This is a genomic window from Rhodococcus sp. 114MFTsu3.1 (genome assembly GCF_000383555.1).
Taxonomy (GTDB): domain Bacteria; phylum Actinomycetota; class Actinomycetes; order Mycobacteriales; family Mycobacteriaceae; genus Rhodococcoides; species Rhodococcoides fascians_E.
Genome location: NZ_KB911545.1, coordinates 207,388 through 320,705 on the forward strand (window position 1 = coordinate 207,388; position 113,318 = coordinate 320,705).

At 65.1% G+C, this 113,318-nt stretch carries 110 protein-coding genes and 1 tRNA gene (2 of these 111 only partly in view); 51 read left to right on the plus strand and 60 right to left on the minus strand.

Annotated features, from left to right (window positions below; all coding sequences use genetic code 11):
• Window positions 1-491 carry the 3' portion of a hypothetical protein gene (locus H292_RS0103955; protein WP_020110503.1) on the plus strand. 880 nt of this gene lie to the left of the window's left edge, so only the last 491 of its 1,371 coding nucleotides appear in the window; its start codon lies beyond the left edge, outside the window; the stop codon is at window positions 489-491.
• Here H292_RS0103955 and H292_RS0103960 read toward each other — a convergent pair.
• From H292_RS0103960 to H292_RS0103980, 5 genes are all read right to left on the minus strand, one after another.
• Window positions 467-1,141 (minus strand): methyltransferase domain-containing protein, encoded by a 675-nt coding sequence (locus tag H292_RS0103960; protein ID WP_019665604.1) that lies wholly within the window; start codon window positions 1,139-1,141, stop codon window positions 467-469. The genes H292_RS0103955 and H292_RS0103960 overlap by 25 nt on opposite strands.
• A complete protein-coding gene (locus H292_RS0103965; protein WP_020110504.1) occupies window positions 1,138-1,617 on the minus strand; it encodes a hypothetical protein in 480 nt (159 codons plus the stop codon). The genes H292_RS0103960 and H292_RS0103965 overlap by 4 nt, the downstream gene beginning before the upstream one ends.
• The gene (locus H292_RS0103970) at window positions 1,614-2,909 is read right to left on the minus strand and encodes a molybdopterin-dependent oxidoreductase (protein WP_020110505.1); all 1,296 of its coding nucleotides are present in this window, start codon (window positions 2,907-2,909) and stop codon (window positions 1,614-1,616) included. The genes H292_RS0103965 and H292_RS0103970 overlap by 4 nt, the downstream gene beginning before the upstream one ends.
• Entirely contained in the window at window positions 2,909-3,595 is a 687-nt protein-coding gene (locus H292_RS0103975; protein ID WP_020110506.1) for a hypothetical protein, read from the minus strand. Before H292_RS0103975 ends, H292_RS0103970 begins: the two co-directional genes overlap by 1 nt.
• Window positions 3,596-3,951: 356 nt before the next feature.
• Entirely contained in the window at window positions 3,952-5,517 is a 1,566-nt protein-coding gene (locus tag H292_RS0103980) for a GMC family oxidoreductase (RefSeq protein ID WP_020110507.1), read from the minus strand.
• A 132-nt stretch (window positions 5,518-5,649) separates the two neighbouring features.
• Between H292_RS0103980 and H292_RS0103985 the strand changes: the two genes are divergently transcribed.
• Window positions 5,650-5,862: a DUF2945 domain-containing protein gene (locus tag H292_RS0103985; protein WP_019665609.1), complete on the plus strand. Its 213-nt coding sequence runs from the start codon at window positions 5,650-5,652 to the stop codon at window positions 5,860-5,862.
• An 11-nt stretch (window positions 5,863-5,873) separates the two neighbouring features.
• Window positions 5,874-6,671 (plus strand): aminoglycoside 3-N-acetyltransferase, encoded by a 798-nt coding sequence (aac(3), locus tag H292_RS0103990; RefSeq protein WP_020110508.1) that lies wholly within the window; start codon window positions 5,874-5,876, stop codon window positions 6,669-6,671.
• 24 nt (window positions 6,672-6,695) lie between these two features.
• On the opposite strand, the gene H292_RS0103995 is transcribed toward aac(3), so the two are convergent.
• The 3 genes from H292_RS0103995 to H292_RS0104005 all read right to left on the minus strand — a co-directional run bounded on the left by H292_RS0103995 (window position 6,696) and on the right by H292_RS0104005 (window position 8,967).
• Entirely contained in the window at window positions 6,696-7,673 is a 978-nt protein-coding gene (locus H292_RS0103995) for an esterase/lipase family protein (protein WP_020110509.1), read from the minus strand.
• Between the two features lie 98 nt (window positions 7,674-7,771).
• Window positions 7,772-8,671 (minus strand): glycoside hydrolase family 16 protein, encoded by a 900-nt coding sequence (locus H292_RS0104000; RefSeq protein ID WP_080738117.1) that lies wholly within the window; start codon window positions 8,669-8,671, stop codon window positions 7,772-7,774.
• 225 nt (window positions 8,672-8,896) lie between these two features.
• Window positions 8,897-8,967, minus strand: a tRNA-Gly gene (locus tag H292_RS0104005).
• Window positions 8,968-9,069: 102 nt separating this feature from the next.
• Between H292_RS0104005 and dcd the strand changes: the two genes are divergently transcribed.
• The 10 genes from dcd to H292_RS0104055 all read left to right on the plus strand — a co-directional run bounded on the left by dcd (window position 9,070) and on the right by H292_RS0104055 (window position 19,599).
• On the plus strand, window positions 9,070-9,648 hold the full coding sequence (gene dcd, locus H292_RS0104010; protein WP_019665613.1) for a dCTP deaminase: 579 nt from the start codon (window positions 9,070-9,072) through the stop codon (window positions 9,646-9,648).
• Window positions 9,649-9,752: 104 nt separating this feature from the next.
• Complete coding sequence (locus H292_RS28050) at window positions 9,753-11,231, plus strand: Hsp70 family protein (protein ID WP_020110511.1); 1,479 nt, start codon at window positions 9,753-9,755, stop codon at window positions 11,229-11,231.
• 73 nt (window positions 11,232-11,304) lie between these two features.
• Window positions 11,305-12,753 carry a CYTH and CHAD domain-containing protein gene (locus H292_RS0104020; protein ID WP_020110512.1) on the plus strand — a complete coding sequence of 483 codons (1,449 nt, stop codon included), beginning with the start codon at window positions 11,305-11,307 and terminating at the stop codon, window positions 12,751-12,753.
• 111 nt (window positions 12,754-12,864) lie between these two features.
• Window positions 12,865-13,815, plus strand: coding sequence for a hypothetical protein (locus tag H292_RS0104025; RefSeq protein WP_020110513.1), 951 nt, complete (start codon window positions 12,865-12,867; stop codon window positions 13,813-13,815).
• 307 nt (window positions 13,816-14,122) lie between these two features.
• A complete protein-coding gene (locus tag H292_RS0104030) occupies window positions 14,123-14,365 on the plus strand; it encodes an ANTAR domain-containing protein (protein WP_020110514.1) in 243 nt (80 codons plus the stop codon).
• 147 nt (window positions 14,366-14,512) lie between these two features.
• A complete protein-coding gene (locus tag H292_RS0104035) occupies window positions 14,513-15,565 on the plus strand; it encodes an Hsp70 family protein (RefSeq protein ID WP_020110515.1) in 1,053 nt (350 codons plus the stop codon).
• Between the two features lie 105 nt (window positions 15,566-15,670).
• Entirely contained in the window at window positions 15,671-16,747 is a 1,077-nt protein-coding gene (locus H292_RS0104040) for a fused (3R)-hydroxyacyl-ACP dehydratase subunits HadA/HadB (RefSeq protein WP_020110516.1), read from the plus strand.
• 104 nt (window positions 16,748-16,851) lie between these two features.
• Window positions 16,852-17,463 carry a TetR/AcrR family transcriptional regulator gene (locus H292_RS0104045; RefSeq protein WP_020110517.1) on the plus strand — a complete coding sequence of 204 codons (612 nt, stop codon included), beginning with the start codon at window positions 16,852-16,854 and terminating at the stop codon, window positions 17,461-17,463.
• Window positions 17,464-17,567: 104 nt separating this feature from the next.
• Window positions 17,568-18,773, plus strand: a complete 1,206-nt coding sequence (locus H292_RS0104050) for an MFS transporter (protein ID WP_020110518.1) — start codon at window positions 17,568-17,570, stop codon at window positions 18,771-18,773.
• A gap of 73 nt (window positions 18,774-18,846) precedes the next feature.
• Window positions 18,847-19,599: a tryptophan-rich sensory protein gene (locus tag H292_RS0104055; protein ID WP_020110519.1), complete on the plus strand. Its 753-nt coding sequence runs from the start codon at window positions 18,847-18,849 to the stop codon at window positions 19,597-19,599.
• Here H292_RS0104055 and H292_RS0104060 read toward each other — a convergent pair.
• From H292_RS0104060 to H292_RS0104105, 10 genes are all read right to left on the minus strand, one after another.
• Window positions 19,559-20,587, minus strand: coding sequence for a beta-galactosidase (locus H292_RS0104060; protein ID WP_020110520.1), 1,029 nt, complete (start codon window positions 20,585-20,587; stop codon window positions 19,559-19,561). The genes H292_RS0104055 and H292_RS0104060 overlap by 41 nt on opposite strands.
• Window positions 20,584-21,714: a glycosyltransferase gene (locus H292_RS0104065; protein ID WP_020110521.1), complete on the minus strand. Its 1,131-nt coding sequence runs from the start codon at window positions 21,712-21,714 to the stop codon at window positions 20,584-20,586. Before H292_RS0104065 ends, H292_RS0104060 begins: the two co-directional genes overlap by 4 nt.
• Entirely contained in the window at window positions 21,711-22,856 is a 1,146-nt protein-coding gene (locus H292_RS0104070; RefSeq protein ID WP_020110522.1) for a hypothetical protein, read from the minus strand. Before H292_RS0104070 ends, H292_RS0104065 begins: the two co-directional genes overlap by 4 nt.
• Window positions 22,853-23,950: a glycosyltransferase gene (locus H292_RS0104075; RefSeq protein ID WP_020110523.1), complete on the minus strand. Its 1,098-nt coding sequence runs from the start codon at window positions 23,948-23,950 to the stop codon at window positions 22,853-22,855. The genes H292_RS0104070 and H292_RS0104075 overlap by 4 nt, the downstream gene beginning before the upstream one ends.
• Before the next feature lie 77 nt (window positions 23,951-24,027).
• Window positions 24,028-24,651, minus strand: a complete 624-nt coding sequence (locus H292_RS0104080; protein ID WP_020110524.1) for an acyltransferase — start codon at window positions 24,649-24,651, stop codon at window positions 24,028-24,030.
• Window positions 24,648-25,649, minus strand: coding sequence for a GDP-mannose 4,6-dehydratase (locus H292_RS0104085; RefSeq protein ID WP_020110525.1), 1,002 nt, complete (start codon window positions 25,647-25,649; stop codon window positions 24,648-24,650). Before H292_RS0104085 ends, H292_RS0104080 begins: the two co-directional genes overlap by 4 nt.
• Window positions 25,646-26,641 carry a GDP-mannose 4,6-dehydratase gene (locus H292_RS0104090; protein ID WP_019665629.1) on the minus strand — a complete coding sequence of 332 codons (996 nt, stop codon included), beginning with the start codon at window positions 26,639-26,641 and terminating at the stop codon, window positions 25,646-25,648. The genes H292_RS0104085 and H292_RS0104090 overlap by 4 nt, the downstream gene beginning before the upstream one ends.
• On the minus strand, window positions 26,638-27,780 hold the full coding sequence (locus H292_RS0104095) for a glycosyltransferase (protein WP_020110526.1): 1,143 nt from the start codon (window positions 27,778-27,780) through the stop codon (window positions 26,638-26,640). The genes H292_RS0104090 and H292_RS0104095 overlap by 4 nt, the downstream gene beginning before the upstream one ends.
• A 582-nt stretch (window positions 27,781-28,362) precedes the next feature.
• Window positions 28,363-29,880, minus strand: coding sequence for a cellulase family glycosylhydrolase (locus tag H292_RS0104100; RefSeq protein WP_020110527.1), 1,518 nt, complete (start codon window positions 29,878-29,880; stop codon window positions 28,363-28,365).
• 127 nt (window positions 29,881-30,007) lie between these two features.
• Window positions 30,008-31,411 carry an O-antigen ligase family protein gene (locus tag H292_RS0104105; protein WP_020110528.1) on the minus strand — a complete coding sequence of 468 codons (1,404 nt, stop codon included), beginning with the start codon at window positions 31,409-31,411 and terminating at the stop codon, window positions 30,008-30,010.
• A 110-nt stretch (window positions 31,412-31,521) separates the two neighbouring features.
• Here H292_RS0104105 and H292_RS0104110 point away from each other — a divergent pair, with 110 nt between their 5' ends.
• The 8 genes from H292_RS0104110 to H292_RS0104145 are packed head-to-tail and all read left to right on the plus strand — an operon-like array spanning window position 31,522 to window position 41,053.
• Window positions 31,522-32,916: a polysaccharide biosynthesis tyrosine autokinase gene (locus H292_RS0104110; protein ID WP_020110529.1), complete on the plus strand. Its 1,395-nt coding sequence runs from the start codon at window positions 31,522-31,524 to the stop codon at window positions 32,914-32,916.
• Window positions 32,917-32,918: 2 nt separating this feature from the next.
• Complete coding sequence (locus tag H292_RS0104115; protein WP_231383745.1) at window positions 32,919-34,262, plus strand: lipase family protein; 1,344 nt, start codon at window positions 32,919-32,921, stop codon at window positions 34,260-34,262.
• Window positions 34,259-34,957: a YveK family protein gene (locus tag H292_RS0104120; RefSeq protein WP_020110531.1), complete on the plus strand. Its 699-nt coding sequence runs from the start codon at window positions 34,259-34,261 to the stop codon at window positions 34,955-34,957. Before H292_RS0104115 ends, H292_RS0104120 begins: the two co-directional genes overlap by 4 nt.
• The gene (locus H292_RS0104125; protein WP_231383746.1) at window positions 34,954-36,165 is read left to right on the plus strand and encodes a lipase family protein; all 1,212 of its coding nucleotides are present in this window, start codon (window positions 34,954-34,956) and stop codon (window positions 36,163-36,165) included. Before H292_RS0104120 ends, H292_RS0104125 begins: the two co-directional genes overlap by 4 nt.
• Window positions 36,166-36,179: 14 nt before the next feature.
• A complete protein-coding gene (locus H292_RS0104130; RefSeq protein WP_020110533.1) occupies window positions 36,180-37,445 on the plus strand; it encodes an acyltransferase family protein in 1,266 nt (421 codons plus the stop codon).
• Window positions 37,445-39,004 carry a cellulase family glycosylhydrolase gene (locus tag H292_RS0104135; RefSeq protein WP_020110534.1) on the plus strand — a complete coding sequence of 520 codons (1,560 nt, stop codon included), beginning with the start codon at window positions 37,445-37,447 and terminating at the stop codon, window positions 39,002-39,004. Before H292_RS0104130 ends, H292_RS0104135 begins: the two co-directional genes overlap by 1 nt.
• Window positions 39,001-40,224, plus strand: coding sequence for a lipase family protein (locus H292_RS0104140; protein WP_231383747.1), 1,224 nt, complete (start codon window positions 39,001-39,003; stop codon window positions 40,222-40,224). The genes H292_RS0104135 and H292_RS0104140 overlap by 4 nt, the downstream gene beginning before the upstream one ends.
• A gap of 10 nt (window positions 40,225-40,234) precedes the next feature.
• Window positions 40,235-41,053 (plus strand): sialate O-acetylesterase, encoded by an 819-nt coding sequence (locus H292_RS0104145; RefSeq protein WP_020110536.1) that lies wholly within the window; start codon window positions 40,235-40,237, stop codon window positions 41,051-41,053.
• A 150-nt stretch (window positions 41,054-41,203) separates the two neighbouring features.
• Here H292_RS0104145 and H292_RS0104150 read toward each other — a convergent pair whose 3' ends face one another.
• Genes H292_RS0104150 through H292_RS0104160 form a run of 3 tightly spaced genes read right to left on the minus strand, consistent with a single transcriptional unit; the run spans window position 41,204 to window position 45,988 of the window.
• Window positions 41,204-42,742, minus strand: coding sequence for an ABC transporter substrate-binding protein (locus tag H292_RS0104150; RefSeq protein WP_020110537.1), 1,539 nt, complete (start codon window positions 42,740-42,742; stop codon window positions 41,204-41,206).
• A 31-nt stretch (window positions 42,743-42,773) separates the two neighbouring features.
• A complete protein-coding gene (locus H292_RS0104155) occupies window positions 42,774-45,053 on the minus strand; it encodes an arylsulfatase (protein WP_020110538.1) in 2,280 nt (759 codons plus the stop codon).
• A complete protein-coding gene (locus tag H292_RS0104160; protein ID WP_027498595.1) occupies window positions 45,053-45,988 on the minus strand; it encodes a TauD/TfdA dioxygenase family protein in 936 nt (311 codons plus the stop codon). The genes H292_RS0104155 and H292_RS0104160 overlap by 1 nt, the downstream gene beginning before the upstream one ends.
• Window positions 45,989-46,198: 210 nt before the next feature.
• Between H292_RS0104160 and H292_RS0104165 the strand changes: the two genes are divergently transcribed.
• Genes H292_RS0104165 through H292_RS0104180 form a run of 4 tightly spaced genes read left to right on the plus strand, consistent with a single transcriptional unit; the run spans window position 46,199 to window position 51,139 of the window.
• Complete coding sequence (locus H292_RS0104165; protein WP_019665653.1) at window positions 46,199-47,764, plus strand: ABC transporter substrate-binding protein; 1,566 nt, start codon at window positions 46,199-46,201, stop codon at window positions 47,762-47,764.
• Window positions 47,761-48,720, plus strand: a complete 960-nt coding sequence (locus tag H292_RS0104170) for an ABC transporter permease (RefSeq protein WP_020110539.1) — start codon at window positions 47,761-47,763, stop codon at window positions 48,718-48,720. Before H292_RS0104165 ends, H292_RS0104170 begins: the two co-directional genes overlap by 4 nt.
• Window positions 48,717-49,556 carry an ABC transporter permease gene (locus H292_RS0104175; protein WP_027498596.1) on the plus strand — a complete coding sequence of 280 codons (840 nt, stop codon included), beginning with the start codon at window positions 48,717-48,719 and terminating at the stop codon, window positions 49,554-49,556. Before H292_RS0104170 ends, H292_RS0104175 begins: the two co-directional genes overlap by 4 nt.
• Window positions 49,553-51,139 carry a dipeptide ABC transporter ATP-binding protein gene (locus tag H292_RS0104180; protein ID WP_020110541.1) on the plus strand — a complete coding sequence of 529 codons (1,587 nt, stop codon included), beginning with the start codon at window positions 49,553-49,555 and terminating at the stop codon, window positions 51,137-51,139. The genes H292_RS0104175 and H292_RS0104180 overlap by 4 nt, the downstream gene beginning before the upstream one ends.
• Window positions 51,140-51,169: 30 nt before the next feature.
• Here H292_RS0104180 and H292_RS0104185 read toward each other — a convergent pair whose 3' ends face one another.
• Entirely contained in the window at window positions 51,170-52,225 is a 1,056-nt protein-coding gene (locus H292_RS0104185; protein WP_020110542.1) for an ABC transporter substrate-binding protein, read from the minus strand.
• Window positions 52,226-52,436: 211 nt separating this feature from the next.
• Between H292_RS0104185 and H292_RS0104190 the strand changes: the two genes are divergently transcribed.
• The gene (locus H292_RS0104190) at window positions 52,437-52,625 is read left to right on the plus strand and encodes a three-helix bundle dimerization domain-containing protein (RefSeq protein ID WP_033188998.1); all 189 of its coding nucleotides are present in this window, start codon (window positions 52,437-52,439) and stop codon (window positions 52,623-52,625) included.
• A 4-nt stretch (window positions 52,626-52,629) separates the two neighbouring features.
• Here H292_RS0104190 and H292_RS0104195 read toward each other — a convergent pair whose 3' ends face one another.
• Together H292_RS0104195 and H292_RS0104200 are read right to left on the minus strand one after the other, a co-directional pair.
• On the minus strand, window positions 52,630-53,433 hold the full coding sequence (locus H292_RS0104195; protein WP_020110544.1) for a DNA-formamidopyrimidine glycosylase family protein: 804 nt from the start codon (window positions 53,431-53,433) through the stop codon (window positions 52,630-52,632).
• Window positions 53,434-53,442: 9 nt separating this feature from the next.
• Window positions 53,443-55,635 carry a putative bifunctional diguanylate cyclase/phosphodiesterase gene (locus H292_RS0104200; protein ID WP_020110545.1) on the minus strand — a complete coding sequence of 731 codons (2,193 nt, stop codon included), beginning with the start codon at window positions 55,633-55,635 and terminating at the stop codon, window positions 53,443-53,445.
• 173 nt (window positions 55,636-55,808) lie between these two features.
• Between H292_RS0104200 and H292_RS28705 the strand changes: the two genes are divergently transcribed.
• The 7 genes from H292_RS28705 (at window position 55,809) to H292_RS0104235 (ending at window position 63,781) form a co-directional block, all read left to right on the plus strand.
• The gene (locus H292_RS28705) at window positions 55,809-55,931 is read left to right on the plus strand and encodes a hypothetical protein (RefSeq protein ID WP_019665661.1); all 123 of its coding nucleotides are present in this window, start codon (window positions 55,809-55,811) and stop codon (window positions 55,929-55,931) included.
• Between the two features lie 159 nt (window positions 55,932-56,090).
• The gene (locus tag H292_RS0104210) at window positions 56,091-56,798 is read left to right on the plus strand and encodes a GAF and ANTAR domain-containing protein (protein ID WP_019665662.1); all 708 of its coding nucleotides are present in this window, start codon (window positions 56,091-56,093) and stop codon (window positions 56,796-56,798) included.
• Between the two features lie 36 nt (window positions 56,799-56,834).
• The gene (locus tag H292_RS0104215) at window positions 56,835-58,352 is read left to right on the plus strand and encodes a protein adenylyltransferase SelO (protein ID WP_020110546.1); all 1,518 of its coding nucleotides are present in this window, start codon (window positions 56,835-56,837) and stop codon (window positions 58,350-58,352) included.
• An 84-nt stretch (window positions 58,353-58,436) separates the two neighbouring features.
• The gene (locus tag H292_RS0104220) at window positions 58,437-59,723 is read left to right on the plus strand and encodes a lipase family protein (RefSeq protein ID WP_020110547.1); all 1,287 of its coding nucleotides are present in this window, start codon (window positions 58,437-58,439) and stop codon (window positions 59,721-59,723) included.
• Window positions 59,724-59,912: 189 nt separating this feature from the next.
• The gene (locus H292_RS0104225) at window positions 59,913-60,338 is read left to right on the plus strand and encodes a Fur family transcriptional regulator (RefSeq protein WP_026347871.1); all 426 of its coding nucleotides are present in this window, start codon (window positions 59,913-59,915) and stop codon (window positions 60,336-60,338) included.
• 57 nt (window positions 60,339-60,395) lie between these two features.
• A complete protein-coding gene (gene katG / locus H292_RS0104230) occupies window positions 60,396-62,615 on the plus strand; it encodes a catalase/peroxidase HPI (protein WP_019665666.1) in 2,220 nt (739 codons plus the stop codon).
• 104 nt (window positions 62,616-62,719) lie between these two features.
• Window positions 62,720-63,781 (plus strand): NAD-dependent epimerase/dehydratase family protein, encoded by a 1,062-nt coding sequence (locus H292_RS0104235; protein WP_020110548.1) that lies wholly within the window; start codon window positions 62,720-62,722, stop codon window positions 63,779-63,781.
• Window positions 63,782-63,790: 9 nt separating this feature from the next.
• Here H292_RS0104235 and H292_RS0104240 read toward each other — a convergent pair whose 3' ends face one another.
• Both H292_RS0104240 and H292_RS0104245 read right to left on the minus strand, forming a co-directional pair.
• The gene (locus H292_RS0104240; protein ID WP_019665668.1) at window positions 63,791-64,225 is read right to left on the minus strand and encodes an SRPBCC family protein; all 435 of its coding nucleotides are present in this window, start codon (window positions 64,223-64,225) and stop codon (window positions 63,791-63,793) included.
• A gap of 54 nt (window positions 64,226-64,279) precedes the next feature.
• A complete protein-coding gene (locus H292_RS0104245; protein WP_019665669.1) occupies window positions 64,280-64,510 on the minus strand; it encodes a hypothetical protein in 231 nt (76 codons plus the stop codon).
• A 196-nt stretch (window positions 64,511-64,706) separates the two neighbouring features.
• Here H292_RS0104245 and H292_RS0104250 point away from each other — a divergent pair, with 196 nt between their 5' ends.
• Complete coding sequence (locus H292_RS0104250; protein WP_020110549.1) at window positions 64,707-65,081, plus strand: histone-like nucleoid-structuring protein Lsr2; 375 nt, start codon at window positions 64,707-64,709, stop codon at window positions 65,079-65,081.
• A 50-nt stretch (window positions 65,082-65,131) separates the two neighbouring features.
• Here H292_RS0104250 and H292_RS28355 read toward each other — a convergent pair whose 3' ends face one another.
• The 5 genes from H292_RS28355 to H292_RS0104275 form a co-directional block, all read right to left on the minus strand.
• On the minus strand, window positions 65,132-65,299 hold the full coding sequence (locus tag H292_RS28355) for a hypothetical protein (RefSeq protein WP_019665671.1): 168 nt from the start codon (window positions 65,297-65,299) through the stop codon (window positions 65,132-65,134).
• 73 nt (window positions 65,300-65,372) lie between these two features.
• The gene (locus H292_RS0104260) at window positions 65,373-65,987 is read right to left on the minus strand and encodes a LysE family translocator (protein ID WP_020110550.1); all 615 of its coding nucleotides are present in this window, start codon (window positions 65,985-65,987) and stop codon (window positions 65,373-65,375) included.
• Window positions 65,984-66,553, minus strand: a complete 570-nt coding sequence (locus H292_RS0104265; RefSeq protein WP_020110551.1) for a class I SAM-dependent methyltransferase — start codon at window positions 66,551-66,553, stop codon at window positions 65,984-65,986. Before H292_RS0104265 ends, H292_RS0104260 begins: the two co-directional genes overlap by 4 nt.
• Before the next feature lie 76 nt (window positions 66,554-66,629).
• Window positions 66,630-67,496 carry an AraC family transcriptional regulator gene (locus H292_RS0104270; RefSeq protein WP_020110552.1) on the minus strand — a complete coding sequence of 289 codons (867 nt, stop codon included), beginning with the start codon at window positions 67,494-67,496 and terminating at the stop codon, window positions 66,630-66,632.
• A 91-nt stretch (window positions 67,497-67,587) separates the two neighbouring features.
• On the minus strand, window positions 67,588-68,037 hold the full coding sequence (locus tag H292_RS0104275) for a MarR family winged helix-turn-helix transcriptional regulator (RefSeq protein ID WP_019665675.1): 450 nt from the start codon (window positions 68,035-68,037) through the stop codon (window positions 67,588-67,590).
• A 66-nt stretch (window positions 68,038-68,103) separates the two neighbouring features.
• On the opposite strand from H292_RS0104275, the gene H292_RS0104280 reads away from it, so the two are divergent.
• The gene (locus tag H292_RS0104280) at window positions 68,104-68,691 is read left to right on the plus strand and encodes a hypothetical protein (protein ID WP_020110553.1); all 588 of its coding nucleotides are present in this window, start codon (window positions 68,104-68,106) and stop codon (window positions 68,689-68,691) included.
• A gap of 40 nt (window positions 68,692-68,731) precedes the next feature.
• Here H292_RS0104280 and H292_RS0104285 read toward each other — a convergent pair whose 3' ends face one another.
• Window positions 68,732-70,225, minus strand: a complete 1,494-nt coding sequence (locus H292_RS0104285; protein WP_020110554.1) for an alpha/beta hydrolase — start codon at window positions 70,223-70,225, stop codon at window positions 68,732-68,734.
• A gap of 16 nt (window positions 70,226-70,241) precedes the next feature.
• The gene (locus H292_RS0104290) at window positions 70,242-70,880 is read right to left on the minus strand and encodes a hypothetical protein (RefSeq protein WP_027498598.1); all 639 of its coding nucleotides are present in this window, start codon (window positions 70,878-70,880) and stop codon (window positions 70,242-70,244) included.
• A gap of 112 nt (window positions 70,881-70,992) precedes the next feature.
• Here H292_RS0104290 and H292_RS0104295 point away from each other — a divergent pair, with 112 nt between their 5' ends.
• The gene (locus H292_RS0104295; RefSeq protein WP_020110556.1) at window positions 70,993-71,595 is read left to right on the plus strand and encodes a TetR/AcrR family transcriptional regulator; all 603 of its coding nucleotides are present in this window, start codon (window positions 70,993-70,995) and stop codon (window positions 71,593-71,595) included.
• A gap of 1 nt (window position 71,596) precedes the next feature.
• Here H292_RS0104295 and H292_RS0104300 read toward each other — a convergent pair whose 3' ends face one another.
• From H292_RS0104300 to H292_RS0104320, 5 genes are all read right to left on the minus strand, one after another.
• Entirely contained in the window at window positions 71,597-73,024 is a 1,428-nt protein-coding gene (locus tag H292_RS0104300; RefSeq protein WP_020110557.1) for an FAD-dependent monooxygenase, read from the minus strand.
• On the minus strand, window positions 73,017-73,988 hold the full coding sequence (locus tag H292_RS0104305; RefSeq protein ID WP_020110558.1) for an arsenic resistance protein: 972 nt from the start codon (window positions 73,986-73,988) through the stop codon (window positions 73,017-73,019). Before H292_RS0104305 ends, H292_RS0104300 begins: the two co-directional genes overlap by 8 nt.
• Window positions 73,989-74,038: 50 nt before the next feature.
• On the minus strand, window positions 74,039-74,803 hold the full coding sequence (locus H292_RS0104310) for an ABC transporter ATP-binding protein (protein ID WP_020110559.1): 765 nt from the start codon (window positions 74,801-74,803) through the stop codon (window positions 74,039-74,041).
• Window positions 74,800-75,765: a FecCD family ABC transporter permease gene (locus H292_RS0104315; protein ID WP_020110560.1), complete on the minus strand. Its 966-nt coding sequence runs from the start codon at window positions 75,763-75,765 to the stop codon at window positions 74,800-74,802. Before H292_RS0104315 ends, H292_RS0104310 begins: the two co-directional genes overlap by 4 nt.
• Window positions 75,766-75,851: 86 nt before the next feature.
• Complete coding sequence (locus H292_RS0104320) at window positions 75,852-76,913, minus strand: ABC transporter substrate-binding protein (protein ID WP_020110561.1); 1,062 nt, start codon at window positions 76,911-76,913, stop codon at window positions 75,852-75,854.
• A 138-nt stretch (window positions 76,914-77,051) separates the two neighbouring features.
• On the opposite strand from H292_RS0104320, the gene H292_RS0104325 reads away from it, so the two are divergent.
• Window positions 77,052-78,317, plus strand: coding sequence for an MDR family MFS transporter (locus H292_RS0104325; protein WP_231383748.1), 1,266 nt, complete (start codon window positions 77,052-77,054; stop codon window positions 78,315-78,317).
• 79 nt (window positions 78,318-78,396) lie between these two features.
• On the opposite strand, the gene H292_RS0104330 is transcribed toward H292_RS0104325, so the two are convergent.
• A complete protein-coding gene (locus H292_RS0104330) occupies window positions 78,397-78,702 on the minus strand; it encodes a hypothetical protein (protein WP_027498600.1) in 306 nt (101 codons plus the stop codon).
• A gap of 20 nt (window positions 78,703-78,722) precedes the next feature.
• Between H292_RS0104330 and H292_RS0104335 the strand changes: the two genes are divergently transcribed.
• Window positions 78,723-79,211 carry a DUF6226 family protein gene (locus H292_RS0104335; protein WP_020110564.1) on the plus strand — a complete coding sequence of 163 codons (489 nt, stop codon included), beginning with the start codon at window positions 78,723-78,725 and terminating at the stop codon, window positions 79,209-79,211.
• A 4-nt stretch (window positions 79,212-79,215) separates the two neighbouring features.
• On the opposite strand, the gene H292_RS0104340 is transcribed toward H292_RS0104335, so the two are convergent.
• The 3 genes from H292_RS0104340 to H292_RS0104350 all read right to left on the minus strand — a co-directional run bounded on the left by H292_RS0104340 (window position 79,216) and on the right by H292_RS0104350 (window position 81,704).
• Window positions 79,216-79,767 (minus strand): hypothetical protein, encoded by a 552-nt coding sequence (locus tag H292_RS0104340; RefSeq protein ID WP_020110565.1) that lies wholly within the window; start codon window positions 79,765-79,767, stop codon window positions 79,216-79,218.
• 140 nt (window positions 79,768-79,907) lie between these two features.
• Window positions 79,908-80,681 carry a hypothetical protein gene (locus H292_RS0104345; protein ID WP_020110566.1) on the minus strand — a complete coding sequence of 258 codons (774 nt, stop codon included), beginning with the start codon at window positions 80,679-80,681 and terminating at the stop codon, window positions 79,908-79,910.
• A 39-nt stretch (window positions 80,682-80,720) separates the two neighbouring features.
• Window positions 80,721-81,704: an ABC transporter substrate-binding protein gene (locus H292_RS0104350; RefSeq protein WP_020110567.1), complete on the minus strand. Its 984-nt coding sequence runs from the start codon at window positions 81,702-81,704 to the stop codon at window positions 80,721-80,723.
• Between the two features lie 106 nt (window positions 81,705-81,810).
• Here H292_RS0104350 and H292_RS0104355 point away from each other — a divergent pair, with 106 nt between their 5' ends.
• A complete protein-coding gene (locus tag H292_RS0104355; RefSeq protein WP_231383749.1) occupies window positions 81,811-82,479 on the plus strand; it encodes a glycoside hydrolase family 25 protein in 669 nt (222 codons plus the stop codon).
• Here H292_RS0104355 and H292_RS0104360 read toward each other — a convergent pair.
• The 3 genes from H292_RS0104360 to H292_RS0104370 form a co-directional block, all read right to left on the minus strand.
• On the minus strand, window positions 82,463-83,047 hold the full coding sequence (locus H292_RS0104360) for a hypothetical protein (RefSeq protein ID WP_231383750.1): 585 nt from the start codon (window positions 83,045-83,047) through the stop codon (window positions 82,463-82,465). The genes H292_RS0104355 and H292_RS0104360 overlap by 17 nt on opposite strands.
• A gap of 30 nt (window positions 83,048-83,077) precedes the next feature.
• A complete protein-coding gene (locus H292_RS0104365) occupies window positions 83,078-84,340 on the minus strand; it encodes a hypothetical protein (RefSeq protein WP_231383751.1) in 1,263 nt (420 codons plus the stop codon).
• Window positions 84,341-84,427: 87 nt separating this feature from the next.
• Window positions 84,428-85,447 (minus strand): ABC transporter substrate-binding protein, encoded by a 1,020-nt coding sequence (locus tag H292_RS0104370; RefSeq protein ID WP_020110571.1) that lies wholly within the window; start codon window positions 85,445-85,447, stop codon window positions 84,428-84,430.
• Between the two features lie 112 nt (window positions 85,448-85,559).
• On the opposite strand from H292_RS0104370, the gene H292_RS0104375 reads away from it, so the two are divergent.
• A complete protein-coding gene (locus tag H292_RS0104375; protein WP_020110572.1) occupies window positions 85,560-86,024 on the plus strand; it encodes an SRPBCC domain-containing protein in 465 nt (154 codons plus the stop codon).
• Window positions 86,025-86,114: 90 nt separating this feature from the next.
• Here H292_RS0104375 and H292_RS0104380 read toward each other — a convergent pair whose 3' ends face one another.
• Window positions 86,115-86,747, minus strand: coding sequence for a hypothetical protein (locus tag H292_RS0104380; RefSeq protein ID WP_019665697.1), 633 nt, complete (start codon window positions 86,745-86,747; stop codon window positions 86,115-86,117).
• Window positions 86,748-86,925: 178 nt separating this feature from the next.
• Between H292_RS0104380 and H292_RS0104390 the strand changes: the two genes are divergently transcribed.
• From H292_RS0104390 to H292_RS0104400, 3 genes are all read left to right on the plus strand, one after another.
• Window positions 86,926-89,613, plus strand: coding sequence for an ATP-binding protein (locus H292_RS0104390; RefSeq protein WP_020110573.1), 2,688 nt, complete (start codon window positions 86,926-86,928; stop codon window positions 89,611-89,613).
• Between the two features lie 92 nt (window positions 89,614-89,705).
• Entirely contained in the window at window positions 89,706-91,112 is a 1,407-nt protein-coding gene (locus H292_RS0104395) for a carotenoid oxygenase family protein (protein ID WP_020110574.1), read from the plus strand.
• Between the two features lie 37 nt (window positions 91,113-91,149).
• On the plus strand, window positions 91,150-91,572 hold the full coding sequence (locus H292_RS0104400; protein WP_020110575.1) for a hypothetical protein: 423 nt from the start codon (window positions 91,150-91,152) through the stop codon (window positions 91,570-91,572).
• Between the two features lie 13 nt (window positions 91,573-91,585).
• Here H292_RS0104400 and H292_RS28360 read toward each other — a convergent pair whose 3' ends face one another.
• Together H292_RS28360 and H292_RS0104410 are read right to left on the minus strand one after the other, a co-directional pair.
• Window positions 91,586-91,741 carry a hypothetical protein gene (locus H292_RS28360; RefSeq protein WP_020110576.1) on the minus strand — a complete coding sequence of 52 codons (156 nt, stop codon included), beginning with the start codon at window positions 91,739-91,741 and terminating at the stop codon, window positions 91,586-91,588.
• Window positions 91,742-91,821: 80 nt separating this feature from the next.
• Entirely contained in the window at window positions 91,822-93,027 is a 1,206-nt protein-coding gene (locus tag H292_RS0104410; protein WP_231383752.1) for a citrate synthase, read from the minus strand.
• A 102-nt stretch (window positions 93,028-93,129) separates the two neighbouring features.
• On the opposite strand from H292_RS0104410, the gene H292_RS0104415 reads away from it, so the two are divergent.
• From H292_RS0104415 to H292_RS0104435, 5 genes are all read left to right on the plus strand, one after another.
• The gene (locus H292_RS0104415; RefSeq protein WP_020110578.1) at window positions 93,130-94,260 is read left to right on the plus strand and encodes a citrate/2-methylcitrate synthase; all 1,131 of its coding nucleotides are present in this window, start codon (window positions 93,130-93,132) and stop codon (window positions 94,258-94,260) included.
• A 54-nt stretch (window positions 94,261-94,314) separates the two neighbouring features.
• Entirely contained in the window at window positions 94,315-94,974 is a 660-nt protein-coding gene (locus tag H292_RS0104420) for a response regulator transcription factor (RefSeq protein ID WP_019665705.1), read from the plus strand.
• A 13-nt stretch (window positions 94,975-94,987) separates the two neighbouring features.
• The gene (locus H292_RS0104425) at window positions 94,988-96,370 is read left to right on the plus strand and encodes a sensor histidine kinase (RefSeq protein ID WP_020110579.1); all 1,383 of its coding nucleotides are present in this window, start codon (window positions 94,988-94,990) and stop codon (window positions 96,368-96,370) included.
• Between the two features lie 121 nt (window positions 96,371-96,491).
• A complete protein-coding gene (locus H292_RS0104430) occupies window positions 96,492-97,853 on the plus strand; it encodes an MFS transporter (protein WP_020110580.1) in 1,362 nt (453 codons plus the stop codon).
• Window positions 97,854-97,878: 25 nt separating this feature from the next.
• A complete protein-coding gene (locus tag H292_RS0104435; protein ID WP_020110581.1) occupies window positions 97,879-98,820 on the plus strand; it encodes a TAXI family TRAP transporter solute-binding subunit in 942 nt (313 codons plus the stop codon).
• Window positions 98,821-98,923: 103 nt separating this feature from the next.
• On the opposite strand, the gene H292_RS0104440 is transcribed toward H292_RS0104435, so the two are convergent.
• From H292_RS0104440 to H292_RS0104450, 3 genes are all read right to left on the minus strand, one after another.
• Window positions 98,924-99,127 (minus strand): zinc-ribbon domain-containing protein, encoded by a 204-nt coding sequence (locus H292_RS0104440; RefSeq protein WP_020110582.1) that lies wholly within the window; start codon window positions 99,125-99,127, stop codon window positions 98,924-98,926.
• A gap of 114 nt (window positions 99,128-99,241) precedes the next feature.
• On the minus strand, window positions 99,242-100,690 hold the full coding sequence (locus tag H292_RS0104445) for an HNH endonuclease signature motif containing protein (protein ID WP_020110583.1): 1,449 nt from the start codon (window positions 100,688-100,690) through the stop codon (window positions 99,242-99,244).
• 46 nt (window positions 100,691-100,736) lie between these two features.
• Complete coding sequence (locus H292_RS0104450) at window positions 100,737-102,677, minus strand: heavy metal translocating P-type ATPase (protein ID WP_231383753.1); 1,941 nt, start codon at window positions 102,675-102,677, stop codon at window positions 100,737-100,739.
• A gap of 61 nt (window positions 102,678-102,738) precedes the next feature.
• Here H292_RS0104450 and H292_RS0104460 point away from each other — a divergent pair, with 61 nt between their 5' ends.
• Window positions 102,739-103,116: an ArsR/SmtB family transcription factor gene (locus tag H292_RS0104460; protein WP_019665712.1), complete on the plus strand. Its 378-nt coding sequence runs from the start codon at window positions 102,739-102,741 to the stop codon at window positions 103,114-103,116.
• Here the strand turns inward: H292_RS0104460 and H292_RS0104465 are convergent.
• The 8 genes from H292_RS0104465 to H292_RS0104500 form a co-directional block, all read right to left on the minus strand.
• Window positions 103,099-104,436 carry an FAD-dependent oxidoreductase gene (locus H292_RS0104465; protein ID WP_020110585.1) on the minus strand — a complete coding sequence of 446 codons (1,338 nt, stop codon included), beginning with the start codon at window positions 104,434-104,436 and terminating at the stop codon, window positions 103,099-103,101. The two genes, H292_RS0104460 and H292_RS0104465, sit on opposite strands and share 18 nt — an antisense overlap.
• Before the next feature lie 25 nt (window positions 104,437-104,461).
• Window positions 104,462-104,863, minus strand: a complete 402-nt coding sequence (locus H292_RS0104470) for an arsenate-mycothiol transferase ArsC (protein WP_019665714.1) — start codon at window positions 104,861-104,863, stop codon at window positions 104,462-104,464.
• A complete protein-coding gene (gene arsB, locus H292_RS0104475; RefSeq protein WP_020110586.1) occupies window positions 104,860-105,921 on the minus strand; it encodes an ACR3 family arsenite efflux transporter in 1,062 nt (353 codons plus the stop codon). The genes H292_RS0104470 and arsB overlap by 4 nt, the downstream gene beginning before the upstream one ends.
• Window positions 105,918-106,286 carry an ArsR/SmtB family transcription factor gene (locus tag H292_RS0104480; RefSeq protein ID WP_020110587.1) on the minus strand — a complete coding sequence of 123 codons (369 nt, stop codon included), beginning with the start codon at window positions 106,284-106,286 and terminating at the stop codon, window positions 105,918-105,920. The genes arsB and H292_RS0104480 overlap by 4 nt, the downstream gene beginning before the upstream one ends.
• Before the next feature lie 48 nt (window positions 106,287-106,334).
• Entirely contained in the window at window positions 106,335-106,604 is a 270-nt protein-coding gene (locus H292_RS0104485; protein WP_019665717.1) for a metal-sensitive transcriptional regulator, read from the minus strand.
• Between the two features lie 43 nt (window positions 106,605-106,647).
• On the minus strand, window positions 106,648-107,061 hold the full coding sequence (locus H292_RS0104490) for a DUF302 domain-containing protein (protein WP_020110588.1): 414 nt from the start codon (window positions 107,059-107,061) through the stop codon (window positions 106,648-106,650).
• A gap of 26 nt (window positions 107,062-107,087) precedes the next feature.
• Entirely contained in the window at window positions 107,088-109,244 is a 2,157-nt protein-coding gene (locus tag H292_RS0104495; protein WP_020110589.1) for an MMPL family transporter, read from the minus strand.
• 189 nt (window positions 109,245-109,433) lie between these two features.
• Window positions 109,434-110,795, minus strand: a complete 1,362-nt coding sequence (locus H292_RS0104500) for a serine/threonine-protein kinase (protein WP_020110590.1) — start codon at window positions 110,793-110,795, stop codon at window positions 109,434-109,436.
• Between the two features lie 76 nt (window positions 110,796-110,871).
• Here H292_RS0104500 and H292_RS0104505 point away from each other — a divergent pair, with 76 nt between their 5' ends.
• Complete coding sequence (locus H292_RS0104505; RefSeq protein WP_020110591.1) at window positions 110,872-112,206, plus strand: EAL domain-containing protein; 1,335 nt, start codon at window positions 110,872-110,874, stop codon at window positions 112,204-112,206.
• A gap of 19 nt (window positions 112,207-112,225) precedes the next feature.
• On the opposite strand, the gene H292_RS0104510 is transcribed toward H292_RS0104505, so the two are convergent.
• Window positions 112,226-112,693 carry an NUDIX domain-containing protein gene (locus H292_RS0104510; RefSeq protein WP_020110592.1) on the minus strand — a complete coding sequence of 156 codons (468 nt, stop codon included), beginning with the start codon at window positions 112,691-112,693 and terminating at the stop codon, window positions 112,226-112,228.
• A 94-nt stretch (window positions 112,694-112,787) separates the two neighbouring features.
• Here H292_RS0104510 and H292_RS0104515 point away from each other — a divergent pair, with 94 nt between their 5' ends.
• Window positions 112,788-113,318, plus strand: the 5' portion of a protein-coding gene (locus H292_RS0104515; protein WP_019665723.1) for a helix-turn-helix transcriptional regulator. Its footprint extends 309 nt past the window's final position; only the first 531 of its 840 coding nucleotides appear in the window; the start codon lies at window positions 112,788-112,790; its stop codon lies beyond the right edge, outside the window.

The window sequence follows — 113,318 nt, forward strand, 5'->3', positions numbered from 1 at the left end:
TGATGGGCTTGCCCGCGGTGGCTGTTCTGATCGCGGCGCGCACGGCGTGGCCGCTCGTCGGAGCTGTGGCGGGTGCGCTCGTCGTCACGGCGGTGTTCACGGCCTACGGATTCTGGTGGTTCGACGGTTACGAGTTGGTCCAGGAGCGTTACTACCAGGGCATCGCGACGGATCGTCCGTTCGCGTACTGGGGTTGGGCGAACTTCGCTGCGTTGTTCTGTGCACTGGGCCTGGCTGTTCCGGCTGCGCTGCCCAGGATCTTCACGCGGCTGCAGCCGATCAATCTGCTGGTCCTCGCCGGCCTCGCGGCGGTGGTGATGGCTGACCTGAGTCAGCTGAGCAAGGCCGAGACCGAACGTATCTGGCTTCCGTTCGCGATGTGGATGTTGCTTGCTCCTGCTGTTCTGCCGCAGCGTTCGCACAAGTTCTGGTTGGCACTGCAGGTGGTCGCCGCACTCGCGATCAATCATCTGCTGTTCACGAATTGGTGATCCGCCAGGCTCATGCGCGCGAAGTACCGGCCGTGAACGGGTGCGACGTCGACGACGGTGAGGCCCGCGGCGTGTGCGAGGTCGGCCGTCGCGTCGACGCTGACTCGGGCCCATGCGAACCACTCGCCGAATGTCGTGTCGGTTTCCCATCGAACGGATTGCTCGATCACGTGATTCGATCCGGGCGCGTCGACCTCGGCGATGACCGTGCCGTCGGGTCGGATCAGTTCGGCGGCGCGGCGCAGCAGGCGCACCGGGTCTCCGCCGATGCCGATGTTTCCGTCGGCGAGGAGTACGGACGCCCATCGGCCCGCGTCGGGGAGTGCATCGAACAGGTCACGTAGAACGGCGCGCCCACCACGTCCCACGGTGAGGTCGACGGCTTTCCGTGATGTGTCGACCCCGAGGGACGAGACGCCGCGACGTACGAGGCTTTCGGTGAGGCGGCCTGGGCCGCAGCCGAGATCGAGCGTCGGTCCGACGCAGTGCCGCAGCATCTCGTGATCGGCGGCGAGGTCTTCCTGGCTCGCCGCGGCGCCGCCCATCCATCGTGCGGTCGGCAGCGCCGCACGTGAACCGTCGGAGTACCCCATCCAACAGGGAAGACCCGATGCGGCGCGGCCGAACATCTCGTCCGCGGTGAGTGTCATGATTCTCTCCTGTTTCGTGCACGATGCGATGTTGCGATTCGAACGGTGTAGAGGACCGCGCTGGCGCCGAACAGGGCGGCGGTCAGCAACAACCAACGGACGAGGTACGGCTCCTGGGTGAGGCCCGTCGCGGTTCGGTAGGTGTCGGAGCCTTGCTCGATGATTCCGGGGAAGAACAGCGCGAAGGTGAGGGCTGCGCCGAGCGCGGGTATCCGGATGTGGTTCAGCACAGGGACACTCGGGCGTAGTAGACGCGAAGAAGCGCGCAGTGCCCGGTCGACGATCGAGTACAGGGGCACCAGCACGAAGTCGTGGAGCACGACGGCGCCCGCGAACCACACCGCGATGGATTGCCACCACACATCGCGGTTCCAGAAGGTTGCGATGCCGGCCACGTGGACGACATAACCGATGAGGGCGAACACGAAACCCATGAGCAGCAGGTGCAGCGGACCCGCGCCGTAGAGACGTCTCATGATGCGGACCTGAATTCGATGCTCGCCACCCATTTGGTGTTGTGCACGCCCGGCATGGCGGGGACGATGATGCGTGCCGGATAACCGTGATCCAGGGAGAGGTCGGCACCGTTCACCTTCAGCGCCAGGAGCGAGTCGGGGTGAAGCGACTGGTTGGATTGCAAGGTGGCCTGACGGAACGGCCCGTTGGTCTCGACCGAGGTGACCAGAGTCGAGGCGATGTTCTCCGCGCCCGCAGCGGCGGCGAGGTCGCGGAGGCGGACCCCGGTCCAGGTCTGCACTGTCGACCACCCTTCCACGCAGGCGATCGGTAGTTCGGCGGTGTGTTGCTCCATGTTCAGGAGTTGCTCTCGGCTCAACGTCAGCGGCGTGCTGCCGCCGGAGATGGCGAGGCGCCAGTCGGAGCCGGTGTTCTCGGCGCCGATTCCTGCAGCGGCGGCCGTGCGATTGATCTGGAAGTCGTTCGGTCCATCACCGTAGGATCGGCCGCGCGGTAGGAGAATTGCGGCAGTGCGGAGGACGCCGCCGGTGGTTTGACCTACCGTGAGCACGGCGATGAACAGTGCGCCTCCGCCGACGAGTGCAAGTGCCCCGCGGCGGCTGATCGTCGGTTCGTCGGGGTCCTCGGCGATCAGTTCGGACTCGCCGGTCTCCTGTTGTGTCTGTTTGTCTTGGAGCACCTGCATCAGGGATCGGGAGCGCAGCGCCGTCACCATCGTCGGGATCTTGATGACGGCGTGGCTGACGAATCCGGCGATGAACACCCATGCGCCCCAGTAATGCGCAGTGTAGAAGCTGAAGCCGAAGATGTAGTCGTACTGGATGTTGAGGACGCCCGTGGCCGTCTCGAAGATGATGCCGCCGACGAGTGCGATCAGCGAAAGTCGTTCCAAGGCAGAGGCTACCGAGCGAACCGGAGGTACGGTGAACAGTTTCGGGATGACAGACCACAGTTTGGCGAGGACGACGGGTACGAGCACCAACCCGAGGCCGACGTGCAGTCCCTGCGTGAGTCGGTAGAGCCAGGACGGGTCGGTAGGCCAGTCGAACTGGGGGAGACGAAGAAAGCCGACGTCGGCGGGGATCGCCTGACCGAACTGCGGGCCGTAGGCCATGTAGGACAGCAGTCCTGTGACTATGACGATGGGCAGGCCGAGCAGCAGTACTGCGCCGAAGACGGACGTCAGCCACGGCCCCCGCAGTGGGCTACGGAACGTCGGAGGGGTGGGGCGACGACGCCGAACGCGCGAGGCCACCTGGAGCGGTGATCTCGCGCGTTCGGGTTCGGTCATTACGCAGTGGCGATGGTGATGGTGGCAACGCCCACGAGCAGGCCGGGGGTGACAGCATCGGTCTGGAAGGTGTCGTTGAGCAGGCCGGCAGCCGTCTCCGAGATCTTGACCTGCGTGCCCTGCAGGATCGCGGTGTTGTCGGGACCGGTTGCCAACGGGTTCAGCGTGCGGCCGTCGAGGTCGAAGATGACTGCATCTTCTGCAGCGACCTCACCATTGACGGACACGTTGCCGGTGAGCAGCGAGGTGCCTGGGTCGATGTCGAAGTCGGTCAGTTCGACGACGGTGTCGCCTGCGGTGAGCGACAGGCCGCTTCCGTCGTGCATGATTTCACCCTGAACGTAGGGGTCGACCGTGCCGGGCTCCCAGTACTTCACGTCTCCGCCGGTGATCGGGAAGCTGATGGAACCGTCTGCGAGAGTAGCGGTTCCGATGACACCGGGGGTGAGGCCGAGGGTGGTGAGGGCGCCGGTGAAGCCTGGGTCCAGGAGGACTGCGGTGCTGACGCCGTTCGAGAGGTCGTCGACCTCTGCCACAGGCTCTGGTGTCGACTCGGTGGTCTCGGCGGCGGCCGACGACGTGGTTTCCGCGGTGGACGAGGAATCGTCGGACGAGCATGCGGCGAGAGGTACGAGAGTGAGTGCGCCAATTGCAGTGGCGGCCATGACTTTACGGATGGAGGTCATTGTATGTCTACCTTTCGTGCTCATGTCTTGAGCGTTGTCTGTAATTCGCCACCGGGTCGGTACCGGATGGGTGAGGTCTTCGACCATTTGTGAAACAGAGGCGATTTGGGCGCAAAAAATCGACCGAACCCACACGCTTTTGCTCTGTCCGCCGCTGCCGAACCGTTCATATGGCTTTGGTACACAAAGACTCTCACGTCCGAGACGTCTCGTGTGCCCAGAATGTCCGATTCGACCACTCGTAGTGGTGCCGTGTCCTGTTCGACACCGTGGCGTTACCGATCCGTTATGCAGGGCCTCCGAAATGGGCCCTATCCAACGGTCCGGTTTCTTTACGGCACGCTCGAGCGAGCAGGTCAGCCCCGCAGGATCATGTCCGACGCTTTTTCGCCGATCACGACGCTGGGTGCGTGTGTGTGGCCACGGATGATGGTCGGCATGATCGACGCGTCCGCCACCCGGAGGTTGGCGACGCCGCGCACTCTGAGGTCGGGCGTGACGACGCTGGAGGTGTCGTTGCCCATCCGGCAGGTGCTGGTGGGGTGGTAGAGGGTGTGCGCATTCTGCTCGAGCGCCTCGGACAGAAGATCGCCGGCGTCGCGAGGGCGGACTATGTCGCCGAGCAGACCTGTCAGCGCAGGCTGGGACGCGATCTCGTTGCACACGCGCAGTCCCTCCAGCATGGCTGCGCGGTCGGCGCCGTCACCGTCGCTGAGGTATCGCGGATCGATGATCGGCTTCGCTAACGGATCGGCAGTGCGCAGCGTGATCTCCCCACGGCTGCGCGGCCGGAGCAGGACGGAGCCGATGACGGCGGCGTGGGCGTCGGGTGCGATCAGCCCCTCGTCGAAGAACGGGGCGGGGGCATAGATCAGTTCGACGTCGGGCAGAGCGAGGTCGTCTCTGCTCTTGATGAAACCGTAGGCCTCGGCGACGTTCGACGTCAGCATTCCGCGCCTGCGAATCAGGTAGTTCAGAAGTTCGGGGACCTTCTCGGCGAAGAACAAGGAATCGCTGTCGACGCTCCAGCCGATGAGCGCTGCGAGGTGGTCGGTGAGGTTACGGCCCACCTCGGGCGCGTGATGCTGGACGGTGATGCCGAGGTTCTGCAGAACCGTACGGTCGCCGATTCCGGAGAGCATCAGCAGGTGCGGGCTGTTGATCGCGCCACCGGCGAGCACCACCTCGCGGGCCGCTCGCACCGTCTGGGTGTGGCCACCGGACACGTACTCGACGCCGACCGCGGCCGAACCGTCGAACACGATCCTGGTGGCCTGCGCCTCGGTCAGGACGGTCAGATTCTTCCGTTTGCGAATGGGCGCCAGGTAGGCGTCCGCTGTGCTCCAGCGGGCTCCGCGCTTCTGGTTGACCATGGTCTGCGAGAAACCCTTGGGCTCGGGCAGGTTCGGCGGTTCCACCGGATAACCTGCCTGTTCGACGGCCTCGAGGAACTTGGCGGTGAGTGCGCGCGGGCTTCGCTGGTGCGAGACGATCAACGGCCCGGTCGTGCCGGCGTCGAGTGCCGTCGTTCCTTCGATGGACTCGATCTTGCGGAAGTACGGGACGATTTTCTCGAAGGACCACGACGAGTCCGACAGCGATGCCCACTCGTCGTAGTCGGCCGCGAAACCGCGAACCCACATCATGGCGTTCATCGACGAGGATCCACCGAGCATCTTGCCTCGTGGCCAGAAGATACTGCGGCCCTTGAGCTCCGGTTGCGGTTCGGAGTCGTAGTCCCAATCGACCTCGCTGCGGAACAGCTTGGAGAAGGCTGCGGGGATGTGCGCGAACTTGTTCTTGTCCTCCGGCCCTGCTTCGAGCAGGACGACAGTGTTCCGCGGGTCTGCGCTGAGCCGGTTCGCGAGCACCGCGCCCGAGGAACCTGCGCCGACCACGACGTAATCTGCAACCAGTGACATTCGTTTCCCCTCTTCGCAGCGCTCGAGGGAAAGGTAGCAGTCGTGACGCCCGCTGCGACCGTTTTTCGGTCGGGTAGAGGGCGGCCGGGTGGGTGATGCATCGAATTCCCCCGGATGGGGTAGTCCGGCGGCATGACGCACCGAAAAGGCACGACCGTGCAGTGGAACTGGGGACAGGGCACTGCCGAGGGCAAGATCGTCGAGGTCCACACCGACAAGGTGACCAGAAAGATCTCGGGTAGCGAGATCACCAGGAACGGGACCGAGAAGACGCCCGCCTACCTGATCGAACAGTCCGACGGGCAGCGGGTGCTCAAGCTCGACAGTGAGGTCGACACACCCTAGGGTCGTCGTCCATGATCGCTACGCGAGCGAGCCTCGGCGCGGACGTCCGCGCCCTGGGTATTCGAGGCGGCGACGCCGTGATGGTGCATGCCGCGTGCGGAAGCGTCGGGACGATCCTCGGTGGCCCCGACGCACTGGTCGATGCGATTCTGGACGTCGTCGGGCCGTCGGGAACCGTTCTCTCGTATCAGGACTGGGAGTTGGGCCTCGACATCTGGGGTCCCGACGGCACCGTTGCGGCCGACATTCGGCCCCATGTTCCGCCGTTCGATCCTTCGACCGCGCGGGCGGCGCGAGACCACGGGATACTCGCGTCGACGATCGGTACCAGGCCGGGAGTCCTCCGGAGCGCAAACCCGGGCGCCTCGGTCGCTGCGCTGGGTGCGAGGGCCGACGAGTTCACGCGTGATCACCCGTTGGACGACGGTTACGGCCCGGATTCGCCGTTCGCCCGTCTGGTCCGGGCCGGCGGCAGAGTGTTGATGGTCGGTGCGCCGCTGGACACGATGACGTTGCTGCATCACGCGGAGGCGTTGGCAGATGTTCCGGCCAAGCGCCGGGTGAGGCGTGAGTACCCGTTTCGAGGTCCGGACGGCGAGACCGTCTGGCGTTGGTCCGAGGAGTTCGACACGTCCGATCCCGTGGTGGCCGGCCTGGACGACGATTACTTCGCGACGGTGGTCCGGGAGTTTCTCGCGACCGGAGCCGGAGCTCGTGGGCTGGTGGGGCTCGCGGAGAGCGTGGTCGTCGACGCCGGACCCATCACGGCGTTCGGGATCGACTGGTTGGAACGTCACGCGGCGCGGTGAGTGCGCGATCTGCGTCGCCGCCGATCATCCGGCGGGCGGCGGCGCGTTGCTGGCGATCACCACGTCCAGAACGCCGGCACCGATCGGAACCGGTGTGCACGGTGGGACGATTCCAGCGCCGGGGTCGAGGGCGCCGAGAACGAGAGCGATGGTCGTCGGGTCGTAGGTGAACGTGAAGTGCGCGACGTTGTTCTGAGGGCACACGTCCTGCACCACGATGTTGCGGGCGTCCGGATCACGAAGCAGCGCATTGGTGTACGGCTGGATGACCTCGTCGACGTCGGTGGCGATACTGGTGTATTCGACGCCGGGGACGGTGTCACCGCCTGCGTTGAGGTCCTGGAGGAATGTCGAGCCCTCGATCAGTTGGACCAGGGCGGGGCCGAACTCGCTGGACACCAGTCGCGTGGCGCTCGGCACGGCCTGGATAGCCGGTGACACTCCGTAGGCGGTTCCACCGTAGGCGGGGGACGCGATGCCGATCCACTTGTCGACGACGTCCGCTCCGCCGAGGCGGTTGGTGAAGTATCGGGTGACGGCCGCGCCCTGCGAGTATCCGACCAGATCGACCTGCTCGGCGCCGGTTGCGGACAGAACACCGTCGGCGAAGTCCTTCAGCTGCGCGGCACTACCGCGAATGTCGGTGTAGCCGAAGCTGGTTCCGTCCGGCGAGGCGCCGTAGTTCAGTCCGTAGACGCAGTAGCCGGCCGATGCCAGCGCGGGCGACAGTGCGGCCCAGTCCGCGTAGACCGACGCGTCGGTGCCGTGGACCAGGATGACCGGATTCGGATGCTCTGCCGACGGGACGCAGTCCGTCGGGTTCATGCCGGGAGGCACCGAATCGGGGTGGTTCGCCGCGTACGCGATCGCATCGGCATGAGTGCTCTGGGCGGGCCCCGGTACGTCCGGAGCGTTCGGCGGCGCAGCATGAGCGATGCCGCCGAACGCGGCGAACAGGAGCAGAACGGTGGCGGTCGACGTCGTCGAGAATCGGTAGCTCACACAGCACCTCGATTTGTGGGTTCCTCTCGACCCTATGCCGATGCGCTGTGTGATGTACCAATGAAACGAGTTTGTTTTACTGACGTATCACAGTCGAATCAATTGATACGACTTGCCTTGACCCAGTCGATGCTCATGGTTTGCGGAAACGGAGTCGATGCAGGGGCTTTGCCGACCCAGTCGTTGCCGACTGCCACGTTGAACAGGACGTAGTGAGGCCATGCGCCGGAGAACGGCTTCCAGTTGCCCCCTTTGGCTTCGTAGTCGCTCTTCGTCACGGTGAACTTCTGGACACCGTCCACGAACCAGGTGATTCGGTCAGGGAACCAGTCGACCCGATAGGTGTGAAAGCCGTCGGAAATCGGGCTCATTCCGCTGCCGGTCTTGACGTCGGTGCTGGAGTTGTTACGCGCCGGACCGTGCAGATTGAAAGAGGGACCATTTGTGCCAGGAATTTCCACGACGTCGATTTCACCCTGACGCGGCCAATTGTATTCATTGCCCGGTTCGAGGCCGAGTAACCAGAAAGCGGGTAGCAATCCGGCCGCACGAGGCATCTTTATGGATGCTTCCAGTCGCACTGGCGGGGTTACGGATTGTTTTCCGAAGCTCACGACACGAGCGCTGGTGAAGTTGTTCGGCGCGGGCTTGCGGTCCGGAGTCGTTTCCCTCCTGGCCGTGATGTTCAGCGAGCCACCCGCGACCGACGCGTTGTTGGTCGAGTTGGTGTAGTACTGCTGCTCCCCCGAAGTTGCGCCCCACCTGCCGGTTTGGAAACCCCACTTTCCAGGATCGACGGCGCCCGACCCGTTGAACTGGTCCTCCCAGAGCACGGTCGTCTGCCCGCCGCTCGGCGGTGGAGTGGCCGTGGTGACGGGAGGAGGGGCTGTCGTCGTGGGCGGTGGCGCCGTGGTGGTCGGAGGTTTGGGAAACACCGTCGGTCGCGGGTAGGTGGGAAACGGATATGTATAAGGCGCCGCAATCAGGATCGGGGCCATTACGAGAGCGAACCACTTCATTTCGGGTCCTTCGTATCAATTGTCGAGGGGTAACAAAAGCACGAGGGATGTCTAACACAATGCAGCCTGCTTACTGCACTGGAAAGCGAAATGTGAATATTTGTTCTCGATGCGAGGGTCGATTCCGCCGAATTAACGGTCGAGTTCTCGAATTCGACACTCGAGGACCGTGTTTTGGTTTGTTACCGCCGAAAGGAGAAAGAGAGCCGGTGACGGGAATCGAACCCGCCTCTCAACCTTGGGAAGGTCGCGTTCTACCAATGAACTACACCGGCGCGGCGGACGGTCGAGGCTGTCCGCGCCGAGCAACTCTAGCAGTCGGGTGTCGTGTGGGTGGTCAGCGGGAACGGTGTGCTGCCGGAGCGATAGCCTGCACTGTGCTGCTTTCCGATCGCGACATCCGCGCTGAAGTGTCCACCGGCAACCTCGGTATCGAGCCTTTCGATTCTGCGATGGTGCAGCCGTCGAGCGTCGACGTTCGGTTGGACAAGCTGTTTCGGGTGTTCAACAACACTCGCTACACGCACATCGATCCGTCGAAGCAGCAGGACGAGTTGACGACGCTCGTCGAGCCTGCGGACGGCGAGCCGTTCGTACTGCATCCAGGCGAGTTCGTCCTCGGGTCGACGCTCGAACTGACGACGCTGCCGGATTACCTGGCGGGTCGGCTCGAGGGAAAGAGCTCGCTGGGCAGGTTGGGTTTGCTGACGCATTCGACCGCGGGGTTCATCGATCCCGGGTTCAGCGGGCACATCACGTTGGAACTCTCCAACGTGGCGAATCTCCCGATCACGTTGTGGCCGGGGATGAAGATCGGGCAACTGTGCCTGTTCCGGTTGTCGAGCCCGTCGGAGAATCCGTACGGTAGCGCGGCGGTCGGATCGAAGTATCAGGGTCAACGGGGCCCGACACCGTCGAAAGCGTACCTGAACTTCGTTCAATCGCCGGTCGACTGAACTTCAGGTCTGTTTACAGCGTATTTTCAATACGAACATACGGTTTTTCCGGTAGTCTCGACCCTTGCCGAAGTGGGTTGGGGCTTACCGGAGCGAGGTTTTCGATGACAGCCGTACTCGGCGCATCGCTCGGTGTGAGCGGAATACGCGCAGCATGCAGCGACGTGCGCGCAGATCCCCAGCTCAGCACCGAGACCATCATTGCCGTACCCGAGGGTTCGCAGGATCCGTGGGGCTCGGTGACCTGGGCCGTCCACAAGTTTGCGCGCGAGAACGGCGCCACGGGCACGGTCCCCGTCCTGGCTCTTCGTGACAAGAACCCCAGCGAGGTCTACGGGGTGGAGCATGCCGACGGCCTTGCGCTCGTATCGGACATCGGTGCGCAGATCGGCGCGCTGCAGGAGTCCGGGGATCTCACGGCAGATCAGACTGTCGCGTTGTTCGACGTCGGTGCGGGCGGGGTCACCGTGTCGATCGTGGAATGCGACTCCGGCCGCGTCCTCGGTTCACGGCGCAGCACCGTGTTGTCCGGAGACGGGTGCGACGCCAGGTTGTCCCAGCATCTTCTCGGGTTGCAGGTCCTGGACCCGGAATCTCGCGACGTGTTCGTCGAGACCGTGTGCGAGGCCAAGGAGAGACTGTCGTCCGTCACGGCCGTGGAGGTGATGAGCCCGGCCGGCGTCGCCACCCTTCATCGATCCGTCATGGAGGATCTGGTTCGGGACAGCGTGTACGACGCGGTCGCTCTGGCGTCGTCGATGATCACCGATGCGCCCCATGTCGACGCCCTGTTCGCGGTCGGCGGAGGCGCGAACATGCAGATAGTGCGACAGAGCTTGATCGACGGTTTGTCGGTGCCCGTCTTCGTCCCGCGCGAGCCGGAAGCTCTGGCTGCGCGAGGTGCGATGGGGATGGCTCGGCGACTCGTCGTCGCCCAGCATGCGACCGACGACGCCGGGGGGACCGCGGGAGGGGACGGCCCCGCGTCCGTCGTCACCGGGAGTAGGGCACGTCCCCGTCACAGCGACACGTCGTCGCGGCGTCTGACGCGCCTACGCGCTTCGCGGTACCTGGGAGGCGGAGCCGTTGCGTTGATCGCAGGCGGTGTGGTCGTGTCGATTGCGGCGGCGGCGTCGAGCGATCGCGGAGTCGAGCCCCCGGCCCTGGACTACACGCCGGTGATCACGTCCTCTTCCTCCGTTGCCACCACCGTGGCTCCCAGCCTGCCGCCTGGCCCACCGGATGCGTCCGTGGTTCCGGACACGACCTCCGCGGCCGTGACCACCACCCCGGAGGCGTCTACCGGTGACGCGGACACGACCGACGAAGTGGAGTCGACCGACGAAGTGGAGTCGACCGACGAAGTGGAGTCGACCGACGACGAGAAGGTCACCACGACTCGACGCCGGGAGACCACCACTAGCAGCGCACCCACCCCGACCCCCACGGCGACGACTCGGCAGCGGGACGACCAACCGCGGAACGACCCACCGCAGACCACTCGTCCGACCGCGACGACGCGGCCACCGACCCAATCGCCCGTGCGGTCGTCGGCTCCTCCACGAACGTCATCGCGCCGGTAGAACTCCGCCGGTAGAGACCCTGCCCGGCGATGTTTGCCTCCGTTTGTTCACCTGTGTACGGCAGACTCGTTCCATGGCTTCGATACACACCGAACGTGAGGACAAGTTCGACGTCGACCCGGACTTCGTCCTTCCCGATGCGGACAAGCTGATTCCTGCGGGCGGTTCCGCGACGGAGTCGGAGGTCTCGCTCGTCAGCACGTACTTCGACACCGCGGATCTCGACCTGCTGCAGCGCGGAATCACGGTGCGTCGCCGGCGCGGTGACGCCGACACCGGATGGCACGCAAAGGTTCCGGCCGACAAGGCGCGGACCGAGATCAGGTTGCCGCTCGGTAGCGGTGAGGACGCGACAGTCCCGGGTGAACTCGCGGAGCTTCTGATCGGTGCCACGCTCGGCAAGCCGTTGTCCCCTGTGGCTACGTTGACGTCGCTGCGCAGGCTTCACGTTCTGTCCGATCGGAAAGGTCGCGTGGTTGCCGAACTCGCCGACGACACCGTCACGGTCGATCTGTCCGGCGCCGACGGGCACGGTTGGCGGGAGGTGGAGGTCGAGCTCGGTCCCGAGGGGGCGGAGTCGGATCTGAAGCAGGTGGGCAAGAAGCTGAAGGCGGCAGGGGCACGCGTCGGCGCGCATCCGTCGAAATTCCATCGTGCGGTTCGCTCGTCGGCCGAGCCGGTCCACACGGGAACCGTCGGCGTCGTCGCGGACTACCTGAATCAGCAGGCCCAGGCGATCTTCGCGGGCGACGTGTACCTGCGTCGCGGTATGGATCCGATTCATTCGACAAGAGTCGCGATTCGCCGTTACCGCAGCACGCTTCGCGTGTTCGCCGAACTGTTCGACGACGACAGGGCACTGTTCCTGGAAACGGAATTATCCTGGTATGCCGGACTTCTCGGTGAGGTTCGCGACCGTCAGGTGCAGCGTGCTCGCTTCGCAGAATCCCTGGGCGAGCTACCGGATCACCTGGTGCTCGGTCCCGTCGCCGCGCGAATCGAGAACGATCTGCTCGCCGAGCAGCTTCGTTTCCGTGCCGTGGTGACCGCCGAACTGGACGGCGAGCGGTATCTCGCCCTACTGACCGAACTGGCGCAGTGGACACGCGGCTTACCGCTGGCGAAAAGCGCGCACAAGCTCGACGACGACGATCTCGACGTTCTCGCACGCAAGGCAGGCAAGAAAGCATCCAAGCGGGTGGCGGCGGCGACAGTCGCCGGCGACGACGAGGCACTGCACCGAGCCCGGAAGGCAGGCAAACGGGCACGCTACGCCGCAGAGTTGGTCGAGCCGATCGTCGGGAAGAAGGAGTCGAAAGCCAGGATCGCCCGGTACAAGAACGTCCAGGAGATCCTCGGAGAGCACCAGGATGCCGTCGTGGCCGCGGCGACCCTGCTCGAGTTGGGCCGCAAAGCGGGTGTCACGCCAGGAGAGAACGGGTTCACGTTCGGGTTGCTGTACGCGCAGGAACTCGCCGCCGCTGCCGCGTCCCGAGCGGAGATAACCGAGTCCGGAATCTGAATGCGACGATTGTCCGGTACCCGGGTAGTCTGATTGCCGATCAAACCAACCGATCGCCCGGATTGGCGTCGGGTACTCGGTTCACGGCACTACACGGGGGGTACGAGCGGCATGCACATCGCGCTTGGCGTGCACGTCAGCACGTACGAGGTCACGGCGTCGCTGGTGGACACCACCCTCCCGGAGCTCGGCCCTGTCGCGACCCGCACGGTCACCGTCGCCGCAACTCCCGGCGGAATAGGCGGAGCCGTGTCGACCGCGCTCGGCTTCATGCGCGTCCAGGCCATGCAACACGACCTGAACGTCGCTGGTGCAGCGGTGGTGTGCGAGAACGCTCTTCAACGGGAAATCGTCGCCGACGCCCTGGCTGCCACCGAATCCGAGCCGACTCCCGTCGTCGACATCTTCGACGATCGCCTGTCCGACGCCTACACCCCGGACATCGCTGCCGCCCTTCTCGTGGGCTCGCTCGCGCCGGCAATCGCAGCACCCAGTTCAGCGCGAGAGCCGCACCGCGGGGTCTGGCCGATTGCCGCCGTCGGCGCCTGCGTTCTCGCCGCCCTGGGCGGCGTCACAGCATGGGCGATGACGGCAGATCCGTCGCAGGCCGGCGGTTCGGTCCCGTCGGAGATGGTCTATCCGTCGGATGTCCCGGCCTCGGATGCGTCGCCGACGCGCCCTGCATCCATCCCGGTCGGTGCGTCGACGACCGCTGCTCCGGAGCCGCCGATCGACGGCGTGCCAGGCGCCGACGCGCTTCCGGTCGATCCCGGCGCTGTCGTCGTCGTGCCCCTCGCACCCGTCGGAGAAGCTGCGCCGCAGCCGGAAGCCGGGCAACCCGAGTCCGCCGACCCGGGCGCAGCAGCACCGCCGGTCCGTCCGGTCCCGACCGAACCAGGCCCGACGCGGCCGGGTTCGACCAAACCGAGCAACGGTGGGGTGACGACGACCTCGACAATCCCCGAGACACCCGTTACGACGCCGACTACAACTGAGACCACGTCTTCGCCGTCAATCAGCAGCACTACCGACGCGCCGATCATGGAGAACGACGTCCCCTAGATCCGGCATGCCTGCGTTCGGTACTGCTCCCGAAGCCTCATGAGTACATGACGATTCGGTCGTGTGAACCGCGTGTGAATTATCCGCGGAGTAGTGAATTGTCATCGAACATCGGTGGCAGTCGGCGGGAATTCCGGGCTACCATCGGTCCATGATTTCCAGCGGCCGTTCGCTTCGGCTACAAGCCGGCTCGCGGCCGCGTGTGTGTTGTATGCGCTGTCCGTAACTCGTGCATCGTTGTCTGGCGCATTCTCGAAGTTGTTGTTACCGACGCATATTCACATCTCACGGATTGTAGGTTGGCTCGATGGACGATTCTCGGACCAGTATCGATTGGGCTGTCGGAGTTCTCATTGCCTTGCGGGGATATTCCCCGGAACAGGCATTCGAAGAATTGGTGACGCACAGTTTCACGTTCGATGTCAGCTTGTTGCAATCCGCTCGTTCGCTCGTTGCGGCTGCGCGTGAGACAGCTACGGACGCAGCGCCTGTCGGTGCCGCCACGCAGGAGTGGGGCGATCTGCTGGCGCAGCGTCGACGGGTCGCGTGAGCCCCTGTGGCACTGTGTGCGGTCACTACATCACAGTGAAAACAAACTGAAAGATTGAAAAAGGCTCCCTGGGCCTACCCAACGAAGGATTTCCTGGCTACCATCTGTGCAGGAGTCGGACGTGACGGGGCAGAAGTCGAGGGAACCATGAGAACGGTGCTCGGAGTGTCGGTGGGCTCTGCCACGGCTCGCGCGACGGCGCTGGACTCGGCCGACGACTCGGTGCGGTCTGCCAACGTCGTTCGGTCGTTCGAGGCGAAGGGCCACGTCGCCGCAGCGCTGGAGCTGCTCGAGTCCATGGCGACGGTGCAGCAGGTCGATCGCGAGGACGCCGTTCTCGCTGTTCCGGACGACCCGGCGTCGCGCACCCGCAATTCCGCGTACTCGGTGCACCGGTCGGACAGGTACAACATCGTGTCGGAACTCGGCGCGCAGCTGCGCTATCTTCGCGGCTCCGGTCAGCTGGACGGGCTGCGCACCGTCGCGGTGTGCGACGTCGGTGCATCCGGCACGACGGTGTCCGTCGTCGATCCGGCGAGTGGCCGCGTGTACTGCGCCGAGCGAACCAGTGCGTTCGGTGGAACCGTGTGCGACGAGGCCGTGCGGGATTACCTGCTCGCCACGTACGGTGCGGACGAACTGATCACCAGTTCCGGGATCGACAGTCTGATGGTGGCCATTGCGTACGCGCGTGAGCAGCTGTCCAGCCTCCGCGTGGCGGAGGTGCCAGGTCCGTTCGTCGCAGGCCCGATCCGGCTGTGGCGCAGCTCTTTCGACGAGATAGTCGAGCGGGCCGTGTATTCCATCGAGGACTGGACCGCCAGTGTGATCGTCGAGTCCCCGCGGGCGGTGAACGCACTCGTCATGGTCGGAGGGTGTGCGCACCTACCGTTGCTCCGTCGGGTCTTCAGACGGGATCTACGTCTACCGGTGTTCGTGCCGTCGGCGCCGGAATCGTTGACCGCTCACGGTGCCGCTCTTCTCGCTGCCGACGAGGTTCGGCAGCGCACCAGGCGTCCGCTGGCGGCGGTCACGACCATCAGGGCACAGGAGTTCACGACCATCAGGGCACAGGAGTTCACGACCATCACGGCACAGGAGTTCACGACCATCACGGCACAGGAGTTCACGACCATCACGGCACAGGAGGCATTCGGTTCCACGGCGTATCCGGTGATGCCGAGGCATCGGTCGGCGTGAGGATGTTCGTGTGGTGAACGGCGGTAGGTGCGATGGGCCTATGACGTGCCACAAGCTGCGCGCCGCGCGTGGTCTGGCGGCGCGGTTGCAGGTATGTTGCGTCGAATGAGTGAGAATGCGACAGTCGCCGAGACCTTCGACCCTGCCGAGACCTTCGACCCTGCCGAACATGTGCGAGCGATGGTAGGGCGGCATTACCGCACTGCCGACTACTACGACGTCGGACGCGAGAAGGTTCGCGAATACTCACGTGCAGTCCAGGACTTCAACCCGGTCCACTGGGAGGGTGACGCGGCCGAGGCTCTCGGTTATTCGAGTGTCGTCGCGCCGTTGACGTTCATGTCGCTGGTCGGCACGCTGGCCCAGAAGCGTCTGCTGCAGAAGATCGCCGTCGGGTTCGACTTGAGTCAGATGCTTCAGACCGATCAGGTCCTCCAGTTCCATCAGCCGATCGTTGCCGGCGATCACCTGTACTGCGACGTCTCGCTCGACTCCTACAAGGAGGTAATGGGCAAGGACATGATGGTCACCAAGAACATCGTCTCCAATCAGCGGGGTGAGCTGGTGCAGACCACGTACACGACGCTGCTCATCGGGCGCGACGGTGACGTGGACAAGGGGATCGTCGAGGCTGCGGAGAATCTCGTCATGCAGGGCGCGACGACTCTCGCGGCGCGCGCGGGTGCAGCTGATCACGACGAGGACGAGGATCAGGTGGAGCACCCGCCGCTGACCGTCGTCGACGTGCCGTCGTCGGCGTCGGTGAAGTTCGACGACGTCTCTGTCGGAGACGAGTTGCCCGGCAAGTCGTTTCGTCTCACTCGGGGCGATCTGGTCAACTATGCCGGAGTTGCGGGCGATGCCAACCCGATTCACTGGAGCGAGGGTTTCGCCAAGCTCATCGACCTCGAGAACGTGCTGGCCCACGGCATGCTCACCATGGGCCTCGGCGGTGGCTACCTCACCGAGTGGATCGGTGACCCGGGTGCGGTGAAGGACTACACCGTTCGTTTCACCGCGCCGATTCCCGTGGACAGTCACCGCGCCGCCGAGATTCAGTTCGGTGGAAAGATCAAGTCCCTCGACCCGGAGGCTCGTACCGCGGTCGTGGCACTCAACGCCACCTTCGAGGGCAAGCGAATCTTCGGCCACCGCGCTACGGCGACGGTCCGGCTCGCCTGACACGTGAGTGGAAATGTAGGCCCTGGAGCGACCCGATGGCCCTACATTTCCACTCACATAGGGGGAGTCGCTTTCTATGGACAGATCGATACACTATTGCTAGCGTGTCCGTCGTGGGTAGGAACGCCAAGTTCGACCGAGGTGCAGTCGTCGAGGCTGCGCTGGGTGAGTTCTGGACTCATGGGTACAACGGCACCAGTACGGAAACGCTGTGCCGTGCAACCGGCCTGGGCCGCAGCAGCTTGTATCACGCTTTCACCAGCAAGGTCGGTCTGTACGAGGAGTGCATGGCCTCGTATCTGAGCAAGGCGGACGAGTCCGTGGACGCCGTTCTTCATCGAGAGTCGTTGTCCGTTCTCGAGCGTGTGTCGATCTTGTTCGAGGATCTGATCGACGACGAGATCGCCCGACGTCGTCGCGGTGGTCCTTCTGGCTGTTTCTCCGTCAACACCGCGTTGGAAGCTGCGGACGATCCGGAACTCGCAGTGCCGCATCAGCAGATGTCGACCAACTTGCGTCGCCGCCTGTCCGTGATGAGTGACTACCTTCGCGCCGGCCAGGCCGTCGGCGACATCGCCTGTACCATGGCCCCGGCCGCCCAGGCAGAGGTGATCAACGGGGCCGTTGTTGGAATTCGTGTTGCCGCCCGAGTGGGATCGGGTCGAAAGTCCATGCGCGCCATTGCAGATGGCGCTCTGATGGTATTGACGCCGTAGAAATCTGACTTGCAGTCTACGTCGTCGCCGAACGGCCAAATTGTGAACTGATCTGTACAGAATCAGACCAGTCCGATGCCCGTCACGCGGAACGAAGGACATACGTGAGCTACGCCGAATCGATCGACGAGACCGAAGAATCCGGTCAGGTGACCAGTGTCCCTTTCCCGGTCTACGTTCTGGCGTTCACCATTCTCGCGTTCACGACGAGCGAATTCATGGTGTCCGGGTTGATGAACGATCTTGCTCGCGACCTTCCGGCGAGCATCCCGAGCGTCGGGTACCTCATTGCCATCTACGCGTTGTCGATGGTGATCGTTGCGCCGCCCGCATCGATTCTGCTGGCTCGGATCCCACCGAAGAAGGCGCTCGTCGCAATCTCGATCGCGTTCATCGTCGGCGAGTTGATCGCAGCTGCAGCACCGAATTACGCCGTCATCGTCGTCGGCCGAATCATCACCGGTGCGGCGGCGGGTACGGCCTACGGCGTCACATTGTCGATTGCCGCCCAGTCCGTTCCGGAGAAGATCCGTGGCCGTGCGATAGGCATCGTCATGGGCGGCAACACGATCGGAACCGTGTTCGGTCTTCCTCTCGCGAGTTTCCTCGGCAACGCCTTCGGGTGGCGGCTCGCGTTCGCCTTCGTGGCGGTGCTCGCCGGCGTTGCCCTCGTTGCGAGTGTGAAGTTCGTGCCTACCGTGGATGCGGGTGCGCCACCGAAGATCCGGGCGCAGTTGTCCGAGTTGAGGAACGGGGGATTGTGGCTGGCCTACGCGACCAGCGGGCTGCTCATCGGCGCGGTGTTCGCGATCTTCAGCTACTTCTCACCGATTCTGACCGACCGTGCGGGCTTCGATCAGAGCTTGGTGCCTGTCATTCTCGCTGCGTACGGTGTCGCCTGCGTCGTCGGAATCACCGTGGTGAGCCGGTTGTCCGACAATTTCCCACTGGTCGTCTCGATCGTCGGCGCAGTGATGATCTTCACGTCGGGACTGTTGTTTCTGCTGGCGGACAGCAACAAGATCGTGGTGTTGGTCGGCGTAGCCGCCCTGGGACTCGCCGGGGTGAGCCTCAACCCTGCCTTCGCAGTGCGGGTGATGCGCGTCGGCGGGATGTCGTTCGTGGTCAACACCGTGCATACATCGATCATCTGCTTCGGCATCTTTCTCGGCGCATCACTGGGTGGCGTGATCATCGATGCCTCCGGTTCGGTGCACTCCGTCTACTACCTGACGCTGGCCTTCGCCGCCGCAGGAGTCCTGGTGCTCCTGCCCATGACGCGGCGTGCGAGAAACGAGATTTCCGGGTGATTGCTCGTTCGAGGGTCGAGAGAACCACGACCCACCCGTTTGTCGACGTCCTGAACGGGGCATTCTCCGGCCCATGAAAGTCGGGATACTCGTCAGTGCGATCGTGGCCGTGGTGGGCTCGTTCATCGGTTCGGGGGCGTGGGTGGGCACGCCCATCGCGGAGGCTGCGGGCGGTGCGCTCAGTGCGACGTCGACGCTGGTGGCGCCGTCGGGACCAGCGTTTTCGATCTGGTCGGTCATTTATGTGGGGTTCGTGGCGTATGCGATCTGGCAATTCTTCGCGGGACCGAGGCAGGAGACCCTTCGCGGGCCGATCGCCCTGTCGATGATTCTGAACGCGGTGTGGATTCTGTCGATCCAGCTCGATCAGCTGTGGCTGAGTGTGCCGATCATCGTGCTACTGCTCGTGGTGCTCGTTCGTGTGTTCGTCTCGACGCAGGCGATCAGGCCGGAGAGCAGGCTCGACGCAGTCGTCACCGACGGCACGATGGGCTTGTATCTCGGGTGGGTGTGCGTCGCGACGATCGCGAATGTGACTGCTTTCCTCGTCGACTTCGGCATCGAGGGCTGGGCGACGGTGTGGGCCGTGGTCGTTCTCGTCGTTGCCGCCGTGGTGGGCGTCGGGCTGGCGACCTACTCCCGGGGCGCGATTGCCCCGGCGCTCGGCATCGCGTGGGGCCTGATGTGGATCGCGCAGGGCAGGCTGGCGGGCGACCTGGACAACGCGACGGTGGGGTGGACGGCTGTCGCCGCTGCGTTGGTGGTCGGGGTGTACACCGCGGTCGTCAGGACCCCTGCACGACGGCGAACGACGGTTTCCGGCTGAAGTCGGCTCGCAGCAGTCCGTAGTTCTGCTCGGAGTCGAAGGCGTCGGCTCCGGCGTCGCGCAACGCATGTACGAACACCGGTCCGACGTAGGGCAGCCGTGACGCCTGCGCCAGGCTGCTGCCGATGATCGCGGCTTGGGCTTCCTCGGTGACGGCCATCGGGCCGTTGCCGGTGGGGGCACCCAGTTCGGTGATCCAGATCTTCTTGCCACCGTCACCGTTGGCTGCCATCGTTCCGTACGCCTGATCGACCTGTGCCCACTGTCCGTTGGGGTCGTTCTCCACGGTGAAGGGGAACGTGTAGGGGTGCAGCGCAACGGCATCCATGAACCCGCCGGCTCCGGCAGCGTACATCTGCTGCAGGAATGTCACGGGCGCGACGGTCCACGTACCGGTGTCGATCGTCGTCGCGAGGCCCGCACTCAGCACCGTCGCGCCGGGGTCCGCGTTGTGAATGGCGGGGTAGGCGGCACGCAACAGCCCGACGTAGCGTGCCGCGTCGACGGGTGCGAAGAACGACGGGATGTTGGGTTCGTTCCAGACCTCGTAGGAGTCGACCCGGTTGCCCAGATGCGCCGCCGCAGCGCCCGCGAAGGCGCCGTAGGTGTTGGGGTCGACCGGAACTGCTCCGGGAAGCAGGCTGGGAATGGGTCCCTGTGCCCATGCGGGAGTTCCGGCCAGAACCGCGAGCACCGAGTAACCCTGCGCGCGTGCGGCATCGACGACACGATCGGTGTTGCCCCAGTCGAACACGCCTGGCGCCGTCTCGATCTGAGCCCAGTTGACCACGACGCGCACCCAGGATGCCCCGACTTCCCGTCCGGCCACGAGCTCGTTGCTCAGAGTCGCGTCGTCGAGGAGCAGGAACGGTGCACCGCTGGAGAAACCGAGTCCCGACGGCGGGGCGGCCTGCGCGGCCGGTGCCGTCACGCCCAGTGCGAGCGCCACGGCGGCGGCGACGGTGATCAGGCGGGTTCTGAGCGTCATGACGATGATCCTAAGGTGCCGGGGAGGGACGCGCCCACCAGTGATGCGACCGAGGTGTGCGGTGCGCGTTGTTCCCACCGTTCGGCGTTGAGGTCGTACAGTCGCTCTCCGGCTTTGACGGCCGTGTTGCGGTCCAGCAGGTACCGCCTGCATTCTGCGACGAACTGTTCCGGGTCGTCGAACGTGGGCAGTTCGAAGATCGAGCCGAGAGATCCGACGGCGGCCGATGTTCCGACGACGGGCAGTCCCTTGCTGGCGGCGTCGAGGATTTTCACGCGCACGCCACCGCCGGTGGCGACCGGCGCGATGAGTGCGCGGCAGGTGCCCAAAAATTCCTGGAGGTCGTCGACGAAGCCCAGATCGCGGACACCGTCGGGATAGTCAGGATCGGTGGCGCCGTCGGCTTTGGCGCCGATGATGCACAGTTCGGCGCCCTCGATACCGTCGGAGATCTGCGGCCAGTACTGCAGGGCGAGCTTGAAGGCCTCCTGGTTGGGCGGCCAGCCGCGGGTTCCCATGAACACCAGTCGCTTTGCGGTGTCGCTCAGATCGAGCCTCGGTGCGGGCTCGAGGGTCAGATCGATCCAGCGAGCGTCACCGACTCCGTTGGCGCGGTACATCTCGGCTTCCTCGGCGTCGTAGGTGCCGACGGCGTCGGCTTTCCTGGCCACCCTGATCTCGTCGCGCAGGATGCGTGGCGCTTCGATCCGTCCGGTGAGCCCGCGCGTCACCTTCCACACCTGCGACTCGGTGTTGACGGTGTTGATGACGAACGGCGATCCGAACTTCGCCGACCGAATGAACGGTTCGGCCATGTAACTGTGTTCTGCCACATAGACATCGGACTCGGACGCGTCGATGGCGTCGACGAATGCGTCGACGTCGTAGCGTCCGTGCACCACACTTCGATTGGGGCGCAGCGATTTCAGCAGAAGTCGCGCATCGACGGCCGGCTTGGCTACCCGCGTGACGTCGGGGTCCGGCGACGGTTCGGACTCCTGGGACAGGCACAGAGACCTGACCTCGAACGCTTCACGAGCGAGCTGCATCATCAAACGCGACAACGCGATGTCGCCACCGTGTTCGGTGACAGGGTCCTTGGACAGCAGGAATGTCGCTCGTCTCACGACAGCACCTCCTCTTCGACGGGTACGCGGTAGAGCGCTCGGGTGAACCACAGAAGCAGCACTGCGTCGGTGATCACCGACGCGACCGCCGCGCCGACGGCGCCGAGCGGGAACAGGCACAGGATCAGCACCATCTTCAACGGTGCCAGCGTGGCGGCGGCGAGGACGCGGGTCCGATCGCGGTGTTGCAGATAGAGCACCGTCGTGAACACGTAGTTCACGACGCGCATGACGACGAAGACGCTCATGACGGCCAGGGCGCCGGCGACTTCGGGCGGAGCGGGGGTGAAGAACAGCACGACACCTGCGACGAGGAGCAAGGAACCGGCCGCGGAGGCAAGCAGGACCGTATGCTTCAGCGCCGGTCCCGCGGAGACGAGTCCACCTGCTTCACGCAGTCTTTCGTGGAAGGTGTGGCCGAACGACTGGCCGACGAAGGCCACGGCCCACGCCGTCACCGACGCGACCGAGTAGTACCCGGCGATGGTGCTGTCGGTGAGGTACCCGAGCAGCAGGACATCGCCTTGGATGTAGACGGCGTTGGCCAGGTTCTCCGAGAACAGCAGCGACATCTCACGGCGCGACCCGGGAACTCGTGGCCGAGAGGTTCTGGACTGTGCGAGTGCAAGAACGGAGATGAGAAGGTACGGGCTGACGTAGAGCAGGCTGGCGACGAACAGGGTCGGCTCGGCGACGAGGAACAGGTACGCGGTCGCGAGTGCGATACTCGCAGCTTGACGCGCGGTGTCCATCCGCTGGGTGATGTTCGGATGCCCGTCCCGCAGCGCCCGGCTCTTGTACGCGTTGAACGTCATCTCGCCGCCGGCGACGACGAGCGCGAACCAGGCGATGTAGTCGACCTCGATCAGGCACAGACCGACAACGACGAGTCCGACGCCGATCAAGGAGCGAGTGGTGCGCTCACCCAGATAGTCGTCCTCGGCTACGCGGATGGAGCGGACACCGAACGGGTGATCGAGGGGTGCGGCGACGATCGCGGCGAGCGCGAAGGCCATTGCGTAGTGGCCGTAGTCCGCGATTCCGAGCTGGGCGATCAGCGCTACCGTCCACAACAGACCGATCCCACGCCCGCCGTACGTCCACAGTGCCGCGACGCCTGCTTTGACCAGATTGCTGTTCACTGCGCACCCGACCTGGTCGCGGCGGCGCCGACGGCCTTGTTCCACTCCGCCAGGAAGTCCTGGACGACGAACTCCGGTGTGTTGGCCCGGCGCAGTGCCTCGACTTCGCGTCGCAGTGCGGCGAGGGCCATCTCGTCGGCGACGAGTCGCGCGGCGGCGTCGGCGACGTCGGTGATGTCACCGTCGACGACCACTGCGCCGCCGTCGGATTCGGCCAGTGCTCCGTACTTCATGCACACGATCGGTGTCTGGTAGGCGATTGCCCTGGTCACGACGGACGAGGCGGGGAAGGCGTCGCCGTAGATGGTCCGTCGGCCGTACGGAACCACGAGCGCGCGGATGGAGGCGAAGAAGGCATCCTCGTCGGGGCCGTTCACCTCGCCGACGATCTCGACACCGTCGACGGGGGAAAGCTGCTCGGTGCCGCGACCGGCGACGCGGATGGCGATCTCGCGAGGAAGTCGATCGCGCAGCTGTTGGATCTGATCGAAGCCCTTGCCGCGGTAGACGAGACCGAACAATCCCACGGCGAGGGGACGCTCCTCGGCGGGGGTGAGGTCGGCGCGTTCGGGGACGAACAGCGTGCTCGCTGCGGCGGTGGCCCTGGGGTATTCGCGTGCCAGCGAGTCCGCGCCTGCCGCGGTGAGAGCGAAGAACGTGCGCTCGCCCGCCACCGCTGTCTCGAGCCTTCGCCACAACGCACGCAGCGGGTAGTGCAACCCGTGGTTGAGCACCTTCTGTCCGGCGAGGAACTTGGTGCGCGCAGGCCACCAGACCAAACCGGGAGGATCGTGCACCGTCGCCGTCGCGACCGGATCACCGTCGAGCTTCCACGTCGCCCAGAAGGGCACCACGGATCCCCCGCTCAGTTCGCAGTGCACGATGGTGCGTTCCGGGTCGTCGACGAGTTCGTCGATTGCTCTGCGGTGACGGAGGATGTCGCGTACCGAGTCGTGTCCTGGACCTTCGTGGCGATGCTCCACGACATCCCGGAAGTGAGGACGCACGGCGTCGACGAAGTCGTCGGCGTAGTCGCCCACACCGCCCACCCCGGACCGGGGGGCGACGTAGACGAGGCGGTAGTCGCTCAGCATCAACGGTGGGTGCTCCTTCGGAGCCTCGCGAGTGGAAATGTGGTTCCTGGCCTACATTTCCACTCACAAGGGAGGGGTCAGTAGAAGAGTGGACGATACTTCGGGCGGTACTGCAGAGCATCGGGATCGCGGGCGCCGCGGACCTGCGCGGGAACCCCAGCGACGACCTCGAGCTCCCCGACGTCCTTGCGTACCATCGAGCAGCCACCGACGACAGCGCCTCGGCCGATGGTCACACCGCTGAGCACCGTGCTGCGGCTGGCGATCCACACGTAATCGCCGATCACACACGGTTCGAGAATCGGCTTGAACGTGGGATCGTTGTGATCGTGGTAGCCGCCGATGATGTGGGTGTCGCTGGCGATGACGACGTTGTCGCCGATGGTGATTCCGCCGCGAGCGTCGAACATGCACCGGAAGCCGATGGAGCACGCCTCACCGATGACGAGGTTCTCGATGTCGAGGATGGTCGTTCCACGGAAGATCGAGGTGTCCTTGCCGATCGTCGCGCCGAAGGCCCGAAGGAAGTTCTGGCGAACGAAGTGCGACGGAATGTAGGTCACGATCATGTTGAAACCCAACGTGCCGATCCGATTTCGGATCTTGCGCGTCAGCGAGATGTCCTGCATCTTGTAGTCCGAGACATGGTGAACCTCACCCTGCACCTCACCGTGGACCTCGGGCTTCTCTACCGCTGTCATGCTGCCAACTCCTCGCTCATGTCGAATTGGACCATGGCTTCGACGATCTGCTCGAAGTTCATGGTCGGCCCCCACCCCAGAATCTCGCGCGCCTTGGACGCGTCGCCGACCATTCTCGCCGAATCGGCCGGTCTCAGCATGTCGGGATCTCCGCGTACGTAGCTCTGCCAGTCCGTGATTCCGACGGTCGACAGCGCGGCGGCGACGAAGTCCCCGACGGAGTGAGCTAGACCCGTCGCCACGACGAAGTCGTCGCCCTTGCCGTATTCCGCCATCTTGACCAGGGCTGCCACGTAATCCGGCGCCCAACCCCAGTCGCGCTGTGCGGACGTGCTGCCGAGTTCGATGACACTCTGCGTTCCTCGAGCGATCGCTGCGGCTGCTTTGGTGATCTTGCGGGTGACGAACGTTTCCGGCCGACGCGGCGACTCGTGGTTGTACAGAATTGCGTTGGTCGCTTCCAGCCCGCGCGCTCGATAGACCTGGACCATGTTGTGACTCAGAGCTTTCGATGCGCCGTACGGCGAGGTGGGAGCGATCGGTGTTTCCTCGTTCTGCATCGCGATACCCGAGCCCGCGAAGATCTCCGCGCTGGACGCGTTGATCACCATCACACGCTTGCCCGACGCCTCCTGATGCGAGAAGCAGGCATCCAGGAGCGACGCCGCCGAGACACCGTTGACCCGGGTGGTGAGCACAGGATCGTTCCACGACCTCCATACCGAGGAGATGCCCGCCAGGTGGAAGACGTAGTCCGGGTCCACCGCACGTACGAGCGTCGAGGCCGCTCCCGGCTCACCGAGGTCGGTCGCGTGCATCGTGACATCGTCGACGACCTCCGTCGACCCCGGCTTGGCCACACCGTGTACGGCCCAGCCCATCTCGACGAGAGCCTCCGACAGGTAACTGCCGTCCTGTCCCGCGACCCCAGTGACCAGAGCCGTCGGTGTCCCTGTCCGAGGTCGTTCCTGCAGGCTTCTCTCCTGCCCCTCGGTCACGCGATCTTGATGGCGTGAGGCGACTGCTCCGCCAGGTCGTTCTGCACCATCATCTTCACGAGCTCTTCGAACGTGACCTTGGGCTTCCAACCGAGCTGTGCGTGCGCCTTGGTGGAATCGCCGACGAGTAGGTCGACCTCGGCGGGGCGGAAGAACCGCGGGTCGATGCGGACGTACTGCGACCAGTCCTTGATGTCGACGGCCGCGAACGCGTGATCGAGCAGTTCGCGAATCGAGTGGGTTTCGCCGGTGGAGATGACGTAGTCGTCGGCTTCGTCCTGCTGGAGCATCGCGTACATCGCTTCGACGTAGTCACCGGCGAATCCCCAGTCTCGCTTGGCGTCGAGGTTGCCGAGTGCGATCTCGCTCTGCAAGCCCAGGGCGATCCTGGCGACGGACTGGGTGACCTTGCGGGTGACGAATTCGATTCCGCGACGGGGGGATTCGTGGTTGAACAGGATGCCGGAGCTGGCGTGCATACCGTAGGACTCGCGGTAGTTGATGGTCATGTAGTGGCCGTAGACCTTGGCGACGCCGTACGGCGACCGGGGCCACAGCAGGGTCTCCTCGCGCTGCGGGACCTCCTGGACCTTGCCGAACATCTCCGAGCTCGAGGCCTGGTAGAAGCGGACCTGCTTGCCTGCGACATCCTGGTAGAGGCGGGTGGACTCGAGCATGTTCAGCACGCCGCCGCCGGTGACATCGGTGGTCAGGCGTGCGTTCTCCCACGAGTATGCGACGAAGGAGACTGCGCCGAGGTTGTAGACCTCGTCCGGGTCGGCGACTGCGAAGGCACGCATCAGGCTGGAGAGGTCGAGCAGGTCACCGGTGAGGACCTCTACCTGGGGGAGGACTCGGTCCAGCATTGCTGCCTTCGGATTGTTCTGTCCACGAAGCAGTCCGAAAACTTTGTATCCCTTGCTCAGTAGCAGTTCGGCAAGGTAGAGGCCGTCTTGTCCGGTGATTCCTGTGATCAATGCCCGCTTCGTCATCGCGACAAAGTCCTCTCGATTGTGTGTTCGTGTATGTCGGTGACTGCCGAAATCAGTTCTGCCGCGAAGCGTTCCTCGCTGAACTGCTCCACGTGAGCCTGAATCTTGGGTGGCAACCAGGTTGTTGCCTCGAGTGCGTGTACTGCGGCTCGAATCGATTCGGGATCGGGCTGGTCGAAATAGACTCCGGTGACACCTTCCTCGACGGTGTCGAGGAATCCGCCCCAGCGAAGAACGACCGACGGTTTGCCGTGATAGCCGGCTTCGATGGGAGTGAGTCCGTAATCTTCATAGCTCGCGGCGACGACGGCGTTACAGCGACGGTAGAGCCAGGTCATCTGGCCCGCGGACAGGTCGCTGAGCATGAAAACGTTGTCGGACTTGATCTTTCGTAGTCGTTCGGCCTCCGGCCCTCGTCCGACGACGACGAGCTTACGAGATCCGTCGGCGAAGGCAGCGATCACCTTGTCCACGTTCTTGTACGGAAGCAGACGCGAGATGCACAGGTAGAAAGAATCCTCGCCGAGCCAGGCTTGCGCGTCGGCGATCGGTTCCTCGGGTGCACTGTCGACGGTGAACGGCGCAGGAAGGACGGTGGACGAGAACCCGTATGCGTCGGTGATCCGCTTCTGCACGACGGTGGAGATGGCGAGATATCGGTCTGCCGACTTCGCTGCCCGTCTGTCCCAGCGTCGCAGCGGAGATGTGAGAACTTTCAACATGATTCGCTTCGCGAGGCTGCTGGACTCGCCCAGGTACATCTCGGCCTCGTAGAGCCAACGTGCAGGTGAATAGCAGTAGACGAGTTTGCGACCCGGCGTCCTGAAGCCGTGTGCCCACCCGCTGGTGCTGGTGAGCACGACGTCGGCGTCGATGGTGATGGACTCCGATGCGAACGGGAGGAGCGGAAGGGCAGCGCGGTGGTTCTTGCGCAGGAATCCGATGTTGTTGAGCCGCGACGGTCGCACATCCAGGTCGGCGAACTCAGGGAACGTCGTCGACGGCTCGAACAGTGTGGTGTAGATGGGGCTGTCCGGAAACGCGCGGGCCATGGCCAGCACGACTTTCTCGGCACCGCCTCGCTGCGTCAGGTAGTCATGGGCGATCGCGACGCGAATCGTGGGCTCTGCCTCGGTCATTCGCGCTCCTTCTCGGTATCCGCGAAATGGGCGGAGCAATGCCGTGGAGCGATTGTTGCTAATTGCATCTTCAACCCGTCGTGTCGAACCGTGCACTGAACAGTGGTCGAGCCCCCAGAAGAACGTGAATCAGTCAGCGGTGCTTGAACTTTGCAGTGCTGGTTAATCCAGAAACGCCACACCAACATTGGTGCGGCGATCCTTCGTGCATCCCCCGACTGGGATGGAACTGTAGTCGACGGAAGAAATTCCGTGTCATTCGTTCGCTCTATAAGTATCCGTCAAGTGCCGTAATTGGTAGCGCTAAGTGAGGTGGTTCACAGTGCGAATTCGGCACGAGGCATGTATGGATACTCGTCATTCGTCCAGTTTTAACATCGGCGAAATATTTGCTCCGAGCGGGCCGGTTCACAGTGCTTTACACGGGCGATGTGAATGGAAACCGACCGGCATCGATGGAATTTCATGTCCGATGAAGAAAGGGTGGGCAGCCCGATGAAAAGCGTAGCGAGTATCGGTCTTTCGGTCGAGTATTCAGACGGAGAAACATTCACTGAGAATGTTTTCTTCGAGCGATGGAAATCAGCGGGTGACTGTTGTTCCCGAGCCGGGAATCCAGGTGATGTTGCCGTACTGGAAGTTCACGCGAACGCCGCCGCCGGGGAGTGGTGTTTCGTCGGAGGTGGCCGGGCCGAGCGTGGGATCCCAGGCGGCGACGATGCCGCCGCCGATGAGCCTTGTTCCACCGAGCTGCGTCGAGAAGACGCGGAGCCCGAAGGGGCTGTCGAAGTCCTGGTAGGTGCCGTTGAAGCCGGTGGTGGGGAGGAATCCGCTGTAGCGCACGGCGTCGGCGACGGCTTTCGGGGAGGTGACGAATCCGCCGGGCATCTCGAAGACGACGGCGTTCTGACGTATCTGTGCCCAGGTGTCGCGGACGAGGAACACCGGTGAGAGGGCGCCGCCCGACGAGGCGGGGACGCTCTGGAAGCGGGTGTGTTCGGCCGACGTCGGGAAGCCGCTCATGATCTGCGACATCACGGCCCACAGTGCCGGCTTGCCGCTCCAGTCGGTACGCAGGAGGCCGAACGTCATTTCCGGGTCACTGCTGCCCGTCTGCTGGTCGCGGAGCTGGTACAGGTGAATCGGCCCTGCGTAGGGCAGCTCTCGCCACTTCGTGATGAAGTTCGTGATCATGTCGCTCTGGGCGGTCTCCGACGCGTACGCCGTCGGGACGCCGTACTCGGTGGCCCAGATCTTCTTGTTGCCGTCGCCGTTCGCGACCATGGCCGCGTGGATGTCCATGGCCTGACGGGCAGGTGAGTGGTCGACGTACACGCCGTCGCCGAACTTCAACGAGTACTGGTACGGGTGGTAGGAGAAGGCGTCGAAGTAGCCGGCCGCGCCCGCCGTGTACATCTGGTTCACGAATCCGACGGGGTTGACCATCCCCGGCCCGTCCTCGACCGCTCCCAGCACACCGCCGATGACTGTCGCCGACGCGTCGGCCGCCTTGATCGCCGGGTAGGCGGCTTTGAGGAGTTGGGTGTAGCCGGCGGCGTCGGGTGACGGTCCGTAGAACATGGCCCCGTTGGGCTCGTTCCAGATCTCGTAGGCACTGATCTTTCCGGCGTATCGCGCGGCGACCTTACCGGCGAACTGCCCGAACGTCGCAGGTGACGCCGGTCGGGTGTTGAGCGGCTGACCAGCGGGTGAGGTTGCCCACGGCGGTGTGTAGGCGATGATTCCGAGGATCGAGATACCGCGTGCGTGGACGGCGTTCACGACGCGATCGACGGAGGACCAGTCCAGCTGATTTCGGGTGTACTCGACGTTGAACCAGGGGATGGACAGTCGAATCGAGCTGATTCCGGCTGCGGAGAGCATGGACAGGGTGGTGTTCAGTTCGGCATCGGACGACCAGAGAAGCGCGCCGCTGTCGGAGACCCCGAGTGGAGGCTGCGTTGTCTGCGCGTGCGCGAGACCAGGCCCGACGGATCCATCGGACGACGCGATCAGCGACGGTCCACTCCACGTCAGAGCGGCAGTGACCAGAACGACGGTCGCGGCAGAAATCAGCGAGCCGATTCGAGTCCTTTTCATGATGGTGAATCTCTCCGCAAGGGGCTCGTCGGAGGGGAGTCGCGAGCCGATTGTGGGAAATCATTACACCCGACAGGGAGTTTTGTACAAACGAAAACAATCATGCTTGACGGGACGAAACTGCTGGTCAAGCTGTCTTTGCTGTATCCAGTCTCGGAGATGAGAATGCGGGTGATTCCCCGTCGTCGGGCAGGTTATCCGTTGCCTTTTCGCGCGCCAGGACGAGAAAAACGATCAGTACGGAAAATGCCATCGTCGTGGCCGGAATGGTGACGACGGGGAAATCCAACTGCAGCGCGACGACGGAGAATCCGATGAATCCGCCGCCGATGAATCCATGTTCCCAGTTGCGCGATCGCAGGCAGCGGTAACCCAGGTACGCCCCGACGACGATGATGGCCAGGAATGCGAGTCCGGTGAAGATTCCGCCGCGGTAGACCGACAGCAGGGGAGCATTCGCGACGTAGTTGACGTCGAACGCGGTGCCGGGATCCTTGAATTCCTCGCGCCCCCAGCCGAGCCCGAAGAGCCAGTGTCCTGCCATGTGACCTGGGAAATCGACGAGCGCGTCACCGCGAGCCGAGGACCCGGCGTCGCCGCTGCCGAAGGACGAGAACACGCGGTTCCGGACGGTGGGAACGGCAAGGGCGCCGACGAACGCCAGGGCGAAACCGCCGATGATGGCCACGCGTTCCCGGGTGCGCAGGTTCTGGAACAGCAGCATCAGAAGCACGCCGAAGACCACGGAGAAGAGCGCCGCACGGGACAGCGTCAGCACGATCGACCCGAAGAGCAGCAGTGACAGGGCGATCCGTAGACGCCCGCGGATGAGCAGAACGCACAGCATGAGGGCCACGAACAGGCCGATACCTGCGGCGTTCGGGTCGATGTAGGTACCGGCGAGTCGGACCGTGGCGGCGCCGTCGGTGTAGACGAAGCGGGTGCTTTCCTCCTCGGTGCCGTATCCGAACGGCGACAGATACCGAATCAATCTGCCCGACGGGTCGGCGACGAGGATGACGAGTGCGAACGCGGCCGCTGCCGACGCGGAATAGACGTAGATCCGCCCGAACAGTTCCAATTCTTCGCGTGGGAGTCGGAGAAGTGACACCGCAACTAGTGTCGAAACGAGCCATTTACCGAATTCTGCATAATCCACTGTCGTGCCGGCCGTAGCGAAGACGGAAATCGCCGAAGTGACGATCAAGGCGATGACGGCCATTTCACCGACTGTGACGCGAGTCACGGCTGTGCGGTGAATCACCGACGCGAGGATGACTGCTGCGCCCAAGGTGAACACGAGGGGAGCGTGCACCCCCGGAACGTAACCGAATGGCAATGCGCCCAACGAAAATGCAAGAGCACGAGTCAAATAGAGTGGGTGGCGCAGGCCGATGTAGGCTCCAACGGTCAGTCCGACGAGTGCGAACGCGCCCAGTTTTCCGGGTGTTCCGCCGAGAATCATCAACAATGTAACGATTATCGGGACGACGACGATGACCGCCGCGTCGACTCGTTTCGAGATGCTCATGGGCACTGATGTTGTCACGCTTTCACACCTCTGCAACTGCTAAGTGATGCCGAATCGATGACGGCACTTTATTCTCATCGGCGAACCAGGATTTTTCGATTGGAGCATTCGTGGAGATTCGAGAGTACGGACGGATTCTCCGTGCGGGTTGGTGGATCGTCGCGGTGGTGACGGTGCTCGGCATCGTCGGGGGGTGGGCCTACTCGTTCTTCTCGACGCCTCAGTATCAGGCATGCGCTCGGTTGTTCGTGACCACCGAAGGTGGCAGTTCCGTGGGTGAGGCCTATCAGAACAACCTGTTCTCGCAGGAACGCGTCACGTCCTACGCGGGGCTGGCCACCAGTACTCAGGTGGCACAGCGGGCTGTCGATCAGCTTCAATTGCTGTTGTCCGCGAACGACTTGCGTGCCAAGATCACCGCAACACCGATCGAGAGCACGGTTCTGCTCGACCTGTGCGGCACCGATTCCGATCCCGACGTCGCACGAGCGCTGACCAATGCGGTCGCCGGACAGCTGACGCAGTTGGTTCAGGAACTCGAGACGTCGCAGCGGGGCGGTAGCCCGGCTGCCGGAGCAACCATCGTGGATCAGGCCGACGTGCCGACGTCTCCGCTCGGCGCGGGCCTGGTGACTCTTCTCGGGCTGGGCGCGGTGGCAGGTCTTGCTCTCGGTGTCGTGATCGCTCTCGCTCGCGGGCTCGTCGACCGTTCGATTCGTGACCGCCCCAAGGCAGAGGAGATCTCCGGCAACGCAGTCCTGGGCGGGCTCCCGATCGACGCCGAGCGGCCGAAGACTCCGGTGGCGTCGTTTTCCAAGATGGGTGAGCCGCTCCGCACCTTGCGGACCAACATTCGCTTCCTCGGCGGCGGATCACCGCCGCGAGTGCTCACCGTCACCAGCGCCGAGCCGGGTGAAGGCCGCACCTCCACGGCCATCGACCTGGCAGCCGTCCTCGCCGAGGCCGGTCACAAGGTTCTGCTCGTCGACGGTGACATCAGAACGGCCGCCTTGGCCGAGCGTTTGGACATCACGCAGGAACACGGACTCAGCACGGTTCTGTCCGGTGAACACCGACTGGGCGACGCGGTTCAGCCCGACGTCATCGACGGGGTCGACGTTCTGCCCGCCGGTCCCGTGCCGCCGAACCCGAGTGAGCTCCTCGGTTCCGATCGCGCTCAGATCCTGCTGGAAGCAGTGCGCGGCGACTACCGCTACGTCGTCGTCGACACGCCGCCACTCCTGTCGGTCTCCGACGGAGCAATCCTCACCGCTCTCGCCGACGGCAGTCTCGTGCTCGCCCGTGTCGGCAGCACCACGCGGGATCAACTGCGCAAGGCGATCAAGACTCTGGGCGGAGTCGGCGGGAAGGTTCTGGGTGTCGTCACGACGTTCGAACCCCATCGTCGCCGACGGACCAAGCCGGGTTCTACTGGGCCGGTGGCGAAGCCGAAGATCGAGGTCGAGGGGCGAGAGTCCTCGGCGGCCACAGTCGGTAGAGGCTAAGGATGGGAGTGGAGCCTGCGGAACGACCCGGTGGGGCAGGAGTGGAGCCTGCGGAACGACCCGGTGGGGCAGGAGTGGAGCCTGCGGGGCGACCTGGTTCGGGGCTTCGGACGTGGTCGGTGCGGGTGGGTGCAGTGTGCGCGGCTGCAGTGATGCTCGTGGGCTGCGCCCAGGATCAGGAACTGGTGCTCGCCCCTGATGCGCCGACGACGCCTGTGACGGCGTCGGCGATACCTCCGGAGCCGAGCCCGGCTCCGATACTCGGTGGGACGGCGCCCGGCTCGTTGATATCGGCCGAGCCGATCGAGGACATCGCGGTGGACATCACCGAACTGGGAGCTGCCGCAACACGTGTGGTGTATCGGTCGACGTCGGGTGTCACGGGTGAGCCGACGGATGTGTCGGGCACCGTCGTGATTCCGGGCGGTGTCGCCCCGGAGGGTGGATGGCCGGTCGTGTCCTTCGGTCACGGTACGACGGGGGTTCTGAACAACTGCGGTCCGTCGGAGTACGTCAACCTGCTCGGGAGTGCTCCTATCGTCGCGGCTCTGGTGTTGAACGGTTACGCCGTGACGATGACGGACTATCAGGGTCTCGGCCTGGACGGCAACTACCACCCGTATCTGGATTCGAAGACGTTCGGCTACAACATGATCGATGCTGTACGTGCTGCCCGTAATTTCCTCCCCACGCTGAGTACCCGGTGGGCTGCGTACGGCGTATCGCTCGGCGGGATGGCTGCGTGGGCAGCCAGCGATCGCAACGCCGAGTACGGCGGTGGCCTCGAATTGGTGGGGACGGCGGCCATCGTGCCGGTGTCGGACATGGCCGGGCTGGCCGACGCGGCGGCGTCGGGAACCCTGACGCGCGCCCAGTATCCGTTGCTGATGTACGCGCTGCACGGACTGGCGATCACGCACCCGGAGATGAACCTGGACGACTACCGTTCCGGTCTGGCGCGGGAACGCTGGGACGATTTCATGCAGTGCGTTCCGCCTGGGTCGGATCAGGTTCCCGAGCTCGTGGCTCGGCTGCAGGCGTCGGATCTGCGTCCGGTCGATCAGCAGGCCACCGATCGGCTGCGAGGGTGGTTGGCGGACATGGCTCTTCCGGCGCAGAAGTCCACGTCACCGCTTCTCGTCATGTACGGGTCGGAGGACGACCTGATTCTCGAGTCGTGGACGGAGAAGGCACTCTCCCGAGCATGCGACGCGGGAGATGTGGTGGAGTACGAGCTGCACAGCGGCGAGGGGCACGGCGACCTCGACAGCAGCCGATCGGTGCCGTGGGTGAAGTCTCGGTTCGCCGGGCAGCGCGCGGTGAACACGTGTGAGCAGGTCGAATGATCACTCCTGTCGGTGTTCCCACGCTGCGCGACTACGGCAGGATGCTGGTCCGCGGGTGGGCCTTGATTCTCGCGGCCACCGTACTCTCGGTCGCTGCCGCGTGGATCGCCGATTCCGTTGTCGCAGAGAAGTACACGGCGACCTCGCGCGTGTTCCTGACTGCGCCCGGTCCGTCGTCACCTCGTGCGGCGATGGAGGGAAACCGCAGTTCGCTCGTACGGGTGGAGAGCTATGTAGGTCTGGCCACGTCCGAGCAAGTCCTGAGGCGCACCATCGTCGACGTGGGTCTGCCGGTCTCTCCCGACGACTTGAAAGCCGATCTGCTCGTCGTGTCGACCCCCGGGTCCGCATTGATCGACATCAGTGCAACGCAGGACGATCCGACGCGTGCGCGTGACGTGGCCAATTCCGTTGCGCTGAACTTGATCCAGCTCGCCGAGGAGATCGACCTCGGTGCGAACGGGCCCGTGTCCGAGGTGACGCTCATCGACGCCGCGGGCGTGCCGTCGCCGCCGTCGACGTTGATGTCTGCTCTGGTGCTCGGTGGGGCGATGGGCGCTACTGTTGCCGCAGTGCTGGTCGTCGGGGCGGGGGTGCGACGCGATTCGATCGTCTCGCGGCGACAGGTCACCGACCTTCTCGCGGGCGAGGGTGTGACCGACAAGGTGCATTACACAGGGGGAGCGGTTCGATGAGGAAGACAGTGGGGACTGTTGCATTCGTGTCGATTCTCCTGGCCTCCGGGTGCGGGGGTCAGGACACGTCGCCGGAACCGAATTCGGTGGCTTTCGGGGGAACGATCGAGGCGGACTTCACCGACGCAGGTCCTGGCAGTCTGAAGAGTGCAGAGGAACTGCTCACCATCGACAGGCGAGTCAGCGCGATCTCCTCTCTGGCCGCCAGGGTCGTCTACACCTCGACGTCCGGAGTCGACGGATCCCCGACGGAGGTGTCCGGGACCGTCTTCGCGCCGCAGGGCCCCGCGCCGGAGGGCGGATGGCCGATCATTGCCTACGGCCACGGAACCACGGGAGTGTTGCCGGACTGCGGGCCGTCGACCGATCCCGAACTGCTGGGCAGTTCTCCCATCGTCACGGCGCTGGTGAGGTCCGGGTACGTGGTTGCGGTATCGGACTACCAGGGTCTGGGGATCGAAGGGAACTACCACCCGTACCTCGATGCGCGGACGGCAGGCAACAACCTGATCGACTCGGTGCGCGCTGCACAGAAGTTGGTTCCGGACACGTCGGATCGATGGGCGTCGTTCGGGGGTTCTCAGGGTGGACAGGCGGCCTGGGCCGCCAACGAACTCGCGAACACGTACGGTTCGGGGCTCGACATGGTCGGATCGGTGAGTCTCGTTCCTGCCGCCGATATCTCGGGTCTCGCCCGGGCAGCTGCGGCGGGCACGCTGACCGCCGATCAGAAGCCGCTGCTGCAGTGGGTGCTCGTCGGGCTCGCACAGTCCCACCCGGAGATCGACCTGGCCGACTACCGGCGCGGTGTCGTCGAGGAACGATGGGACGAACTGTCCGCCTGTGGCGGACCCCTGGCGGCCGACCGCACGGAGCTGGCCGCGCAGATCGACGACGAGGATCTGAAGCCGTCGACTCCGGAAGCCGAACGCGCACTGGAAGGCTACCTGCGCGAGATGAGTCTTCCGCAGACACGCGCTGCCGCACCGATGCTGGTGCTCTACGGTGGCAAGGACACACTCGTATCGCAGGCGTGGACGGACGGCGCTGTCGCAGCCGGCTGCGCGAGCGGTGACTCCATCCAGTCGGTACTCCAGCCGGAGGCCGGCCACGCAGACATCGACGGTGCTGCTGCGTTTCCGTGGCTGAACGACAGATTCGCGGGCGAACCCGCCGTCAGCTACTGCCCTCCGCCCGCCGCACCCTGATGTGAAGGCTCACCATGACAGCAACCCCGGACAGCACCGCTGCCGCAGCGACGGCGCCGAGTTCGACGGCCGGATCGAAGAGACCGGCGAGGATCCTCGGTCTGGACGGCCCGCGGGGCTTCGCGTGCCTGTGCGTCCTTGCCGTGCACGTGGGAGGGCACAACAGCCCCGTGACGGTGGCCGACTACAAGCTGGGACTGCTCGGCCAAGGTCTGATCTTCTTCTTCGCCCTGTCCGGCTTCCTCATCTTCCTGCCGATGGTCAGGCGCCTGTTCGCCGGTAAACCCATGCCGGACAACAAGAGCTACGCGGTACACCGGATTCTGCGAGTGTTCCCCGCGTACATCGTGATCTTCCTGTTCGCGAACTTCGTGATGCGGGCGGTGTTCACCGAGAACGCGGCGGTGGCCGAGGAACACTTCACCGACGCCGGGCTCGGCATGATCACCGATCCGGTGACGTTGCTCGGCAACCTCACGTTGGTTCACTCCTATGTGCCGTCGATGCTGCAGACCGGTATCAATCCATCGTGGTCGCTGACGCTGGAGCTGATGTTCTACATCGCATTGCCACTGCTGGCGGGCATCGCGTTCTATCTCGCACGCCGGACGAGCATCAGTGCCTCGGTACTCGTGCTTATCCCCGTCGTGGTGATGTTCGCGATCGGTGTCGCAGGAAAGCTCTACACCGCGAGCCGCGTGGAGCCGTCGGGAATCACCGATCCGCTGCTGTTGGACTGGGGACCGAACGAGGTTGCCGTTCTGAGTCGAAGCTTCTTCTCCCTGGCGGACAACTTCACGTTCGGCATGGCGGCTGCTGTCATTTTCGTCGCCGTCGACACCGGAGTGTTGACAGGCTGGATCGCGAAGAACATGCGGTGGTGGACGGGCCTGGCGATGCTGCCCGTTGCGGCCATCTCGCTGAAGCTCGTCGACGACAACTCTCGGTGGCAGACCACGTTCGTTTCCCTCGGATCCGCATTGCTGATCCTGTTCATCATCGCTCCCCTTGCGCGAGGCGAGAGGTCGAAGCTCGCCGAGCGCGCGGACTGGAAGCCGCTCGAATATGTCGGCACCATCTCGTTGAGTGTCTATCTGTGGCACTTTCCGGTCCTGATCATGGTGGGACGCTTCGGCTGGATGGCCGGGGACAGTCCGGTGGGGATGCTGTGGAACTTCGTCGTCGTGACGGCGGTGAGCGTCCTGTTCGGCACCATCACCTACCGGCTCGTCGAGAAGCCTGCGTTGATGTTGGCGCGTAAGTACAAGTCCGGTAAGTAGTGCCCAGATCGTGGGCGGCGCTGTCCGTTGCGGCGCTACTGCTCACCGCCTGCGGTGCACCGGACGTGGCAGCGCCGCGGCCGGTGGACATCTCGCTCGTCGGCGGTTTCGTGCAGGGCCCGGATCCTGCGTCGCTCGATCCACTTCCGCTGCGTCCCATCGGTTTCACCGGCGGCGCGCCACTGCTGTGGGCGACCGACGACGACCTCGCGCGTAGCCTCGACGCCGTCGCTGCCTCCGGTTCGACGCGCCTACGGCTCGATGTGGCGTGGCCACTACTGGAACCCGAACGGGGACTCGAAGTCTGGGCACCGACGGATCGGGTGGTGAACGCTGCGCTCGACCGGGGTATCGACGTGCTGGCCATTCTCGATTATTCACCGGACTGGGCCGCAGCGGACCCGGCCCTCGGGTTGACGAGCAAGCCGGCGTCGGCGGAGGAATACGGTCGATACGCCGGCAGTGTCGCCGCCCACTTCGCCGGTCGGGTCTCGGCGTACGAGATCTGGAACGAGCCGAACGGATCGGTGTTCTTCGGTCCGTGGGCCGATCCGGAGCTGTACGCGGAGATGCTTCGTGAGGCGTTCGGCGCAATTCGTGCCGCCGATCCCGATGCGTTGGTGATCGGGGGTGCGATCGGTGCCGTGGGCGACAACCACAACACCATGAACGGGCTCACGTTTCTGAAGCGCATGTACGACGCAGGGGCTCATGGGTATTTCGACGCGTTGTCGGTGCATCCGTACTCGTACCCGGGGACGCTCGTCGGGACCGAGCAGTTTCCGGACGGTGCTCTGCACATGATCGCGGACATGCGGCGGGAGATGACTGCGCGGGGCGACGACGACAAGGACCTGTGGGCAACGGAATTCGGATCGCCGACCGACGAGGGGGCCGGAATCGACGAGGCCCGCCAAGGAGAGTTGCTGACGACGTTCGTGCACGAGTGGAGTCAGCTGCCGTTCGCCGGTCCGATGTACGTGCACGAGATTCGTGATCGGCTGGCGGGTTCGTCGAATCCGGAGGACAATTTCGGGGTGCTGCACCGAGATTTCACTGCGAAGCCCGCATACGAGGCAGTGGTGGCAGCCATGAAGGCGGGGTTCAGTTGGGACCCGGAACATCTTGTCATGCATGCGGTGTCGAAGGAGTTCGGCTTCCTCGGTGAAGCGCTGACGCCGGTGTATCCGGCACACGACGGCATCGGACGAAAGTACCTCGCGCAGGAGTTCGCCGGTGGCGTTCTCTTCCGCACCGATCAGGGCTACGTGGCATCGCCCTCGAACGTGTCCGGCGCGGTACTCGCATCCGGGTATCTCCCTGCGGGCCCGTACGTGCAAGGGATGCAGCAACTGGACGTCGACGGTGGGGCACGAGTGTTCCACAGCGACCGAACCGGCACGTTCGTCGTACGCGGAGCGATTCTGGATGCATGGACTCCCGAGTTCGGATTCCCGGTGAGCGACGAATACCAGGACGGCGGATTGCTCGTGTCGGACTTCGAATTCGGCAGTATCCGTTGGTCTCCCGAATCCGGTGCGACGGTGGAGTCGCGATGAGGCTTGCGCGTTTTCACGCGGCGTGGACAGCGTGGGTACTCGGGACCGTCCTGCTGACGGGTTGTTCGTCGGCGGTACCGCTGGTGACGAGCATGCCCGCGATCTTCGCGGAATCGCAGAAGCTTCGGCCCGCAGAGCCGATCGACGTTGCCGATCCCGGTACCGGTGCCGGGTCGGTGATCAGTGCGGAGACCATGCCCAATCTGCCGTCGGCGGTGCAGCGTGGTTCCGAGGCAGCCCGCGTGGTGTACCGGTCCACCCAATCCGGTGACGGCGGCGCCACCGAGGTCTCGGCGAGCGTATTCGTGCCCGACGGGGATGCACCCGAGGGCGGTTGGCCCGTCATCTCGTTCGGTCACGGCACCACGGGAATCGAGAACGCGTGCGGGCCGTCGCTCTCACGGGATCTGCTCGGAAGTGCGGCATTGGCAGCTGGATTCACCTCGGCGGGGTTCGCCGTGGCCATCACCGACTACCAGGGCCTCGGCCATGAGGGTGTCCACCACTATCTGGACAACCCGACTGCCGGTTACAACATGATCGATGCCGTTCGGGCACTGAGGCATACGTTCCCCGACGTGTCCGCCCGGTGGGTTGCTTTCGGTGGATCCCAGGGCGGCGGTGCAGCGTGGGCAGCGAACGAACAATCAGGATACGCACCGGAACTCGAACTGCTGGGATCGGTCAGCCTGGCACCGGCAGCGAACATGGTGGGCCTGGTGGACAAGGCTGTACAGGGCACTCTGACTGCCGACCAAGCCCCGTTGATGCAGTGGGTGATCGAATCTCTGGCCAGGAGGTTCACCGGCTTCGATCGTGATCAGTACCGTAGCGGATCGGCGGCGGAGGACTGGGCCGCGCTGAGCGGCTGCACCCCGGCGCAGGCGTCGGCACGTGCGGACGCGGCGGAACGGATCGGTGCTCGTGACTTCGCGCCGAAGACACCCGACGCGGAATTCCTGTTGCGCTACTACCTCGAGCAGATGGCGGTACCGCAGCTGAAGGCGTCGGCGCCCATGCTGGTGGTGTACGGAGACGCGGACACCTACATCGACGCCGAATGGACGGATGCGGCGCTCGCCGAGGCATGTTCCATGGGGGATGTGATCACCATCGACCGTCAACCAGGCAAAGGGCACGGCGACGTCGACGGCGGTGCAGTGAACGACTGGATAGGTGAACGGTTCGCCGGCACTCCCGCCGTCGACGATTGCAACTGAAGGTGGGGCCATGGGACGTCTGAAGAACCTCGAAGTGCGTGCCAAGGACGTGATCAAGCGGCGCCTGGGAACGGGTCTGCCCGTCACGGTGTTCGACGAGCCGTACCTGCTCGTCGCGGTCCTGGGGCAGTCCAACGCGCACGGCGCCGGGATGGGATTGGACATGAGCGGACTCGACGCGCCGCATCCGAGAGTCCACCAGTGGGCTGCGTCGGGGAAGTCGAAGAACACCATCGTCGCAGGATCTGACCCCCTGTTCCACGAAGTGCCCTCCAAAGCAGTCGGATTCGCACCTGTCTTCGCCAGGGAGCTCGCGGACTCGACGGGCCGGCCCGTGCTGTTGGTCCCGTACGCACGGGGCGATTCGGCATTCGCGCGCGTCAACGGAGTGACCTGGGACCCCGCTGACCGTGCCGCCCGACTCAACCTGTTCTGGAACGGGATGGAGCGCATCCGATCCGCCCTCGCCCTGCACCCCGGCAACGAACTGGCCGCAGTGCTGTGGCACCAAGGCGAATCCGACGTACCGCTGACACCAGGGCCCGTGTACGCACAGAAACTGGACAGCGTGATCGACACCATCCGCGAAGAATTCGGCGACATACCCTTCGTCATCGGCCAGATGGTTCCCGACGAAATAGCGTCGGGACACCAGGACTATCCCGTCATCGACGCCGTGCACCGAGACACCCCCGATCGTCGGCCCCGCGTCGTCTTCGTCCCCGGTCCGGAGGGCCTCTACAACACCGAAACCGAGAAAATCCACTACAACGCCGCGGGGCAGCGTGACCTGGGCTCACGCATGTGGACGGCATTCAGCTCCATCTGAAACCGGCGTCGCTCGGCCGGATCTTCGAAGCCATGTCATCGAAGCTGTGGTCGGGCGTGGTGTAACAGTTGCGTCGATCTCAGCCGGGAAACCGCCTGTAATCGACGCAATTGTTACATCACTCCCGCGTTGTCCATCGGCGCCGAGTTCCTAGACTGTTGCGCGGTTCAGAATCAGATTCTTGTATCGATTCCATTCGATGCCCGAGACGCCGGCGGAGTAGACGTTGGTGTTCGTGGTGATGGCGAGGTCGATGACGAACTGCTCGTCGAGCAGAAGGTCCGAGAACTCTGTGTACGACGCTGCGGCCGTGTCGCTTTCCGGGTCGGCTTGCGTCCAGAGGCGGTCGACGATGGCGGTGTATTCGGGTGAGGTGTAGCCCGACAGGTTCTTTGCAGGCTTGAACGGTGCAGCGCCGGTGGCGAGGGTCGACGGGTTGAGTTGGGCGAATCCGTGTGGGTTGATCCACAGTTGGTGTTGGCCGCTGTTCAGGAACGGTGACAGTGTCGCTTGTTCGCGTGGGTCGAGGGTGACGGTGAATCCGATGTCGGCGAGATTGTTCTCGATGATCGCGGCGATGTTCCGTGCCGGTGCGAGACCGGTTCCGTAGGAGAGCAATACGGGTTGTGACGGTGGGCCTCCTGCGTCGGCGAGCAGCTGGCGTGCCTTGTCGAGGTCGCGGGAATAGAAGTCGCGGGCGGCCTCGTCGTAGGCAGGCGAGGACTCCGGCCAGGGGGCGCTGGAGGCGATGCCGACGCCGCCGAGGACCTCGTCGAGGATTCGCTCGCGGTCGACTGCGTAGGAGATTGCTTGTCGGATTCGTTTGTCGGCCAACGCCGGGTCCGCGACGTTCGCCCCGATGTAGTACGCCACGTCGAACACGTCTTCGTTCTCGACCTGGTATCCGTCGCCCGAGAAGGGCCTGGCGTCCTGGGCGGAGACACCGATGACGGCGTTGGTCTGACCGGAGCGCACCGAGGACAGGAGTGCGGAGTTGTCGGGTACCACTCGGATGGTGACCTTGTCCAGCAATGCGGGGGCGTCCCAGTAGCTCCCGTTGCGACTCCAATCCGACTGCCGGCCACGCTGCCAGGAATCGAAGACGAAGGGGCCGGTGCCCACGAACTGTTCGCCCGCGAGCAGTGCTGCTTCGGTGTCGGAGTCGGTGAGGAGGGCGAACTCGAGGAGGTCGTGGAGGTTGACCAGGGGATGCGTCAAGGTCAGTACGGCGACGTGGTCGTCGGAGGTGTCCACCGCCTCGATCGTGCGCGCGGCTGCCTGCAATTGCGAACCGGCAGTGTCCTTCGCGAGGTTCGTGAACGCGTACTCGACGTCCTTGGACGTGAAGGGTCGACCCGAATGGAATGTGACGTCGTCGCGGAGCTGCAGTGTCACGGTGAGGCCGTCGTCGGAAACCTCCCATGAGGTGGCGACGCGCGGAGTCGGTTCGAGCGTATCGGGGTCGAGGCGGACGAGTGTGTCGAAGACGAGTCCGCCGATGGTCATGGAGGTCAGTGACTGGGAGAAGATGGTCGCGGGGTTGAGGTCGCTGAGTGATCCGATCACCAGTGTGCCGCCTGCCTCTCCCGATCCGCTCTTCGCTTCCTCGACCGCCGACGAGCATGCGGCGAGGAGCAGTGCCGTTGCTCCCCCCGCTGTGCCGGTGAGGAATCCTCTGCGGGAAATCATGTGAGCCTTTCTGTTCGAAGCCGTGAATGTCCTAGTCCGCGAAAATCTCTGCCTCGGTCTCGATGCGGTCGACTGTCACCGGGGGAACCCGTACCGGTCCTGGGCGGTAGGTGACCGACTTCAGTGCACCGGTGTATCGGAAGACTCCTCGGCGTTCGCGCAGGTCCCAGGACACCGGTCCTCTCGAGTCGACTCCGACGGAGATGCCGGTCCACGGTGCCATCGCGACCAGTTGGACTTGGTTCGGGAGTGCTGCTACGTGCACAGCGTCGACCGATACGGCGAAGTCCCATCGCAATCCCGGTGCCACTGCGGCGTCGAGGGTGATGAGGGAGGCATCCGGCGGCACTGATGCACTCACCGATCTGTAGCGTCCAAAACTGTTGAAGCCGAGCACGATCTGTCCATCCTCCACGTAGAGGATGTACCCGCCCTGCGGATCGCCGTGCGCCACGAGTACCCCGTCGGCGACACTTCCGAGAGCAACGTCGATCGAGAAGTCTCGGTAGGCGATCAGCCTCGACGACCGGTAGCGCTCCAGGGTGGGCGTTCCAGGAAGGAGCGTGACAGGGTGGGACAGCTGCGCTTCTTCGGGCCTGCGCCGTGCGAGGTCGGCGCGCGTGACCAACGGGAATACCGTGTTCTCCCACGCAGCGCGCTCCCAAGCAGTTGCGAGTTCGGCGACCTTGTCCGGGAAGTCCGTGGATACGTCCTGTAGTTCGGTCGGGTCGGTATGCACGTCGAACAGTTGCCACTGCGGGGCGCCGACGTCCTCTCCCGCGAGGGCGAGCAGCTTCCAGCCGTCTCGGTAGAAGCCGCGATGTCCAGTGATCTCGGAATACTGTTCGAGGTGTCGCGACGGACCGTTGGAATGTAGTACTTCGGCGAACGACACACCGTCGAACGTCAGGGCAGGACGACCTTGCCGTTCGGCGGGCACGTTCAGTCCTGCGAGGTCGAGTAGCGTCGGCGCCAGGTCGGTCACGTACGCGTACTGATGGCGGATTTCTCCGCGCGCGGGTAGCCCTGCCGGCCACGACAGCACGAAGGGCACGCGCACACCGCCGGCGAATGTCTGACCCTTGTAGAACCGGAACGGCGTATTGGACGTCTGGCCCCACCCACGCGGATAGTGCACTCCCAACCGTGCTGTCCCGATGAGATCTTCGTCGTGGGGCACGTCACCGACCCAGTCCGGATCCTTCACACCTGCGAACTCCGCGAAGTAACTCCGTGTCCCTTCCGGCCCGCCTTCCGCTGTCCCTCCGTTGTCCGAGGTGAACACCACGATGGTGTTGTCGAGTTCACCGAGGTCCTCGATGACCTGCAGTACACGTCCGATGCTCTGGTCGATGCTGTCGACCATGCCTGCATAGACTTCCATGTAGCGCGCGAAGCGTCGTTGCTGGTCCTCGGTGAGCGAGTCCCATGGTTCGACGTCGTATCCGGGTTCGCTGTTGCGCGGTGCTTGCCGTGTTCCCTCGGGGAAGAGCCCGTCCGCGAGTTGCCGGGCAAATCGACTTTCGCGCAGCCTGTCCCACCCGGCGGCGTACTTGCCCCGATACTTCGCGCGATCTGCTTGCTTGGCCTGCAGTGGGCCGTGCATCGCCACGTGCGCGAAGTACATAAAGAACGGCTTCGGCGAGTGTGCTCGTAGATCCTTGATGTAGCCGACGGCGCGATCGGTCAGATCGTCCGTGAGGTAATAGTTCTCGGGGTACTCCTCGGTTTCGACCGCGCCGTTGTCGGAGGTCAACTGATTGGGGTGGAAGAACGAGTTCAGCCCTTCGAGCGACCCGTAGTAGCGGTCGAATCCGCGCTGCGTCGGCCACGAATCCTTGGTTCGGCCAGGACTCATGTTCGCATCGCGCACGAGGTGCCATTTTCCGACGGCATAGGTTGCATACCCGTTGTCACGCAACATCTCCGGTAGTGTCAGAGCGTCGTCCGCGAGCTCGAGACGTAGACCCGGAAAACCGGGGTCGGCGTTGGATACGTAGCCGTAGCCCGCGCGGTGAGCGTTGATGCCGGTCAGAAGTGACGCGCGGGACGGTGAACACAGCGGAGTCGTATGGTAATTGGTGAAACGCACACCCGACGCGGCCAGCCGGTCGAGGTGAGGAGTGTCGATCTCCGAGCCGTAAGGACCGGTGTCACTGAAGCCCATGTCGTCGATCAGAATGACGACGATGTTGGGGGCACCGGGGGGTGCGGACGGAGGATAGGTCCAGGCCGGGGTCGAGTCGGCAGCCGTTCTGCCGACTCGACCCTCGAATCCGTCGTACCCCCGCGCGTAGGGCGGAATCGACATCAGAGAGAGATGAGGACTGGCTCGTCGATGACCGAGTAGTGCTCTGCGTCGCCGGCGACGACGCGGCTCTTCTGCCCGTTCGGGTGGACCGGGACATCACCGGCGAGGGTGATGCGCTCGAGTCGTCGGTACTGGTCGTCCCAGTCGGCCACGGCGTAGTGCTGGGTGGCGCGGTTGTCCCAGATCGCAACGTCGCCGAGTGACCACGTCCACCGAACGGTGTTCTCCAGTTTGGTCACCCGGTCCTGGAGAAGGTTGAACAGCACCTGTGATTCCTTGGTCGGCAGGCCGATGAATCCCTTGATGAAGTGGCCGAGAACGAGGGTCTTCTCACCGGTTTCAGGGTGGACGCGCACCACAGGGTGCTCGGTCTCGAAGTACGTGGACTGGAATTCCTTTCGATACTCCGCCGACTTCTCGTTCTGGATCTTCTCTGCGGACGTCGCGGAATAGTCGTAGGCGTTCGAGTGCGTCGCCCACAGATTGTCGACAAGAGCCTTCAGCGAGTCCGGGAGGCTCTCGTAGGCTGCGACCTGCGATGCCCAGGTGGTGTTTCCGCCGTATTCCGGGAGCTGCACGGCGCGAAGAATCGATGCCTTGGGGATGCGGTCGACGAACGTGACGTCCGAGTGCCAGCTGTTGGCCTTGCCGTACTCGGAGTCGATGGCAAGAGTCTTCGTGCCCCGCGATGTCACGGTGGGGTGCGGCGTCGTCGGAGAACCGAGAAGCTCGGCGAACGCGTACTGACTTTCGTCGTCGAGGTGGTCCTGTCCGCTGAAGAAGATGACCTTGTGTTCGAGCAGTGCGCGCCGGATGAAGTCGACGGTCTCCGTGTCCAGGTCACCGCCCAGGCGGACACCCTCGATACGCGCGCCGATCTTGCCGCCGACCTTCACTGCCCGAAGGGATGTCGCGGTAACGGTGTCTACTGACATGGAGCGAGCCTTTCCGTCGGAGGTGCACTGCACGAAAAATAGAGGCGCAGTGCGGGATTGCATCACCGCACCATAGAACCGTCGAGCAATCCACAGTTTGGATCACGAAGATTGCAAGTGCCTCGAAACGTTGTGGTTCCGCAGGTGCCGGTGCTAGCTTCGCTGCACACTTGCGTCTCTCCTTGAAAGCGAATCGTCTTGAGTACAAACATGTCTTTCGACCGGCGCACTCTGCTGCGCGGTGCGGGCCTGAGCGCGCTGGCCATCTTCGGTGCGGCCGCGTGCTCGTCCGCGGTGGGTGAGCAGCAGGACGCAGGCTCGTCCGACGCGACCCCGGTGCGCGGCGGGACGCTGAAAACTGCGGTGACGCAGGACGTGGTGCCGGCGAACTTCCTGACCAACACTGCGGGTGCGACAACGGTCATCGGCCTCGTCTACGAAAGCTTGATCCGGTATCCGCACGACGAGGTATCGCCGACGCCTTTGCTTGCAGAGTCGTGGACACTCGCCGACGACGGCCTGTCGCTCACGCTCGAACTGCGAGACGATGTCACGTTCCATTCCGGGAGGCCGTTCACCTCGACGGATGCCGAGTTCTCGATTCGCACCTACGCGGACCCCACGTGGACGGCGCAGTTGCGCAGTACCGCGGCGGCGATCACGGCCTTCGACACCACCGATCCGCACCGGCTCGTACTGACGTTCGCGCACCCCCTGGGCAACATCTTCGATCTCCTCGACACCGTCCCGATCCTGGACAGCGAATCGATCGACCAGCTGAGGACGGGTGAGAAGTTCGTCGGTACCGGTCCTTTCGTTCTCACCGAACGCACGCCGAACCAGTCGCTCACCTTCGTCCGCAACGACAGTTACCGGGTGCCGGAGCGCCCGTATCTGGATCGCGTGGAAGTGTCGATCATCCCCGACGCCCAGGCGTTGACGAACGCCATCAGGTCGGGTCAGGTGCAGGCGGTCACCAACATCAACTACCGCGACGCGGAGACGCTCGCGAACGGCGGGGCACACACGAGCAACAACCTCGAAGGTGCCGAACTGCAGATCTACGTCGGCACCAACGTGCAGAACCCGGCACTGTCCGACGTCCGGCTGCGTCGGGCGATCGCGTTCGCGCTGGACCGGGACCGGATCATCGCCGAGGTATTCCGGGGTGCCGGATACCCGATCAATGTCCCGTGGCCGAAAACGTCACCCGCGTACGACGAGGACCTCAACGCGACCTTCACCCTCGATACGGACCGCGCGAAAGCGTTGGTCGCCGAGGTCGGAAACATTCCCGCCCTGCCGCTGACCTATCAGGCGGGAAACCCGTACTACGAGGCGACCGCGCAGATCGTGCAGGCGAACCTGGCCGAGATCGGCGTCACGGTCGAACTCGATCCGGTCGAGAGTGCCGCATTCGTGAAACAGCTGATCGGGCAACAGTTCCCCGCGCTGTGGGTGACGTTCCATTCCTGGGCGCAGTACACGCCGTCGACGCTGACGGTCAGCGCGTATCCGTTCAATGCACTGAAGAACGCGTCACGGTACGAGTCGCCCTCGTATCAGGCTGCTGCCGACGCGGCGTGGCAAGTGGCCGACGGCACCGGCGACGAGGCGAAGGAGAAGTACTCGGCGGTCAGCCAGGAGCTGCTCGAAAGCTTGTTCCTGATCGAGATCGGCGTGACGTTCAACCAGGTTGTCACCGCCAACAGCGTGCACGGTCTCGATTGGACGAAGCGATCGGAAGTCCTGCTGACGGATGTCTTTCTGTCATGACGCGCTACCTGCTGCACAAGATTCCGTCGGCACTGCTCGTACTGTTCCTCGCGTCCGTCGTCATCTTCCTGGTGCTCCGCCTGGTACCGGGTGACGCCGCGACGACGTTGGCCGGGCCCGACGCGTCCGAGGAATCCATCGCCGCGATCAGAGCGCAACTGGGACTGGACAAATCGATCCCGGTTCAGTACTCGACCTGGCTCTGGGGCGTGGTCACGTTCGACCTCGGGCGCTCGTACGTCATCGGCGGAACCATTGCGGACCTGGTGTTCGACGGCCTGCTCAACACCGTCGTGCTGTCGGTGACGGCGCTGCTGCTGGCGGTCGTGGTGTCGGTCGGGCTTTCGGTTGAGTCCGTGGCGTGGCCGAGACGCTGGCTCACCGCGCTGGTCAACGGTGCCAACACCGTTGCCGTGGCGTTGCCGCCGTTCGTGTCCGGTGTGCTGCTCGTTCTGTTCTTCGCTGTGTTGCTGCCGGTACTGCCGGCGGGCGGGGTACCGCCCGACGGGTTCCTCGCTCGTCCCGACATCACCGTGCAGTATCTGCTTCTCCCCGCCGTGTGCCTGGCATTACCGGTGGCGGCCGCTCTGACGCGGTTTCTGACGGAGTCCCTGCGCACCGAACTGAAACAGCCCTACATCACCACAGCTCGGTCCCTGGGAGTGTCGCAGTGGAATCTGGTGTCGCGCTCGGCGCTGCGAAACGCACTGCCCACGATGGTCACCGCGTTGGGTCTGCAGACCGGGCAGTTGCTCGGGGGTGCTGTTCTGGTCGAGGCGATCTTCGCGTGGCCAGGTATCGGTCAGTTGATCGAGCAGGGCATCAGCCGGCGTGATTACCCCGTCGTGCAGGTCTTGCTGCTGTTGTCCGTGACGGTGTTCGTCGCAGTCCAGCTCCTGACCGATGTGGTGCACGCCTACCTCGACCCCCGGATTCGCATCGGAGCACCGTCATGACCGTCCTCGACGAACCAGTAAGGACGCGGACCAGGTGGAGTGGCCTGACGAGTGGTCAGGGGCTGGTGGGAGTGATCATCGTCGGTGTCATTGCGCTGGCCGGTATCTTCGCTCCGCTGTTGGCTCCGTACGATCCGCTGGAACAGATCTCCGGCGCAAACTTGCTGGCGCCCAACGCGGATCATTGGCTGGGAACCGACCAGGTCAACCGCGACGTGCTCTCGCGAGTGCTGTACGGCATCAGAATCGATCTCGAGATCGCATTTCTCGCGGTGCCGATCGGTGCGATCATCGGTGGTCTCGTCGGGTTGGTGTCGACGCTGCATCCGGCGGCCGACACTGCTGCACAACGAATCTTCGACGTCGTGCTGGCCTTCCCCGCCTTGATCCTCGCCATCACGCTCGCCGCCATCATCGGTCCTGGTGCGTTCACCGTCGGCGTGGTGATCGTCCTGGCCGAGCTGCCGATTTTCGGTCGGTTGATCAGAACATCGGTGCTGAAGGTGCGGGAACAACCGTACGTCGAAGCGGCCGAGGTCATCGGAGCGGGCAAGCTGTTCGTCCTGCGCACGCACGTGCTGCCGAACTCGCTGGAGCCCATCGGAGTTCAGGTAGCGCTGTCGCTCTCCCTCGCCGTGTTCGTCGAGAGTGCGATGAGTTTCATCGGTATCGGCGTCCGGCCGCCGGAACCGTCGCTCGGGTCGATCATCTCCGACTCCATCCCGAATCTGGACATCAACGCGGCGTTCGCTGTCGGACCGCTCGTCGTCGTCGCACTGCTCGTCCTCGGCTTTCTCCTCATCGCCCAGGGCATCGGACGGGAGCGCCGGTCATGACCTTGTTGAAGATCGAAGATCTCACCATCGCGTTCGGGACGGCTGCACCGGTCGTCGACGGGGTGAGCATCGGCGTCGACGACGGTGAGATAGTCGCACTGGTGGGTGAGTCCGGTTCCGGTAAGTCGCTCACGGCCCGAACGATTCTCGGGTTGCTACCCGACGGTGCCGACGCGACCGGCTCGGTGACTCTCGGAGACACACAGTTGATCGGCGCGAACGAGGCTCTGCTCGGGTCCGTCCGAGGCGTCCGGGCAGCGATGATCTTCCAGGAGCCGCAGACCGCTCTCAACCCGGTCCAGAAGATCGGGTGGCAGATCACGCAAGCTCTGCAGGCACACGGCAGGATATCCAAGTCCGCGGCTCGCTCCCGGGCGATCGAACTGCTGGAACTGGTGGAGATTCCCGACGCCGCATCCCGGGTCGATTGGTATCCGCATCAGCTGTCCGGGGGCCAGAAGCAGCGTGTCGTCATCGCCCTCGCACTGTCCGGTGAACCTGACCTTCTGATCGCCGACGAGCCGACCACAGCGCTGGACGTCACCGTGCAGGCCGAGATACTCGACCTGTTGCAGCGGCTGCGTAAGACTCGTGGCACAGCCATTCTGTTGATCACCCACAACATGGGGGTCGTCGCGGAGATCGCCGATTCGGTCGTGGTGATGCGCGAGGGCCGAGTGCTCGAGAGGCAGCCGGTGGACCGGTTGTTCTCCGATCCGTCGCACCAGTACACCCGCGATCTACTCGACGCGGTTCCACGACTGCACGAGGTCCGTGATCGGCTGCACGAGAAAGGATCCACCGAGGTCCTCCGCCTGAGCGACGTCTCCGTCGTGTATCCGGGTCGCTTCGGTGCGGCGTCCTTCACCGCGATCGAGGGCGTCGACCTGACGCTCTCGGCCGGCGAAGTGGTCGGATTGGTCGGTGAATCCGGTTCGGGAAAAACGACTCTCGGCCGACTCGCGCTGGGGCTGGTGCCTGCGACCACCGGCAGAGTCGAGCTACTCGGGGCGACGGTCGGACACTTGCGTGCGTCGGAACTGCGGGCGCTTCGGCGAGGCGTCGCGCTGGTGCATCAGGATCCTGCGGCCTCGCTGGACCCGCGCCGCAGCGTCGGGCAGAGCATCGGTGAGCCTTTGGTGGTGCACAAAGTGGCCACCGGCGCCGAGTTGCGCTCGAGGACGAAGCAACTGCTCGAATCGGTCCGTTTACCAGCGGACTTCGTGGACCGCAGACCGTCGGAGCTCTCGGGTGGGCAGCGTCAGCGCGTCGCACTGGCTCGGGCTCTCGCGCTGTCGCCGAAGCTGCTGGTAGCGGACGAGCCGACGAGTGCGCTCGATGTGTCGGTGCAAGCTCACGTACTGGAGTTGTTCGCCGAGTTGCGGGAAGAATTCGGCTTCGCCTGCCTCTTCGTCAGCCATGACCTGGCTGTAGTGGACAGCGTCGCCGATCGGGTCGTCGTACTTCGGCGCGGGACAGTGGTGGAGGAGGGGCGCGCCGCTGAGGTGTTCCGGAACCCGCACCACGAGTACACCCGACATCTGATCGAGAGTGCACCCGCTGCACCCGTGCGGGCCGGATGAGGCGGTTCGGCGCGCACGGGTGACAGAGGGTTACTTCACGACATCGGCGAGCCAGATGTCGGAGATGGTTTCTGCGGCCCAGGGGAGGCTGAGGGCGCTGGCGCCGCGGCGGAGGACCCAGGTGGCCTGCGATCCCGAGTTCGGCTGGGCGTCGTTGACGGCGTGATAGCGGCCGTCGACGACGGGCGGGAGGCGCTGGAAGAGCCCGGAGGACTCCCGGGCCTGCTGGGTGGCGTCGTCGAAGTACGAGACGATCAGGATGTCGCCGTCCAGTTTCTCGAGTGCTTCGTCCCCGACGGCGGGATCGTCGGTGAATTCGGCGGCGATGGGGTTGGGTGTGAATCCCAGATCCGTCATGAAGGATTCGGCGGTGCCGCCTGCGACGGAGTAGTAGTCGATGCCGCTGTCGGCGCCGTAATCCGTTGCGATCGTGACGGTTTTGCCCTCGTACTCGGGATGTGCGGCGGCGACGTCGGCGATTCTGCGGTCGGCCTCGTCGATGACGGCCTCCGATGCAGCTCGAAGATCGAGGACCTCGCCGACGATGCGCTGGCCCTCGCGCCAGTCCGCCTTGTCACCCGGGAGGGTGGACAGGTCGACGTAGGGTGCGATGTCGGTGAGTCGATCCACGTCCGTCTGTTCGAGACCGTAGTTCAGCGAAATGATGACGTCGGGGTTCGTGTTGGCGATGTTCTCGAAGTTCACCGGGTCGCTGCGGGTCGCTCCGTCGACGAATTCGATCTGCGAGAAGTAGTCGGTGTCTCGCCATTCCCAGACCGGATCCTCGGTCAGCGCGTACACCGGCGTGACGTCGAGTGCTTGGAGGGCGTCGAGGCCGGTGTTGAAGCCGATCACTGCGACGCGTTCGGGACGCTCGGCGATGACGAAATCGCCCGCCCAAGTGTCCACTGTGAGGGGGTACTGCGTGGTGCCTTCGGCATCGGGCAGGAGTCCGGACGCCGGGGAGTCGGTACCGCTTCCCTCCGGGTTCTCGGACGACGAGCATCCGACGAGCGCCAGCGCGGCCGTGGCGGCGACAACGGGTATCAGGCGCGACCAGCGTCGCCTCGCAGTGGTGGAGTGCATGGACAGATCCCCTTCTAAGTAGACAATTCGGACAACAGGTTAGGCTACGCTACCCTCAAGTCTTGCTCAGTGTGGGACAGGCAGGATGTACGCGTCGAACGTGACGTTCGACGCATCGCTGCAGCGCACAGCGCCGCTGAGCTGAACGAATGTAAAGTTAGTGTCCGCCTGGCCGTTGAAAACCGAGCATCGCACGGGCATCATCTGTGGCATGCAGCAGACCATCACCACAGAAGAACAGCGCGCCCTCGACGAGATCCGTTCGAGGCTTGCTGTCCAATTCCCCGAGGCCGATGTCGACGCGGCCGTGGCGGAGGCGCATCGGAAGTTCGACGGCGGGTCGATTCGAGATTTCGTGCCGCTGTTCGTGGAGAAGGACGCGATCGCGCGTCTGTCCTGATGCGCTAACCCGTCGGCGCCGGCTGGCACGCTGGGCACCACCAGGTTCGGCGTCGCGCGGGATCGCCGGGGACTTCGGCGGTGACGGCGATGGTGGTCCCGCATCGAAGGCAGGGCTTGCCTGCACGGCCGGCGACCCAGTGCTGCCGTCCTTTTCGGCGGTCACCCGTGGTGACCTGGTGAGCTCCGTCGACTGTGGCGGAATGCGTCATCGCCCGGTGCAGCAACGCGACGAGCGCGGGTGCATCCACCGAATCGGCCGGTCGCTGCGGGTGCAGGCCACGCAGGAAGCAGAGTTCGTTGGCCCACAGGTTTCCGGGCCCGGCGACGACGCGTTGATCGAGCAATGCCGAGATGATGGGCACGCTGCCTTGCGCCCTGACGTTCGATGCGGCCAGCGCGGCGTCGAAATCGTCGTGCAGTGGATCGGGCCCGAGGTGCGCGAGAAGTCGGTTCATGTCGGGGCGGGAGCCGTAGTCGACGACGGGGAGCGTCAGACCGTAGGCGGTGGGTCCGTCCGTGCAGGACAGCTGAACTCGGACATCGGGGTTCAACCGCGTGGGCAGTCGGCGGCCGGGACGCGTGACGGTCCAGGAACCGGTCATCTTCAGATGGGTGTGCAGCGTGGCCCCGTCGTCGAAGTCGGTGAACAGATGTTTGCCATGGGTGCGGTGCCCGGTGATCACCCGCCCGGCGAGATCGACGGTCGCGTGCGCCGGGACGTTCAACCTGCCGAGGCGCAGTGTCTGCCCGTCCAGCGCCGCTCTCAGGCGTCGGGCGAGGCGGTAGACGGAGTCACCTTCGGGCACGCGGCGTTCTCACGCTTGTCGCAGTAGCGCGGTCGTGCGTTCAGCATCGACGGGGCGCCCCAGGTGGAATCCTTGTGCCAGATGGCATCCGGCGGCTGCGAGTGCGTCGTACTGCGCCTGGTTCTCGACGCCTTCGCCGACGACGGTGACGTCGAATGCGATGGCGAGCATGACGATCGCGGAGACGACTGCTTCGGCACGTTCCCCGGGCAGTTCGGCAATGTAGGACCTGTCGATCTTGAGGCACTCGAACGTCGGGTAGCGGTCGAGGTAGGCGATGGAACCGTAGCCTTTGCCGAGGTCGTCGAGCAGCAGTGCGACGCCCATCGCGCCGAGGGCTGCGAGGGTCGCGGAGACGCGGGCGGTGTCGGAGACCCATACGGTTTCGGTGATTTCGAGGCCGAGGGCCTCCGGCGGTAGCCCGGTCTCGCGTAGGACGGCGGCGACGTCGTCGGGAAAAGCGCTGTTGCGCAGTTGAAGAGCGCTGACGTTGACGCGGATGGTGATGTCGGAGAACGTTCTCCACTGCACTGCCTGCGCGCAGGCAGTGCGGAGCGCCCACGAGCCGAGGGCTGTGGCCAGGCCGGTTCTTTCCGCTACGGCGACGAACTCGGTCGGTTCGATCGGCCCTCGCTCCGGATGGTTCCAGCGTGCCAGTGCCTCGACTGCGACGATCTTGCCGGTCGAGATCTGTATCAGCGGTTGATAATGCAGCCTGAGATCCCCTGCGGCCAGTGCATTTCGAAGGTCGATGGACAACGAGCGGACGCGGTCCGCGTCGTACAGGTCGTCTCGGTCGAAGAGCGCGTACCCGCCGTCGCCGCTGTCCTTGGCGCGGTACATCGCCAGGTCGGCTCGGTGAATGAGATCGCGCCGGGACATCGACGGTTCCGACAGGGCGATGCCGATGCTGACGCTCATCGGGATCGGGCCGTCGCCCGGACGCAGCGGTGCGCTCAGCTTCGAAATGATGTGACGAGCATAGTCTTCTGCCTGGTCGGGTCCGTCGATGTTCTGGTACATGATGAGGAACTCGTCGCCGCCGAGCCGGGCCACGGTGCCGCGTTCTCCGACGGCGTCGGTGAGGCGCTCGCTGAACCGGACGAGTGCACGGTCGCCGCTCTCGTGTCCGAGGCTGTCGTTGATGATCTTGAAATCGTCGATGTCGAGCAGCAGGAGCGCAACGTGACTGCGTTCCGAATGGTTGCGCATGAGCGCGTCGTCGATGAACTCGTACGCCAGCGTCCGGTTGGGGAGCGACGTCAAAGCGTCGTGCATGCTCTTGAGCCACAGCTGTCGATCCAGCTCCACTCGTTTGAGTGCCGATGTCACGACGCTGGCGACGGCGGCGAGGAAGCTCATCTCGTCGGCGCTGTACATGCGCGGCTCGTACCCGTACACGGCCAGTGCTCCCCAGTGTTCGGACGAGGCGAAGGGCACCGGCACCGCTGCCCCGCTACGCATCTGGAGGCTTTCCATGGTCGAGGTGTCGAAGCGATCCTCGGTGGTGATGTCCGGGCAGATCACCGGGATGTTGTGCTGCAGTGCGTAACCGGCCATGGAGTGATTGCCGGCCGGAATGGACGCGCGAGTGGACAGGGTTCTGCTGGCAGCGAGAACGTTGAGGGTGCTGTCGCCGGTGTGCGCCTGGTGGACGACCGCTGCGGATTCGACGCCGAGAAGCGTCGCGGCGGCCAGCGCTGCGGCCGACATCAACTGTGCGAGGTCCGCATGTACGGCAAGGCGGCTGAGTTCGGCGAGCGCCTGCTGCTCGGCGGCATGCTGCCGGGCAGTCGCGGCCACGGCCTGAAGTTCCTCGTCGCGGTGATGCCCGGCCGTTCGGTCGCGGATGATCGTCGCGATTTTTCCGGGCACACCGTCGTGGTTCTCGAGGACGAAAGCCGACACGGCGACGGGGATCGCCACGTCCGTGCGGTGGTGGCGAAGTTCGCTCAGCCCTCGCCAGTGACCGTGATTTCTCAGGCTCGCCTCGACCTCGTCGGCCACCAGGAGGCCGCGAACGGTGAAGAACATGTCCGTGGTGAGGACCTCGTCGTCCGTCAGGGAATCGAGGCCCACGAGTGCGCGTCCGGCTGGATTGACGTACAGCACCGCACCCGAGAATTCGGACAATGCGATCAAATCGGGCGACAGGTCCAGTATCGCCTGCAGTACGGCCAGGTCATCGGTCGGATCCGGCATAGCCGTCCTTTCAGGCCAACTGACAGTCGACAACACATCGTATGGCCTGGCCCAGCCGAAAGTACTGGATCCGTTAGAGCGCACAAGAGCCGTCGGATACCCCGCGACGGCGGAACCGAATCACTTGGCCTCTTCCGCCGACAAACCTTTTGGTTTCCCTGCACACTGACGAAATGTGGTGGTGGATTCTGGGCATCCTGGCGCTGTGGATCGTGATAGCGCTCATCTTCGCTCTGCGCATCAGCCGTGGGCTGGGATCGATCGGCAACTGGGACGACGAGGACGAGGATCTCTAGAGCGCCGGATACACTATGCGTCGTCGATTGCAGTTCGCGGTCGACCCGGAGGGTCATCCGTCGAGCAGCGGCGTTGTCACCCGGAGCAGGTGCACGCCATGGTTCCGCGCTGCTACCTGCATCAACGTTGATTGCATGCAGCTCGGACTGAGGTGAACGATGGCAGAACCCACCGCGCGAGCGTCGGACAATTCGCCGACGTTGTTGGGACTCGCGGACTTCGCGCGTGACCTGCGCAAGGGCAACCGCACGGTCGAGGAAACCGTTCAGCAGATCCTGGCGCTGTCGATCGAACTGATCGGCAATGTCCACCACGGATGCGTGACCACCCTGGAAAAGGGGAAACGCACCGTGGTCGCGTCGACGGATTCCGTCGCCGAGGAGATGTGCCGGCTGCAATACGAGCTGGACGAGGGGCCCATCGACAACGAACTCCAGCACCTCGACACTGTGGTGTCCGGGGAGCTCGACGGCGAGCAGAGGTGGCCACAGTTCGCGAAGATCGCGGTGGCCGAAGGGGTGCGATCCCTGGCTGCGTTCCGGCTGTACTCCGGTGACGGCGACCTCGGCGCACTGGTGTTCTACAGCAAGAGCACCGATGCGTTCGACGAGGACGATCTGATCGTCGGGGAAGCCGTCGCGACGCACGCAGCATTGGCTCTCCTCGCCGCGCGCGAACGGGATCAACTGAAGTCGGCGCTCGCGCGGCGGGACATCATCGGCCAGGCCAAGGGCATGCTGATGGAGCGGTACTCGATCGACGCACTCCGTGCCTTCGACCTGCTGGTCAAGCTGTCCCAAGAACGTAACCAGCGACTCCACGACGTCGCCGCAGAACTCGTCGCCGTCGAATCGGTGTCGCAGTAGTCCGAGGTCGACAATGCTCGAGGTTACTGTCGAAGTATGACCTTCGAGAGCACCTACGCCGATCGATTGGATGCGCTCGTGCTGCCGTGGCAGGGAGCCGAGGCGCCGAGTCCGCAGTTACTGGTGTTCAACGACGCCCTCGCCGGCGAGTTGAGAATTCCCGACGTCGGCGTCGACGTTCTGTCCGGCGCCACTGCTCCGGCCGGGTCCAACCCGGTGGCCATGGCCTACGCGGGTCACCAATTCGGTGGGTACGCACCGCTTCTCGGCGACGGTCGCGCACTGCTGCTCGGAGAAGTGCTCGTCGGCGACGGGCGGGTGGACGTTCATCTCAAAGGATCCGGCCCGACGCCGTTCTCCCGCGGAGGCGACGGATTCGCCGTCGTCGGCCCGATGCTGCGTGAGTACCTGATCAGCGAGGCCATGCACGCGTTGGCGATTCCCACGACGCGTTCGCTGGCCGTGACGGCCACCGGGCGGGATGTGTACCGAAACGGGCCGGAGCCGGGTGCGGTGCTGACGCGCATCGCGGCCAGCCACATTCGGGTGGGAACGTTCGAGTTCGCCGTTCGTCGCGACGGCCTCGTTCAACCGTTGGCGGACTACGCGATCGAGCGTCACTACCCGGCCGCGATGGGCGATTACCTGGCGTTCTTCGAGGCTGTGGTCGACGCGCAGGCATCGTTGGTGGCGAAGTGGATGCTCGCTGGGTTCGTGCACGGCGTCATGAACACCGACAACACCACCATCTCCGGCCAGACCATCGACTACGGGCCGTGCGCGTTCATCGACGGGTACGACCCGGCCGCCGTCTTCAGCTCCATCGATCAGGGCGGGCGGTACGCGTTCGGCAACCAGCCCGCGGTCCTGAAATGGAATCTCGCGCGATTCGGCGAAACCCTGCTGCGGCTGATCAGTGACGTTCCCGACGACGCCATCGCCCAGGTCACCGCAGTGCTGGAAAGCTTCGACACGCGGTACGACGGTTACTTCACGGCTGGAATGGCGTCGAAACTCGGCCTGGCCTCGCCGGACAGAAGTCTGATCGACGACTTCCTGGCGGTCCTGCAGGCCGAGGGTGCGGACTGGACAGGGACGTTCCGAACGCTGGCGGACTCTTTGAGGGCAGGAGTGGAGCCGGCAGGAACGACCGTGGGGGCAGGAGTGGAGCCGGCAGGAACGACCGTGGGGGCAGGAGTGGAGCCGGCAGCAACGACCGTGGGGGCAGGAGTGGAGCCGGCAGGAACGACCGTGGGGGCAGGGCCAGTCGTTCCCTCGTGGCTGGCGGGGTGGGAGTCGCGGTGGCGTTCGGCGCTGGTCGGCGATCTCGCGGCCGTGGCCGATGCGATGGATCGTGTGAACCCGGTGTACATCCCGCGAAACCATTTGGTCGACGCTGCCCTCGTGGCGGCGACGGGCGGGGACATGAGCCAGTTCTCGACGCTTCTCGATGTTGTCACTCATCCGTTCGAGGTTCGTCCCGAGTGGGCGGAGTTCGCGGGACCGGCGCCTGCGGTCTTCGCGAGTGGGTTCCAGACGTTCTGCGGAACTTGACACTCGTCGCCGCTTCTGTCTAGGTTTAGCCCACCTCGCGTGTGATCCAAGCCACCCGCGACTGGGTCATCCTTGGGGGATACGGTGAATCTGCGCGTCGTCACGGTCGTACTGTCTCTAGCAGCCGCGGTGCTGATTCCGGTGGCGACCGCGTCGGCCGATCCGGGATCGGACTTCTATTCTCCACCCGCAGAATTCGATTCGACGCCGGGCTCGCTCGTCCGGGCCGAGCCGCTCCCCCTCCTCGCGTCGTTCCCCGGCGCGGACGGAACGTGGCCCGGCAAGGCGCAACGCGTCATGTATTCCTCACGGCTGCAGGATGATTCGCCGGTCGCCGTCACCGGAACGTACATCGAGGCAAGTCAACCCTGGCGCGGCACCGGGGAGCGCCCCACGATCGTCGTGGCGCCCGGAACCGTCGGGCAGGGGGATCAGTGTGCACCGTCGAAGGCGTTCCAGACGGGACTGAACGCCACACTCGATCCGGTCTCGTTCTCGGCCAACCAGGAACAGCTCGCCGCGTCCGTCTGGATCGCCCGCGGTGCGCGGGTGTTCGTCACCGACTACGTCGGTCTCGGCACGCCCGGTGTGCACACGTACGTCAACCGCATCGAAGAAGCGCACGCGGTGCTCGACGCAGCCCGCGTCGCGAACGTCCTGAGTGGTACCGGCTCGTCGACTCCGCTTGCGCTGTGGGGATATTCGCAAGGCGGTGGCGCCGTCGCCGCGGCCGCGGAGATGCAGCCGTCGTATGCACCGGAACTGAACATCAAGGGCACCTGGGCGGGTGCACCTCCGGCGGACCTGTTGGCCACTCTCGGGCAGGTCGACGGAACACTCATCGGCGGTGTCATCGGATTCGCGGTCAACGGATTCGTCGCACGCAGGCCCGAACTGCTGGAACCCTTCAATGCGCGACTCACCCCCGAAGGCAAAGCCGTCATGGCCGAGCTGAGCAACGCCTGCATCGGCGACGTCATCCTCCGCCACCCCTTCCTGCGGACCGAGACGTTCACCGCCGACCACCAGCCCCTGCTGGCCAACCTGCGCACGATTCCGGAAGCAGCGCCGATCTTCGACGAACAGCGCATCGGCACCCTGACGCCGACGACCCCCGTGCTGGTCACCAGCGGACGCAACGACGACACCGTCCCCTATGAGCAGGCCAGACAGCTCGCCGTCGACTGGTGCGACAACGGTGCCACCGTCGACTTCGTCAGCAACGACCTGCCGCCGATCCTCCCCGGCGCCGTCCTGCCGAACCACTTCGGCCCGGACCTCATCGACGGCTACGGCACCGGACTGGCACTGAACTACATCACCGACCGGCTCAACGACGTACCCCTTGCCAGCGGTTGCCGCCTCGGCTGACAGCGTCACCCCCTCGCAGGACCGACTCGTGGGACCGAACGCGTGGGACCGAACGCGTGGGACCGAACGTGACGTTCGGTCACTTCAAGTGACCGAACGCCACGTTCGGTACGGAAACCGCGCGATGAAATTTTGACTAATTCCAGAAAACACGAGATTTTTGGGTTGGATCTGGTTATCGTCGGTGTCATGACGACGGACCTGAGCAATGCGGATCGGCTACGTGCAGCCGGTCTACGGGTCACGCAGCCCCGCACTGTCGTCATGGACGTTGTGCACAGTCATCCGCATGTCGACACGGATACCGTGTTCACGCTGGCTCGTACAGTTTTGCCTGCGGTGTCCCGTCAGGCCATCTACGACGTTCTCGATGCGGTGACGGCTGTCGGCCTCATGCGTCGCATTCAACCGGCGGGTCATGTGGCCCGGTACGAGATGCGCGTCGGCGACAATCATCACCATGTCGTGTGTCGCAGTTGTGGTCTCATCGCCGACGCGGATTGTGCGCTCGGTGAGGCTCCGTGCCTGACGCCGTCCCACAGTCATGGTTTCGTCGTCGACGAGGCCGAGGTCACGTTCTGGGGCTTCTGTCCCGATTGCGCGACCAGATCTTGATCATCGCCAGGCGTTGATCACAGCCCGAAAAATGTAGCCCACCGGAAAGGACCACGCGTGACCTCCGACGCCCGCCCACCCCACTCCGACACGAAGACCGACAGCACCAGTGAGAGCGAAAACCCGGTTATCGAGTCGCCGAAGCCCAAGAGCGGGGCTCCGCTGACCAACAAGGACTGGTGGCCCAACCAGATCGACCTGTCGATCCTGCATGCGCATACGTCCAAGTCGACGCCGTTGGGTGAAAAGTTCGATTACAAGGCAGAATTCGCGAAGCTGGACGTCGACGAGTTGAAGGCCGACGTCACGGCTGTGCTCACCGATTCGAAGGATTGGTGGCCTGCGGATTACGGCAACTACGGTGGTCTGTTCATTCGCTTGAGCTGGCACGCGGCCGGTACGTACCGCGTGTTCGACGGCCGAGGTGGTGGCGGTCAGGGCGCGCAGCGTTTCGCACCGCTCAACAGCTGGCCGGACAATGCCAACCTGGACAAGGCTCGCCGCTTGCTGTGGCCGGTCAAGCAGAAGCACGGAAACAAGATCTCGTGGGCCGACCTGCTGGTGTTCGCCGGCAACGTCGCACTGGATGCCATGGGATTCAAGACGTTCGGCTTTGCGTTCGGCCGTGAGGACATCTGGGAGCCCGAGGAAGTTTTCTACGGTCCCGAGGACAGCTGGCTGGGTACCGACAAGCGGTACACCGGTGAGCGTGAGCTCGCGAAGCCGCTCGGCGCGACCACGATGGGTCTGATCTACGTCAATCCCGAAGGGCCCGAGGGCGAGCCGGATCCGGTGAAGGCCGCGCACGACATCCGCGAGACGTTCGGTCGCATGGCCATGAACGACGAGGAGACGGCTGCGCTGATCGTCGGTGGTCACAGCTTCGGCAAGACGCACGGCGCTCGTCCCGCGGACAAGATCGGACCGGAGCCCGAGGGCGCACCGATCGAGCAGCAGGGTCTCGGCTGGAAGAACGGCCACGGCACCGGCAAGGGCGAGGATCAGGTCACCAGTGGTCTGGAGGTCGTGTGGACCAAGACGCCGACCAAGTGGGGCAACGGTTACCTCGAGAACCTGTACGGCTACGAGTGGGAACTGCAGAAGAGCCCTGCGGGCGCATGGCAGTTCGTGGCCAAGGACGGCGCGGGCGCCGGTGAGATCCCCGACCCCTTCGGTGGTCCCGGACGCGCACCGACCATGCTCGTCACCGACATCTCGCTGCGTGAGGATCCGATCTACGCCGAGATCACCCGTCGCTGGCTGGATCACCCGGAGGAGCTGTCCGACGCCTTCGCGAAGGCCTGGTACAAGCTTCTGCACCGCGACCTCGGCCCCATCTCCCGCTACCTCGGTCCGTGGGTTCCCGAGGAGCAGCTGTGGCAGGATCCGGTTCCGGCGGCGACGTCCGAGCCGATCGACGACGCCGACATCGCCTCGCTCAAGTCGAAGATCCTCGACTCGGGACTGACGGTGCAGCAGCTCGTGTCGGTTGCATGGTCGTCGGCAAGCACGTTCCGCCACACGGACTTCCGTGGCGGCGCCAACGGCGCACGTGTTCGGCTCGAACCGCAGAAGAGCTGGGAGGCATCCGAGCCTGCCGTGCTCGCGGAGGTGCTGCCGAAGCTCGAGCAGATCCAGCACGATTTCAACGGTGCTGACGGACATCAGGTTTCGCTCGCGGACCTGATCGTTCTCGCCGGATCCGCCGCGATCGAGAAGGCTGCCAAGGACGCCGGGCACGAGGTGACGGTTCCGTTCACTCCGGGTCGCACCGACGCCTCGCAGGAGCAGACGGACGTCGAGTCCTTCGGATACCTCGAGCCCCGCGCCGACGGTTTCCGCAACTTCTACAAGAGCGACGAGGAGACGCCGGAGGAAGTTCTGTGGCTCGATCGCGCGTACCTGCTGAACCTGACCGCGCCCGAGGCGACGGTTCTGGTCGGCGGCCTGCGTGCACTGGGCGCCAACCACAGTGGCAGCAAGCACGGCGTGTTCACGGACCGTCCGGGTGCGCTGACCAACGACTTCTTCGTCAACCTGCTGGATTCGGACACCGAGTGGAGCAAGGCGGACGACGGGTCTTACGTCGGGAAGACGCGCAAGACCGGTGAGCAGAGGTGGACGGCCAGTGCCATCGATCTGAACTTCGGATCGCACTCGCAGCTGCGCGCCATCTCCGAGGTCTACGCCCAGGCGGACAACGGTAAGAAGTTCGTCGACGATTTCGTTGCGGCCTGGGTCAAGGTCGCGGACAACGATCGGTTCGACGTCCGCTAGTCCACGTCCGTGAGTGGAGATACGTCGAGGTGTCTCCACTCACGGCGTTTGGGTTCTTCCAGTCCGGGGATTCCACGCTGTGTGAAGGTAATACGAGGACCGCTGTGCGCATCGCGGTGACCGGGGCGAGCGGGAACGTGGGCACCGCTGTTCTGCGGGCTCTCCGCGCTGCGTACCCGGATGCGCAGGTCGTCGGCTTGTCGCGACGGCGACCGCCTCAGGAACCGCCCTTCGACAGCGTCACCTGGGTTCAGGTCGATCTTGCATCCGAGGACTCCGAAACAATCCTGCTCGACGCTTTCAGTGGGGTCGACGCGGTGGTTCATCTCGCCATTGCATTCCAGCCCATGCGGGACCGTCGGTATCTTCGGCGAGTCAACGTCGACGGCACCGAGCGCGTGGCGCGGGCCTGTGAGGCTGCAGGCGTCGGACATTTGGTTCATCTGTCGTCCGGCGGTATCTACGCGCCCGGCGCCTACGGCGTCGAGGTCGACGAATCCTGGCCAAGGACAGGGGTCGAGGCGTCGACGTACAGCATGGACAAGGCCGCTGCCGAGGATGTTCTGGACGGTCTGTCCACTCGAATGCGTGTTGCTCGTCTTCGTCCCGGGCTGATCAGTCAGTATTCGTTCGGAAGTGCGTTGTTGCGTTACGCGCTCCCGGATCTCGTACCGTCCTCGATCGTGGACGTCGTTCCGTTCCTACCCATCGACCGATCCTTCGTCGTTCCCGCTGTGCACAGCGACGACGTCGCCGACGCGGTGGTCAGGGTTCTGCAGCGTCGCGCGTCGGGACCGTTCAATCTTGCTGCGCCGACACCGGTTCGGGCCGATACGGTCGCGGATGCGTTCGGTGTTCGAATAGTTCCGACCCCGAAGAGGGTGCTGTCGACCGCCGTTCGAGTGGGTTTCACGGCGCATGTGCTGCCGATCCATCACGGGTGGGTGGAACTGGCTTTCGAGACACCGCTGTTGAACGCGGCGCGGGCTCGCAACGAATTAGGATGGCAGGCAAGTAAAGACGGCCCGGCGGTCCTGCGGGAGACGGTGCGTGGAATGCAGGACCGAGCGTTCGGAGACAGTCCGCCGATGCGTAAGAGAACCATTTCGGACACGGCGCGGTCGTTCGTCCGGCGCGGATTCGTGTCGCGAGGCCGGCCGTCCTAGCGGACTCCCTCAGTTGCTTCTTTTCTCCGCAAGCAGGGCAAGGCGTCGTAATGCTTCGGAATTGCGCGGGTGCACCAACAGGTGCTGAACCGAATCAGGGACGATGCTTGCAGGCATCGTCGCGGCGTGCTCGATCATTTCGATTCTGCAGCCCGACGCCTGAGGATGAAGACGCAGCGTGATGTGGGCTTTTCCGAAGGGGAGTGCGCGGGCTTCGAGCTGTAATTCGCGTCCCTCGTGCATTCCGACAGACCGGGTCTCGTCGCTCAACACCGCCGGCCACACCCCGACGGAGTGGTGAATTCTCGATCCCTCGGCGGGCCATTTCTCGTCCACGGCGCGGATGCGGCTGGCTCCGACAACCCACGTGGCGTAGTTCCACCCGTCGGCGAGCACTTCCCACACGTCGTCGCAGCTGGCTGTGGTCTCACGTGAGGTGGGCATGCGGAACTTCCTTCGCTGGATAGATAGGGCCGTACTACCCACCGGGGATCCGTTTCACACTTCGTCGGGCACACGCCGTCGTAGCAGGCGTGAGGCAACGACGAGCGCCCCGACCATGGCGGTGACCAGGACCCCGTCGGACACGTCGAGAGCGAGTGCGATGGCGGTGAACAGCGTCGTCGCGCCGACGATGTCGAGCACGATCTTCGTCGGGAGTGCGTCGAGGAGAATCGACTCCTCGGGTTCAGTGCTGTTTTCGGCGTGCGCGGTGTGGTCGAGCGTCATCGGTGAAGGTCCCTTCTTGTCCGCGACACTTGTTCCCCATTTTCATCGGAATCAATCCTTCGCATTTCACGCGCCGGCGTACCGAACGGTCTCCACTGCGGTCATCTCGAATAACGATTCCTAACCCGATTCTGCTTTTCCATTCGCTATTGGATAGCCTTGAAGACAAATCCCTCGATACGAAAGGCCTCGCACCGTGGCGAAGCAGGTTATCTACGAATTGATCGATGACATCGATGGCACGTCGATCGACGAGGGCCAAGGGGAATCCATCGAATTCTCGCTCGACGGTGTCGACTACGTGATCGACCTGAAGAACAAGAACGCCAACGAGTTTCGCAAGAAGGTCGAATTCTACGTCGACTACGCCACTCGTGTCGGTGGGCGTAAGCGCAAGGCCGCACCGGCCGGTGCGGCACAGAGCGCGCCCGCTGTGTCCGCCCCGACCACCAAGCGTGATCCGGCACAGACTCGTGCGATCCGGCAGTGGGCCGCGGACAGCGGTTACGAAATCAACGACCGCGGCCGGATTCCAGCGGAAATCGTCGAGGCGTACGAAGCCGCCAACTGACAGCTGTTTTCATGTTCCCGTGACGTGAATCGGGTCGCGCACCGCCACTGTCATTGCCCGGTCGATTCCTGTTTCGGGTAGGAGACAGTGAATTCGAGATAGATCGTCGGCAGCGGGCTGAGAAAGTAGCGGGTACGTGCGTTGTGGGTTCTCCCGCGGTGCAGCCACGGTGTTCGACGGTCGTCGTCGGGGACGAAGGCGTAGTTGATGCGCCTCACACCTGGGTCGTTGGGGGGCGAGGTCCTCGACGAAGTTCATGAAACCCCGGTGCTCACAGGACCCACAGCGCAGTCATGGGCGGGAGGTGAAGGCGAGCGCCCCGCCCAGGCCGCAGAGCGCAACGCCCGCGGTGCCGTCGATGGCCATCCGGGCGCGCCTGCGTCGGAGAAGGCCCTGCAGGTGCACGGTGATGACGACGAACAGCAGCCACCACAGTGCACCGAGGGCAATGTCCAACACTCCGAGCACGACGATCTGCAGGGTCACGCCCGCGGCCGGGTCGATGAACTGGGGCAGTACGGCAACGAAGAACAGGGCGGCTTTCGGGTTGAGGACGTTGGCGAGGAATGCCTGAGCCCAGATCCGCCCGGATCGGTCGGTGGTGTCCGGCGCGGGTCTGCCGCGTACGGCGTCGCGCAGGGATTGGACACCGAGGTACACGAGATACGCGGCCCCGAGGAGCTTGACGACGGTGAACGCCTGGGCGCTCGCGAGCAGTACCGCGGACAGCCCGAGCGCCGCCACGGTCAGGTGGACCATCAGCCCGCTCTGGACGCCCAACGCGGCGCGCAGACCGTCGGCTCGTGATCGCGACGAGTGTCTGAGCACCACGAACCAGTCGGGCCCTGGAATGACGTACGCCAGCGCCGCGGCGATCGCGAAACCCCACAACATGTGTGTGTTCACGTCTTCACCGTAGCGACGATCGCCCCGTGTGGTCGACAGCCGACGCCCGTTCGGGTGTGCGTTTCGACGACATCGAACGCTCCCAGCCGGTCCGTCAGCGCAGGAACGGGCCACCGATAGGCCGTCGTGACCGCGTGATCGAACGGGCCCAGTTCGGGCGCTTCGAAGAACCCGATCAGCAGGCTTCCACCTGGTCCCAGTACCCGGGCGAACTCCTGGAGCGGCGCGGAGATCTCGTCCGGTGTGTGGTGGATGAGGGAGTACCAGGCCAGGATCCCGCCGACGGGCCCCTGCAGTTTCTCGGCGACCCCGACGTCGAACTTTCGCCCTGGATATCTGCGAGACGCATGTTCGACGAATTCGGGCGTCGGATCGATCCCCCGAACATCGTGGCCGAGGGACGCGAGATGGTCCGTCCAGTGGCCAGGGCCGCAGCCGACGTCGACGATGGGTCCCGACACCGACGTCGCCCACTCGGTGACCAACTGCCGATCCGACGGGTGCACCGCGCCCATCGAGTCCAGCAGGCGTACGTATTCGGCGACACGATCGGAGTAGGCGGTCACCGAGCAACGGTAGCCTTTCCGGCATACGGAGGTGGCCGGCGGCGCCCCGGTACCCAGCTCCGCGCCACTCCGGTACTCAGCGTCGCTCGACGGGGATCCAGAGCTCGCCGGTTCCCGAAGTCCAGTCGGCGCTCTTCTCGGTGACGGTCAGCAGTTCCGGCCCCGGGACCACTTGGTAGGAGTTGGAAGGGAACCATTCGCTGAACGCGTCGGCCCAGAGTTGTTGCAGTGCAGACTGAAAGTTCTCCGACGCCTGCGCCTCGAACACCACCCACTTCGACGGCGCCACCGGGAGCGAGTCCCACTCCGGATGGTGCGTCGTCGACGCCACCGCGAAGTAGTAATCGAACAGGCTCCCGTCTTCTCGCTCCGGCTCGAATCCGTCACTGACGAAGAGGATCTCGGGTAACTCCGGGACGTCGGCGACCGCTGTGAGCGCCTGCCCGGTTCCGGGTTCAAGGCTCTGGTGGAACTCCGTCATCGCGGTGTTCTCGCCTTGATACTTCAAGGGGATTCGCGTTTTTCTACCGACGATGTGGAACTCCGGCAGGTCGACTATTCGGTATCGCATGGTGCTCCGTCCTTCGATGGTCAGGTGAAATGTCACCGCTTGCTGCGAACGAAGGACTGCACCCGGCCTGCGTGCCGCCGATGGCGTCAGGCCGTTCATCTGGCGGAACGCCCGAGTGAAGGCGTCCGACGACGAGTATCCGTACTTGGAGGCGACGTCGAGAACCCCGACGCCGTCGAGAATCTCCGCCGTTGCCAACGTCATTCGACGCGCTCGAATGTAGTGCGACAGCGACATGCCTGCCAGCGCCGAGAAGACGCGTCGGAAGTGGTACTCCGAGGTGAGCGTGATCCGCGCGAGTTCCGTCGCGTCGATCTCACCCGCCAAGTTGTCCTCGATGTAGCCGAGGGCATCGTTCCACCGACCCAGCATGCCGTCCCTGCCTTCCTTCGTTCTGACCGAAACGATAGGAGCGCACCCGGCGCGGATTCTCGACTTTCCGTGCCGCGAACTGTCGGTGATGCTACCAATGCCAGGCGTCACCGCCGACGTTCTCGACGGTCTGCTGCAGCACGCGAATGGTCGTCGCGAAGTCCTCCGGGCTGATCCCCTGCATCCGTTCGGCGTGCAGGTCGCGTTGGACGTCCGCGGCGTCGCGGAACTTCTCGGCGCCCGCGTCGGTGAACGTCAGCCTGGAGTCTGTTTGCGTCACCCACCCCTTGTGCGTTGCGGAGTCGATGGCGTCGACGATCGCCTGCGGGGTGTCGTTGTGGCCGATCAGCTCGATGGTCGCATCACGATCGACGCCTCCCGGGTGCAGCGAAAGTTGGTGAAGAAGCCACCATTCGGGTTGTGCCACATCGATGTCGCGGAGCGCGCCCTGGGTCCGGGTGCGGATCGCTTCACCTGCGCGGACGGTCCAGAATCCTATGGGTTGCTTTTCCGGCGGTTGCATGTCTCGTGTCGTGTTCATGTACTCGACGGTAGAAGCTCGAGTGCACTCGAGGTCAAACGCTGCGTCAGGATGCATACTCGTGAGATGGCAGACGAGTTCACGTGGTCGCAGTTCTCGTCGATCGTGCTGATCTTCGTCGGTGTGCCGACCGTGATCGGCGGATGCGCGGCATGGTCAGCGCTGTGGTCGGAGAGGGCACGGTTCGCCGGGCAGACGGGTAGCGGACGAGTAGGAGTGTGGGGCACCGGTTCGATTGCGTTCGTCGGTGGGTTCGTGGCGTGCGCCGGATGGCTGAGCTGGTCGGCCGACTACAGGGGAGAGGTCCGAGGGCCCGGATTGCCCGCGCCGAACCAGTTTCCGACGTGGCAGGTAGTAGCCTGCGGCGCAACGGTTGTCGGAGTGTGTTTCGGCGCAGCACGGCTGTCCAGGTGGGTCCGTGCCGGCGGGTTGGCCGCTGCACTGGGCACCGCAGGGGGATTCACGACTGCATTTGCGGTCAGCGCGAGCACCGATTCGACAGGGCAGGCGGGCGTGGGAGTGTTGCTGTCCCAGGTCGGCTGGCTTGCGGCGCTGGTGGTTCTGATGCTGGTTCGCGCGAAGATACTGACGCGCAATTCACGTACGCACCACGGACCTACGCGTCGCACCGGTACCAGTGGGTGCGACGCGTAGGTCGGGTCCGTGAACCGCGCGTGGGGATTCGTAGCCCGAGTCAGCAGCTGACGTCGTCGTTCGGCATGACTCCGTCGACCAGGTAGTCGGTGATGACGTCCTGGGCGCACTGGTTCTGCCCGAGAGCGTAGACGCCGTGACCGCTTCCGTCGGCTGTGAGGAGTCGTGAGCGGTCGCCGAACATCTCGTTGATTCGTTCGCCGTTGGCGAGCGGTGTCACCGGGTCGCGTCGGTGCTGTGCGACGAGGATGTTCGTCGGGCCGTCGGCCTCCACGGGCACGGGTGGTTCGGTGTGCTCGAGCTGCCAGTACGCGCACGGCATGATGTTCGCGGCTGCGGCGCCGAACAGCGGGTTCTTCTCGCGGTCTTCTTCGATTGCCTGCTTGTAGACCTCCGGGTCACGGGGCCATTCGACGTCGTTGCAGGTGACCGCCAGGAAGACCGACCAGGTGTTGTCGAATGCGGACGCTCCGTGTCCGACGGGTGGGCCCTCGGAGGGGAGTGTGTCCAGCGTTGCCCTCCATGTCTGTGCCGTCGCGTCGTACGAAGCCGGGTTGTACAGCGCCACGAACATTCCGAGCCGGAAGCTGCGGCCGTCGAGTCCCTCGACCGGTTCGCGATCCAGCTTGTCGGCGATGGTGAAGTACGTCTGCCGTACTTCCTCCGGCGTACTGCCCAATCGGTACTGCTCGTTGCGCCCCGCCGCCCACGTCGCGAAATCGGGGAAGGTGTCCTCCATGCCTTCGGAGTAACTACGCATACCGTCGCGGTCGAGGTGTGTGTCACCGATGTTGCTGTCCAACACTATTCGGTCGGTCTTGTCCGGGAACAACGATGCGTACGCACCCCCGAGTGCGGATCCGTAGGAGTACCCGAGGAAATTGCCCTTCTCTTCTCCGAGTGCTTGACGGATGCTGTCGAGGTCGCGTGCCATGTTGGCCGTCGTCACGTGCTTCATGCGGCCGTCGTCGCCCTCGGCGCAGTTCTCCGCGACGCGCCTGGCTACGGTGTTCTGCTCGTCGAATGCGCTGTCGTCGTAGGCATACGGTGGAACAGCTCCGCGGTACTGGATGTCGTCGGTGATTCCGCAGTTGATGGGCGACGAGTGTCCGATTCCGCGTGTGTCGATGCCGATGAGGTCGTAAGCGTCCAGTGTCTCCTGCGGTATTCCGCGTTCGACGAGGAACGTGGGTTGGTCCAGTCCGGTGCCGCCGGGGCCGCCGGGATTGAGCATGAGCGAGCCGCGCCGCTCGTCGGGGTTCGTCGACGCGAGCTTGGAGATGGTGAGGTCGATTCGTTCGCCGTCCGGGTCGTCGTAGTCCAGAGGTACCGGCACTGTGGCGCACTGCAATCCGGAGCTGTCGACGTCTTCGGGGCAGGCAGTCCACGTGATCGGTTGGTTGTGTGCGGTCCAGTCGTATGCGGCCGAGGCGGGAGGTGGGTGCGCGTCCGTGTCCGGGGTGGAGGATGCCGAACAACCGGCGATCACCGTTCCGGACACCGCGAGGATCAATGCTGGGCGAATCACTTTCATGGTGTTTCCTTTCGGTTCAGTTGGCCGCTGCGTCGAGCAGCCAGTGGTAGCGCAGGCGAAGGCCGCGCTCGATGCTGGCGACGGCGGTGGCAAGGGTGAGCGTGATGTTCAGCCACACCGGCAAGCTGACGGGTGAGGTGAAGACTCCGAGGGAATCGGCGATGGGCGGCGCCTTCGACAATGCGTCAGCGAGCTGCAGAAGCAGCAGCACGACACCGACGATCAGCATCGTTGCCGATACCGCCCCGATGGCGCGGCTGGCGATCGGGTGGTGGCGGTCGAGGCGTGCCCGACGCCCCTCTGCCGACGCGGGGTCCGGCACGAGCTGATGCTCGGTACCGTCGTCGGCGATGAAGTGGCAGCGTTTGAGGCCGAAGCCGCTCATCGCGACGTCGATGATGCCGCCGTCGACGGTGAACGCCGCCGGCAGTGTCGATTGTGCGAGGTGGCGCCCGTCCCGGTAGAGGTCTGCCTTGACGTCTCCCGAGCTCTGGTTCTGCCAGTGCCTCACGTCGATCGCGTACTCCGTGTTCTCGCGCTTCAGGTAGAACAGCGCGCGGCCGGGCAGTTGCCACCAGCGAAATCGCTGTAGTGCGCGTCCGTCGCCCACTCGCACCCGGCGGGTGGCCCTGTGCTGTTTCCATTCGTCGAACACTGCTCTTCCTTTCCTGGTAGAAGCACTAGCACGCTGTACTGTCGTAAGCGATGAGCCGACACTAGCACACTGTGCTAGCACGGCGTGCTAGTCGAGTGGAAAGAGGGACACGATGGCAGAGGTGCTCGATACGCGAGCGAAGATCATCATCGCGGCGTGCGAGATGATCGGCGAGGATCAGGCGTCGACGCTGAGCGTGCGCTCGGTGGCCGCGCGCGCCGGAGTGAGCATGGGGTCGCTGCGGCACCACTTCCCGACGCAGCGCGCGCTGCGCGATGCTGTTCTCGAGACCATCTACGACGTGGTGACGACGGACGACCAGGTCATTCACGACGAGACGGTGCCGGCGCGGGACCGTCTGGTGCAGTGCCTGCGTCTGATTCTGAGCCCGCTCGTCGGCGACAAGGCACGGGAGGCGTGGTTGACCTTCATGGCATCGTTCGTGGAACCCGAACCCACCGACCGGCTTCGCGCCTCGTACGCGGCGATCACCGACGAGGGCAGGCGCAGGGTCGAACACTGGCTGGGCGTCCTGGACAAGGAGGGAGCCCTCGCCGCCGGCGACCTGGCTCAGCAGGCAACGTTCCTCAACACCGTCGTCACCGGCCTGTCGCTGGATCGGGCGATGCCCATCGACCATTCGGTTCTGCACACCGAAACCGCCACACTGTATTTCGCGGTGGACGCGGTGCTGACGCCCGCCTCCGGCGGGTGAGTCAGCCGGGGAGAGTTCCCCCGAACCAGGTGGTCAGTGCGGCGGACAATCCGTCGTCGGTGCCCTCTCCCACCCAGGCGACGTAACCGTCCGGCCGCACGAGTACGGCTGTCGGCGCCGGAACTTCGCCGATCACGGGCAGTTCCCACGGCCCGTCGCATCGCGCGCGCACTCCGTTCACCGACGGCCCGGAGAATTCGAGCAGTACCGGCGCGGCAGAGTGCAGCAATTCGAACACCCTGGTCGGCCCGGTATCGGTGACGAGGTCCAGGTCCGGCATGCGCCGCCCCAGAAGCGGATGTCCGACGCCCATCTCGTAGGTCACGTCGAGCCCGGAGATCAACGCTGCCATACGAGTTGCCGCATCGCCGACGACTACCTCGTCGAGCAGATCCTTCATTGCCTCTTGCCGCGGGTCGGCTTTCTGGAAGAGCGATTGCGCCATGGTGTATTTCAATGCTCGTGCGCCGGCGGGGTGCCGTTCGGAATGGTAGGTGTCCAGCAGTGCGTCGCTGCTGATGCCTCGCACTACCTGCGCCAGCTTCCACCCGAGATTCACGGCGTCCTGCAGTCCGAGACCGATGCCCTGGCCTCCCGTCGGCGAGTGCACGTGTGCGGCGTCGCCGGCGAGCAGGATTCGACCTTTCCGGTACGACGCCGCCTGGCGCGTGGCGTCGGTGAAGCGGGACAGCCAGGTGGGTGAGTGAACGCCGAAATCGGTGCCGAACACCTCCACGAGACCGCGCCGGAGATCGTCGAGCGAGGGCTCGGTGCCTCGCTGTAGCTCCTTCTCGGTCAGTACCACTCTTACCGTGCCGTCGCCCATGGCGTGCAGGCCGTGAACACCGCGTTCGTCGATTTTCCCGGCAGTGGGAAGTTCTTCGGTGACGGATACGTCGGCGATCAGGCTGCTGCGGGTGGCGTCGGGTCCGACGAAGTCGATTCCGGACTCCCGACGTACGACGCTCCGGCCTCCATCGGCGCCGACGACGTACTGCGCGTCCAGTCTCTCGCCTGAATCGAGAACGACTGCAGCGTTGTCGACGGCTGAACAGTCGACCGAGGTGACCTCGCTGGCCCGTCTGATGGTCACGCCGAGTTCGAGGGTGTGTTCCAGCAGTAAACGCTCGATGTGATTCTGGAACAGCGCAAGGGTGTACGGGTGGCGGGTGGGTAGCTGTCCGATGTCCAGCCGCGTGCCGGCGAACGACGCCACCTGTACGGTAGTGCCCTCGTCGAGGAACCGTTGGGCTATCCCTCGCTGATCGAGTAGTTCGATTGTGCGGGAGTGTATTCCGCCGCCTCGGGAACCCGCGAGCTCCTGGGACGAGCGTCGATCCAGGAGGAGGGCGTCCACCCCGGCCGATTTCAGTTCGGCGGCGAGCATCAACCCCGTCGGACCGCTGCCGACGATCACCACGTCATACACGACGACCTCGCTTTCGGGAGGGTACGAGTAGCGGGACGAGTCGAACGTACGCCACCATGCCGACCAACTCCACCAACGTCTGCGTCACCACGACCACCGCGGCTACCGACAGAGAATCCGGCAGAGCGAGCGCCAACGGCAGCACGACGAGCGAGTTACGGGTAGCGCCGGAGAAGACCAGCGCACGCGTCGCCGGTACGTCCTGACGGGCGATCCGTCCCGCGGCCAGACCGACGAAAGCCATGACCACGAGAAACGCGATGAATACGGCTACCGCGGAGGCCAGTTCCGTTCCGCGGCCACGAACGGAATCGATCTGCGACGCGACCACCACCAGCAAGGTGGCCATCATCAACGGAACCATCGCTGCCGCCGCGACGTCCATGATTCTCCGGCCGATCGTGTGCCGGCGCGCCACCGCCTGTGTCACAGCCGCCGATCCGAGAGGAACGACGACGAGGAGGAAGAATGCCTCGGCGAACGGCGTCACATCGATGGCGGACACCACATCGGAGCCGACGAACATCCACAGATACAGTGGCAGAAAAGCGATTTGAAGAAGCATCAACAGCGGAGCCGCGGCAAGCAGACGCTGTGACGCGGCTCCCGCCAGGCCACTGAACACGATGACGTAGTCGATGCAGGGCGCCAGCAGCACCAGCAGAATCCCGACGAGAACCGCCTCGTTGCCGGACACGGGCCGCGTCAGAGCGAACACCACGATCGGCACCGCCACGAAGTTCAAGAGCACCGCGGCGGCGAGAAACCGAGTGTCCTTCAGCGCCTTTCCGATCGAGGCGAACGGGACTGCGAGGAACGTCGCGTACAACAGCACGATCAGGACCGGGTTGATGGCGTGTTCGAACACCGGCGCCGACTCCGGTGACGCCGACCCCACCACGGCTCCGACCGTCAAAGCAGCCAGATACAAGGGAATCTGGTGCCTCTCGAGCCAGGTGTGCATACTCGTCACAGTAGTGGGCCGCGTCGTGTTCCGGGGTTCGGCTCCGGGGCCTATCGGTAGTCGAAACGGATGAACACCGTGTCGTTCGGCCCGTGGGTGCTCACGTGGGCTCGCACCTGATACACCTCCCAGATCAGATCCTCGGTCAGTACCGCAGCCGGGGTGCCCGCAGCGACCACTCTGCCCTGCGACAGCACCACCATGTGGGTGCAGAACATCGCTGCGAGGTTGAGATCGTGCAACGCAACGACGCTGGTGATGGGCAGCCGGGAGACGAGGGACAGTAGTTCGAGCTGGTGATGGATGTCGAGGTGATTGGTCGGTTCGTCGAGCAGAAGCTCGCGCGGTTCCTGGGCGAGGGCGCGCGCGATCTGCGCCCGCTGTCGCTCGCCACCGGACAGTTGGTGCCACAACCGGTGCGCCTTGTCGGTCAACCCGGTGTGTTTCAACGCAGCGTCGACTGCCTTCTGGTCCGCCGACGCATTACCGCCGAATGCGCCACGGTGCGGGATGCGGCCGAGCCGGACGACGTCTGCGACGGTGATGTCGAAATCCGTGTCGGCGTGCTGACTCACCACGGCAACGGCTTTCGCGATGTCGCGTCGACGCATGCCGGCCAGTTCCGCGTCGTCGAGCGTGACGACGCCGGACGTCGGCTTGACGGCGCCGTTCATCAGTTGCAGCAGTGACGATTTGCCGGATCCGTTGGGGCCGAGCAGTCCGACGGTATCGCCGGACGCCGGTGTCAGAGTCACCCCGTCGACGACGAGAGCACCACCGCGCTGCCACCGCACGTCGGACGCTGCGAGTGTCATGCGGACTTCTTCCGTCTGGCCAGGATGGCGATGAATGCAGGAACTCCCACCAGCGCCGTGCCGACGCCGACGGGCAGAGGCGTCGGCGCGAAGGCGACGCGGGAGACGGCGTCGACCCAGACCATGAACACCGCGCCCATCAGCGCGGTCACGGGGATCAGCCGGTTGTGTCGTGATCCGATGAGAAACCGTGCGGCGTGCGGCAGTACGAGGCCGACGAAGCCGATGGCGCCTGCGACGCTGACGAGCGTCGCGGTGATGAGCGCGGTGACGACGAGCAGTGCGGTACGCGCCGCGCGGACGTTGATGCCGAGGGATGACGCCACTTCGTTGCCGAAGCTGAAGGCGTCGAGGACGAAGGCGTAGTAGAAGCAGAGGGCGACGCCCACGGCGACCACCGCGACGCACAGGATCACGTCGTCCCAGCGAACGCCTTCGAGTGATCCGAGCAGCCAGAACATGACTCCGCGGGTCTCGTCGGAGTCGGCGAACGCGAAGATCACGAGCGAAGTCAACGCCGAGAAGAGTTGTGTGCTGGCCACACCCGCGAGAATGACCCGGTCGTTGTTTCCGCCCGACAGGTGGGCGAGCAGAAGGACGAGCCCGAACGCGACGAGGGCACCGACGAACGCGCCACCGGACAGGCCCAGTGCGGCACCACCGATTCCGAGGATGCCGACGACGACGGCTCCTGTCGAGGCTCCCGAGCTGATGCCGAGCACGAACGGGTCCGCCAGCGGGTTTCGCAGCAGCGACTGCATGATGACACCGCAGATACCCAGGCCGCTTCCGCATGCGGCGGCGACGAGGCTGCGAGGCAGTCGTTCTTCCCAGACGATCGCGTTCTTGGACACCTTCACCGGTATGTCGGTCAGACCCAGATGATTGGTGACGACGTCGCGGACGTTGACCAGCGACACACTCGCAGGCCCCAGCGTCATCGCGACGGCGACCGATGCCACGAGCAGGACGAGGCCGCCCGCCAGAACGGCGGGCAGACCCAGCCCGCGACGTACTGCGGGCGCCGTGGTGTTCAGGACTGTGGTGTTCAGGATTGCGGGCCCATCTCACGCAGGCCCGCGGCGACTTTCTCGACACCGTCGACGAGCCTGATGGACGGGTTCATCTCGGCTCCGTGGAGAGAGATGTAGCGCTTGTCCTGTACGGCCTGCATGGTGTTGGTGACCGGGTCCGATTCCAGGAACGCGATCTTGTCGGCGAGGAGGTCGCCGGGGAAGCGCGCACGAAGCAGATCGCCGAGAACGAGCACGGACGGGCTGCGGTCGACCATCGTCTCCCAACCGACGGCCGGCCAGTCGTCGTCCAGGTCGGAGTAGACGTTGGTGGCGCCGACCGTCGTCGCGATCAGGTTGGCGGAGCCGAGTCCGCCGGCGACGTAGGGACTCTTGGTGTCGGCGAACCAGAACGCCATGGTCTCACCGGTCTCGGCCAGTTCGGCGGTCGCGGCGGTCATGCGGTCCTGCAGTTCGGTGACCAGGGCGGCGCCGCGGTCCTGCACGTCGAAGATCTCGGCGAGCTCGGTGATCTCCTGGTAGAGCGCGTCGACTGTCAACGGGTTGGTTCTGGTGTTGCCGCCGTTGATGCTGAGGCCGTTGTCGCAGTCCGTCGGCGACAGGTAGGTCTGGGCGCCGGTCTCGGCGAAGCGGGCACGCTCGGCGACGCCGCCTTCCTTGAAGTGACGGCCGAACGACGCGGTGACGAAGTCGGGGTCGGCGTCGAGCACCACCTCGTAGGTGGGTGCGTTGTCGGCGAGACGGGGCACGTCGGAGTTCGCCGCTTCGAGGTTCTCTCGCACCGGGTCGGTCCACGATGCGGTGCCGACCACGCGGTCCTGCAGCCCGAGAGACAACAGGATCTCGGTCGAATTCTGATCCAACGACACCACACGCTGCGGGGGAGCGTCGACGGTGACGGACTCGCCGCAGTTGTCGAGGACGAGTGGGTAAGCCGTGTCGCCGTTGCCGCCGACGGCACCGGAATCGGTCACGGCCTCGGACTCACCGCACGCGGTGAGAAGTCCAGCGACGACGGCCATGGCGCCGACGCGCCTGAGCAATGCACTCACGATGAACACTTTCTGGGACGGCACAATGCGTGAGTGAACACGGCATGTCTGCGCGATCCACTCGCGCAGAACGTACGAGGCGACGAACGCGGATAGGCTAACCTATGCCGATCCCCGAAGTCATATCGTGGTCGGACTACTGAACGAGCGAGGGGATTGATCGTGGCGGCGGGCGTCGACGGCCGACATTCGAGATGGCGCTGGTCGTTCATCACCGAGTTGGCGCGGGCAACCCCCACGATCCGGCTTCTCGTGCTGACCCAGATGACGTTCAACATCGGGTTCTTCATGGTGCTGCCGTACCTGTCGGTGCACTTGACGTCCGACCTGGGGCTCGGTGCGGCGGTGGTCGGTGTGGTCCTCGGCGTCCGCACGTTCTCGCAGCAGGGACTGTTCTTCATCGGCGGCACCCTCGCCGATCGATGGGGTATCAAGCCGGTCGTCCTCGTCGGATGTGGCATCCGGGTGCTCGGATTCCTCGGGATGGCGGTAGCAGGTTCTCTGGCCGGTGTGGTCGCGGCGACGGTGGCCATCGGCTTCGCAGCCGCATTGTTCTCGCCTGCCGTCGAGTCCGCGATCGCCATCGAGGCGGGAAGAAGCGAGCGCGACGACGGGCCCAGCCGGGTCGAGACGTTCGCGCTGCTGTCGGTGTGCAATCAAATCGGCTCGTTCACCGGCCCGCTGATCGGATCGGTACTGCTGGTCGTCGACTTCCGTGTCGCCTGCACGGTCGCTGCCGTGATCTTCGTCGGCGTCATCGGAGCACATCTGAGATGGCTGCCGAACGAACCGGGCGAGCACCGAGGCGAGTCGTGGCTCTCCGGGTGGAACGACGTGGTGCGCAACAAGACTTTCGTGTTGTTCGCGGTCGCGATGAGCAGCCAACTGGTGGCATACAACCAGCTGTATCTGCTGCTGCCCCTGGAGGTCGAACGGGCGTGGGGATCGCAGGCAGTGCTGGGGTGGTTCTTCGCGATCTCCGCGGTGTTCGTTGTGTCCTCGCAGATGGGCATCACCCGCATGGTCGGCGCACGATCACCCCGGGTCACGTTGCCGGCCGGATTGGCAGTCATGGCACTGTCGTTCGTGGTCGTGGCACTGACGACTCCCCTCGGGCTCAGCGGGTTCGTCGGCCTGCTCCCGGCGGCAGGTTTCGTCGCCCTGCTCGCACTCGGGCAGATGATCGCCATGCCGCAGGCCCGTGACATCGTCCCGCGCTTGGCCGGTGAGCGCAGGCTGGGTGCCTACTACGGCTTCATGGCATCCCTCGGAGGCATCGGCGTTCTGATCGGTTCGGTCGCCATCGGGGCAGTCATCGACGCGGCTCCATCGACGGGGTGGGGGTCGAGCACGCCGTGGCTCGTGGCCGCCGTCTTCCCCCTCGCCAGCGTCCTCGGTATCCGCCTCGTGCTGAGGAGCCTCCCTTGAGGGCTCGGGGCCGGGCCTGAAGCTCCATTGTTAGGTACTGACGGGCAGATCCGGGCATATGAGGCCACAGAATGGAGCGTCAGGCACCCCTGGTGAGCCGGAATCCGAATCTGTACGCGATGATCCCCGCGACAGCCCCGAGCGCCGCACCCATCAGAGGGGCGAACCAGACGGCCCGTCGCAGGAACAGCCCCGATCGAACCTGGAACGAGATGTCTTGCGAGGTCTCGTAGGCGCGGCTCGTCTGCACTCCCCGCAGCGGTTCGTACACACCGTTGTACTCGACCTCGGAGGCGAAGTATGCCTGCTGAACGAACTCGAGAACCGCAGGGAGAAGACCGACAACAGCACCGGTGAGGCTCAGCAGCAGCACGAGTGAACGCACGGTGCGTATCGTAACGAGTCGTGTCGGACGAGGCGTACGGACGGGTGACCAATCCAGAGCGGTTCGCGCCGCTGGTGACTGCAGCGAAAGAATTTGCGGACGATGTGGCGACACGGTTCGACGTCGATGTCACTCGTGTGGCCGGTGACCCGGGTTCGCAGGTGGTCGAGGCCGTTCACTTCGTACCAGCGCAGGACGATCAGGCGCCGTTGATCGTCTCCTTCACGTCGTTTCCCGGAGTGCTTCTCGATGTGGGTGCATCACAGCGAATCGCGTTGCCCGCGTGCGGGTGCGATGCGTGCGAAGAGGATGTCGAGAATCTGATCGGCCACCTGAACAGGTACCTCTCCGCTCTCGTCTCGGGGCAGTTTTACGAGCGCATTGTCGATTCGATGGTCGAGCACGTGTGGGAAGGCGGTAATTGGCGCAATTCGGGTCGTGGCCCGATTCCCGAGTTACGTGTCGCGATGCCCGAGGATGGGCGATGGAAGCGGTGGTCTCCGAAGTGACCGGTCAGAAGTCCTGCTCGAATCGGTACCAGTCTCCGTCGAAGTCGTAGAACTCGATGGCCTCGTCGTACTGTGGCCGCCCCGGCGCCGGGGGACCGTCGGGGAGGTAGCCGAATCCGATGGAGCCGCCCAGTCCGCTGTCGACGAAGACAAGGCACCCCGTCCCCAGTGGGCGGACGGCCACCACGGTGTAGACGCCGATTCGTTGACCCCCGGATGCGGAACGGCATTGCGAGACAGTCTCCGTCAGCGCGTCCTCGGATACTGCGAATGCAACGGTCCGGGGCAGCGACAACGCCACTGCGCCGACGGTGAGTAGTACGAGAACGGGTGCGACGACACTCCACCCCCGTGCCCGGTACTTGGACCAGCCGATGGGGGCGAAGGCCGACCACAGCACTGCGAACACCACGAGTGGGACCACCGCGAGACCGAGGAACAGGCCATTGGGACTGGGAGGCGTGAAGGCCCACAGAACGAGGCCACACCCGAGCGCTACCAGCACCGTGGTGACGGCGGACGCCCAGTTCCACCAGGTCCGATCGGATGCAGGCATGGTCGCCGACCCTACTTGATTCCACTCCGCGCGAAGGCCATAGGCGCTGTTGGCCTCGGGTCCACATGTAGATCGACCCGCTTCGGTGCGGTGCAGCCCCCGCTGTGGCAGGCGGCTGAACTTCGGTCGAGAGGTTCGATCTAGGGCCCGAACATTTCGAGGAACTGCTCCAGGGTGGGTACCGCGGGAGGTGCTACGACTCCCGGGGACAGGTCGATGCCGCCGAGGGCGCCGAGGACGTCGTCGGTCTGTGCTGCGGCCGAGCCGTAAGTGTTTGCCGCGACCGAGAAACCGTCACCGATGGATGCGGAGGCGACGACGCTGGATGCGTCGTCGGCCCAGCCCCATTTGGTTCCGGTCACGTCGGCGAGCTCGCCTGTGCCCCAGTCCTGCTGGGTGCCGTCGGTGGCGACGGGGCTCGACGAGTTCATCCATCCCAGGATCGGGCTCGCCGGGTCGGTTCTTTTCTTCGCTTCCAGGAAGCGGACGGTATCCGCGGTGCTGGTGTAGGAACTACCCCAGAAACCTCCGCGGGAGGTCGACGGCAGTCCGAATTCGGCGGCGGTGGCGTCGATCGCGTTCGGGTACTTGGAGTCCAGTGCGGACGCGGCGCCGTCGTCGCTGGATTGGATCATCCGTGCCGCGAGATCGCGGTCGCCGGCCGACCCGTCTCCGTGGCGTAGTGCGTAGTCCGCCAGGTACAGCTTGACCGTGGACAAGCCCGGTCGGGCGTCGTTCTCGTTGGCGGTTCCCACGCGCAGACCGCTGGGCGAATGCTCGAAGGAGATCGAGGTCCGAGCGGGTACGTCGGCGAAGTTCTCGGGACCGGGGAGCGCCGACGCCGGTGCCGCGGCTGCGAGTGCGCAGGCGACGGCGGCGAGGGGTGCGAGGGACAGGTGTCGTAGCGACGGCATGCAGGGTGTTACCCCGTTGTGGAACCGGTCAATCCGGACTCAGCGAAGCGCGTCCGCGATGCGGGGGACCAGGGTGTCGATGGCGTAGGGAATGGACAGCACCGAGTTGTAGGTGATCGCGCCACGCTGATCGAGGGTGGCGGGAATGATGGCACCGTTGCGACCGGCTGTGGTGTTGGCGAACGCACGGTTCTCGGCGACGATGTCGAAGTTCTCGTCGGGTCCGAGAACGAGCATGACGTCGGCGTCGAGCATGTTCGTGTTCTCGGCCGAGAATTCGACGTAGAACGTGTCACCGGTGTCGCCGTCGAGTACGGGCTGCGGCGTCGCGAAACCGAGTGAGGTGAGGAACTGGCCACGTCCGTCACCGGGGAGGAAACCTGCGTACACGCCGCTGTAGGACATGACGGCGACTCCGGTCTTGCCTGCGAACTCGGGATGCGCGGCTACGGTCTCGGCGAGCAGGGCGTCGGTTTCCTCGTTGAGCCGCACCCCGTCGTCCTTCATGCCCATGGCGGTGGCGATGGTCTCGGTCGCAGCGGCGCGAGGGACCGCGTACGCCGCAGTGCCAACCGGCCGCGCGACGGTCGGTGCGATCTCGCTGAGCTTGTTGTAGGTCGCCTCGTCGAACCCGGCGTTGAGGCCGAGAATCAGGTCGGGCGCGAGCTCGGCGATCTGCTCGAGGTTGGGTTCCGAATCCGACTCGATGCGGGTGAGTTCGGCGTCGCCGACTTGTTCCTGGGCCCACGGGCCGAGCCCGGTTTCGTAGAACGCGAAACCACTGTTTCCGACGGGAACCTGGCCGAGGGCGAGTACGACGTCGGCGTCGGACACCCCGAGGGTGACGATTCGTTCCGGCGTCGACGGCACTTCGGTGCTCCCGAAGACGTGCTCGATCGCCACGGGGAACTCGCCGGTGGGGGCGGTGGAGGTCGTCTCGCCTTCGGAGCTGGAACACCCTGTCAGGACGCCTGCGAGCAGTACCGCGCCGACTATCGCTGCGCCGATTCTCATCGAACTCATCCACCCGATCCGTGATTCCGCTTGTTTGGTCAGGGAACCCTAACTCAGCTTCGGGCGAGGGCGAGCTCGAGGGTCCGTGTCGTAGGTGTGTGGCACCGTGGTCGGTGTGACACTGTTCGGTATCGACGTCAGCAATCATCAGGGCAACTTCGATTTTGCCGCGGCCAAGGCCGAAGGGTTCGTGTTCGCGACGCACAAAGTCACCGAGGGGTCCGGGTATCGCGATCGGTTCTGGCCGCGGGCCGCTGCGGAGATGGCGACGCATTTTCCCGGACGGTGGGGCGGGTACGTGTTCTGTCGAACGAACACCGACCCGGCTTCCGAAGCGGAGACACTGCGCAATCACGCTGGTGGAGTTGATTTTCCGTTGCAAGTGGATTACGAGGACACGACGAACGGCGGGTCGGTGGACGATCTTCTCCGGCGGTTCGACGCCTACCGCGCGGTGGGGTTCCAGCGGTTCCTTCCGGTGTATCTTCCGCGCTGGTTCTGGGAAACGCGAATGGGCAGTGCACCTCTGGACCGATTACCGGTAGGGGTCTGGAACAGCGATTACATCTCCGGGCGTGACTTCGCCTCCCGGTTGTATCCCGGGGACAACTGGGCGCCGGCGCGCGGCGCCGGCAGGTTCGGTGGCTGGGCGGACATGGGAGGCAAGCCCGTGCAGATCCTGCAGTTCTCCGAGAGTGCCTCGGTGGCCGGTCAATTCATCGACGCCAATGCTTTTCGGGGCGACGACGCGGCGCTGGCGGAGCTGTTCAGAACACCTGTGTGAACTGGTACCACTCACCGTCGTAGTGGGAGTACTCGATGTCCGGCCGTCCGGCATCGTGCGTGTACGAGTTCGGGATTCCCAGCGGGAGGTAGGCCAGGCCCACGCCGTCGACTCGGCCACCGCCGCGTACGTACAGCATGCAGCCGCCCTGCCCTGCCGCGTCTGAATCGACCGGCATCGTGTGCCAGACGCGGTACAGGCCGACCCGTCGTTCGGCGGTGTCGACGTCGGGGCACTCCTCAGCGGTCGCCGTCAGCGCGCCCTCGGACACGGCGAAGGCGAACGACGACGGTAGGGACAACGCCACGAGGACGGCGGTGACCAGTGCGAACACCGGTGCGGTCGCCGTCAGCCGTAGCCTCCGATACTTCACCCACCCGATCAGGCCCAGTAGCAGCCACATCGCGGCCACGGCGAGCGCGGCATCCTGCGCGATTGCGAAGTACAGGTAGTTACGTTCGGGCGGTACGTACGCCCACAGCACGAGCAGACATACGAGAGCGGCGAGTACCGCCACCACGATCGTCAGTCCAACCCACCACGGCGCCCCCCTGGGCCTGTCGGTCATCCACGACACTGTGCCACGTCGGCGCCGAGTTCACGCGCGTTTCGGCCGGGGCACCGTGATGGAGGCGATGAGTGCCGCGTTGGCGGGGTCGTCCCAGGCGCTGGGAGTGATGCTTCGTACCTGCCCATCCGCCACGCCTCGGTTCAGGTCGATCCGCGTCGTCGTTCCCGCCTCGAAGTCGAGCTTCAGCAACTCGTCGGTTTCGTGTACCTGCCATTCGATTCCGTGCGGGCCGTAGGCGCGGTCTGCTCGGGAGAACGTCATGTCGGGCCGATCCTGCTCTGCGACATCGACTGTGCATCGGTGGTGCTCGTCGAGGACCTGGACCTTCGTGCTCGGCCAGGTTCGGATCACCCCGTGTCGACGATCGTCGGTCATGTGCGATCCGGACGCGTCGATCAGATAGAGGGACCCGTCGACCATGGCCGAGGCCCAGGCGCCCGAGGTTGCGTACCGGTCGATGGTCACGGAGTTCTCGTCGACGACAGTGCATCGGTGGACATCGTGTTCGGAGGTGATCCAACACCCGCCGGGGACGGCGTGGAGGCGTCGGGTCCAGCGGTCGTCGGTGGGTTCGATGGTGAGCGGCAACAGAAACCGGGTGATCGCGGGAACGGCGCCTGCTGCCTCGACACGCAACAGGACGGGGTCCGACGCATGCATGACCCAGACGTCGCTGCCGTCGGCTGAAACGGCTCCCGCGGCGAAAGGCGTTGGTGGTGAGAGCATATCGAGATCGAGTTCGACGAGGATTCCTGTCGTCTGCACGTGGCCGTTCTCGATGGGCTCGCGCTCCCACCAAGGATCACCCGTGGGGACGGCGTCGATCTCGTCGAGGCGCTCGGTTCCGTCGACTCCGCGCCAGCCGTTGTCGATTTTCTCGACTTGCTTGTGCACGAGGTGCATTCGCTCGATTCGGCCGTGCACCCGAGCGGGTCGGTCGATCGCCCGGTCGTCGAGGACCGCGCTGAGTATCCCGTCGAGCATCACCGACCCGTTCGTGGGGCGATCCGCCCACCACTGCCCGCTCCAGCCGTCGCCGTGGACGAGGTGCAACCACCGGAGTTCTCCGTCCCGCCCTCGGGGACAGGCTCCGAAGGCGGGACGGGCTGTGGCTCTGCGTTTGTCGGCGAGCACCGAGCGGACGGGGCCCGCCGAGTGATGCTCGAGGGCGACGTCGACCACGTCGCCCACCGATGCACGTGGGAACGACCCGTCTTGGATGACCCAGCCTGCGACGAATATACGCAGAGCCTTCGGTCGTTCGGCGGGCTCCACTCCTGGCTTGCTCATGTCAGTCCCGACGCACTAGGGGAACCGTGCGGCGAAGCGTCACGGGCGTCGGGTCACCGTGCGTGTAACCGTACACCCGCGGCTGCGTCAGCTACCGGCGACTTCCGTTGCGTCGGCCAGACCGTCGACGAGGGTCGGGAGGAAGAAGGGGATGGACAGAGCCGTCGGCCCGATCGCGGAACCGGCCTCCTGGCCGACGAATCCGGCGACGGCGCCCTTCGCGACGGCCGGAATCTGCCGCGACACGTCCGAGGTCAGGAACTCCTGCAAGGCCTGGTCGGTGTCGACCTGGGTGAACACGACGTCCGCGTCGATCTTCGAGATGTTCTCCGCCGAGACGGTGGTGGAGAACGGCGATTCACCGTTCGAGAGGGACGTCACCGATTCGGGCGTGGTGAACCCGAGGTTCTCAAGCAGTTCGACGCGAGGATCCGTCGGCAGGAGCAGGTAGTAGACGTCTGCTGCCTCGGACACGTAGGCGATGGATCGACCGTCGAATTCGGGGTGCTGATCGCCGGCGTCGGTGACCTGTCGATCGAGGTCGGCGACGAGGTCGCGGGCTTCGTCGGCGCGGCCCAGAACGTCCCCGGTGGTGGTGATGACGTCACGCCACGGCGTCGACCACAGTTCTTCCGGTGGCGCGACGACGGGGACGCCTGCCGCGGTCACTGCGTCGTATTCGGCCTGGGTGAGTCCGGAGTGCGGTGCCATCAGCACATCCGGATCGGTGGCGAGGAGTTGTTCGACGGGGAGTTCGTACGCGGAGTTGTCGAGCAGAACCGGGGTCTGTCCGCCGAGGTCCTCGATGGCGTCGGACACCCACGGGTACATCAGGTCGTCGCCTCCGCCGTATTCGGCCGACGGAATGGCGACGGGTACGACGCCGAGGGCGAGGACGGCGTCGGTGGTGCCGAATCCCCAGGTGGCGACGCGTTCCGGTAGTGCATCGACTGTGGTCTCGCCGTACATGTGGTCGACGGTGACCGGGAACGAACCTTCGGCTGCGGGTGTCGCGGCGTTGTCGTCCGCGGTGTCGGAGTTGCTGCACCCGGCCAGTGCGAGGGATGCGATCGCAGCGACAGTGACTGCGGTGATGTGAAGCTTCATGAGGATCCTGTACGTCGAACAATGCGGACCTTCAGGTTAGCCTTCGCTTACTCAGCGCCGTCGATCGGCCGGGGAACGTTTAGGCGGCCTCATCGTCGGGCACCGTAGTTGTATGAGCGACACAACGAAGGTCACCGTAGAACGCACCATCGAAGCTCCCGTCGACGCGGTGTTCGATGTGCTCTCCAATCCCGAGCGGCATCAGAAGATCGATGCTTCCGGCTTCATCCGCGGGGTGGATCATGCGGATCGCATCCAGAAGGTCGGTGAGGTGTTCACGATGAACATGGCCGGCGATCACATGGGCGGCGAGTACCAGACCGACAATCACGTCACCGGCTACGCCAAGGACAAGCTGCTCGCATGGACCACCGCGCCTGCGGGCACCGAGCCTCCCGGGTGGGAGTGGCTGTGGGAGTTGGAGTCTCAGGGTCCCAACGAGACGCTGGTGCGTCACACGTACGACTGGTCGAAGGTGACGGACAAGAAGCTTCTCGAGAAGGTGAAGTTCCCGTTGGTCACGGAAGATCAGTTGAACAGCACCCTGTCCCTGCTGGACGCGGAAGCGACAACCTGATCGGCGTCAGCCTGACGTAGCTACCGACTCTGCCGCGCTCACTGCCCTCGAATCGACACGGGCGGTGGGCGCGGCATTGTCGTGCGCCGCTCAGGTGGCCTGAGGCGTCGCGCTGTTCGGCGTCGCGGAGTGATCGCCGGCGATCCTGCCGGTGCGCTTGACCGCCCAGACGATCAACGCGATGGGAACGACCCAGTTGAGCAGGAGATTGCCCGGGTGGTTGTTGGTCATCTCGGTGGACGACGCCAGTGCACCGGCGATGACGTGGCAGACGGCCATCGCGAACACGACGCCCGCCCACATCGCGCTGATGGACTTGTTCTTCTCGTGGAATCGCGGGGTGCCCCAGTACTGCGGGTCCACCGAGTCGCGGGCGTACTGCTCGGTGAACGGCACCGTCACGACGGACACGGCCATGACGGCGGCCAGCACGAACGTCGCGCCGCCGCGACCGAAATCGGCCAGGGCGTCGTTCAGGCTGCTGTTGCCGAGGAACCCGAGCACCGCGATGATCCCGAAGGTCACGACGCCGGCCGCGTCGATGATCTTGATGCCGCCGTTGCCCCTGGCCACGGACGTGCTGCGGCCGACGAACGCCAGCGCCAGCGAACTCACGCAGGCCAGCAGTGCGGCGATCCCGACAGCGCTCGCACCCATTCTCTCGGTAAGGATGGCGAAGAGCGCCCAAGGCGCCAGGCCGAGGATCATCATTTTGCCGTTCATGGTGGGAGCCTTTCGACAGCACTGCGTCGGACTAGCGGAATTCGATGAGATCAGCTTCCAACGATCGGCGTGGCAGATCATCGGTGTAGGCACGCACGATTCGCTGCCACTCACCCGATATGCATGAATCGACGCGTTCCGCCCAGGTCGGCGCTGCTTCGGCGCTACCGTCGTATGCATGAAGTTGCCGTCCACCGGGGCGCGCAGGTCGATCGTCGACGAGATCGACTCCGCGCTGGACCTGGCGATGAACGGCATCGGTCCGCGGACGTTGGTGGTGACGGCCGGACCGGGCAGCGGAAAGTCGCACACGCTGCGTCGGCTCGTGTCCGGCCGGGGCATCGAAACGCGGTGGGCGACGGCCGACGAGTTGTCCTGGCGTCAGCCCTATGCGGTGGCCGCGGCTCTCATCGGCGTCGCCGTGCCGACGACGGCGCCGGCCGGGTTCGACACCGAGCTCCATGCAGCGGTCGATTCACTGTGCGCGGTTCGGCCGCAGCTGCTGGTCGTCGACGATGCGCACAACGCGGACGCGGGCAGCCTGGAAGTGTTGTCCCACCTCGCCGCGGCGGCGAAGGATCTGCCGTTGGTGGTGCTCGTCGCGCGACGTCACCTGCCCACCCGTGAGCTGTTGACTCGCATGCTGGCCCGCCCGACGGTCCGTGAGTGGAATCTGCCGGCGATGGACGCCGCGGATCTCGAGGTGCTGGCCCACGAGGTACTCGGTGCGTGGCCGGACGCCGCGTTGTCGACGCTTCTGGCGCGGTCGGGTGGTAACCCGATGCACGCGTTGACGATGCTGACGGAGCTGCGTGCGCAGGGCACCGTCGTCGTGAAGGACGGCCGGGCAACCGCGCCGAGCATGCTCGACGCGTCGGCGTCCAGCAGCTTGCAATCGGCTATTGCGGAACAGCTTTCGCTGCTCGATTCCTCCTCGCGTGACCTCGTCCGCAAGCTCGCGGTGTGGGGCGGGCCTGCCATGCTGGCCGAGCTGGCCGACCTGGGGGACACGTCGGCTGCGGTGATGGTCGGGGCGGCGCAGACGGTGATCGACGCGGGCATGGTCGACGCGTCGCCGAGCGGGGAGTTGACGTTCACGCACGACGTCTACGCCGATGTGGCGTACGACGGTCTGGCGCCGCCGCTTCGGGCGATTCTGCACACGGAGGTCGCGCGTCACCACGAGGCCGCGGGCAACCGACAGATGGTGGCGCATCACCTGCTCGCGGCGGGCGGGGACGAGTCGGTGCTCGGTGCGGCGGTGAGCCGGGCGCAGGAGGAATTGCAGTACGTTCCCGCGGTCGCCGTCGACCTGTTGGGGACTGCGACGGCCACCGTCGCCGGGTCGTTCGAGCTGGACCTGGCGACGGCACTGGCGCGCAGCGGCCAGCTCGCCCGGTCGGCCGAGGTTGCAACGCAGGGTCTGTCGAACGCGACCGATCCCGCCGTCGTGCCGTTGCTGTACCGGACGCTGCTGTTCACCTCGATCGCGCAAGGAAAGTCGCAGCACGCGCTCGGGTTGATCTCGTCGACACTGCAGATGCCCGTCGACGACGCCACCCGCGCGGGTCTGCTGGACACGCAGCGGTACGTCTCGCTGTTGGAGGGCATCACTCCGGTGCCAGGCGGGGAGCTGGGGGCCGTTCAGGGACCGGTCAGCGTGTTGGTCACCGAGGCTCTGCGACGGTTTCTCTCCGGTGCTGTCGACAGTGGGTTGAACCTGGCGCTCGAAGCGTCCCAGCAGGAAGGCGCGGTGGGCGCAGGGTTTCAGCTCAGTACGTCGGCGGACGTGTGGCCGCCGTTCATCGAGCTGTACGCGCACGGGCCGGTCGCGGCGGAAGCGCTGATGGACCGCGCTCAGCAGCTGCGGACCGACCGCGGTGCCGCGTGGATGACGGCGTACCAGGACTTCACCCGCGGAGGCATCGCGATGAAGAGAGGCCGTCTCGACGACGCGGCCGCGCACATCGACGCCGGGTTGGAACGTGCGGGCTCGGCGGACATGGGGTGGACGTCGATCGCGGAGGGCACCCGCGCTCAGATCGACGTGTACCGAGGCGACGTGGAGGCGGCTCTCGCGCGGTTGGATGCGTTCGAGAACTCGGGACAGCCGCATCAGTTCGGACTGCCGATCTGCGGTATGACGCGGGTGTCGTTGCTCGAGTCCGGCCGCAAGTTGTTGCCTGCGGTGGCCGCAGCCCGCAGGTATTGGGGTGGCGCCAGGGAGTTGGGGATCTACGGGTGGCTTCCGTCGTTCGCCGTCGACTGCGCTCGTCTGGCTCGGCGGACCGACGACGGTGAGTTCGCCGCGGAGATCGTCGACACCCTCGCGGAGATCTCCGATCCACTGCCCGTCGCGAGCGTCGGACCGGTCGCTCTCGCTCGGGCCCTGTGCGCGGGTGATTCGGAGTCCGTCGTCGCGCAGGCCGTTCGGAGCGCGGAGAGCGCTCGCCGGGAAGGCAACGTCATCGCCGAGGCCGCAGCCTGGGAGGAAGCAGCGTGCGAGCTCGCGGCGTCGGGAGACAAGGTGACTGCGCGTGAACATGCACGGACGGCACTGCTGATCACCCAGAACATGGGCGCCACCGCGTTGTCCTCGCGAATCGCCATGCGCCTGCGTCCGCTGGGAGTGCGGTTGGATCCGCGGACCGTCCGGGAGCGTCCGCGGACGGGGTGGGACAGCCTCACCCGGACCGAGACGACCATCGCGGACATGGTGGCGAGCGGTCGAAGCGGCCCGGAGATCGCGCAGAGCCTGTTCATCTCCCAGCGCACCGTGCAGACGCACGTCTCGCACGCGCTGGCCAAGCTGGGCCTGCGTACCCGAGTGGAACTCGCCGCCCTCGTCGCCGGCCGCCGGGAGTGACTGGCAGGGATATCTACGTGCTCTGACCGATGTTCCTCCACGGTCCCGAAGACCAGGATCGAAGCATCGCACCGACGAACGGGAGTCCCCTCATGACGAACGACACGCTCACCACCGACCCGCACCGGCCGGCGCCCGTCGACGTCGTCCACCACACCCACCTGAACGGTGTGTTCGCACCGCAGCGCGAGGAGGTGGACGTCGCCGACCTGCACGTCGTCGGCGAGATCCCGGCCGACCTGAAGGGCAGTTACCTGCGGAACGGACCCAATCCGCGTTTCGACCCGATCGGATCGTTCGTCTTTCCGCTGGACGGCGACGGGATGGTTCACCGGGTCAGCATCGCCGACGGCCGAGCGTCGTACACCAATCGATTCGTTCGGACGCCGATGGTCGAGCTCGAAGAGCAACGCGGAGAGGCGATCTGGTCCGGTGTGATGGACGGGTACACGCCGCCGGCGTCGGTCGTCGGCGATGCTCTCGCCGGCACAACCCGTCAGCTACCGGACATCAACATCGTCGATCACGCGGGCAAGCTCCTGGCGATGGCCGAAGGCGACCGGCCGTACCTGCTGGACCGCGAGAAGCTCGCGACGCTCGCGCAGGAGGACTGCGACGGTGCGATGCGGGTCGGCAGCACGGCGCACCCCAAGATCGATCCGCACACCGGTGAGATGGTGCTGTTCAACTATTCGCTGGAAGCGCCGTATCTGACGTGGTCGATCGTCGGCGCCGACGGCAGGGTGTTGCTGTCGCCGACTCCCGTCGACGGTCTCGACAAGCCCTACATGATTCACGACATGGCGTTGACGCAGAAGTACGTGGTGCTGTTCGTCAATCCGTTGGCGTTCGATCTCGCCGCCGCGATGACCGGTGGAGCGCTGCTGTCGTGGCAGCCGGACCGAGGAACTCGCATCGCGCTGATCCCCCGGGACGGTGGCGCGATTCGGTGGATCGACACGGAGGCGTTCTGGGTGTGGCACTTCGCCAACGCCTTCGACAATCCCGACGGTACCGTCACTGTCGACTACGTCGAACACCTCTTTCCCGGTGGCCTGACGAAGCCGACGGGCGTCAACAACCCGGCGTTGACGCGGGCGCTGCTGAATCCCGTCACCGGTGCGGTGAGCCGTACGCAGATCAGTGACCGGTTCGGAATCGAGTTCCCTCGTGTCGACGACAGGTTGCTGACGCTCGATCACGGCCGCATCGCCACCGTCGGAAAATCCGAGGTCGACGACGGATTCCTCGAATCACTGTTCTTCCACGACGTGCACTCCGGGCGCGACGAGGTGTGGTCTCCGGGGGTGGCGATCGGCGAACCCATCTACATTCCGGGTGAGACGCACGATTACTGGGGTGCGATCGGCACCGATCCCGAGGATCTGAAATCCCGCTTCTACATCCTGGACGCCGACAACCCGGCGGACGGGCCGCTGGCGACGATCGAGCTGCCCATCCGTGTTCCCGCGGGATTGCACGGCATTTGGGTCCAATAAGGCGCGCCGTGCCGTCATTGGGTGGAGGATCGAACCCATGAAGACGTTCGTACGGAGACTGACGGTGTGTGGGGCGGTCGCGATCGGGGCGGTTCTCGGTCCGGTGGCAGTCGCGTCCGCGGAGGTCACGGTGCCGTTCCAGATCGACCCGGCGCCGTACGGAAACACCAACGGCAGCTTCGATTCGCCCGAGGTCCGCTGCGTAGCGGTACTCGGCGAACAACCTGGCGTCGCCAGGATCACCAGCCCGGACGACGGACGGCCCGGGTGCTATCAGGTCGCCGACGTGCGCTGGCTGAACCTCTCCACCGGGGCGTCAGGTGCGGCCCGCATGTCCGACGGTCTGGACGGCGCACCGCGCGAGGCGGTACTGCGGACCGGGCCGGGGCAGGTAGCTCTGGTCGCCGTTTCCTCTTACGCCACGACGGTTCCCGGGTTCGCCACCTTCTACGTTCCGTAGTTCGGCTGTCGAGCTAGCTCGTCGACTCGTCGTCGCGTGGAGGGTGTGGCACGTTCTCGTCGTCGACGTGTGCGCCCACGGCAGTGTTCTCGTCCGCCGGGTGGTCGCGGGGGCCGTCGTTGGTGCCGTGGGATTCCACTGCGGCGTCGGCGTCGCTGGGCATCGTCATGAGATCTCCTGGGGTTCGAAGCTGGGTCGAGGAGAGTGTGCCCGTTTCGGCGGAAACTACACAGGACTTGCGGGAGCTGTTCAGGTGCCCGGCCGGATGCCTGTGTAGATACCGGGCACTCGAAAGCGAAGGGGCGGTTCGTCGTACTCCTCGAGGGCGTGCGCGGTCCACCCGGCGATACGGGCGAACGCGAACAGTGCCTCCGGGGTGTCGGGCCGGAGACCGAAGGCGCACGTGAACGTGGCGAGCGCGAAATCGGAGTTGGGGAACGTGTCGAACCGATCGCGCATCTCGTCGATCACGATGTCCGCGGCTGCCATCACGGCGGCGTTCGCGCCGCTCGCCGGGTCGCGGAGCAGCCGAAGCAATTCCTGGGCGCGAGGGTCCCGGTCGGTGTAGATCACGTGGCCGAACCCGGGGACTCGCTCGCCGGATCGAAGATGCTGTGCCAGAGCGGAAATCGGGTCGACGCGCGCAGACGTCATGAACCGGTAGGCAGGCTCGGCCGCGGATCCGTGCAGTGGACCGTCGATGCACCCCAAGCCCGCGGCGACGACCGAGTAGAGGTGGGCTCGTGTACTGGCCGCGACCCGAACGGCGAGCGTCGACGCCGCCAGGCTGTGGTCGAGCATCAGCACGAGGGCGGCTCGTAGAACGGTCAGCCCGCGAGGGTCGGATGCCTCCGATCGCACTGCAGCCCACATCGACTCCGCGACGGAGGTGTCGGGCGCAGCTTCGGTGAGAGAGGCAGCGACGGTCGCCGACAGTTGGCCGGCCTCGGAGACAACCGATTTCGGGCTGATGTCGACACGCATCGGACGGTGGGTCGCGGCGACGTCGACGGCGAGGCGGATACGGTCGATGAATCGGCAATCCGGCGACAGTGACGCGGCGGCATCTCGGCACTTCTGTGCCACAACGGGATCGACGTGAAACCTGCGATCCGAGTCCATTTGCCCTGTCCACACGAAGTGCGCTACCGACTCGAACGAGTAGGCGGTCAGGTCGACGGCGTTGCGGCCGCGGTAGTACAGGTGATCGTCGTCCAGCAGGGTGATCCGAGTTCTGATCCGTTCCACCGTCCCGATGTCGGTGCGGCGAGCGGTGTCTCGACCGGCGAGTGCTTCGACTTCCTCGACGTCGAAGACGCTGCCCCTGACGCCGGGGAGGCGACTGCTGGTCAGCAACCCGCGGCTGACGTAGGCGTAGACGGTTTCGGGTTTGACCCCCAACCGGGCTGCGGCCTGTGCGGTGGTGAGGAGATCTCGGCCGTCGGGGGATGGCATCTTCGCCTCTCGGTTCGGCGTGCTGAACATTGACTCTATCAACATTGACAACGATCAATGTTAACGCGGATCGTGGTGGGTGACCAGCAGAGGAGAGATGTCATGAGCGTTCTCGAGGCCCCGCGTGGGCTGCACAACGTCGTCGTCACGTCCACGTCGATCGGTGACGTCCGAGGCGACGAGGGTTTCTATCACTACCGTCAGTATTCGGCGATCGACATCGCCGAGAGCCGCACCTTCGAGGATGCGTGGTTCCTGATGGTGGAGGGCCGACTGCCGAGCCTGTCCGAGCGGGCGGAGTTCAGCCGTACGGTCGCGCCGCTGCGGGTCCTGTCGGCGGAGGTGCGCGAGGCGGTGGCGTCGGTTGCCGGGACCGGCCCGGAGCAGCCGCTTCTGGCGCTGCGCACGGTTCTGTCCGGCCTGCCCGGTGCTGTTCCGCTGTACGAATCCACCGACGCCGACAAACGAGCGACGTCGTTGCGCCTGTGTGCGGTGACGCCCACCGTTCTGGCTGCGGTCCATCGCCTTCGGTCGGGTCAGGAGCCGATCGAACCGCGGGAGGATCTGACGACGGCGCAGAACTGGCTGTTCATGATCAACGGCGACGTTCCGAGCGACGCTCGTGCCAGGGCCGTCGACCGGTACCTGACGGCGACCATCGATCACGGGTTCAACGCGTCGACCTTCACGGCGCGAGTGGTCGCGTCGACGGGGTCGGACATCGCCTCCGCCGTGTGTGCGGCGATCGGCGCGTTCGCCGGACCGCTGCACGGAGGCGCACCGGATCGGGCGTTGGACGGGCTGGACCAGATTGCCGACCTGGCGGACGCGGATTCCTGGGCACGGTCGAAAATCACTGCGGGTGAACGCATCATGGGGTTCGGGCACCCGGTGTATCGCACCGAGGCCCCCCGGTCGGTGATGCTCCGTGAGACTGCGCAGCAGCTGGGAGGTGAACTGATCGACAAGGCCGCCCAGGTGGAGAAGGTGATCGCCGCAGCGCTGGCGGATCTGAAACCGGACCGGAAGCTCTACGCGAACGTCGAGTACTACGCGGGCGTGCTGATGGAGCTGTGCGGGATACCCAGGTCGATGTTCACGCCGACCTTCGCGTGCAGCCGGATCGTCGGGTGGTGCGCCAACATCGTCGAGCAGTCCGCGGACAGCAAGATCATTCGGCCCATCGCCCGGTACGACGGCCCCGGGGCACCCCAGGCGCTTCCGCCGCTGTGACCGGTTTCGGTGTCCCCGGGCCGCTGCGCCCACGTCGGATATATCTTGTGGTGGATGCGTATCGCGGTGGTGGAGGACAACGACGGAGTCGGTGAGGCGCTGGTCGAGGCGCTGACCGAGGTCGGCCACGCCCCCGTTCGAATGCGCCGGGGGGCGGATGTACTGCTCGGCTACCACGACATGGATGTCGTGCTGCTGGACCTGGGGTTGCCGGACATGGACGGGCTCGAGGTGCTGCGTAAGCTCCGAACCCTCAGCGCCGTGCCGGTGGTGGTGCTGACGGCGCGGGACGACGAGCGGTCGGTGGTGCGGGCTCTCCGCGGCGGTGCGGACGATTACGTCGTGAAGCCCGCTCGGCTCGGTGAACTGCATGCGCGGCTGGAGGTCGCGGCGCGGCGTCGCAGTGCAGCGGCCGAGTCCTCGGCGGACCGGGTGGTGCTCGGCGATGTCGTGGTCGATCTCGTGGGACGCGGCGTCGAGGTCGACGGCAGAGACATCGGGCTGACGACCAAGGAGTTCGAACTGCTGGCTCACCTCGTGACGCGGCGGGGTGAAGCCGTGAGCCGCGAGCAGTTGATGGACGCCATCTGGGGTGATGCGTACGTGGCGATCTCGCGCACGCTCGACGTTCACATGACTGCGCTGCGGGCCAAGCTCGGGCGCCCCGGGGCGATCGTCACCATCCGCGGCTTCGGTTACCGCTGGGACACCTGACGTGCGACGCCGGGTGCTGGTCGTGTTGATGATCTACTCCATCGTCGTCGTGCTCGCGCTTGCGGTGCCTCTGGCGGTGTTGGTGGGGCGGGAACGTGTGCAGAGGTTCGGCGAGAACCGCGCCGCGGCAGCGACGTTCTTCGCGGAGTTGTCCTCGCGGGAGGACGAGTCCGGGGTGCCGAGGTTGCGAGAGTCCGTGCAGCGCTACCACTCTCTGTACGGCGAGGGCCTCGCCATCGTCGACCGGGGCGGTGTGGTGCGTGCGTCGGCGGGTATCGACGTCGACCGGCCGGATGTGCAGGAGGCCGTGTCGGGAGCGTTACGTAACCAACGCGGCGACGTCCCTTCGAGTTTGACGCCGTGGGCTCAGTCCGAGGTGTTGGTCGCGGCTCCCGTCGGCGGTGGAACCCAGGTGGACGGTGCGGTGGTGATCGATGCGTCGACCGATGCGGCGCGTAGAGACGTGGCGGTGGCGTGGGTGGTCATCGGCGCCGGTGCGCTGCTGATCCTGGTGTCCGTGGCAGTGATCGCTGCTGCGTTGTCGCGCTGGGTGGTTCGGCCGTTGACGGCGTTGTCGTCGCGGGTGCAGTCGTTCGGTGACAAGTTCCACGCCGAGCTGCCGGCGGAGGAGACGTCGAGGCCCGAGTCGACCGAGTACGTCGGGCCGCCGGAAGTGCGTGAGCTGTCCGGTGCGTTCGACGCCATGGCCGACGACGTGGAGGCGGCTACCGCGGCTCAGCGTCGGCTGGTCGCGGACACTGCCCATGCGTTGCGTAATCCGTTGGCTGCACTGCGTATTCGGCTGGACGTGCTGGGTATGAGGGTGCCGGAGTCGGCGTCCGAGGCGCACCTGAAGACGACTCTGGAGGTGGATCGGCTGAGCATCGTCGTCGAGGATCTTCTGGTCCTCGCGGCTGCGGAGACGCCGGCCGGCGCGCGGACGACGGGGTGTGACGCCCGGGCGGCGATACTGAGCCGCGTCGAATTCTGGTCGACCACACTGACTGTCGCGGGGATGTCTTACTCGCTCGCCGTCGCGGACGACGTGCCCCGCGCGGCGTTGCCGGAGGACGACATGATCAGGATTCTCGATGCGCTGCTGAGCAACGTCACGAAGTACGCGGGCGCGGGTTCGTCTGTCGAGATCGGGTGCCGGGAGAGCGACGGTCACGTGCTGGTGTGGGTGGCGGACTCGGGTGGGGGAGTACCCACGAGCGAGCTGCCGAAGGTGGTCGACCGGTTCTATCGGGCGCCGGGGGTCGGCGGTGAGGGCACCGGGCTCGGCTTGTCGATCGTCCACGCCTTGACCGAGCGAGCAGGAGGGTCCTTGCAGGTCAGCGCGGGTGTGCCATCGGGTCTGCGCGTCGAGCTGGCAGTACCGGCGGTCCTTTCCTAAGAGAGTGTTAGGAAATCGGAAACGGTTTTGTCGGAGGCTGTGCCTGGGGTCACAGTAGGGGCACGACGGTTGCCGCACAGCTCGCGGCGACCAGCACGAGCCCCCTGTGGAAGGACTGCCCATGGCCAACGAGGCCACCTCGACCGCTGACTCACCGCGGTCCGCCCCCGTTTCGTCTCCCGCGGCGACTCGGCGTGCGGTGTTCAACACGCTCCGCGGGTCGTCGGGCAACCTCGTCGAGTGGTACGACGTGTACGTCTACACCGTCTTCGCGACGTACTTCGAGAATCAGTTCTTCGATTCGGCGGACAAGAACTCGACCGTCTACGTGTACGCGATCTTCGCCGTCACGTTCCTGATGCGTCCGGTGGGGTCGTGGTTCTTCGGCCGCTACGCCGACCGCAACGGCCGACGTGCTGCGCTGACGTTCAGCGTCTCGATGATGGCCGCGTGCTCGCTGGTCATCGCGCTGACGCCGGGACGCGAGAGCATCGGTGTGTGGGCCGCGGTCATCCTGATCCTGTGCCGTCTGGTGCAGGGCTTCGCGACCGGCGGCGAGTACGGCGCGTCGGCGACGTACATGTCCGAGGCCGCCACGCGGGAGCGTCGGGGATTCTTCTCGTCGTTCCAGTACGTCACCCTCGTCGGTGGACACGTGCTCGCACAGGTGACGCTGCTGATCATGCAGGCGTTCCTGGACCGGGGGCAGATCGAGGAGTTCGGTTGGCGCATCGCCTTCTTCATCGGCGGTGTCGCTGCGGTGGTGGTGTTCTGGCTGCGTCGCAGCATGGACGAATCGTTGACGAAGGATCAGCTCGCGGCCGTGCGCAGTGGTGCCGATCGGGCGTCGGGATCGATGAAGGAGCTGGTGCTGAATCATTGGCGGCCGTTGCTGGTGTGCTTCATGGTCACGATCGGCGGCACCATCGCGTTCTACACGTACAGCGTCAACGCTCCGTCGATGATCAAGACGGCGTACGAGGACCGCGGCATGACCGGGACGTGGATCAACCTCTTCGGCCTGATCTTCCTGATGTTGCTGCAGCCGATCGGCGGAATGATCAGCGACAAGGTCGGTCGCAAGCCGCTGCTCGTGTTCTTCGGTATCGGCGGTGTCCTGTACACCTACGTGCTCATCACGTACCTGCCGTCCGCGACGTCGGTGGTGGAGTCGCTCGCGCTGGTGTGCGTGGGTTACGTCATCCTGACCGGCTACACCTCCATCAACGCGATCGTGAAGGCGGAGCTGTTCCCGTCGCACGTGCGTGCCTTGGGCGTCGGCCTCGGGTATGCGTTGGCGAACTCGGCGTTCGGTGGCACGGCGCCGCTGATCTACCAGGCTGCGAAGAACGGTGGCCACGTCTCGTGGTTCATCCTCTACGTGACGGTGGTGATCGCGGTGTCGCTGGTGGTCTACATCTTCGTTCTGCGGAACAAGTCCGAGACGGTTCTTGACCGCGAACAGGGTCGCGCCTTCCAGTGAGCGACCTCGCCTTAAGGTGAGAACCATGGTCAAGCCCGCAGTGCTGCTCTCGCGAAGAGCAGTTCTGCGGGCTGCCGGCGTTCTCGCCGTCGGTGCGGCGACAGGGGCCTCGGTGTCGTGCTCGTCGGAGCCGTCCCCTCGGGTGCGTCTCGCGGCCGGTGAGATCGGCGGCTTCTTCTGGGAGTTCGGCGGACTGCTCGCCGACGCGGCCGCGGGCGCCGGAGCAGCCGACATCGTCCCGCTGACGACGGAGGGTTCCGTCGACAATCTCGATGCGCTGCAGTCCGGGCGGGCCGAGTTGGCGATGACGCTCGCGGACGCGGCGTACGACCATCCGGGCCGGGATCTGACGGCGGTGGGCTGCGTGTACGAGAACTACTTCCAGATCGCCGTGCGTGCCGATTCCGGGATCGAGTCCGTCGCCGACCTGCGCGGACGGTCGGTCAGCATCGGCGCTCCCGGCTCCGGCGCGACGCTGGTGTCGCGCCGGGTGCTCGATGCAGCGGGGCTGCCCGACGTTGTTCGCGAGGTGCAGATGTCGATGAACGCGGCGGCCGATGCGTTGTACGCCGGCGACGTCGACGCGGTGATGTGGGCGGGTGGGTTGCCGACGCCTGCGTTCGCCGATCCGCCGGTGCCGGTGCGGTTACTCGATCTGGGCGGGGTGGTCGCGGGTCTGAGGAGTGAATTCGGGACGGCGTACGAGGCGGTGCCGGTGCCGGCGGGTGTGTACGGCGAGCACCCCGAGGTCACGACGGTGGGCATCCCGAATCTGCTGCTGGTCCGCCCGGATGTGCCGGACGAGACGGTCGCAGCGTTGGTGAGCGTGCTGCTGGACAGGTCGTCGGCGTTGGTTCCTCGCCAGGCGATCGGCAGTCAGTTCCTCGACGCCCGGTCTCTCGTCATGACCGGCACGATCCCTCTCCATCCGGGAGCCGAGGCGGAGTACCGCCGCAGGCACGGGTGAAGGAGAGCAAGTGCTCCCCGGGAGTGAGTGGGGTCCGCATGGTGACCCTGTGCCCGAGGACGGTTGACCTGGAAGGCGCAGTTACATCCGGGTTGTTGGGTGGTCAGGCCTCGACGGCGGTGCCGCAGATGCTGCACTGTTCGAGTTGTCGGCGGCTCCACCTCGCGATGGGGATGAAGAACACCGTGAACTGTGTGTACGTCCGGATCCGCGACCACTGCGTGGTGTTGTTGCACCGAGGGCACGTTCGGGTCTGGCCTGCGCCGAGGTGTTTTTGCTTGCTGCCGTAACCGAAGAGGAAGAACACCTGGCCAGCCTAGCGATTTCTGCGCGGACGCCGCGGTGCTTGCCCAACACCTCTGGCACCCAGCCCCTGCCCGGGTGGTCCGGGGCGGCTGGGTGCCGTGGCCAACTTGACCGGTCAGGCAGCGGGGCGTCGTTGTCGGTGGAAGCTGGGTATCGGTTTTCGTTCGGGGTCGATGGCGGCGGGTGGGATGACGCGGGGGTGGCCGTCGGCGCCGATGTCGATGTCCCAGCCGTGATTGTGAACGAGGCGGTGGCAGTCGCCGCAGATCAGGACCAGATTGGTGAGGTCGGTCGGCCCGCCGTCTTCCCAGAAGACGATGTGGTGCACTTGGCACCACTGCGCGGGGAGGCCGCATCGGACGCAGCATCTGTCGCGGACGGCCACGGCTGCGCGTTGCTCAGGAGTGGCGAGCCGGACTTCCTTCCCCATCGAGAGGGGAACGTCGTTGTTGTCCAAAATGATTGGCTTGAGGTTCGCGTCGCAGGCGAGCAGGCGCGCGAGGCTGCGACTCAAGGGGCCCGTCCATTCGAGCTGGAAAGGCCAGTCCGGGTCGCCCATCTTCGGCGACCTGTGTGTGGCGCCGGAAGTGACTGTTCCACTTGTGGTGTCCGGCGATGCCGAGCGGGCTCTGTCGGCGAGAAGGTCACTGAGGTTCACGGTGACGTTGACCGTCGCCGGTGGTGTTCCCGGCCCGGCGGAGCGCGTGCCGCCGCCGACGAGGTCGAGGAGCCGCGACAACCCGTCGGCCTGACGCCTCGATGCACTGCGGGGATCGCGGGTGCCGTCGGGTGCCGGTTGTGGCCGCGAGAGCGGGGACAGTGCTGACCGGAGCTTCTCGCCGAGAACCTTGTCCACATCCCCCTTGAAGCCAAGGCGTCCGTTGGCCAGGAGGAACAGCTCGAGCTTGTTGAGCGCAGTGTTCTCCGATACCGGTTGTGGCGGAGGGTTCTTCAACACATCGGCATCAGGATCAGGATCGGGATCGTCGTCAGGATCGTCGTCGGGCAGGGGCTGTCCTTGCTCTTCGGCTTCGCGCTCTTTCTGTTTGCGTGCTTCTTGTCGTCCGAGTGCGCTGTCGTATCGGGCGCGGGCGTCGTCGATGACTGCGTGCATCAACACCTGAGCGCGCTGCTTGACCTGGTGGGCTGTGCCGTCCATGGCGGTCGCGAGCAGGTCTGCGACCGCTGCGGCCAGGCTTTCCTCGGAGAGCGTGGAGTCCGCGCCGCTGATGTTGGTGTAGCCGTCGTGGATTTCCTTGACGTGGTCGACGAAGATGTCGCTGGTGGCGAGAGCCTCGGCAACCGAAGGCCATCGGCTGAGCCAGTTGGCAGTGACGAACTGCCGGGTCGAGTTGGCGAGGGTGACACGGGTACCCGAGGCGATGTAATGCTGTGGCGTCGAATGCCCTGTCTTCAGGTTCAGGCCACGGCGGGCGAACTCGTCGAGCAGAACGTATTTACGTGCGGCAGTCTGATTCTGGGCGTGGGTGAGCTCGGTGATGGCGGCGATGACGTCTCGGTCCGAGAGTTCCGCTGCGGTGCTCGAGTCCCCCAACTTCTGCATGCGGGGAAAGGTACCGCGACCCACCGACAAGTTCCGGATTCGGCCGTCAAGCAGGTTGTTTCGTCCCTCGCCACGCACGTGAGGACAGAAGTCTCATGCCGTTGAGAGCGACGAGGACGGTGGAGCTCTCGTGCCCGGCGACACCGATTGGGAGGGGCAGGGTTCCGATCAGGTCCCAGGCCACGAGGACGACGATGAACGTGCCGGCGATGACGAGGTTGGCGACGACGATGCGATGGGCCCGGCGCGACAGTTCGATCACCTTGGCGAGCGCGGCGACGTCGTCGCGCACCAGGACGGCGTCGGCGGTGTCGAGTGCCAGGTCGGACCCTTTGCGGCCCATGGCAACCCCGGTGTCGGCGGCAGCGAGAGCAGGTGCGTCGTTGATGCCGTCGCCGAGGACGAGGACCCGCTGTTCGCGTGCTTGCAGTCCGCGCACGGCGTCGACCTTGCCCTCCGGCAGCAATCCGGCTCGCACGTCGGAGATTCCGGCGCGGCGGGCGATGTCCTGCGCCGATCCGAGGTTGTCGCCGGTGATCAGCACCGACGGGGCGCCCGTCAGACGCTCGAGCTCGGACACGGCGCCGTCCACCCCGGGGCGTATGGTGTCGACCAGAGCGATCACTCCGGCGGGAACGTCGTCGACGGTGACGACGGCGGCGGTCGTTCCGTGCGTTCGGATGTCCGACGGGAACGAAGACGTGTGAGAGGCATCGGGTTTGGACACCCTGATGTGCCGTCCGTCGACCTGTGCGCGTACGCCGACGCCCGGTGTCGATTCGAAATCCGATGCCGGAGGTAGCGTAAGCCCGCGGTTACGGGCGTGGTCGACTATTGCGACTCCTACCGGGTGCTCGCTTCCCACTTCGGCGGCCGCGGCCCATCGCAGGACGTCGGTGTGATCGAATCCGCCCAGTGCGTCGACCCGTTCGACGCGAGGTGTTCCCTCGGTGAGGGTTCCGGTCTTGTCGAAGGCGACGACGTCGGTCAGGCGCAGCTGTTCCATCACGACGGCCGACTTGACGAGGACTCCGTTGCGGCCGGCGGTTGCCATCGCGGCGAGCAGGGGCGGCATGGTCGCGAGGACGACCGCGCACGGCGACGCCACGATCATGAAGGTCATCGCGCGCAGCAACGCCGACTGCAGGTCGCTGCCGAGCAGTAGTGGAATCGTGAACACCGCTGCCGTGGCGGCCACGACACCGGTCGAGTAGTACTGCTCCACCTTCTCGATGAACAGCTGCTTCTTCGCTTTGGTCTCGGATGCGCGCTCGACCATCGTGACGATTCGCGCGATGACGGTGTCCGACGGGTCGACGTCGACTCGGACTCGCAGCACGCCCGTGCCGTTGATGGTCCCGGCGAACACGTCGTCGCCGACGGTCTTGAAGGCCGGGACGGATTCGCCGGTGATCGAGGACTGGTCGATGTCGGATCCACCGTCGACGACGGTTCCGTCACCGGGGAGGCGCTCGCCGGGACGGACGACGACGATGTCTCCGACGGTCAGGTCCGTTGCGTCGATTCGGTGTTCAGTGCCGCCGGCGTCGAGCCGGACCGCGGTGTCGGGCGTCAGGCCCAACAGGCTTCGGACGGAGTCCGCGGTTCTCTCGGTGAGGACTGCCTCCAGCGCGCCGGACGTCGCGAAGATGACGATGAGCAGTGCCCCGTCGAACACCTGCCCTATCGACGCAGCTCCGATGGCGGCGACGATCATCAGCAGGTCGACGTCGAGTGTCTTGTTGCGGAGCGCGCGTAAACCTTCGAGTGCAGATTCCCAGCCGCCGACGGCGTAGCACGCCAGGTACAGCGCCCAGTAGAGCCACGTCGGCCCACCGGTGATCTGCGCGAGCAGCCCTGCCGCGAACAGTGCGGTGGCGGCGAGTGCCCACCGGACTTCGGCGACGGCGAGCAACCGGGTGCGGGTGGCGGTCCCGGTCCGAGGGCTGTCGATCGACGGAGACGGGGCGGTCCCGATGGAAGTCATGACGTCACGCTACCTCATCACATGAAGACCTATACATGTGAACATAAACTATGATCGTCGAATGGGACATGGAGTCGAGGGACGCACCACTCCTCCGGCGCAGTTGGATGCGGAATCCGCCGCGACGGTGGCAGCGACGCTTCAGGCGTTGGCGACGCCGAGTCGGCTACGCATCCTCACCCAGCTCCGCCAGGGGCCCAGCGGCGTCAACGACCTCGCCGACGCCGTCGAGATGGAACAGTCCGCCGTCTCCCATCAGCTCCGATTGCTCCGCGCGATGGGGTTGGTGACCGGCGCGCGATCGGGCCGCAGCGTCATCTACCGTCTGTACGACAATCACGTCGCCATGCTGCTCGACGAGGCGGTCTATCACATCGAGCATCTCGGTATGTCCGTGCCGGACATCGACTCCGACGTGGACTCAGCGACCGGATCCTGATCCCAGTCCGACGCTGACGGGTCGCGGCGTGCCGCAGCATCCGCCTACCACCGAGGCGTCGGCTTCGGGATCGTCGAACAACCCTGCACCGCCGCAGACGCCGGTATCCGGCAAACGTAGTTCGACGGTGCGAGCGCTCTCGGGGTCGCCGGACAGTTCGGCAGCGATGCTGCGAACCTGTTCGTACCCGGTCATCGCCAGGAACGTCGGCGCCCGGCCGTAGCTCTTCATGCCGACCAGGTACAACCCTGGCTCGGGTTGGGTGAGCTCGTCCACGCCGTGCGGGTAGACGGTGCCGCAGGAGTGGACGTTGGGATCGATCAACGGCGCCAACGACCGTGGTGCCTGCAGTGTCGGGTCGAGGTCCAGACGAACTTCGGACAGCCAACTCAGGTCGGGCCTGAACCCGGTCAACGCGACGACGTGGTCGACGCCGTCGATCCGGGTTCCGTTGTCGCCGACGAGCGCGAGTCTGCCGTCGTCGTGCAGGATCGTCTCTGTCCGGAAACCGGACACGACCTGCAGAAGGCCGTCGTCGATGGCCTTCTTCGCGCGGAGGCCGAGCGCACCGCGTGCGGCGAGTTCGTCGGATTCGCCTCCGCCGAACACCGATTCGGTGACTGCGCGCCGCACGGCCCACGTCAGCGTCGTGCCGGGGTTGGCCGCGGCCAGGTCGGCGAATGCGATGATCGCGGTCAACGAAGAATGACCACTTCCGGCGATGACGACGTGTGTGCCGGCGAAGCGGCCGCGTACCGACTCGTCCGAGAGGTCGGGGACTCGATACGAAATACGATAGCCGGCAGCATGTTCCCCGATTGCAGGGAGTCCCTCGGACCCGAGCGGATTCGGGCTTCCCCATGTTCCCGATGCGTCGATGACTGCCCTGGCGAGGAGGCGTTCCTCGGTGCCGTCGGTTGTTCTGATGTGAACGGTGAGAGGTTCGGTGTCACGACCGGCGTCGACGACACGGTCGCGCCCCCGGCGGGCGACGCCGACGACCTCGGAGCCGAACCGCACCGAATCGCCGAGAACTGCGGCCAGCGGTGCGAGGTACTTCTCGACCCACTCACTTCCGGTTGCGTAGCCTTTGCCGTCCGGGGCAGACCATCCGGTGGGTTCGAGGAGGCGTGCGGCGGCCGGGTCGACGATTTCCGACCACGGCGAGAATAATCTGACGTGATTCCATTGTGCAACAGCAGAACCGGCCGAGCGTCCACGTTCGAGGACCAGGACGGGAGTGCCGGCTTCGGTGAGGTGAGCTGCGGCGGCAAGACCGATGGGTCCTGCTCCGATGACGACTACAGGGTGAGCGGACATGACGGTGACGTCCTTTCGTCGAGGCCTAACGGAGTATGCGTCGGGCGAGATCGTCGACGCGGGTGGCGATGTCGTCGCGCACGAGTCTCATGCGTTCGATGCCGTCGATTCCGCGTTCCGACGGCTCGTCGGTGTCCCAGTTCTCGAACGTCGGGCCTTCTACGGCATCGACTTTCGCCTCGCTGCCGAGAGTGACGACGTAGTCCATTCGGGCGAGGAGTTCGGGGTCGATGGGCTTGGGGCGTTCGCCGGTGAGGTCGACGCCCACTTCCAGCAACGACTGCGCGGACAGCGGATTGACGGCACTTCCGGGCGCGGTTCCGCCGGAGTGGATCTCGACGGAATCGCCGACGGCTTTGCGCATCAGTCCGGCAGCCATCTGCGACTTGCCGCCGTTCTTCACGCATACGAACAGCACGCTCGTCATGGGTACGTCCTTTCGGGTGTGAACCGCTTGCGTAGAGCCAGGGACACGTACACCAGTCCGACGAGGACCGGTACTTCGATGAGTGGTCCGACCACGCCGGCGAGTGCTTGCCCGGACGTGGCGCCGTAGGTGGCGATCGCGACGGCGATGGCGAGCTCGAAGTTGTTGCCCGCAGCGGTGAATGCGAGTGTGGTGGTGCGTTGATACCCCAGGCCCATCGCGGCGCCGAGGGCGTAGCCGCCGCCCCACATCACCGCGAAGTAGACCAACAGCGGAAGTGCGATGCGTACGACGTCGAGAGGCTGTGACGTGATCCGATCACCCTGCAGCGCAAAGAGAACGACGATCGTGAACAGCAAACCGTACAGCGCCCACGGCCCGATCCTGGGGATGAATGTCGACTCGTACCACTCCCTGCCCTTGGCGCGTTCGCCGAAGTAGCGCGATGCGAAGCCCGCGACCAACGGGATGCCGAGGAAGATGAGCACCGACTTCGCGATCTGCCACGGTGACGCCTCGATGGTGGTCTGCTCGAGCCCGAGCCATCCGGGCAGGACCGACAGGTAGAACCATCCGAGAACGGCGAACATGACCACCTGGAACACCGAGTTGATCGCGACCAACACGGCGGCGGCTTCACGGTCTCCGCACGCGAGGTCGTTCCAGATGATGACCATGGCGATGCAGCGAGCGAGGCCGACGATGATGAGTCCGGTTCGGTACTCCGGCAGATCGGGCAGGAAGATCCACGCCAGAGCGAACATCAACGCCGGACCCAGGATCCAGTTCAGCACAAGCGAACCGACGAGAAGCTTCCGATCTCCGGTGACAGTGTCGAGCCGGTCGTAGCACACCTTCGCCAGCACCGGATACATCATGATCAGCAAGCCGACCGCGATGGGCAGCGAGACGCCGTCGATCGACACAGCGGCCAAAGCGTCGTTCAATCCGGGAATCGACCGTCCCAACAGCAGGCCGACGACCATCGCCACGCCGATCCAGACCGGGAGGAACCGGTCCAGCGTGGAGAGCTTGCCGACGACGGTCGTGCTGCTCACGAGGCGACCGGCGTCGTTGTGCCGAGGACCGTCGACAGTTCATCCAGCGCAGTCGGAATCACCCAGTAGTACACCCAGGTTCCGCGTCGCTCGCAGTCGAGGAGGCCGCACTCCCGAAGCACTTTCAAGTGGTGGGAAATCGTAGGTTGCGACAGATCGAAGTGCGGCGAGATGTCGCAGACGCATGCCTCCCCGCCGTCGTGGCTGGCCACCAGGCTGAGCAAGCGCAACCGCACCGGGTCACCCAAGGCTTTGAACATCCGAGCCAGGTCTACCGACCGATCGACCGTCAGCGGTTCGCGAACCAGCGGTGAGCAGCATTCTCCGGCGGAGACGTCTTCGATCGGCAGGGGCTGATTCGACATTCGTCTATATTGACTGCTGTCGAATCAGGCGTCAAGGCCCGCGTGAATCTAGGCCAGTGCGAGGAAGAGTTTTTCCAGTTCGGCTTCGGTCATCGGCTCTCTGTTGTCGGCGGTCTCACCGGTCATGCACTCGCGAAGGCCCGTTGCGACGATCTTGAAGCCTGCCTTGTCGAGCGCGCGGGATACGGCGGCAAGTTGGGTGACGACATCTTTGCAGTCGCGCCCGTTCTCGATCATGCCGATCACGCCGGCGAGTTGTCCGTGGGCGCGGCGCAGGCGGTTCAGTACCAGTGCGATGCTGTCTTCGTCGCCGATCATGGTGAGGCTCCTCGTGGTGCGGTGTAGCGAAGTGCGTCCCAGGTTACCCCCGGGGGCATGCCCCCAGTGCATCGATTGCTGCTTGCAACTTGGTGGTGGCTTCGGCGGCGACATCGGCGAGCCCGGGTTCGCCGGTGGCCTGAACCATGATGTCCGGGTTCATTGCCTCGACGATCACCGATCCTGGCGTTGCGGTGTCGGCGCGGACGACCACGTTGCACGGCAGGAGCAAACCGATCTGTGGCATGACTCCGACGGCGCGGTGCGCGAGTGTCGGATTGCACGCACCGAGGATCAGGTACTGCTCCATGTCTTCGCCGAGCTTGGCTTTCAAGGTGGCTTGCATGTCGATTTCGGTCAATACGCCGAATCCTTGGTCCGACAATGCTGCCTTGACCGATTGGACGACGGTGCCGAAGTCGGTGTCGGCCAACGTGGTGGACAGTGCGATGCTCATGGCTGAGATTCCTTTCGAGTATGTGTTCAGTGCGAGAAATGGATCGACGGCAGGACCCTGCGGAGCCACGAGGGTGACCACCAGGCGGCGTGGCCGCTCAGCCGCAACAGGACCGGGAGCAGGATCAGCCTGATCAAGAACGCGTCCAGCAGAACCGCGACCCCGAGGATGATGCCCATCTCCTTCGGTGGGAGTGGATCGGAGAGCGCGAAGGTGAAGAATACTGCGACCATGACCGCGGCGGCGGCGAATATGACACGTCCGGAGTGAGCGAGACCGTCGACCTGGGCCTTCTTCGGGTCGCCGGAACGTTCGTAATGCTCCTTGGCGGTAGCGAGCAGGAACACGGTGTAGTCCATGGCGATGGCGAAGATCATCGCGAAGAAGAACACAGGTCCCCAGCCGTCGAGAAAGCCCTGCGGCGTGAAACCGAGTAGCGACGCGCCGTGCCCGTCCTGGAATATCGACTTCGCGACGCCGAATGCCGCAGCGGTCGAGAGAAGGCTGACTCCGGTGCCGAGGATCGCGATCAGTGGTGCCTGCAAAGCAACGAGCAGCAGGAGGAAGCCGAGCACGAGGATGATCCCGATGACGAGCGGGAGGTAGGTGTTCAGGGCCTGTTGTAGGTCCAGGTTCTCCGCCGGTGCGCCGCCGACGAGCGCGGAGTCCGGCAGCTGTGCGCGGAGGTCGCCGAGGATCGTGCCCATGGCAGCGTCGGAGGGGTCCACGTCGGGAAGAGCTTGGAGTAGTGCGTAATCGGAGTCGTCCGCTGCGAGCTGAGGTGGAGTGACCATCGAGATCCCGTCCACCTCGCTCGCTGTGGTCGCCGTCGTGGCTGCGTCGGTGGTCGGGACGACGATCTGCAGTGCACCGGGTGCGCCGTTGCCGAACTGCGCTTGCACCAGTTCGTACCCCTGCCTGACCGGTGCGTCTTCGGGGACGACAGCGATCGACGGCATCGCGACCTTCAGTCCCAGCACCGGCAGTGCGAGGGCAACAAGGATGCCGACGGAGACGAGTGCGAAGGGCCAGGGGTGTTTGTGGAGCAGTTCGCCCCATGCAGCGAATTTCGGGGAGCGATGGTGTTGACGCTTGGCAAACGGCAACGAGGCGGAGTTGACCTTGGTGCCGAGCGCGCCCAGTGTGGCGGGCAGCAGTGTCATGGTCGCGACCAGGACGAAGCCGACGGCGAGCATGATTCCCACGGCCATGGTGCGGACGGCCGGCGCGGGAACGAGCAACACTGCCGAGAGGCTGACCAGCACGGTCAGTCCGGAGAGGACCACTGCTTTGCCTGCGGTGTCCATGGTCTCGGCGACCGCGGCGCGTGGATCGCCCGCACGTAGAGCGTCGCGGAAACGGGCGACGATGAACAGGGCGTAGTCGATACCGAGTGCGAGGGCGAACATCATCGCGAAGTTCATCGCCCATACCGAAATGGGCGTCACCTCGTTGAGGAGCACCAATCCGCCTGCGGAGGCGACGAGACCGGCGACGGTGAGCAGCAGTGGCAAACCTGCGGCGACGAGCGAGCCGAAGGCGAGCACCATGATCGCCAATGTGACCGGCCACGAGAACAATTCGGCTTGAATCATCGCATCGTGGTTGGCTTTGTTGAAGTCCGACCAGAGCGCCGAGGATCCGGTGGGGTAGACCTCGATACCGTCCCCGGACAGTGCAGTGAGCTGCATTTTGACGTCGTCGACGGCTTTCACCATATCGTCGGTGCTTGCGTTGGCGCCGGCGATGAGTATCGCGGTGTGCCGGTCGGGGCTGATGGTCATCCCCGGCTGTGGGGCGATGACGTCGCCGAAGCGGGTGTCGCCGTCGAACACAGCCGCAACGTCGGTGAGTGTCTGCTGCACCGCGGGGTCATCGATGGCTGCGGTGTCGGAGTGAACGACGACCTGGACCGCGGCGGAGGAGTTTCCGCCGAAATGGTGCTGGGCGAGTTCGCGGACCTGAACCGACTCGGACCCGTTGGCCTGCCAACCGGCACCTGCGAGCGACGAAAAGACGGACGGCGCTGCAGAACCCAGTGCGACGAGCGCGATGAGCCAGATCCCGAACACCCATCGGCGGCGTGCAACCATGACACTTCCGAGGCGACCGAGCGCACCGAGGGTGCGGGCTCGATCAGGGGCGACGCGGCTGGGCGCCGGCGCGGTGTCGAACTCGGCCATAACTTCTCCTGATACGGGTGGGGGTATACACATGGGCCCACTTGTCTCTCGGGGGTGAGTCGCGAGGGTTGGGGCGACATGCTCTGCCGATGCTCACTGTGACACATACCCAGGGGGGTATGCAAGTACCCTGGGGGGGTATCCGAAGTATTCGGGTCGGTCGACCCTCGTCAGGCGACGAGGAATCGGTCAGTTCCTGCCGTTTCCAGCGTTGCCGTTGCCGTTACTGTTGCCGTTGCCGGAATTCCCGTTGTTGCCGTTGTTGCCGTTGCCCGAGTTTCCGTTTCCGGAGTTGCTGTTCCCGTTCCCATTTCCGTTGTTGCCGTTACCGTTGCCGTTCTGCGCGGAAGGTTCGACGGGCGCCTGAGGTTGGGGAGCGGGTGCGGGTATCACTGCGGCCGGTGGCGTGGTGGACGGCAGTTCCGGAGGAACGGTGGTCGGGGGCGGCGTCGGCTCGGTGGGAGTCGCAGGGGATGTCGCAGGGGATGTCTGCACGGCGTCGGGTACAGGGGTGTCGTCGCTGCCGAAGCTCGCCCATCCGACGGCAACGGCGACCGCGAGGGCAGTCACGGCGGCAGCGATCGGAATCCAGAACGTGCGTCGTCGGGTGGTCACTGGCTGGACCGCCATCTGATCGGTGGTCACCGAGGCCGTCAAGAACTGCGGGTCCAGTGCGGCGGTGGCGCCGGCTGCGGGTCCGGTGCGGGTGAGGTCCCGCAGCCGCGATCTGAGTTGGGCGGCGTCGGGACGGTTCTGGGGATCGCGTGCCGTCATGGCGGTGAGCAACGCTGCCCACTCGGGTCCGACGTCGTCGGGGACCACCGGGTCGCGGTGCAAGCGTGCGATCGCGGCGGCGACGGCGCTGCCTTCGAACGCCATGCGTCCGGTGAGGCATTCGATGAGGACCAGGCCCAGGCTGTAGATGTCGGTTGCCGGTCCGGCGGCGGTGCCGGTTGCCTGTTCGGGGCTCATGTAATGCCCGGTTCCGACGGTGGTGCCGTGGTCGGTCAGGCGGATGCCGTCGACGATGCGGGCGATTCCGAAGTCGGTGAGTTTGGTGAACTGGTTGTCGTCCGGGCCGTCGGGCCGGGCGATGAGGATGTTGGCGGGCTTGATGTCGCGGTGTACGACGCCGCGGCTGTGGATGTAGGTCAGCGCGGCGGCCATCTCCGCTCCGATGCGTGCTACGACCTGCGGCGGTAGTGCGCGGCCGACGCGGAATGCGGACAGGGTGGGGCCGTCGACGAGTTCCATCACCAGGTACGGAACGACCACGCCGCCGGGATCTGCTGCCTCGCCCGCGTCGTACAGAGCGACGAGGTTCGGGTGGGTGAGCGAGGCCAGTGTGCGCTTCTCGGCGTCGATGCGTCCCGACGTGTCCTGCGGCCCGGCGTGGGCGAAGATCTTCACTGCCACCGATCGGCCTAGCACGTCGTCGACGGCCGTGACCACCTCGGCCATGCCGCCGCGGCCGAGAACCTCGCCGAGTCGATACCGCCCGGCGAACAGGAACTGCTCGTCCGATGGACGGTGCCGATCCGATCCAACCATCGATGTGTCCGTCCGATCCGAGTGTGCGATTACGTCGAACCATATCGTCGTGTGTCCTGCCCGCACGCGGTGACCGGTGGCCGCGCAGGGCATGATGATGGCCGGGTGGGGTGGAATTGTCGTGTTCGGACGAGGAGGCGCGCAGTTGAACCACCGCCACGACACGGCTGCGGCGTCACCCCTCACGGTGGACATCGGTTCGGTGTATCAGCCGATCGTCGAGCTCGACGGCAACGGCATCGTCGGGTTCGAGGCGCTCACCCGCGTCGGCCCCAGTAGCCCGTGGTCGACGACACCCGACTTGCTGATGGCAGCGGAATCGCACGACGTGCTCGTCGACTTCGATTGGCGATGCCGGTTGACGGCCCTGCGCGGAGCACTCGATGCAGGCCTGCCCGACGGCGTGATGTTGTTCGTGAACGCCGAGCCCGTCGCGCTCGAGACTCCGCCGCCTCGTCGGTCGTCGACGGTTCTCGCGCAGGCCCGCGGGTTGTCGATCGTCATCGAGATCACCGAGCGGAACCTGCTCCGTGATCCTGCTCGTCTGCTCCGGGCCGTCGAACATGCGCGGCACCTGGGCTGGCGCGTCGCCGTTGACGACGTGGGCGCGGACTCGTCGAGCTTGGCGTTGCTGCCGTTCCTGCGACCGGACGTGATCAAGCTCGACATGGGGCTCGTGCAGAGCAGGCCCACCGCACACACCGCGGCGGTGGTGTCGGCGGTGGCCGCGGAAGCGGATCGGACCGGCGCGCGGATCGTCGCGGAAGGCATCGAGACGGAAGAGCACCTGCGGACGGCGCTGGACATGGGTGCAGGCTGGGGGCAGGGCTATCTTTTCGGTCCGCCCGCGCCGCTTCCGGCGTTCGGCAGTGGGGCACCTCGGGTGGTCCCTGAGGCGCACGACGTCGCCGTCACCGTTCGCGCCCCGGCGGCCGTGACGCCGTACGGAGTCGTCAGTGCGGCGACGCGGCCGCGGCGTGCGGACGAAGCTCTGATCGGCGCACTCGGATCGGGCCTGCTGCTCAGTGCGATGACGGCGGGGCCGTCGACGATCGTTCTCGTGACGACAGGATCATCGCTGTCCCTCAGCCGCGTTCACGCTGCCGCCGTGAACGACGTTGCCGCACACAGCGCTTTGACGGTCGTCTTCGGCACACGCGATCCTGAATCGGTTCGTCCAGACACTAGCGATGCACACCATCGCTATCGTGAAGTAGCCGTCGGACCCAACGAGCCACTGGCCGAGGAACATTCGATCGTCGTCGTGTCGCCCGTGCTGACCGTCGCGCTCGTCGCCCTGCGCATCGGCGTAGGACCTGGCGGCACCACCATGTACGACTACCGACTCACCCACGCCCGAGACGTGGTCCTCGACGCCGCCACCACCCTGCTCCAGCGAATCGGTTCCTAGGCAATCCGCACATACCGTGTCAGCTGGGCAAATAGCCCAGCAGCTCAGTGAGAATCGGGCGGTGACCCTTGAGCAGTTTGGCTTCGGCGTCGTCGGAGGTGAACCATTCGTGCTTGTCGATTTCAGGGAAACTCTTGAAGTTTCCCGATCCCTTCGGCCATTCCATCTCGAAGGTGTTGCTTTGCGCGCCGGCGGCGTCGAGGTCACCTTCGACGCCGAAGGCTGTCACGATTTTTCCGCTGGGCTGCTTGACGGGTGTGAGCTGTATCGGGTCCGTGCCCGCCGGCACCGGTGAGCCGGTTTCCTCGAGGAATTCGCGCTGAGCTGCGGCCCAGGGATCTTCGTTGTCCTCGTACTCACCCTTGATGATCGACCAGGCGCCGGCGTCCTTCCTCGCCCAGAACGGCCCTCCCGGGTGACCGAGGAGGACTTCGACCTCACCGTTCACCGTTCTGTACAGAATGATTCCAGCGCTCAGTTTGGCCATGGTGTCCTCTCCTCGGGTGTGTCGATGCCTCCATCCTGCATGGGTGGATTCGCGAGTCCTGGCAATGCCCGGCTGCTGACGGTAAGAACAGGGCATGATCGATCGCGAAGGGTTGGCGGCGTTCTTGGTCGGCCGTCGGGCGTTGTTGCAGCCGGAGGACGTGGGGTTGCGACGTGGCCAGCGGAGGAGAACTGCTGGGCTGCGACGTGAGGAGGTGGCGGAGCTGGCCCACATGTCCACGGACTATTACGCGCGGTTGGAGCGAGGGACCGGTCCGCGGCCGTCCGCCGAGATGATTGCGTCCATCGCTCAGGGGCTGCACTTGACGCTGGCGGAGCGTGATCACGTCTTCCGTCTGGCGGGACACAATCCGCCGGCGCGGGGGTCGGCGAGCGAACACGTCAGCCCCGGGTTGCTGCGGATCATGGATCGGCTTCAGGACACTCCTGCCGAGGTCATCACCGAGCTGGGTGAGACGTTGCGGCAAACTCCTCTCGGTGTGGCGTTGACCGGCGATGCTTCGCTGCGCACGGGGGCGTCGCGCAGTCTGGGTTACCGGTGGTTCGCTGATCCTGCTGCTCGTGAGCTGTATCCACCCGAGGAGCGCGAATTCCTGTCGCGGCTC

What these genes read in the sequence shown, in the direction of transcription:
- H292_RS0104075 (WP_020110523.1), bottom strand. Translation starts at nt 23,950, where the DNA reads ATGCTGAGCGACTACCGCCTCGTCTACGTCGCCCCCCGGTCCGGGGTG.
- H292_RS0104350 (WP_020110567.1), bottom strand. Translation starts at nt 81,704, where the DNA reads ATGAGTTCGATGAGAATCGGCGCAGCGATAGTCGGCGCGGTACTGCTC.
- H292_RS0104180 (WP_020110541.1), top strand. Translation starts at nt 49,553, where the DNA reads ATGACCTTGTTGAAGATCGAAGATCTCACCATCGCGTTCGGGACGGCT.
- H292_RS0104190 (WP_033188998.1), top strand. Translation starts at nt 52,437, where the DNA reads ATGCAGCAGACCATCACCACAGAAGAACAGCGCGCCCTCGACGAGATC.
- H292_RS0104170 (WP_020110539.1), top strand. Translation starts at nt 47,761, where the DNA reads ATGACGCGCTACCTGCTGCACAAGATTCCGTCGGCACTGCTCGTACTG.
- H292_RS0104020 (WP_020110512.1), top strand. Translation starts at nt 11,305, where the DNA reads ATGGCTTCGATACACACCGAACGTGAGGACAAGTTCGACGTCGACCCG.
- H292_RS0104060 (WP_020110520.1), bottom strand. Translation starts at nt 20,587, where the DNA reads ATGACGCTCAGAACCCGCCTGATCACCGTCGCCGCCGCCGTGGCGCTC.
- H292_RS0104080 (WP_020110524.1), bottom strand. Translation starts at nt 24,651, where the DNA reads ATGACAGCGGTAGAGAAGCCCGAGGTCCACGGTGAGGTGCAGGGTGAG.
- H292_RS0104470 (WP_019665714.1), bottom strand. Translation starts at nt 104,863, where the DNA reads ATGACGAGCGTGCTGTTCGTATGCGTGAAGAACGGCGGCAAGTCGCAG.
- H292_RS0104370 (WP_020110571.1), bottom strand. Translation starts at nt 85,447, where the DNA reads ATGAAGCTTCACATCACCGCAGTCACTGTCGCTGCGATCGCATCCCTC.
- H292_RS0104420 (WP_019665705.1), top strand. Translation starts at nt 94,315, where the DNA reads ATGCGTATCGCGGTGGTGGAGGACAACGACGGAGTCGGTGAGGCGCTG.
- H292_RS0103985 (WP_019665609.1), top strand. Translation starts at nt 5,650, where the DNA reads ATGACGCACCGAAAAGGCACGACCGTGCAGTGGAACTGGGGACAGGGC.
- H292_RS0104115 (WP_231383745.1), top strand. Translation starts at nt 32,919, where the DNA reads ATGGGAGTGGAGCCTGCGGAACGACCCGGTGGGGCAGGAGTGGAGCCT.
- H292_RS0104140 (WP_231383747.1), top strand. Translation starts at nt 39,001, where the DNA reads ATGAGGCTTGCGCGTTTTCACGCGGCGTGGACAGCGTGGGTACTCGGG.
- H292_RS0104090 (WP_019665629.1), bottom strand. Translation starts at nt 26,641, where the DNA reads ATGACGAAGCGGGCATTGATCACAGGAATCACCGGACAAGACGGCCTC.
- H292_RS0104480 (WP_020110587.1), bottom strand. Translation starts at nt 106,286, where the DNA reads ATGTCGAATCAGCCCCTGCCGATCGAAGACGTCTCCGCCGGAGAATGC.
- H292_RS0104130 (WP_020110533.1), top strand. Translation starts at nt 36,180, where the DNA reads ATGACAGCAACCCCGGACAGCACCGCTGCCGCAGCGACGGCGCCGAGT.
- H292_RS0104445 (WP_020110583.1), bottom strand. Translation starts at nt 100,690, where the DNA reads ATGCAGAAGTTGGGGGACTCGAGCACCGCAGCGGAACTCTCGGACCGA.
- H292_RS0104040 (WP_020110516.1), top strand. Translation starts at nt 15,671, where the DNA reads ATGAGTGAGAATGCGACAGTCGCCGAGACCTTCGACCCTGCCGAGACC.
- H292_RS0104225 (WP_026347871.1), top strand. Translation starts at nt 59,913, where the DNA reads ATGACGACGGACCTGAGCAATGCGGATCGGCTACGTGCAGCCGGTCTA.
- H292_RS0104375 (WP_020110572.1), top strand. Translation starts at nt 85,560, where the DNA reads ATGAGCGACACAACGAAGGTCACCGTAGAACGCACCATCGAAGCTCCC.
- H292_RS0103980 (WP_020110507.1), bottom strand. Translation starts at nt 5,517, where the DNA reads ATGTCACTGGTTGCAGATTACGTCGTGGTCGGCGCAGGTTCCTCGGGC.
- H292_RS0104000 (WP_080738117.1), bottom strand. Translation starts at nt 8,671, where the DNA reads ATGGCCCCGATCCTGATTGCGGCGCCTTATACATATCCGTTTCCCACC.
- H292_RS0103970 (WP_020110505.1), bottom strand. Translation starts at nt 2,909, where the DNA reads ATGACCGAACCCGAACGCGCGAGATCACCGCTCCAGGTGGCCTCGCGC.
- H292_RS0104145 (WP_020110536.1), top strand. Translation starts at nt 40,235, where the DNA reads ATGGGACGTCTGAAGAACCTCGAAGTGCGTGCCAAGGACGTGATCAAG.
- H292_RS0104245 (WP_019665669.1), bottom strand. Translation starts at nt 64,510, where the DNA reads ATGACGCTCGACCACACCGCGCACGCCGAAAACAGCACTGAACCCGAG.
- H292_RS28360 (WP_020110576.1), bottom strand. Translation starts at nt 91,741, where the DNA reads ATGACGATGCCCAGCGACGCCGACGCCGCAGTGGAATCCCACGGCACC.
- H292_RS0104185 (WP_020110542.1), bottom strand. Translation starts at nt 52,225, where the DNA reads ATGCACTCCACCACTGCGAGGCGACGCTGGTCGCGCCTGATACCCGTT.
- H292_RS0104155 (WP_020110538.1), bottom strand. Translation starts at nt 45,053, where the DNA reads ATGTCGATTCCGCCCTACGCGCGGGGGTACGACGGATTCGAGGGTCGA.
- H292_RS0104030 (WP_020110514.1), top strand. Translation starts at nt 14,123, where the DNA reads ATGGACGATTCTCGGACCAGTATCGATTGGGCTGTCGGAGTTCTCATT.
- H292_RS0104175 (WP_027498596.1), top strand. Translation starts at nt 48,717, where the DNA reads ATGACCGTCCTCGACGAACCAGTAAGGACGCGGACCAGGTGGAGTGGC.
- H292_RS0104105 (WP_020110528.1), bottom strand. Translation starts at nt 31,411, where the DNA reads ATGAGCATCTCGAAACGAGTCGACGCGGCGGTCATCGTCGTCGTCCCG.
- H292_RS0104415 (WP_020110578.1), top strand. Translation starts at nt 93,130, where the DNA reads ATGAGCGTTCTCGAGGCCCCGCGTGGGCTGCACAACGTCGTCGTCACG.
- H292_RS0104210 (WP_019665662.1), top strand. Translation starts at nt 56,091, where the DNA reads ATGGCAGAACCCACCGCGCGAGCGTCGGACAATTCGCCGACGTTGTTG.
- H292_RS0104125 (WP_231383746.1), top strand. Translation starts at nt 34,954, where the DNA reads ATGAGGAAGACAGTGGGGACTGTTGCATTCGTGTCGATTCTCCTGGCC.
- H292_RS28705 (WP_019665661.1), top strand. Translation starts at nt 55,809, where the DNA reads ATGTGGTGGTGGATTCTGGGCATCCTGGCGCTGTGGATCGTGATAGCG.
- H292_RS0104270 (WP_020110552.1), bottom strand. Translation starts at nt 67,496, where the DNA reads ATGCTGGGTCGGTGGAACGATGCCCTCGGCTACATCGAGGACAACTTG.
- H292_RS0104395 (WP_020110574.1), top strand. Translation starts at nt 89,706, where the DNA reads ATGACGAACGACACGCTCACCACCGACCCGCACCGGCCGGCGCCCGTC.
- H292_RS0104120 (WP_020110531.1), top strand. Translation starts at nt 34,259, where the DNA reads ATGATCACTCCTGTCGGTGTTCCCACGCTGCGCGACTACGGCAGGATG.
- H292_RS0104500 (WP_020110590.1), bottom strand. Translation starts at nt 110,795, where the DNA reads ATGGTTGGATCGGATCGGCACCGTCCATCGGACGAGCAGTTCCTGTTC.
- H292_RS0104400 (WP_020110575.1), top strand. Translation starts at nt 91,150, where the DNA reads ATGAAGACGTTCGTACGGAGACTGACGGTGTGTGGGGCGGTCGCGATC.
- H292_RS0104095 (WP_020110526.1), bottom strand. Translation starts at nt 27,780, where the DNA reads ATGACCGAGGCAGAGCCCACGATTCGCGTCGCGATCGCCCATGACTAC.
- H292_RS0104365 (WP_231383751.1), bottom strand. Translation starts at nt 84,340, where the DNA reads ATGAGCAAGCCAGGAGTGGAGCCCGCCGAACGACCGAAGGCTCTGCGT.
- H292_RS0104055 (WP_020110519.1), top strand. Translation starts at nt 18,847, where the DNA reads ATGAAAGTCGGGATACTCGTCAGTGCGATCGTGGCCGTGGTGGGCTCG.
- H292_RS0104280 (WP_020110553.1), top strand. Translation starts at nt 68,104, where the DNA reads ATGGCAGACGAGTTCACGTGGTCGCAGTTCTCGTCGATCGTGCTGATC.
- H292_RS0104200 (WP_020110545.1), bottom strand. Translation starts at nt 55,635, where the DNA reads ATGCCGGATCCGACCGATGACCTGGCCGTACTGCAGGCGATACTGGAC.
- H292_RS0104165 (WP_019665653.1), top strand. Translation starts at nt 46,199, where the DNA reads ATGTCTTTCGACCGGCGCACTCTGCTGCGCGGTGCGGGCCTGAGCGCG.
- H292_RS28050 (WP_020110511.1), top strand. Translation starts at nt 9,753, where the DNA reads ATGACAGCCGTACTCGGCGCATCGCTCGGTGTGAGCGGAATACGCGCA.
- H292_RS0104490 (WP_020110588.1), bottom strand. Translation starts at nt 107,061, where the DNA reads ATGAGCATCGCACTGTCCACCACGTTGGCCGACACCGACTTCGGCACC.
- H292_RS0104390 (WP_020110573.1), top strand. Translation starts at nt 86,926, where the DNA reads ATGAAGTTGCCGTCCACCGGGGCGCGCAGGTCGATCGTCGACGAGATC.
- H292_RS0104360 (WP_231383750.1), bottom strand. Translation starts at nt 83,047, where the DNA reads ATGACCGACAGGCCCAGGGGGGCGCCGTGGTGGGTTGGACTGACGATC.
- H292_RS0104465 (WP_020110585.1), bottom strand. Translation starts at nt 104,436, where the DNA reads ATGTCCGCTCACCCTGTAGTCGTCATCGGAGCAGGACCCATCGGTCTT.
- H292_RS0104285 (WP_020110554.1), bottom strand. Translation starts at nt 70,225, where the DNA reads ATGAAAGTGATTCGCCCAGCATTGATCCTCGCGGTGTCCGGAACGGTG.
- H292_RS0104160 (WP_027498595.1), bottom strand. Translation starts at nt 45,988, where the DNA reads ATGTCAGTAGACACCGTTACCGCGACATCCCTTCGGGCAGTGAAGGTC.
- H292_RS0104025 (WP_020110513.1), top strand. Translation starts at nt 12,865, where the DNA reads ATGCACATCGCGCTTGGCGTGCACGTCAGCACGTACGAGGTCACGGCG.
- H292_RS0104305 (WP_020110558.1), bottom strand. Translation starts at nt 73,988, where the DNA reads ATGCACACCTGGCTCGAGAGGCACCAGATTCCCTTGTATCTGGCTGCT.
- H292_RS0104485 (WP_019665717.1), bottom strand. Translation starts at nt 106,604, where the DNA reads ATGATCGGCGACGAAGACAGCATCGCACTGGTACTGAACCGCCTGCGC.
- H292_RS0104345 (WP_020110566.1), bottom strand. Translation starts at nt 80,681, where the DNA reads ATGCCGTCGCTACGACACCTGTCCCTCGCACCCCTCGCCGCCGTCGCC.
- H292_RS0104435 (WP_020110581.1), top strand. Translation starts at nt 97,879, where the DNA reads ATGGTCAAGCCCGCAGTGCTGCTCTCGCGAAGAGCAGTTCTGCGGGCT.
- H292_RS0104295 (WP_020110556.1), top strand. Translation starts at nt 70,993, where the DNA reads ATGGCAGAGGTGCTCGATACGCGAGCGAAGATCATCATCGCGGCGTGC.
- H292_RS0104215 (WP_020110546.1), top strand. Translation starts at nt 56,835, where the DNA reads ATGACCTTCGAGAGCACCTACGCCGATCGATTGGATGCGCTCGTGCTG.
- H292_RS0104380 (WP_019665697.1), bottom strand. Translation starts at nt 86,747, where the DNA reads ATGAACGGCAAAATGATGATCCTCGGCCTGGCGCCTTGGGCGCTCTTC.
- H292_RS0104100 (WP_020110527.1), bottom strand. Translation starts at nt 29,880, where the DNA reads ATGAAAAGGACTCGAATCGGCTCGCTGATTTCTGCCGCGACCGTCGTT.
- H292_RS0104430 (WP_020110580.1), top strand. Translation starts at nt 96,492, where the DNA reads ATGGCCAACGAGGCCACCTCGACCGCTGACTCACCGCGGTCCGCCCCC.
- H292_RS0104510 (WP_020110592.1), bottom strand. Translation starts at nt 112,693, where the DNA reads ATGGCCAAACTGAGCGCTGGAATCATTCTGTACAGAACGGTGAACGGT.
- H292_RS0104150 (WP_020110537.1), bottom strand. Translation starts at nt 42,742, where the DNA reads ATGATTTCCCGCAGAGGATTCCTCACCGGCACAGCGGGGGGAGCAACG.
- H292_RS0104275 (WP_019665675.1), bottom strand. Translation starts at nt 68,037, where the DNA reads ATGAACACGACACGAGACATGCAACCGCCGGAAAAGCAACCCATAGGA.
- H292_RS0104035 (WP_020110515.1), top strand. Translation starts at nt 14,513, where the DNA reads ATGAGAACGGTGCTCGGAGTGTCGGTGGGCTCTGCCACGGCTCGCGCG.
- H292_RS0104340 (WP_020110565.1), bottom strand. Translation starts at nt 79,767, where the DNA reads ATGCCTGCATCCGATCGGACCTGGTGGAACTGGGCGTCCGCCGTCACC.
- H292_RS0104450 (WP_231383753.1), bottom strand. Translation starts at nt 102,677, where the DNA reads ATGACTTCCATCGGGACCGCCCCGTCTCCGTCGATCGACAGCCCTCGG.
- H292_RS0104310 (WP_020110559.1), bottom strand. Translation starts at nt 74,803, where the DNA reads ATGACACTCGCAGCGTCCGACGTGCGGTGGCAGCGCGGTGGTGCTCTC.
- H292_RS0103965 (WP_020110504.1), bottom strand. Translation starts at nt 1,617, where the DNA reads ATGAGACGTCTCTACGGCGCGGGTCCGCTGCACCTGCTGCTCATGGGT.
- H292_RS0104410 (WP_231383752.1), bottom strand. Translation starts at nt 93,027, where the DNA reads ATGCCATCCCCCGACGGCCGAGATCTCCTCACCACCGCACAGGCCGCA.
- H292_RS0103960 (WP_019665604.1), bottom strand. Translation starts at nt 1,141, where the DNA reads ATGACACTCACCGCGGACGAGATGTTCGGCCGCGCCGCATCGGGTCTT.
- H292_RS0104460 (WP_019665712.1), top strand. Translation starts at nt 102,739, where the DNA reads ATGGGACATGGAGTCGAGGGACGCACCACTCCTCCGGCGCAGTTGGAT.
- H292_RS0103975 (WP_020110506.1), bottom strand. Translation starts at nt 3,595, where the DNA reads ATGACCTCCATCCGTAAAGTCATGGCCGCCACTGCAATTGGCGCACTC.
- H292_RS0104495 (WP_020110589.1), bottom strand. Translation starts at nt 109,244, where the DNA reads ATGGCCGAGTTCGACACCGCGCCGGCGCCCAGCCGCGTCGCCCCTGAT.
- H292_RS0104240 (WP_019665668.1), bottom strand. Translation starts at nt 64,225, where the DNA reads ATGCCCACCTCACGTGAGACCACAGCCAGCTGCGACGACGTGTGGGAA.